At 67.1% G+C, this 98,656-nt stretch carries 101 protein-coding genes (1 of these 101 only partly in view); 53 read left to right on the plus strand and 48 right to left on the minus strand.

Annotation, left to right across the window (positions count from 1 at the left end; translation table 11 throughout):
• Nucleotides 1-473, minus strand: the beginning of a protein-coding gene (locus tag G7B69_RS07830) for a serine hydrolase domain-containing protein (protein ID WP_166177871.1). It extends 655 nt beyond the left edge of the window; the window shows 473 of its 1,128 coding nt (coding positions 1-473); its start codon is at nucleotides 471-473; the stop codon falls past the left edge of the window.
• Nucleotides 474-504: 31 nt separating this feature from the next.
• Between G7B69_RS07830 and G7B69_RS07835 the strand changes: the two genes are divergently transcribed.
• Nucleotides 505-852 carry a hypothetical protein gene (locus tag G7B69_RS07835; RefSeq protein WP_166177873.1) on the plus strand — a complete coding sequence of 116 codons (348 nt, stop codon included), beginning with the start codon at nucleotides 505-507 and terminating at the stop codon, nucleotides 850-852.
• Here G7B69_RS07835 and mnmA read toward each other — a convergent pair.
• Nucleotides 807-2,006, minus strand: coding sequence for a tRNA 2-thiouridine(34) synthase MnmA (gene mnmA, locus G7B69_RS07840; protein WP_166177875.1), 1,200 nt, complete (start codon nucleotides 2,004-2,006; stop codon nucleotides 807-809). The two genes, G7B69_RS07835 and mnmA, sit on opposite strands and share 46 nt — an antisense overlap.
• Nucleotides 2,007-2,132: 126 nt before the next feature.
• Between mnmA and G7B69_RS07845 the strand changes: the two genes are divergently transcribed.
• From G7B69_RS07845 to G7B69_RS07875, 7 genes are all read left to right on the plus strand, one after another.
• Complete coding sequence (locus tag G7B69_RS07845; RefSeq protein ID WP_166177877.1) at nucleotides 2,133-2,450, plus strand: hypothetical protein; 318 nt, start codon at nucleotides 2,133-2,135, stop codon at nucleotides 2,448-2,450.
• A complete protein-coding gene (gene sciP / locus G7B69_RS07850; protein WP_166177879.1) occupies nucleotides 2,450-2,749 on the plus strand; it encodes a CtrA inhibitor SciP in 300 nt (99 codons plus the stop codon). Before G7B69_RS07845 ends, sciP begins: the two co-directional genes overlap by 1 nt.
• A 138-nt stretch (nucleotides 2,750-2,887) precedes the next feature.
• On the plus strand, nucleotides 2,888-3,154 hold the full coding sequence (locus G7B69_RS07855; protein ID WP_166178108.1) for a GlsB/YeaQ/YmgE family stress response membrane protein: 267 nt from the start codon (nucleotides 2,888-2,890) through the stop codon (nucleotides 3,152-3,154).
• A 230-nt stretch (nucleotides 3,155-3,384) separates the two neighbouring features.
• The gene (locus G7B69_RS07860) at nucleotides 3,385-4,581 is read left to right on the plus strand and encodes an efflux RND transporter periplasmic adaptor subunit (protein ID WP_166177881.1); all 1,197 of its coding nucleotides are present in this window, start codon (nucleotides 3,385-3,387) and stop codon (nucleotides 4,579-4,581) included.
• A 15-nt stretch (nucleotides 4,582-4,596) separates the two neighbouring features.
• Nucleotides 4,597-7,995 carry an efflux RND transporter permease subunit gene (locus tag G7B69_RS07865; RefSeq protein ID WP_166177883.1) on the plus strand — a complete coding sequence of 1,133 codons (3,399 nt, stop codon included), beginning with the start codon at nucleotides 4,597-4,599 and terminating at the stop codon, nucleotides 7,993-7,995.
• A gap of 86 nt (nucleotides 7,996-8,081) precedes the next feature.
• On the plus strand, nucleotides 8,082-9,290 hold the full coding sequence (locus G7B69_RS07870) for a DUF445 domain-containing protein (RefSeq protein ID WP_166177885.1): 1,209 nt from the start codon (nucleotides 8,082-8,084) through the stop codon (nucleotides 9,288-9,290).
• Nucleotides 9,287-9,814, plus strand: coding sequence for a GNAT family N-acetyltransferase (locus G7B69_RS07875; RefSeq protein WP_243415076.1), 528 nt, complete (start codon nucleotides 9,287-9,289; stop codon nucleotides 9,812-9,814). The genes G7B69_RS07870 and G7B69_RS07875 overlap by 4 nt, the downstream gene beginning before the upstream one ends.
• Here G7B69_RS07875 and G7B69_RS07880 read toward each other — a convergent pair.
• From G7B69_RS07880 to rpe, 8 genes are all read right to left on the minus strand, one after another.
• On the minus strand, nucleotides 9,811-10,728 hold the full coding sequence (locus G7B69_RS07880) for an energy transducer TonB (protein WP_166177887.1): 918 nt from the start codon (nucleotides 10,726-10,728) through the stop codon (nucleotides 9,811-9,813). The genes G7B69_RS07875 and G7B69_RS07880 overlap by 4 nt on opposite strands.
• Nucleotides 10,729-10,820: 92 nt before the next feature.
• A complete protein-coding gene (locus tag G7B69_RS07885; protein WP_166177889.1) occupies nucleotides 10,821-11,153 on the minus strand; it encodes a hypothetical protein in 333 nt (110 codons plus the stop codon).
• A 90-nt stretch (nucleotides 11,154-11,243) separates the two neighbouring features.
• Nucleotides 11,244-13,166, minus strand: a complete 1,923-nt coding sequence (gene dxs, locus G7B69_RS07890; RefSeq protein WP_166177891.1) for a 1-deoxy-D-xylulose-5-phosphate synthase — start codon at nucleotides 13,164-13,166, stop codon at nucleotides 11,244-11,246.
• A 72-nt stretch (nucleotides 13,167-13,238) separates the two neighbouring features.
• Nucleotides 13,239-13,700, minus strand: a complete 462-nt coding sequence (locus G7B69_RS07895; protein ID WP_166177893.1) for a Fur family transcriptional regulator — start codon at nucleotides 13,698-13,700, stop codon at nucleotides 13,239-13,241.
• 35 nt (nucleotides 13,701-13,735) lie between these two features.
• A complete protein-coding gene (msrA, locus tag G7B69_RS07900) occupies nucleotides 13,736-14,410 on the minus strand; it encodes a peptide-methionine (S)-S-oxide reductase MsrA (protein WP_166177895.1) in 675 nt (224 codons plus the stop codon).
• Between the two features lie 252 nt (nucleotides 14,411-14,662).
• Nucleotides 14,663-16,252, minus strand: coding sequence for a bifunctional phosphoribosylaminoimidazolecarboxamide formyltransferase/IMP cyclohydrolase (gene purH / locus G7B69_RS07905; protein ID WP_166177897.1), 1,590 nt, complete (start codon nucleotides 16,250-16,252; stop codon nucleotides 14,663-14,665).
• A gap of 9 nt (nucleotides 16,253-16,261) precedes the next feature.
• Nucleotides 16,262-18,112, minus strand: a complete 1,851-nt coding sequence (locus G7B69_RS07910; RefSeq protein WP_166177899.1) for a heparinase II/III family protein — start codon at nucleotides 18,110-18,112, stop codon at nucleotides 16,262-16,264.
• Nucleotides 18,109-18,774, minus strand: a complete 666-nt coding sequence (gene rpe / locus G7B69_RS07915; RefSeq protein ID WP_166177927.1) for a ribulose-phosphate 3-epimerase — start codon at nucleotides 18,772-18,774, stop codon at nucleotides 18,109-18,111. The genes G7B69_RS07910 and rpe overlap by 4 nt, the downstream gene beginning before the upstream one ends.
• Before the next feature lie 152 nt (nucleotides 18,775-18,926).
• Between rpe and G7B69_RS07920 the strand changes: the two genes are divergently transcribed.
• Nucleotides 18,927-19,655, plus strand: coding sequence for an ABC transporter transmembrane domain-containing protein (locus G7B69_RS07920; RefSeq protein ID WP_166177929.1), 729 nt, complete (start codon nucleotides 18,927-18,929; stop codon nucleotides 19,653-19,655).
• 221 nt (nucleotides 19,656-19,876) lie between these two features.
• The gene (locus tag G7B69_RS07925) at nucleotides 19,877-20,365 is read left to right on the plus strand and encodes a DUF2141 domain-containing protein (protein WP_166177931.1); all 489 of its coding nucleotides are present in this window, start codon (nucleotides 19,877-19,879) and stop codon (nucleotides 20,363-20,365) included.
• Here the strand turns inward: G7B69_RS07925 and G7B69_RS07930 are convergent.
• Genes G7B69_RS07930 through G7B69_RS07940 form a run of 3 tightly spaced genes read right to left on the minus strand, consistent with a single transcriptional unit; the run spans nucleotide 20,356 to nucleotide 23,014 of the window.
• Complete coding sequence (locus G7B69_RS07930) at nucleotides 20,356-21,114, minus strand: nucleotidyltransferase family protein (protein WP_166177933.1); 759 nt, start codon at nucleotides 21,112-21,114, stop codon at nucleotides 20,356-20,358. The two genes, G7B69_RS07925 and G7B69_RS07930, sit on opposite strands and share 10 nt — an antisense overlap.
• Nucleotides 21,111-22,007 carry a hypothetical protein gene (locus G7B69_RS07935; protein ID WP_166177935.1) on the minus strand — a complete coding sequence of 299 codons (897 nt, stop codon included), beginning with the start codon at nucleotides 22,005-22,007 and terminating at the stop codon, nucleotides 21,111-21,113. The genes G7B69_RS07930 and G7B69_RS07935 overlap by 4 nt, the downstream gene beginning before the upstream one ends.
• Nucleotides 22,004-23,014: a diacylglycerol/lipid kinase family protein gene (locus G7B69_RS07940; RefSeq protein ID WP_166177937.1), complete on the minus strand. Its 1,011-nt coding sequence runs from the start codon at nucleotides 23,012-23,014 to the stop codon at nucleotides 22,004-22,006. Before G7B69_RS07940 ends, G7B69_RS07935 begins: the two co-directional genes overlap by 4 nt.
• Before the next feature lie 118 nt (nucleotides 23,015-23,132).
• Between G7B69_RS07940 and G7B69_RS07945 the strand changes: the two genes are divergently transcribed.
• Complete coding sequence (locus G7B69_RS07945; protein ID WP_166177939.1) at nucleotides 23,133-24,257, plus strand: CDP-alcohol phosphatidyltransferase family protein; 1,125 nt, start codon at nucleotides 23,133-23,135, stop codon at nucleotides 24,255-24,257.
• Here G7B69_RS07945 and G7B69_RS07950 read toward each other — a convergent pair.
• A complete protein-coding gene (locus tag G7B69_RS07950) occupies nucleotides 24,254-24,985 on the minus strand; it encodes a phosphocholine cytidylyltransferase family protein (protein WP_166177941.1) in 732 nt (243 codons plus the stop codon). The two genes, G7B69_RS07945 and G7B69_RS07950, sit on opposite strands and share 4 nt — an antisense overlap.
• A 98-nt stretch (nucleotides 24,986-25,083) precedes the next feature.
• On the opposite strand from G7B69_RS07950, the gene G7B69_RS07955 reads away from it, so the two are divergent.
• The 3 genes from G7B69_RS07955 (at nucleotide 25,084) to G7B69_RS07965 (ending at nucleotide 28,432) form a co-directional block, all read left to right on the plus strand.
• Nucleotides 25,084-26,430 (plus strand): lipopolysaccharide biosynthesis protein, encoded by a 1,347-nt coding sequence (locus G7B69_RS07955; RefSeq protein ID WP_166177943.1) that lies wholly within the window; start codon nucleotides 25,084-25,086, stop codon nucleotides 26,428-26,430.
• 18 nt (nucleotides 26,431-26,448) lie between these two features.
• Complete coding sequence (locus tag G7B69_RS07960; protein WP_166177945.1) at nucleotides 26,449-27,642, plus strand: M20 metallopeptidase family protein; 1,194 nt, start codon at nucleotides 26,449-26,451, stop codon at nucleotides 27,640-27,642.
• Between the two features lie 145 nt (nucleotides 27,643-27,787).
• On the plus strand, nucleotides 27,788-28,432 hold the full coding sequence (locus G7B69_RS07965) for a PilZ domain-containing protein (protein ID WP_166177947.1): 645 nt from the start codon (nucleotides 27,788-27,790) through the stop codon (nucleotides 28,430-28,432).
• Between the two features lie 2 nt (nucleotides 28,433-28,434).
• On the opposite strand, the gene msrB is transcribed toward G7B69_RS07965, so the two are convergent.
• From msrB to G7B69_RS07980, 3 genes are read right to left on the minus strand one after another with little or no spacing between them, the layout of a single operon-like run.
• Nucleotides 28,435-28,926 carry a peptide-methionine (R)-S-oxide reductase MsrB gene (gene msrB / locus G7B69_RS07970; RefSeq protein WP_166177949.1) on the minus strand — a complete coding sequence of 164 codons (492 nt, stop codon included), beginning with the start codon at nucleotides 28,924-28,926 and terminating at the stop codon, nucleotides 28,435-28,437.
• A gap of 46 nt (nucleotides 28,927-28,972) precedes the next feature.
• Entirely contained in the window at nucleotides 28,973-30,262 is a 1,290-nt protein-coding gene (locus G7B69_RS07975) for an ABC transporter permease (protein ID WP_166177951.1), read from the minus strand.
• Nucleotides 30,259-31,242 carry an ABC transporter ATP-binding protein gene (locus G7B69_RS07980; RefSeq protein ID WP_166177953.1) on the minus strand — a complete coding sequence of 328 codons (984 nt, stop codon included), beginning with the start codon at nucleotides 31,240-31,242 and terminating at the stop codon, nucleotides 30,259-30,261. Before G7B69_RS07980 ends, G7B69_RS07975 begins: the two co-directional genes overlap by 4 nt.
• Nucleotides 31,243-31,287: 45 nt before the next feature.
• Here G7B69_RS07980 and queG point away from each other — a divergent pair, with 45 nt between their 5' ends.
• Nucleotides 31,288-32,349 (plus strand): tRNA epoxyqueuosine(34) reductase QueG, encoded by a 1,062-nt coding sequence (gene queG, locus G7B69_RS07985; RefSeq protein ID WP_423717882.1) that lies wholly within the window; start codon nucleotides 31,288-31,290, stop codon nucleotides 32,347-32,349.
• Here queG and G7B69_RS07990 read toward each other — a convergent pair.
• From G7B69_RS07990 to G7B69_RS08035, 11 genes are all read right to left on the minus strand, one after another.
• Nucleotides 32,333-33,559, minus strand: a complete 1,227-nt coding sequence (locus tag G7B69_RS07990) for an NAD(P)/FAD-dependent oxidoreductase (protein WP_166177955.1) — start codon at nucleotides 33,557-33,559, stop codon at nucleotides 32,333-32,335. The two genes, queG and G7B69_RS07990, sit on opposite strands and share 17 nt — an antisense overlap.
• A gap of 42 nt (nucleotides 33,560-33,601) precedes the next feature.
• Nucleotides 33,602-38,278 carry an NAD-glutamate dehydrogenase domain-containing protein gene (locus G7B69_RS07995; protein WP_166177957.1) on the minus strand — a complete coding sequence of 1,559 codons (4,677 nt, stop codon included), beginning with the start codon at nucleotides 38,276-38,278 and terminating at the stop codon, nucleotides 33,602-33,604.
• Nucleotides 38,279-38,339: 61 nt separating this feature from the next.
• Nucleotides 38,340-39,323: an LLM class flavin-dependent oxidoreductase gene (locus G7B69_RS08000; RefSeq protein ID WP_166177959.1), complete on the minus strand. Its 984-nt coding sequence runs from the start codon at nucleotides 39,321-39,323 to the stop codon at nucleotides 38,340-38,342.
• Nucleotides 39,320-40,096: a tetratricopeptide repeat protein gene (locus G7B69_RS08005; RefSeq protein WP_166177961.1), complete on the minus strand. Its 777-nt coding sequence runs from the start codon at nucleotides 40,094-40,096 to the stop codon at nucleotides 39,320-39,322. The genes G7B69_RS08000 and G7B69_RS08005 overlap by 4 nt, the downstream gene beginning before the upstream one ends.
• 12 nt (nucleotides 40,097-40,108) lie before the next feature.
• Nucleotides 40,109-40,852 carry an alpha/beta hydrolase gene (locus G7B69_RS08010; RefSeq protein WP_166177963.1) on the minus strand — a complete coding sequence of 248 codons (744 nt, stop codon included), beginning with the start codon at nucleotides 40,850-40,852 and terminating at the stop codon, nucleotides 40,109-40,111.
• Nucleotides 40,853-40,886: 34 nt separating this feature from the next.
• Nucleotides 40,887-41,807: a sugar transferase gene (locus tag G7B69_RS08015; RefSeq protein ID WP_243415078.1), complete on the minus strand. Its 921-nt coding sequence runs from the start codon at nucleotides 41,805-41,807 to the stop codon at nucleotides 40,887-40,889.
• Nucleotides 41,785-42,198: a hypothetical protein gene (locus G7B69_RS16790; protein ID WP_243415079.1), complete on the minus strand. Its 414-nt coding sequence runs from the start codon at nucleotides 42,196-42,198 to the stop codon at nucleotides 41,785-41,787. Before G7B69_RS16790 ends, G7B69_RS08015 begins: the two co-directional genes overlap by 23 nt.
• Nucleotides 42,199-42,405: 207 nt before the next feature.
• Complete coding sequence (holA, locus tag G7B69_RS08020; RefSeq protein WP_166177965.1) at nucleotides 42,406-43,461, minus strand: DNA polymerase III subunit delta; 1,056 nt, start codon at nucleotides 43,459-43,461, stop codon at nucleotides 42,406-42,408.
• The gene (gene lptE, locus G7B69_RS08025) at nucleotides 43,458-43,955 is read right to left on the minus strand and encodes an LPS assembly lipoprotein LptE (RefSeq protein WP_166177967.1); all 498 of its coding nucleotides are present in this window, start codon (nucleotides 43,953-43,955) and stop codon (nucleotides 43,458-43,460) included. Before lptE ends, holA begins: the two co-directional genes overlap by 4 nt.
• Nucleotides 43,952-46,465, minus strand: coding sequence for a leucine--tRNA ligase (leuS, locus tag G7B69_RS08030; protein WP_166177969.1), 2,514 nt, complete (start codon nucleotides 46,463-46,465; stop codon nucleotides 43,952-43,954). The genes lptE and leuS overlap by 4 nt, the downstream gene beginning before the upstream one ends.
• Nucleotides 46,466-46,484: 19 nt before the next feature.
• Complete coding sequence (locus tag G7B69_RS08035) at nucleotides 46,485-46,961, minus strand: DUF3576 domain-containing protein (protein ID WP_207785976.1); 477 nt, start codon at nucleotides 46,959-46,961, stop codon at nucleotides 46,485-46,487.
• Between the two features lie 335 nt (nucleotides 46,962-47,296).
• On the opposite strand from G7B69_RS08035, the gene G7B69_RS08040 reads away from it, so the two are divergent.
• The 4 genes from G7B69_RS08040 (at nucleotide 47,297) to G7B69_RS08055 (ending at nucleotide 50,571) form a co-directional block, all read left to right on the plus strand.
• The gene (locus tag G7B69_RS08040; protein ID WP_166177973.1) at nucleotides 47,297-48,049 is read left to right on the plus strand and encodes a YjbH domain-containing protein; all 753 of its coding nucleotides are present in this window, start codon (nucleotides 47,297-47,299) and stop codon (nucleotides 48,047-48,049) included.
• Nucleotides 48,050-48,165: 116 nt separating this feature from the next.
• Nucleotides 48,166-48,888: an acetoacetyl-CoA reductase gene (gene phbB / locus G7B69_RS08045; RefSeq protein WP_166177975.1), complete on the plus strand. Its 723-nt coding sequence runs from the start codon at nucleotides 48,166-48,168 to the stop codon at nucleotides 48,886-48,888.
• A gap of 55 nt (nucleotides 48,889-48,943) precedes the next feature.
• Nucleotides 48,944-50,338, plus strand: a complete 1,395-nt coding sequence (gene fumC / locus G7B69_RS08050; protein WP_166177977.1) for a class II fumarate hydratase — start codon at nucleotides 48,944-48,946, stop codon at nucleotides 50,336-50,338.
• Nucleotides 50,335-50,571: a ribbon-helix-helix domain-containing protein gene (locus G7B69_RS08055; protein WP_166177979.1), complete on the plus strand. Its 237-nt coding sequence runs from the start codon at nucleotides 50,335-50,337 to the stop codon at nucleotides 50,569-50,571. The genes fumC and G7B69_RS08055 overlap by 4 nt, the downstream gene beginning before the upstream one ends.
• Here G7B69_RS08055 and G7B69_RS08060 read toward each other — a convergent pair.
• Nucleotides 50,565-50,807 carry a hypothetical protein gene (locus G7B69_RS08060; protein WP_166177981.1) on the minus strand — a complete coding sequence of 81 codons (243 nt, stop codon included), beginning with the start codon at nucleotides 50,805-50,807 and terminating at the stop codon, nucleotides 50,565-50,567. The two genes, G7B69_RS08055 and G7B69_RS08060, sit on opposite strands and share 7 nt — an antisense overlap.
• A 138-nt stretch (nucleotides 50,808-50,945) precedes the next feature.
• Between G7B69_RS08060 and galU the strand changes: the two genes are divergently transcribed.
• The gene (gene galU / locus G7B69_RS08065; protein ID WP_166177983.1) at nucleotides 50,946-51,824 is read left to right on the plus strand and encodes a UTP--glucose-1-phosphate uridylyltransferase GalU; all 879 of its coding nucleotides are present in this window, start codon (nucleotides 50,946-50,948) and stop codon (nucleotides 51,822-51,824) included.
• A 60-nt stretch (nucleotides 51,825-51,884) separates the two neighbouring features.
• Here galU and G7B69_RS08070 read toward each other — a convergent pair whose 3' ends face one another.
• The 4 genes from G7B69_RS08070 to glnE form a co-directional block, all read right to left on the minus strand.
• On the minus strand, nucleotides 51,885-52,583 hold the full coding sequence (locus G7B69_RS08070) for a M23 family metallopeptidase (protein WP_166177985.1): 699 nt from the start codon (nucleotides 52,581-52,583) through the stop codon (nucleotides 51,885-51,887).
• A gap of 386 nt (nucleotides 52,584-52,969) precedes the next feature.
• On the minus strand, nucleotides 52,970-54,088 hold the full coding sequence (locus G7B69_RS08075) for a glycosyltransferase family 2 protein (protein ID WP_279323155.1): 1,119 nt from the start codon (nucleotides 54,086-54,088) through the stop codon (nucleotides 52,970-52,972).
• A gap of 168 nt (nucleotides 54,089-54,256) precedes the next feature.
• Nucleotides 54,257-54,745, minus strand: coding sequence for a peroxiredoxin (locus G7B69_RS08080; protein ID WP_166177989.1), 489 nt, complete (start codon nucleotides 54,743-54,745; stop codon nucleotides 54,257-54,259).
• On the minus strand, nucleotides 54,742-57,411 hold the full coding sequence (gene glnE / locus G7B69_RS08085) for a bifunctional [glutamate--ammonia ligase]-adenylyl-L-tyrosine phosphorylase/[glutamate--ammonia-ligase] adenylyltransferase (protein ID WP_166177991.1): 2,670 nt from the start codon (nucleotides 57,409-57,411) through the stop codon (nucleotides 54,742-54,744). The genes G7B69_RS08080 and glnE overlap by 4 nt, the downstream gene beginning before the upstream one ends.
• Before the next feature lie 118 nt (nucleotides 57,412-57,529).
• Here glnE and G7B69_RS08090 point away from each other — a divergent pair, with 118 nt between their 5' ends.
• Both G7B69_RS08090 and G7B69_RS16935 read left to right on the plus strand, forming a co-directional pair.
• A complete protein-coding gene (locus G7B69_RS08090) occupies nucleotides 57,530-58,525 on the plus strand; it encodes an agmatine deiminase family protein (RefSeq protein ID WP_166177993.1) in 996 nt (331 codons plus the stop codon).
• A gap of 35 nt (nucleotides 58,526-58,560) precedes the next feature.
• Nucleotides 58,561-58,683 (plus strand): hypothetical protein, encoded by a 123-nt coding sequence (locus tag G7B69_RS16935; protein WP_279323153.1) that lies wholly within the window; start codon nucleotides 58,561-58,563, stop codon nucleotides 58,681-58,683.
• Nucleotides 58,684-58,762: 79 nt separating this feature from the next.
• Here G7B69_RS16935 and G7B69_RS08095 read toward each other — a convergent pair whose 3' ends face one another.
• Both G7B69_RS08095 and G7B69_RS08100 read right to left on the minus strand, forming a co-directional pair.
• Nucleotides 58,763-59,362: a TetR/AcrR family transcriptional regulator gene (locus tag G7B69_RS08095; RefSeq protein ID WP_166177995.1), complete on the minus strand. Its 600-nt coding sequence runs from the start codon at nucleotides 59,360-59,362 to the stop codon at nucleotides 58,763-58,765.
• Nucleotides 59,359-59,772, minus strand: a complete 414-nt coding sequence (locus G7B69_RS08100; protein ID WP_166177997.1) for an ester cyclase — start codon at nucleotides 59,770-59,772, stop codon at nucleotides 59,359-59,361. Before G7B69_RS08100 ends, G7B69_RS08095 begins: the two co-directional genes overlap by 4 nt.
• A 101-nt stretch (nucleotides 59,773-59,873) precedes the next feature.
• Here G7B69_RS08100 and G7B69_RS08105 point away from each other — a divergent pair, with 101 nt between their 5' ends.
• The 6 genes from G7B69_RS08105 to G7B69_RS08130 all read left to right on the plus strand — a co-directional run bounded on the left by G7B69_RS08105 (nucleotide 59,874) and on the right by G7B69_RS08130 (nucleotide 66,141).
• Nucleotides 59,874-61,394, plus strand: coding sequence for a peptide chain release factor 3 (locus G7B69_RS08105; RefSeq protein ID WP_166177999.1), 1,521 nt, complete (start codon nucleotides 59,874-59,876; stop codon nucleotides 61,392-61,394).
• 37 nt (nucleotides 61,395-61,431) lie between these two features.
• On the plus strand, nucleotides 61,432-62,010 hold the full coding sequence (locus G7B69_RS08110) for a pyridoxamine 5'-phosphate oxidase family protein (RefSeq protein WP_166178001.1): 579 nt from the start codon (nucleotides 61,432-61,434) through the stop codon (nucleotides 62,008-62,010).
• Nucleotides 62,011-62,026: 16 nt separating this feature from the next.
• Nucleotides 62,027-62,719: an endonuclease/exonuclease/phosphatase family protein gene (locus tag G7B69_RS08115; protein ID WP_166178003.1), complete on the plus strand. Its 693-nt coding sequence runs from the start codon at nucleotides 62,027-62,029 to the stop codon at nucleotides 62,717-62,719.
• A 146-nt stretch (nucleotides 62,720-62,865) separates the two neighbouring features.
• Nucleotides 62,866-63,204, plus strand: coding sequence for a P-II family nitrogen regulator (locus G7B69_RS08120; RefSeq protein ID WP_166178005.1), 339 nt, complete (start codon nucleotides 62,866-62,868; stop codon nucleotides 63,202-63,204).
• 20 nt (nucleotides 63,205-63,224) lie between these two features.
• Nucleotides 63,225-64,574 carry an ammonium transporter gene (locus tag G7B69_RS08125; protein WP_166178007.1) on the plus strand — a complete coding sequence of 450 codons (1,350 nt, stop codon included), beginning with the start codon at nucleotides 63,225-63,227 and terminating at the stop codon, nucleotides 64,572-64,574.
• Between the two features lie 475 nt (nucleotides 64,575-65,049).
• The gene (locus G7B69_RS08130; protein WP_166178009.1) at nucleotides 65,050-66,141 is read left to right on the plus strand and encodes an OmpA family protein; all 1,092 of its coding nucleotides are present in this window, start codon (nucleotides 65,050-65,052) and stop codon (nucleotides 66,139-66,141) included.
• 81 nt (nucleotides 66,142-66,222) lie between these two features.
• Here the strand turns inward: G7B69_RS08130 and G7B69_RS08135 are convergent, their stop codons facing one another.
• Both G7B69_RS08135 and G7B69_RS08140 read right to left on the minus strand, forming a co-directional pair.
• A complete protein-coding gene (locus G7B69_RS08135) occupies nucleotides 66,223-66,663 on the minus strand; it encodes a protein tyrosine phosphatase family protein (RefSeq protein ID WP_166178011.1) in 441 nt (146 codons plus the stop codon).
• A complete protein-coding gene (locus tag G7B69_RS08140) occupies nucleotides 66,660-67,460 on the minus strand; it encodes a TerC family protein (RefSeq protein ID WP_166178013.1) in 801 nt (266 codons plus the stop codon). Before G7B69_RS08140 ends, G7B69_RS08135 begins: the two co-directional genes overlap by 4 nt.
• A gap of 219 nt (nucleotides 67,461-67,679) precedes the next feature.
• On the opposite strand from G7B69_RS08140, the gene G7B69_RS16940 reads away from it, so the two are divergent.
• From G7B69_RS16940 to G7B69_RS08170, 6 genes are all read left to right on the plus strand, one after another.
• On the plus strand, nucleotides 67,680-68,411 hold the full coding sequence (locus tag G7B69_RS16940) for a cold-shock protein (protein WP_166178015.1): 732 nt from the start codon (nucleotides 67,680-67,682) through the stop codon (nucleotides 68,409-68,411).
• A 129-nt stretch (nucleotides 68,412-68,540) separates the two neighbouring features.
• Nucleotides 68,541-69,728, plus strand: coding sequence for an aspartate aminotransferase family protein (locus G7B69_RS08150; protein WP_166178017.1), 1,188 nt, complete (start codon nucleotides 68,541-68,543; stop codon nucleotides 69,726-69,728).
• A 1-nt stretch (nucleotide 69,729) separates the two neighbouring features.
• The gene (gene argF, locus G7B69_RS08155; RefSeq protein ID WP_166178019.1) at nucleotides 69,730-70,659 is read left to right on the plus strand and encodes an ornithine carbamoyltransferase; all 930 of its coding nucleotides are present in this window, start codon (nucleotides 69,730-69,732) and stop codon (nucleotides 70,657-70,659) included.
• A gap of 45 nt (nucleotides 70,660-70,704) precedes the next feature.
• The gene (hslO, locus tag G7B69_RS08160; protein WP_166178021.1) at nucleotides 70,705-71,610 is read left to right on the plus strand and encodes an Hsp33 family molecular chaperone HslO; all 906 of its coding nucleotides are present in this window, start codon (nucleotides 70,705-70,707) and stop codon (nucleotides 71,608-71,610) included.
• A gap of 41 nt (nucleotides 71,611-71,651) precedes the next feature.
• A complete protein-coding gene (gene queC / locus G7B69_RS08165) occupies nucleotides 71,652-72,359 on the plus strand; it encodes a 7-cyano-7-deazaguanine synthase QueC (RefSeq protein WP_166178023.1) in 708 nt (235 codons plus the stop codon).
• A 147-nt stretch (nucleotides 72,360-72,506) separates the two neighbouring features.
• The gene (locus G7B69_RS08170; protein ID WP_166178025.1) at nucleotides 72,507-73,145 is read left to right on the plus strand and encodes a YqaA family protein; all 639 of its coding nucleotides are present in this window, start codon (nucleotides 72,507-72,509) and stop codon (nucleotides 73,143-73,145) included.
• Between the two features lie 4 nt (nucleotides 73,146-73,149).
• Here the strand turns inward: G7B69_RS08170 and G7B69_RS08175 are convergent, their stop codons facing one another.
• From G7B69_RS08175 to G7B69_RS08190, 4 genes are read right to left on the minus strand one after another with little or no spacing between them, the layout of a single operon-like run.
• Nucleotides 73,150-74,775 (minus strand): hypothetical protein, encoded by a 1,626-nt coding sequence (locus G7B69_RS08175; RefSeq protein ID WP_166178027.1) that lies wholly within the window; start codon nucleotides 74,773-74,775, stop codon nucleotides 73,150-73,152.
• 23 nt (nucleotides 74,776-74,798) lie between these two features.
• Nucleotides 74,799-76,055: a serine palmitoyltransferase gene (gene spt, locus G7B69_RS08180; RefSeq protein ID WP_166178029.1), complete on the minus strand. Its 1,257-nt coding sequence runs from the start codon at nucleotides 76,053-76,055 to the stop codon at nucleotides 74,799-74,801.
• 7 nt (nucleotides 76,056-76,062) lie between these two features.
• Nucleotides 76,063-76,305, minus strand: a complete 243-nt coding sequence (locus G7B69_RS08185) for an acyl carrier protein (protein ID WP_166178031.1) — start codon at nucleotides 76,303-76,305, stop codon at nucleotides 76,063-76,065.
• A gap of 54 nt (nucleotides 76,306-76,359) precedes the next feature.
• The gene (locus G7B69_RS08190) at nucleotides 76,360-76,761 is read right to left on the minus strand and encodes a response regulator (RefSeq protein ID WP_166178033.1); all 402 of its coding nucleotides are present in this window, start codon (nucleotides 76,759-76,761) and stop codon (nucleotides 76,360-76,362) included.
• 95 nt (nucleotides 76,762-76,856) lie between these two features.
• Here G7B69_RS08190 and G7B69_RS08195 point away from each other — a divergent pair, with 95 nt between their 5' ends.
• The 5 genes from G7B69_RS08195 to G7B69_RS08215 are packed head-to-tail and all read left to right on the plus strand — an operon-like array spanning nucleotide 76,857 to nucleotide 80,108.
• The gene (locus G7B69_RS08195) at nucleotides 76,857-77,111 is read left to right on the plus strand and encodes a DUF3572 domain-containing protein (protein WP_279323156.1); all 255 of its coding nucleotides are present in this window, start codon (nucleotides 76,857-76,859) and stop codon (nucleotides 77,109-77,111) included.
• Nucleotides 77,108-77,737, plus strand: a complete 630-nt coding sequence (locus G7B69_RS08200; RefSeq protein WP_166178035.1) for an HAD family hydrolase — start codon at nucleotides 77,108-77,110, stop codon at nucleotides 77,735-77,737. The genes G7B69_RS08195 and G7B69_RS08200 overlap by 4 nt, the downstream gene beginning before the upstream one ends.
• Entirely contained in the window at nucleotides 77,734-78,195 is a 462-nt protein-coding gene (locus tag G7B69_RS08205) for a RidA family protein (RefSeq protein ID WP_166178037.1), read from the plus strand. Before G7B69_RS08200 ends, G7B69_RS08205 begins: the two co-directional genes overlap by 4 nt.
• Entirely contained in the window at nucleotides 78,176-78,958 is a 783-nt protein-coding gene (locus tag G7B69_RS08210) for a glycerophosphodiester phosphodiesterase family protein (RefSeq protein ID WP_166178039.1), read from the plus strand. Before G7B69_RS08205 ends, G7B69_RS08210 begins: the two co-directional genes overlap by 20 nt.
• 10 nt (nucleotides 78,959-78,968) lie before the next feature.
• Nucleotides 78,969-80,108: a GNAT family N-acetyltransferase gene (locus G7B69_RS08215; protein WP_166178041.1), complete on the plus strand. Its 1,140-nt coding sequence runs from the start codon at nucleotides 78,969-78,971 to the stop codon at nucleotides 80,106-80,108.
• Nucleotides 80,109-80,183: 75 nt separating this feature from the next.
• Here G7B69_RS08215 and G7B69_RS08220 read toward each other — a convergent pair whose 3' ends face one another.
• Nucleotides 80,184-80,516, minus strand: coding sequence for an SEL1-like repeat protein (locus tag G7B69_RS08220; protein WP_166178043.1), 333 nt, complete (start codon nucleotides 80,514-80,516; stop codon nucleotides 80,184-80,186).
• Nucleotides 80,517-80,805: 289 nt separating this feature from the next.
• On the opposite strand from G7B69_RS08220, the gene dksA reads away from it, so the two are divergent.
• The 6 genes from dksA to kynU all read left to right on the plus strand — a co-directional run bounded on the left by dksA (nucleotide 80,806) and on the right by kynU (nucleotide 85,782).
• The gene (dksA, locus tag G7B69_RS08225) at nucleotides 80,806-81,264 is read left to right on the plus strand and encodes an RNA polymerase-binding protein DksA (RefSeq protein WP_166178045.1); all 459 of its coding nucleotides are present in this window, start codon (nucleotides 80,806-80,808) and stop codon (nucleotides 81,262-81,264) included.
• A gap of 138 nt (nucleotides 81,265-81,402) precedes the next feature.
• Entirely contained in the window at nucleotides 81,403-81,771 is a 369-nt protein-coding gene (locus G7B69_RS08230; RefSeq protein WP_166178047.1) for a PilZ domain-containing protein, read from the plus strand.
• Between the two features lie 37 nt (nucleotides 81,772-81,808).
• Entirely contained in the window at nucleotides 81,809-83,296 is a 1,488-nt protein-coding gene (locus G7B69_RS08235) for an ABC transporter substrate-binding protein (RefSeq protein WP_166178049.1), read from the plus strand.
• A gap of 5 nt (nucleotides 83,297-83,301) precedes the next feature.
• Nucleotides 83,302-83,730: a DUF4112 domain-containing protein gene (locus G7B69_RS08240; protein WP_166178051.1), complete on the plus strand. Its 429-nt coding sequence runs from the start codon at nucleotides 83,302-83,304 to the stop codon at nucleotides 83,728-83,730.
• A 37-nt stretch (nucleotides 83,731-83,767) separates the two neighbouring features.
• A complete protein-coding gene (locus tag G7B69_RS08245) occupies nucleotides 83,768-84,559 on the plus strand; it encodes a tryptophan 2,3-dioxygenase (protein ID WP_166178053.1) in 792 nt (263 codons plus the stop codon).
• A complete protein-coding gene (gene kynU / locus G7B69_RS08250) occupies nucleotides 84,556-85,782 on the plus strand; it encodes a kynureninase (protein WP_243415081.1) in 1,227 nt (408 codons plus the stop codon). The genes G7B69_RS08245 and kynU overlap by 4 nt, the downstream gene beginning before the upstream one ends.
• Before the next feature lie 10 nt (nucleotides 85,783-85,792).
• On the opposite strand, the gene G7B69_RS08255 is transcribed toward kynU, so the two are convergent.
• The gene (locus tag G7B69_RS08255; protein WP_166178055.1) at nucleotides 85,793-86,401 is read right to left on the minus strand and encodes an HNH endonuclease; all 609 of its coding nucleotides are present in this window, start codon (nucleotides 86,399-86,401) and stop codon (nucleotides 85,793-85,795) included.
• Nucleotides 86,402-86,532: 131 nt separating this feature from the next.
• Between G7B69_RS08255 and gluQRS the strand changes: the two genes are divergently transcribed.
• The 4 genes from gluQRS (at nucleotide 86,533) to G7B69_RS08275 (ending at nucleotide 88,605) form a co-directional block, all read left to right on the plus strand.
• A complete protein-coding gene (gene gluQRS / locus G7B69_RS08260) occupies nucleotides 86,533-87,381 on the plus strand; it encodes a tRNA glutamyl-Q(34) synthetase GluQRS (RefSeq protein ID WP_166178058.1) in 849 nt (282 codons plus the stop codon).
• Nucleotides 87,378-87,605, plus strand: a complete 228-nt coding sequence (locus tag G7B69_RS08265; RefSeq protein WP_166178060.1) for a twin transmembrane helix small protein — start codon at nucleotides 87,378-87,380, stop codon at nucleotides 87,603-87,605. The genes gluQRS and G7B69_RS08265 overlap by 4 nt, the downstream gene beginning before the upstream one ends.
• A 17-nt stretch (nucleotides 87,606-87,622) precedes the next feature.
• Nucleotides 87,623-88,189 (plus strand): cob(I)yrinic acid a,c-diamide adenosyltransferase, encoded by a 567-nt coding sequence (locus G7B69_RS08270; protein ID WP_166178062.1) that lies wholly within the window; start codon nucleotides 87,623-87,625, stop codon nucleotides 88,187-88,189.
• A 98-nt stretch (nucleotides 88,190-88,287) separates the two neighbouring features.
• Nucleotides 88,288-88,605, plus strand: coding sequence for a hypothetical protein (locus tag G7B69_RS08275; RefSeq protein WP_166178064.1), 318 nt, complete (start codon nucleotides 88,288-88,290; stop codon nucleotides 88,603-88,605).
• On the opposite strand, the gene mutS is transcribed toward G7B69_RS08275, so the two are convergent.
• The gene (gene mutS / locus G7B69_RS08280) at nucleotides 88,602-91,202 is read right to left on the minus strand and encodes a DNA mismatch repair protein MutS (protein ID WP_207785977.1); all 2,601 of its coding nucleotides are present in this window, start codon (nucleotides 91,200-91,202) and stop codon (nucleotides 88,602-88,604) included. The two genes, G7B69_RS08275 and mutS, sit on opposite strands and share 4 nt — an antisense overlap.
• A 108-nt stretch (nucleotides 91,203-91,310) precedes the next feature.
• On the opposite strand from mutS, the gene G7B69_RS08285 reads away from it, so the two are divergent.
• The 3 genes from G7B69_RS08285 to G7B69_RS08295 are packed head-to-tail and all read left to right on the plus strand — an operon-like array spanning nucleotide 91,311 to nucleotide 95,340.
• Entirely contained in the window at nucleotides 91,311-93,572 is a 2,262-nt protein-coding gene (locus G7B69_RS08285) for an NADP-dependent malic enzyme (RefSeq protein ID WP_166178066.1), read from the plus strand.
• 44 nt (nucleotides 93,573-93,616) lie between these two features.
• Nucleotides 93,617-94,861 carry an MFS transporter gene (locus G7B69_RS08290; RefSeq protein WP_279323157.1) on the plus strand — a complete coding sequence of 415 codons (1,245 nt, stop codon included), beginning with the start codon at nucleotides 93,617-93,619 and terminating at the stop codon, nucleotides 94,859-94,861.
• Nucleotides 94,858-95,340 carry a nuclear transport factor 2 family protein gene (locus G7B69_RS08295; protein ID WP_166178068.1) on the plus strand — a complete coding sequence of 161 codons (483 nt, stop codon included), beginning with the start codon at nucleotides 94,858-94,860 and terminating at the stop codon, nucleotides 95,338-95,340. Before G7B69_RS08290 ends, G7B69_RS08295 begins: the two co-directional genes overlap by 4 nt.
• A gap of 4 nt (nucleotides 95,341-95,344) precedes the next feature.
• On the opposite strand, the gene G7B69_RS08300 is transcribed toward G7B69_RS08295, so the two are convergent.
• The 3 genes from G7B69_RS08300 to trmB form a co-directional block, all read right to left on the minus strand.
• On the minus strand, nucleotides 95,345-96,064 hold the full coding sequence (locus G7B69_RS08300; RefSeq protein WP_243415082.1) for an SDR family NAD(P)-dependent oxidoreductase: 720 nt from the start codon (nucleotides 96,062-96,064) through the stop codon (nucleotides 95,345-95,347).
• A complete protein-coding gene (locus tag G7B69_RS08305) occupies nucleotides 96,036-97,304 on the minus strand; it encodes a L,D-transpeptidase family protein (protein WP_166178072.1) in 1,269 nt (422 codons plus the stop codon). Before G7B69_RS08305 ends, G7B69_RS08300 begins: the two co-directional genes overlap by 29 nt.
• Before the next feature lie 112 nt (nucleotides 97,305-97,416).
• On the minus strand, nucleotides 97,417-98,130 hold the full coding sequence (gene trmB / locus G7B69_RS08310) for a tRNA (guanine(46)-N(7))-methyltransferase TrmB (RefSeq protein ID WP_166178075.1): 714 nt from the start codon (nucleotides 98,128-98,130) through the stop codon (nucleotides 97,417-97,419).
• Nucleotides 98,131-98,207: 77 nt separating this feature from the next.
• On the opposite strand from trmB, the gene G7B69_RS08315 reads away from it, so the two are divergent.
• On the plus strand, nucleotides 98,208-98,450 hold the full coding sequence (locus G7B69_RS08315; RefSeq protein ID WP_166178077.1) for a hypothetical protein: 243 nt from the start codon (nucleotides 98,208-98,210) through the stop codon (nucleotides 98,448-98,450).
• Nucleotides 98,451-98,525: 75 nt separating this feature from the next.
• Here G7B69_RS08315 and G7B69_RS08320 read toward each other — a convergent pair.
• The coding region (locus tag G7B69_RS08320; RefSeq protein WP_166178080.1) for a winged helix-turn-helix domain-containing protein at nucleotides 98,526-98,656 on the minus strand (131 nt) is incomplete at its 5' end.

Genomic DNA, 98,656 nt, shown 5'->3' on the forward strand with positions numbered 1-98,656 from the left:
ATCGGTTCGCTGTTCTCCTTGTGCCTGAGGCCCGAGCGCATTTGCAGCAGGTGGCGCAGGGTGATCTCGCCGCGCGGATCGCCGGGGCGCTGCCAGGCGGGGATCGGCGGCGGGTCGTCGAGCCGCAGCCGCCCTTCGGCGACCAGCGCGCCGATAATCACCCCGGTGACGGTCTTCGACATCGACCAGCCGAGGAACTTCGTGCGCGGACTGTAACCTTCGCCGTAACGCTCGGCCGCGACCACGCCGTCGTGGAGCACCAGCACCGCGCGGGTTTCGCCGATGCCGTCGCGGGTGAACAGCTCGTCAACCGCTCGGGCCAGCTTCTCGCGTGGGACGCCGGGGTTCTTTGCGACGGCCTCTAGCGCGGCCGGCGACAAGGCCGGCTGCGAAGGCGCGGGCTCGCCGCAACCCGCCAGCAAGAGGGCTGGCAGCAGGAGGGCGGCAAGGCTAGGAAAGGCGCGGCGCGGCATCGGCGCGCATCCATCCCCCAGGCAGGAACGCATGGCAACCGCAAAGACTGGAGGATCGCGCAGGCGGCCGACCTGGCTCAAGGTCGTGCTGGTCCTCGTGCTCGCGCTCGCCGCGCTCGGCTGGCTCTACCGCGCGCCGCTTTACGGCTTCGCCGAAACCGGCGCCGCCGTCGGCGCGCGCAACGCCTGCGCCTGCCGTTACGTCGCCGGACGCAGCCTGAAGGATTGCAAGAAGGATTTCGAGCCGCGAATGGAGGCGGTGTTCGTCAGCGACGATGAGGACGAGCGCAGCGTCACCGGCTACGTCCCGCTGATCGCCAGCGAGACCGCGCACTACCGCAAGGGCTTCGGCTGCGTGCTCGACCCGTGGGACGAATAGGGCTCGGTCGCTTCGATCCAGCCGCCGCCGATGACCCGGTCGCCTGAATAAAGCACGGCGGCCTGGCCCGGCGCGACGCCGAATTCGGGCTGGGTAAAGCGTATCGTCGCCGCCGCGCCGTCGCCAACGGGCCCTTCGAGCGCGACCGGCACCGGCTTGGCGAGCGAGCGCACCTTTGCCGTCAGCGGTCCGTCGGGCAGCGGGCCGATGCGGTTGGTCTCGATGAGGCGGGCGGCGCCGACGGCGAGCAGGCGCTTGGGCCCGACATGGACCTCGGCCGCCTCGGCATCGAGCGCGATCACGTAGAGCGGTTCGGGCTGCCCGCCGATCTCAAGCCCGCGGCGCTGGCCGACGGTGAAATGGATCACGCCCGCGTGCTCGCCGAGCGTTTCGCCGGTTTCGGCATGGACGATCCGCCCCGGACGCGCGCCTGCGGGACGCAGCGACTTGACGATGCGGGCATAGTCCCCGTCGGGCACGAAGCAGATGTCCTGGCTGTCGGGCTTGGCGGCCACCGCAAGGCCGAACTCGCCGGCGATCCGGCGGACCTCGTCCTTCGGCAAGTCGCCGAGCGGGAAGCGCAGGTAATCGAGTTGCACTTCGGTCGTCGCGTAGAGGAAGTACGACTGGTCGCGGGCCGGATCTCGCGCGCGCCACAACTCGGGCCCGGCGATGCCCATGACCCGGCGAACGTAGTGCCCGGTGGCGAGGCAGTCGGCGCCGAGCTCCTTGGCCATCCGCAGCAAGTCGGTGAACTTGGGACCCATGTTGCAGCGGATGCATGGAATCGGCGTGCGCCCGGCGAGGTAATCGTCGGCGAAGCGCTCGACCACCTCCTCGCGGAAGGCGCTCTCGTGGTCGAACACGTAATGCGCGAAACCGAGCCGGTCCGCGACCGTCCGGGCGTCGCGGATGTCGTCGCCGGCGCAGCACGCGCCCTTGCGCCCGGTGGCGGCGCCGTAATCGTAGAGCTGCAGCGTGATGCCGATCACCTCGGCCCCGCTCCTGGCCGCGAGCGCGGCGACCACGGAGCTGTCGACGCCGCCGGACATGGCGACGACGATCCGGCACTGGGCCGCCGCGCGCGGCAGGTCGAACAGCGCCGCGGGGTCCTCGATCAGGCCGAGGGGGCCGAAAAAAGCAGGGGCGGTCATCGCGCCGCGCCCATACACCGCCCGGTCGCTCACCGCAAAGACGGCGTCGCCGCGTTAACCCGGCCTAACGCAGAGTAAATCGCGGCTTTACCTGTTCTTGACGCTTGGCGGTCTAGACCCCGTCGCATGTTCGAAGGCAAGCTTCCTGGCGCCGCTGCCTCGCGGCCGCTCGACAAGGCTTCCGTGGGGCCGGGCCGTCTGCGCCCGGTGTCGTGGCAGGACCTCGTCGCGCGGTTCGACGCCGTGCGCGAGCTGAGGACCGAGCTCGGTATAGGGGAGACGGCCGGGGGGGCCAGCTTCGATCCGGATTCGGCCCGCCACATCGCCGAACTCGGCGACGGCAAACCGGACATTAACTTAGATGATTTAGCCAATGGCAAAGCTGCCGGCGGCATGGGTCGCCCCAACACGAACGGCGCCGCGAGCGACGACCCGAGGACCTAATGATCGAAAACCAGAAAATCCGTCCCGCGCAAGTGATCGGCCCCCTCGGGGAGCCGCTGACGATCGACGACTTACCTGCGCCCGAGACCAAGCGGTGGGTCGTGCGGCGCAAGGCGGAGGTCGTCGCGGCGGTCAACGGCGGCCTGCTGACGATCGACGAGGTGCTCGAGCGCTATAATCTGACGCTCGAGGAATTCGCCTCGTGGCAGCGCGCTGTCGACCGCTCGGGCATGCAGGGCCTGCGGGTCACCCGCATCCAGCATTACCGCGATCTCTACGAGCGCCAGCTCAAGTACTGAGGCTCCGGCTTAGGCAGATTCGTCCGCTCCCGTCCGGCCCAAGCTCAGCTCGGCCGGCGGAGGCGGGGAACGCATTGCACGCCCTGTGGTTTATCCGGGACAACGCGCGTGATGCGCGAAGAACAGGAGGACCGGAGTATGGGCTGGATTGTCGCAATTATCGTCGGCGGCGTCGCCGGCTGGCTGGCGAGCATGGTAATGGCTCGCGATGGCTCGATGGGTATCTTTTGGAACATCGTCGTCGGCATCATCGGCGCGATCATCGGCAACGCCGTCATCGCCCCGCTGATCGGCATCGGTGGAAGCATCCAGACGTTCAATCTCGGCGGTTTCATCATCGCCATCATCGGCGCCATCGTCCTGCTCGCGATCGTTAACCTCGTCCAGCGTGGACGCGTGCGCTAAAGCGAACATTCGAAACAACGACGGGCGGGCTCGCGGTATCGCGGGCCCGCTCTTTCATTTTACGACAATTTATTACTCGTCGGCTCCCAAGCGCTTTTGATAGAAGCGCGGATTGCATGGCCCGGGCGTGCGCTCTATGCGCCTTTCGGAAGCGCTGCCTTTGATATGCGGTGCGCGCTCAACTATGATATGGCCCCGCATCGCTGGGCCAGCGGGACTTACGACTTGCGATGAACTACGAGACGACAATGGCAGATCTGAGCGGCGCGCCTGGCACGCTGGTCGAAGAGATCGAGGTCGACGGCAGGCGCGCGCGGCGCCGGCGGATCATCGTGGTCGTCGTCGTCGCAGCGGTGCTGCTGGCGCTTGCCGCGTGGATGATGTCGCGCGGCGCGGACGGCGACACCGCCCTCGAGCCCTCGACGCAGAACGCCGCTCCCACGGTGACCGTGGTGGAGCCCGGGCGGACGACTGTGACCGGTCTGATCAACGCCACCGGCTCGCTCGCCGCGACCCATGAAGTCGCGGTCGGCGTGGTCGGCGAAGGCGGTCGGGTGATTTCGGTGCCGGTGCAGGTCGGCGACTGGGTTCGCCGCGGCCAGGTCCTCGCAGTGATCGACCGTTCGGTGCAGAACGAGCAGGCCGCGGGCTCGGCCGCGCAGATCGAGGTCGCCAAGGCCGACGCGTCGCTGGCACAGTCCAATCTCGACCGCGCGCTCAAGCTGGTCGACCGCGGGTTCATCTCGAAGGCCGACGTCGATCGCCTGACCTCGACCCGCGACGCTGCCGTCGCCCGGGTCAAGGTGGCCCAGGCTTCCTATCGCGAGTTGCTCGCCCGCAACGCGCGGCTCAACATCGTCGCCCCGGTGGGCGGCCTGATCCTGGACCGTAACGTCGAGGTCGGCCAGGTGCTCGGCGCCGGCGGCCAGAACCCGCCGTTCACGATGGCCCAGGACGGCCAGATGGAACTGCTCGCCAAAGTCGGCGAGGACGATCTGGGGTCGATTGCCGTCGGTTCGACGGCCCAGGTCACGCCCGTGGGATCCGACAGGGCTTTCACCGGGCAGATCTGGAAGAAGGAACCGACGATCGACCCGACCGATCGACAGGGTGTGGTCCGGGTCGCCTTGCCGTACGATCCGGCGATCCATCCTGGCGGGTTCGCCTCGGCGGTGATCGACGGCGGGACCGTGGTCGCCCCGCGGCTGCCTGAAAGCGCGATCATGTCGGACACCAAAGGCAGCTACGTCTACGTCGTCGGCAAGGACAACAAGATCGAACGCCGCGCCGTGAAGACCGGCACGGTCACCGACGAAGGCACGGCGATCGTCGCCGGCCTGTCGGGGACCGAGCACGTCGTCCTGCGCGCCGGCGGGTTCCTCAATCCGGGCGACAAGGTGCGGCCAGTCCTGCCGACCAAGCGGTAGGACGCCGGTCCAAGCATGAACTTTCGCAACATATCCGCGTGGTCGATCCGCAACCCGATCGTCCCCATCGTCTTCTTCATTGGCCTGACGCTCGCCGGACTGGTGTCGTTCAGCCGCATGGACGTCAACAACTCGCCGGACATCGATTTTCCCGCGGTCAACGTCTCCATCAGTCAGCCCGGCGCCGCGCCGACCGAAATCGAGACGCAGATTACCCAGAAGGTCGAAGCGGCGGTCCGTTCGGTCAACGGGGTCGACGAAATCCAGTCGACCGCCAGCGAAGGCAACAGCAACACCACCGTCACTTTCGTCATCGGCACCGATTCCAATAACGCGGTCAACGAAGTCAAAAACGCGCTCGACCAGGTGCGCGGCGACTTGCCTGACGGGATCCTCGAGCCGCGGGTGACCAAGATCGAAGCCGGCGGCAACGGCCCGATCGGCTATTTCGCGGTTAGCGCCGACGACATGACGATGGAACAGCTGAGCTGGTTCATCGACGACACAATCTCGCGCCGGCTGCTGTCGATCGAAGGCATGGCCACCGTCAGCCGCGCGGGCGGCGTTGACCGCGAGATCCGCGTGGTGCTCGACCCGGCGAAGATGCAATCCCTCGGTGTGACGGCCAGCGCGGTCAACCAAGCCCTGCGCCAGGTGAACACCGACGCGGCCGGCGGTGCAGCGCAGATCGCCGGCTCGCGTCAGTCGGTGCGCGTGCTTGGCAATGCCGGCAACGCGCTGGAACTGTCCAACACGCGGATCAATCTGGGTGGCGGCCGCACGATCCGGCTCGACCAGGTCGGCAAGGTCTACGACGGCTTCTCCGAGCAGAAATCGATCGCCAAGATGAAGGGCCGCCAGGTCGTCACTTTCGGTATCGAACGGGCCAAGGGCGCCTCCGACGTCACCGTGTACGACGCCGCGATCAAGGAGCTGAAGTCGATAGAGGCGGAGAATCCCGGCATCGACATCACCCAGCTCTATACCAGCGTCGACTACACCAAGCAGCAATACGAAACCTCGATGGAGGCGATGATCGAAGGCGCGATCCTCGCGGTCATCGTGGTTTTCCTGTTCCTGCGCGACTGGCGCGCGACGATGATTTCGGCGCTGGCGATCCCCCTCTCGGCGATCCCGACCTTCTGGTTCATGGACCTGCTCGGGTTCACGCTCAACGAGCTCTCGCTGCTCGCCTTGAGCCTGGTCGCCGGTGTGCTGGTCGACGACGCGATCGTCGAGATCGAGAACATCGTGCGCCACATGCGCATGGGCAAGAGCGCCTACCAGGCGTCGATCGACGCCGCCGACGAGATCGGGCTGGCGGTGGTCGCGACCAGCCTGTCGATCGTCGCGGTGTTCCTCCCGGTCGGCCTGATGCCGGGCATTTCCGGACAGTTCTTCAAGAACTTCGGCCTGACGATCGTCGCCGCGGTGCTTACCAGCCTGGCCGTCGCGCGAATGATCACACCCATGGTCGCGGCCTATTTCCTCAAGGCCAAGGGGCACCAGTCGCACGGCGAGGGTCCGATGATGGATCGCTACATGTCGATCCTCAAGTGGACGCTCAACACCGAGAAGGTGGAGGCCTATCGCGCTCGCACCCAGCCGGTCGCTTCGGAGGGTTGGTACGGCCCGGTCGAGTTCGGATTCTTCGTCCTCTATGTCCTTTGCGGCTACCTGTTCGTTCGCATTGGCGGGCAGTTCCTTCCCGGCGGAGTTCTCATCAAGTTCGGCTTGTTACTCACCGGGCTCGTCGTCGTCCGCCTGCTGACCGGTCCGATCTCCAGTCTCTTCGGCCCGCGCTTTGCCGAATGGCACCAGTATTACCGGACGATCATCCGTTCGCGCTATCGCGACCATCGGGCGTGGATGTTCGTCGCCGGGGTGGTCGCGCTGACGATCACCGCCCTGCTGCTCACGAAGATGCCGCAGCAATTCCAGCCCATTACCGACAGCGACACCAGCCGCGTCAACATCGAGATGGTCCCCGGGACCACCATCGAGGCGACCGAGGCGGTGGCCGACCGCGCGACGGCGATCCTCGAAGCGCAGACCGACGAGGTCGACCGCGTCCTTGAGCGGATCAACGAGGGACAGGCGCGGCTGTTCGTCGTGCTCAAGGAAGACCGGCCGATGAAGAGCCCCGACTGGGAGCGCAAGGTCATGCCGCAACTGCAGAAGATCGCCGATGCGCGGGTCACCTTCGCCTCGCAGAACGGCGGCGGCACCGGACGCGACATCTCGGTGATGTTGACCGGCTCCGACCCGGTCGTGCTCAACCGCACCGCGCAGACCCTTGTCGAACAGATGGCCAGCGTGCCCGGTGCGGTCGCGCCGCGCATCGCCGCCGACATGCAGCGCCCTGAGCTGGTGATCGAACCGCGGCTGGACCTGGCGGCCCAGCTCGGCGTGACCACCAGCGCGCTCAGCCAGGCGATCCGCATCGCGACGCTGGGCGAGATCGACCAGAACGCCGCCAAGTTCTCGCTGTCCGACCGGCAGATCCCGATCCGCGTCGTGCTTGCCAAGTCCTCGCGCGAGAGTATCGCCACGATCGAGAACATGCCGGTCCCGACCGCGGCGGGCGGCTCGGTACCGCTGAAGCGAGTGGCGGCAATCCGCTTCGGCGCGGGCCCGACGCAGATCCAGCGCTTCAACCAGGCCCGGCGCATCTTCGTCGGTGCCGACCTTGCGCCGGGGGCCGTCAGCGGCCCGGTGATGAACGCGATCAAAGCGCTGCCGGTCATGAAGAACTTGCCCGCCGGGGTGTCCAACAAGCCGGTCGGCAACGAGAAGTGGCAGGGCGAGCTGATCCAGAACTTCATCATCGCGGTGATCGCCGGCATCCTGATGGTCTTCGCGGTGCTGGTGCTGCTCTACCGCCGGTTCGTCTCCCCGCTGGTCAACATGACCTCGTTGCTGCTGGCGCCGCTCGGCGGGCTGCTGGCGCTGGCGATCACCGGCTACGTCACGCAAGGCTCGCCCAACCCGATCTCGATCTCGGTGTACATCGGCTTGCTGATGCTGCTCGGCATCGTCGCCAAGAATTCGATCCTGCTGATCGACTTCGCGATCGAGGAAATGGCCGCCGGCGTGCCCAAGCGCCAGGCGATCATCGACGCCGGGCACAAGCGCGCGCAGCCGATCTTGATGACCACCGTGGCGATGACTGCGGGAATGGTGCCGACGGCGATCTCGCTTTCGGGCGACGCCGCGTGGCGCGCGCCGATGGGCACCACCGTGATTGGCGGCCTGCTGCTCTCGACGATGCTCACGCTGCTGATCGTCCCGGCGGGGTTCAGCCTCGCCGACGGCCTCGAAAAGCGCCTCGGCCCGTGGCTGCGCCACCGGGTGCTGACCTACCGGCCCGAGCACAAGCAGGAAGGCTCGGCGGAGGGCTACCCGGCCGAGTGACAAGGGGCTAGGTCTTCAGCGTGACCGGCCCGTCAACCGCTCCGGTGCCTTTCCGCACCCCCCTCCCGCCCGACCGCGCGCGGCGCATGCGGCGCGCGGCCACCGGCTTGCTGGTCGCGATGGCGGCCCTCTTCGCGCTCGCCCGCAGCCAGCAAGGCACGCATCCGCTCTGGGACTGGGTGCTCGCTTTCTCTGAAGCGGCGATGGTCGGCGGGCTCGCCGACTGGTTCGCGGTCACGGCGCTGTTCCGCCACCCGCTCGGCGTCCCGATCCCGCACACCGCGATTATCCCCGAGAACAAGGACCGGATCGCCGATTCGATGGCGCGGTTTCTGCAATCGAACTTCCTCATTCCGGTGGTCGTCGCCCGGCGCATGCGGGCGATGAACCTCGCCCAGGCGGCGGGCGATTTTCTCGCCAGTCCCGGGCGCGAGGGTGTTTCACGGATCCGCGGCGGGGCCGGCGAGCTGGTTGCCGAGATGCTCGATTCGCTCGATCCGGAGCGGCTCGGCGGGCAAGTGAAGGCGGGCCTGCTCCACCAGCTCGAACGGCTCGAGATCTCGCCGCTGCTCGGGCAGATGCTGACGGCGGCGATCGCCGACAAGCGTCATCTGCCGTTGCTCGAATCGCTCATTCGCTGGGCCGGCCTGACGCTCGAGGACAACGAGGAGATGGTCCGCCAGATCATCCATCAGCAAGCCAACTCGGTGGTTCGCTGGACCGGCCTTGACGAGCGCCTGGCCAATTCGGTGCTCGACGGGCTCTATCGCCTGCTGGCGGCTGTGCTGGTCGATCCCGAGCATCCGCTCCGCCGCAAGGTCGAGGAAGGGTTGGAGCAACTGGCCCACGACTTGCAGCACGACGCCGATTTGCGCGCCAAGGTCGAGGGCATGAAGCAGGATCTCCTCGCCAACCCCGCGCTGGGCACCTGGTGGACCGGCGTGTGGGAGCGCCTGCGGCTGTCGCTGATCTCATCGGCGCGCGATCCCAAGGGCGGGCTTTCCGGGCCCTTCTCGAGCATGCTCGGCGAGCTCGGCCAGGCGCTGCGCGAGGACCCTGCGCTGCAGCGGCAGGTCAACCGCTTCGCCCGCCGCACCGCGGTCGGGGTCGCAACTCGCTACGGCGGGCAGATCGTCCAGCTGGTCTCGGAAACGGTCAAGCGCTGGGATGTGCGCACGGTGACCGACCGGATCGAGAACGCGGTCGGGCGCGACCTCCAGTTCATCCGCGTCAACGGGACCCTGGTCGGGGGCCTTGTCGGAGTGGCCATCCATCTGCTTAACACAGTGCTGTGACGGGCCAGCCTTTCCTGACCACCGAGCGCCTCGAGCTGTGGCAGCCGAGAGCGAGCGATCTCAAGGCGATGCACGCCATTGTCCTCCAGCCCTCGACCCGCCGCTTTCTCGGGACCTCGGCACCTCTTCACGAGCACGCGACCCGCTTCACGCGCGGCGCCGGCAGCTGGTTTCTCTACGGCTATGGCCCGCTGATGCTGCGGTTGCGGGGCAGCGAGACGCTGATCGGCAATTGCGGCGTGTTCCACACCTTCCGCGGGCTGGGCGACGATTTCGACGATCATCCCGAAGCGGGCTGGATCGTCGCCGCCGACCATGTCGGGCAGGGGCTCGCCAGCGAGGCGATGCGCACCGTGCTCGACTGGTTCGACCGCGAGCATGGCGCGCGGCGGATCGTGTGCATGATTTCGGTGGGCAACGAGCCGTCGCTGAAACTTGCCGCGAAGCTCGGTTTCACGCCGCTGCGGCAAACCGAGCTACCTGACGGCGATGTGGTGCAGTTGCTCGAGCGCCTGCCCGCCTAGCGCCTGCGGCTCGGGAACGGCGGCCCCATGAACAACGGATTGCCGATCCAGTAACCCGGCATCGGCTGCCCGCTGGCGTCCTTGGCCGGCGTGAACTTCGCGTTGGCCAGCGCCGCCTTGCAGATCTTGTCGTTGGTCGTGGCATCGAGCGTCGGCCAATGGACCGTGCACGAGGTGACCTTGCCAGTCGCGTCGACCATCAGGCGCACCTGGTTCGACCCGCCGGCGAGCTTGCCGAAATCGCCGAAGCCGACCGTGCCTTGCGGCAGCCAGCCGACGCCGCCGCCTTCGGGGATGGCACCCGCGGTTTGGGACTGCAGCTTGGCCGGGTCGAGGCCCCAGCTCTTGGCGAGGTCGTCGGCGCAGGCCTGCAGCGCCCCGATCGGGGCCGACAGGTCGCCGGTTTCGACTTCCACCGGCGTGTTGAGGCCGTTGTCGAGAACGAAGCCGGTCATCGCCTTGGCGGCGCCCTGTTCCTTGGCCCGATCGAACGGAGGCGGCGGGCCGGGCGGCCTGCCCGGCGCGGGCGGAGCGAACGGCGCCAGCATGAACGGGCCGAGGTTGTAATACTGCTTGCCGTCGGCCGTGGTCGAATGGGTATAGCGCGCCTTGCGCTCGGGATCGGCCGGGGTGAAATGCCAGCCGATCTCCTCGGCGCTGCGGAACGGCTTGATCGCGTCCGAAACGAGGATCAATCGCGCCATTGGGCCCGGTTCGATCCGCTCGACCGCGAGGGCCAGATCGTTCTTGCCGTCGCTGAATGTGCGCGCCAGCCGGCAGTAGTCGTCACCATAATCGAGCGCCCATTGCCCCGTCGGCTTGAACACCGCGGCCCCAGCCTGCGCCGCGGCGGGCTGCGGCGCGGCCAACAGGCCGGCCATCGCGACACAAGTGACGAACGTTGCAGTTTTCATGAGCCTCTCCCTTGTCGAGACGAGACTATGCAGCTTTCGGAGGCGGTCAAGCAGGCACGCGTGGGTGCGACGAAGTGCGACAAATTCTCAAATCAGCTTTGCTGCCAAAGGCCCAGTTCAAGCCATCGGGCGAAATTGCGGACGGTCCCCTCCCACTCCCGCGGCCACTGCGGCCAGTCCTTCCAATCAACTCCGTAAAGCGCGGCATACCTCGGCAGCCAATCCATCGCCGGATCGTCGCCGTGGATCGGCAGGTCTTTGGACAAGTGGTCGTCAGGGTGCGGCGTGAGCTGCCAACGCGGAAGATATTCGATGATCGCGAACCACACGAACTGGGCCGTTTCCGGGTTCACGTCGCGGCACAGCATCGCGACGAATTCGCTCTCCGTGGGATTGCGCCGCCGCTGGCGGGTGCGGTCGACCATTAGCCGCGTGTTTCGATGCGCCTTTGCGAACAGGACGGCGATGAAACCTGCGGCAAGAAGTGACGGGACCAGCCAGTCAGGCAACGGTCGTCAGGCTCGCGCTTCCTCGACGCCGGCGCTGTTGTGGCGCAGCGCACTGAGCACCGTCGCGACGATGTGCGGGGCGTTGAGGTGGGCCTCGTTGTATTGCTTCTCGGGTGCGTCCTGGTCGAGGAAAAGGTCGGGCAGGCGCATCGTGCGGATTTTCAGACCGGCATCGGTCAGGCCTGCGTCGCTGGCGAGCGTGAGGACATGCGCGCCGAGCCCGCCGATGCTGCCTTCCTCGACCGTGACCACGACTTCGTGCGTGGTCATCAGCTTGCGGATCAGCTCGGAATCGAGCGGTTTGGCGAAGCGCAAGTCGGCTACGGTGGTCGACAGGCCCTTGGCCTCGAGCTGGTCGGCGGCCTTGAGCGATTCGGCCAGCCGCGTGCCCAGGCTGAGCAGCGCGATCTTGTTGCCCTGGCGCACGATCCGGCCCTTGCCGATGGAGAGCCGCTCAGGCGTCTCCGGCAAGGGCACGCCGACGCCGGAACCGCGCGGGTAGCGGAAGGCAATGGGACCTTCGTCGTGGCAAGCGGCGGTGTAGGTCATGTGGACCAGCTCGGCTTCATCGGCGGGGGCCATGACGACGAAGTTCGGCAGCGTTGCGAGATAAGTCACGTCGAAGCTGCCGGCATGCGTCGCGCCGTCGGCGCCAACCAGCCCGGCGCGGTCGATGGCGAAGCGGACCGGCAGGTTCTGGATCGCCACGTCGTGGACGACCTGGTCGTAGGCGCGCTGGAGAAAGGTCGAGTAGATCGCGCAGAACGGACGCATGCCTTGCGCCGCGAGGCCGGCGGCGAAAGTCACGGCGTGCTGCTCGGCGATGCCGACGTCGAATGCGCGCTCGGGATGCGTAGCGGCGAACTTGTCGATCCCCGTGCCGCTCGGCATCGCGGCGGTGATCGCGCAAATGCGCTCGTCGGTTTCGGCGAGCTTGGCGAGCGTTTCGCCGAACACGTTCTGGTAAGCCGGCGGCCCGCCGCTGGCCTTCTTCTGCTCGCCGGTGATGACGTCGAACTTTTGCACCCCGTGGTATTTGTCGGCGCTGTTCTCGGCCGGGGCATAGCCCTTGCCCTTCTTGGTCACGACGTGGACCAGGATCGGACCTTCTTCCGCGTCGCGGACGTTCTCGAGCACCGGGATCAGGTGGTCGAGATTGTGACCGTCGATCGGGCCGACGTAGTAGAACCCGAGCTCTTCGAACAGCGTGCCGCCAGTGACCATGCCGCGGGTGAATTCCTCGGCCTTCTGCGCGGTGTCGTGCACGCGCTGCGAGATGCGCCGGATCGCCTTCTTGGCGAAATGCCGCAAGTGGAGGTAGCTTGGCGAGGAGACCAGCCGGGCAAGATAGGCCGACAGGCCGCCGACCGGCGGGGCGATCGACATGTCGTTGTCGTTGAGAATGACGATTAGGCGATTGCCGGCCGCTTCGGCGTTGTTCATCGCCTCGTAGGCCATGCCGGCGCTCATCGCTCCGTCGCCGATCACCGCAATCCCCTTGCCGGGTTGGCCGTTCAGCTTGTTGGCGATGGCGAAGCCGAGCGCGGCGCTGATCGAGGTCGATGAATGGGCCGCGCCGAACGGGTCGTATTCGCTCTCGCTGCGCCTGGTGAAGCCCGACAGCCCGCCGGCCTGGCGCAAGGTGCGGATGCGGTCGCGCCGGCCGGTGACGATCTTGTGCGGATAGGCCTGGTGGCCGACGTCCCACACCAGCCGGTCCCGCGGCGTGTCGAACACGTAATGCAGCGCGACCGTCAGCTCGACCACGCCGAGCCCTGAGCCGAGGTGCCCGCCGGTGCTGCCGACGGCGTCGATCATCTCGCTGCGCAGCTCGTCGGCGAGCTGGCGCAGCTGCCATTGTTCGAGTCTGCGAATGTCTGCCGGAACTTGCACGGTATCGAGCAGCGGCGTTGCTGGACCTGACGTCATGTGCGGCGCTTACACGGGCAAATCACAAGTGTCGATGAACGGGGAGTGATGTTTGCCTGAGGAATTGCTGAGCTAGCTGGCGCAATCGTTGCACAGCCCGCGCAGCTCGACCACCGGGCGCACGTCGGCGAAGCCGTGCCGGCGCCCGGCCTCGCGCAAGGCATCGGTCAGCTTGTCGTCGTCGAGATGCAGCGCCTGCCCGCAATCGTCGCAGATCAGGTAGATGCAGTCGTGCCGGCACCCGGGATGGGTGTTGACCAGGTAGGCGTTGGCGCTCTCGATGCGGTTGGCGAGGTTGGTGCGCACGAACAGGTCGAGGATGCGGTAGACGCTGTTCGCCGCCACCCGGCGCCCGCGTCGCTTGCCGAGCTCTTCGGCGACGTCGTAGGCCGAGGCCGGCCGCTCATGATCGGCGAGCGCCTCGAACACGTCGGCGCGCATCTGCGTCCACTGCTCGCCGGCGGCGGTGAGCACCTGTTCGGCTTCGGTGACGAGCTTGTCGCCCGAATGTTCGCGATGGGTGTGCCCGGCCATGCGCCCGATATAGGGCGCCGGGGCGCGCGCGGCAATCAGCCGGTCTGGAACGTCGGGCTATAGAGCGAGGGGTAGAGCTTCTTGAGCGCCTCTACCTTGGGCAAGTCCCAGTACTTGATATAGGCGTGGTTCGGATTCCTGAGCGCGAAATCCTGGTGGTAGCCCTCGGCCGGGTAGAACGGCTTGGCGGGGGCGATCGCGGTGACGATCGGCGACTTCCATTTCCCGCTCGCCTTCATCTGCGCGAGGTAGGCCGCCGCCACGGCGCTCTGTTCCTTGCTCAGCGGCACCAGCGCGGCGTTGTACTGCGTGCCTTCGTCGGGGCCCTGGCGATTGCGCAGCGTGGGATCGGCGACGACCGAGAAAAACACCTGCAGCAGTTGGTCGTAACGGACGACCTTGGGGTCGTAGACGACCTTGACCGACTCGCGATGGCCGGTGGAACCGCTCGACACGGTCTCGTAATCGGCGTCGGCCTTGCTGCCTCCGTCGTAGCCCGAGACCGCGCTGTGCACGCCCTTGATGTGGCTGAACACGGCCTCGACACCCCAGAAGCACCCGCCCGAAAAGATCGCCGTCTTGAGCCCGGGCGTCTCGTGCGCAACGCGCGTCGCCGCGGGCGCGGCGACGACGTTTTCGGCAGCGATTGCAGGGCCTTGGCAGGCGGTGGCGGCGAGTGCCGCAGCGGCGAGCAGGAGTTTGATTCGCATTCCGGCCTTATACCAGCTGCGGAACGAATTGGGCAGCCATAAGCAGGGCCGTGATCCCGAAGCCGAGGAAGAAGGCGCGGTAAAGGTCGGGTTTGAACAGGCCCATCGGGTGGTCTTTCGAGGTTTGCGTCTGAATTTGCCCTCCCGTCCTGCCGAAGGGAGGCTTGCCAAAGATTGAAGTCGTTGTTCATGTCACCGTCAGGCGCGACCAAGCGGTCGCGCAATGCGACGAACTGCCGAAAACCGGCGAGATCAGTGCCGGAAGTGGCGCATTCCGGTGAAGACCATCGCCAGGCCGGCGGCGTCGGCGGCGGCGATCACCTCGTCGTCGCGCATCGATCCGCCCGGCTGGATCACCGCCGTCGCCCCCGCTTCGGCGGCGGCGAGGAGGCCGTCGGCAAAGGGGAAGAAGGCGTCGGAGGCGACCGCGCTGCCGACCGTCCTCGGTTCATGCCAACCATAGGTCTCGGCCGCCTCGCGTGCCTTGATGGCGGCGATCCGCGCGCTGTCGCGGCGGTTCATCTGCCCGGCGCCGATGCCGGCGGTCGCGCCGTCCTTGGCGTAAACGATGGCGTTGGACTTCACATGGCGGGCGACGGTCCAGGCAAACAGGCAGTCTTTAAGTTCCTGTTCGGTCGGTTCGCGCGCGGTTACGACCTTGAGGTCGGCGGCCGAGATCGCGCCGTTGTCGCGGCTCTGAACGAGAAGACCGCCGGCGATCGGCTTGACCAGCAGGCCGCCGCGCCGGGCATTGGGGAGCTCGTCGATCAGCAGCAAGCGCAGGTTCTTCTTTCGCGCGAAGGCCGCCTTTGCTGCGTCGTCGGCTCCAGGGGCTACGACGACTTCGGTGAAGATCTCGCAGATCGCCTCGGCCGTGCTGCCGTCGAGCGGTCGATTGACCGCGACGATCCCGCCGAACGCCGAGACGCTGTCGCACTGCAGGGCAGCGGTCCACGCCTGCAACAAAGTCGCTCCTTGTGCGACGCCGCACGGGTTGGCGTGCTTGACGATCACCACTGCCGGGTCGCCGTCTTTGAATTCGGCGATCAGCTCGAGCGCGGCGTCGGCGTCATTGTAGTTGTTGTAGCTGAGCTCCTTGCCCTGGACCTGCTCCGCCTGGGGCAAGCCGGAGACATGCGGGCCGACCGGCGCGTAGACCGCCGCCGTTTGGTGAGGGTTCTCGCCGTAACGCAGCTCGGCGAGCTTGCGGCCGTTGAGGGCGATCATGTCCGGGAAGGTCTGCCGCTGGTCGGCGAACGCGAACCACTGGCTGATCATCGCATCGTAGGCCGCAGTGGCGGCAAAGGCCTTGGCTGCCATCGCCTTGCGAAACTCAAGTGTCGTCGCGCCGTCGTGCGCGGCAAGCTCATTGTAGAGCGCGTCGTAGTCGGCCGCGTCGGTAACGATGGTGACGTAGCGGTGGTTCTTTGCCGCCGAGCGGACCATGCTCGGCCCGCCGATGTCGATGTTCTCGATCACCGTGTCGCGGTCGGCGCCGCGCATCACGGTTTCCTCGAAGGGATAGAGATTGACCACCACGAGGTCGATCGCGCCGATGTCGTGCGCCTCCATCGCCGCGGCATGCTCGGGATCGTCGCGCACCGCCAGCAGCCCGCCGTGGATCGCCGGGTGGAGGGTCTTCACGCGCCCGTCCATCATCTCGGGAAAGCCGGTGACGTCGGACACGTCGCGCACGTCGAGCCCGGCCTCGCGGAGCGCCCTCGCGGTGCCGCCTGTCGAGATCAGCTCGACCCCGGCCTTGGCGAGCTTGCTGCCCAGGTCGGCGAGGCCGCTCTTGTCGGACACGGACAGCAGCGCCCGCTTGATTGTCACGTCGGTCATTGCACTAATTCAGCCCAGTCTCTTGAGCAGCCAGGAGAAGCTTCCCCCACCGCGCGATTCCATGCCCTCTATCACCAGTTGCGCCACTGCGTGAGGGCGTCCGTCGCCATCGACCCACAGGCTTTCGTCGACCATGACTTCGCCCGAGATCGACAGGAACTGCCAATAACTGCCGTCGGGAAGCGCGAGGTGCACGCCGCGCTTGCTGTCCGTCAGCGTTGCCTCGATGCCAGGGCCGAGATGGAAGCGGATCGCGTAAGGAATCTTGCCGCGCTTGGCCCGGCGCCCGGCGGGCACCAGCAAGTCCTCGCCGCGCAGCTCGGTGCCGTCGTCGCGCAGGATCAGGATGCGGCGATGGATGAGGCCGAAACGTTGGGCATAGCCATCGTGGCTTGCCTCCAGCCGGGTTGCCGTCGCCTGGCCGCTTTCGACCAGCCGGCGGTCGACCTCGACTTCGCCGACGCCGCTGCCGAGCTTGCCATTGATCAGCACCGAAGTCGAATTGGCCTCGCCGAGCACCAGCGTCGAGTGCGCGGCGGTCCCGCGCAGGCCCTGCTCGATCCGCACCGGGACCATCCCGCCGGCAAACGCCGCGCCTCCGCAATTGACGATCAGCCGCTGCGTGCCGTGCGACAGCTCGAAGGCCAGGGTCGAGGCGCAACCAAACCGGGTGTGTCGTGCGAGCGGTGGCGGCGCGGCGTCGAACTGCAGCACGCTGCGCCCGGCGGCAATTCTTTGATAGCCCCACTGGCGCGCGTCGCGCAGGGGTCGGCTGCGCACGCCGCTCGCCTTGACGAGCGCGGCGATGCGCTCGGCGGGAGCCGCGCCGGCGCCTTGCCAGTTGCCCAGCCCGCCATCGGCATGGAGCAGCGTGAGCAGCGGCGGAACGAGCATCCGCTCCATCGTCTCGATCGCTTGCGGCGGGTCGCGGCGGGTCGCGCGGTAGCAGGCGCCGAGCTGGACCAGCAGGGCGATCGCTTCCATCTGGTCGAGCGGGCTGCGCGACAGCACGCCGCCGTCGGTACCGACGACTTCACCGAGCGCGCGGACCAGCCCGGCCTCGCCGAACAGCCGCCGCGGCTTGCCGTCGGGCAGCAGCAGCCCGGCGGCCACGATCGCGCACCACCCGGCGAGCTCGGCGAGGCGGTCCTCGGCCTTGCCGACATTGCGGTCGAGCCAGCGCGCGGTGTCCGCCAGCGCGGCGAGGGTGCGCCGCCGCAAGCGCTTGTCGCTCCCTGAAAGCAGCAGTGGGGCGTGGACCAGCCAGCCGAGCACGCGATGCCCCGTGTGGCCGACCTTCCAGGCCGTGCCCTTGGCCGGATGGGGATTGGCATCGAGCCAGGAGGTCAGGATACGCTCGGCGGTGGCGGTGCACTGCTGGCGCGGCGCGCAGGCATCGAGATCGGCAAGCCAAGAGAACCCGTGGATCGTGCGCTCGAACGGCGGCGTCAGCCGGGCCACCGAGGAGAAGTCCATTTGCCCGATCGGCACCTTGATTCCGTGGATCAGGAAGTGCCCGGCGCGAAGCGCCATTCCGCCGACCCGGTCGCCGGAGAGAGGGTTCTCGACCGTCGCCAGCAGGCGCGGTGCGGCGCGCTTGCGAAACGGCGCGACCAGGGTGGGACCGGGAACGCCGAGCCGGTAAGCGAAGCGGATCAGCCGCTCGCCGGGAGAGGTCTCGGGTGGGGCGAAGTCACCCAGCGCCAGCGCGCGCCCGGGTTCGATCGCATCCGGCACCGGCGGCGAGGCTTCCACCAGTGGCTCGGGCGGATCGGGATCGAGCGGGATCGCCATCGATAATCCTTCCGCGGGGTCCTCGCGTTCCAGCGCCAGCCGCGGCTGGAGCAGGCTCTCGCTCATGGCGCGGCGCTCTTGAGGGCGGCGATGTTGCCGGCATAGGCAGCCGGTCCGCCCTTGAACACGGCCGACCCGGCGACGAGCACGTCGGCCCCGGCTTCGATGCACTGCCGCGCGGTCTCGGGCGTTACCCCACCGTCGACCTCGAGCCGGACGTCGCGGCCGGCGCTGTCGATCATCTTGCGCACGGCGGCAATCTTCTTGAGCTGGCTGGCAATGAAGCTTTGCCCGCCGAAGCCCGGATTGACGCTCATCACCAGCACCAGGTCGACCTCCTCGATCAGGTAATCGAGCATCTTCGCCGGCGTTCCGGGATTGAGCGAAACCCCGGCCTTCTTGCCCAGAGCGCGGATGGCCTGGAGGGTGCGATGGATGTGCGGGCCCGCTTCGGGGTGGACCGTGATCACGTCTGCCCCCGCTTCGGCGAAGGCTTCAAGCCACTGGTCGACCGGGCTGACCATCAGGTGGACGTCGAACGGCTTGGCGCTGTGCGGCCGGAGGGCCTTCACTACCGCCGGGCCGATGGTCAGGTTGGGCACGTAATGCCCATCCATCACGTCGATGTGGATCCAGTCGGCCCCGGCTTCGTCGATCGCTCGCACTTCCTCCCCGAGCCGGGCGAAATCGGCCGACAGGATCGATGGGGAGATCAAGGTTGCGGGCATGGCTCCCTTTGAGGCCTTAACACTGCCCACAGACGCAACAAGCGCGGCAAGGTCCTTTTCCACACGCTTCAAGGTGCGCCAAGCTATCGGCTTGTGAGTCTCCACGCGAAACGCGTAAGTGCTCGGCATGGCCGGGCAGGACAGAGACACGCATGGTTTGCGCAAGCCTTTACGCGCCGGGGGGCGGTCTCCGCTTTTTCGAGCTTTTCCGTCGCAACGGCAGTCTGTTCCCGTGGGTTGTCCTGCTGGGATTCGCATCCTCGCTCTGCGAAGGGCTTGGCGCGGGCCTACTGATCCCGCTTCTGTCGCTCCTGCTGAGCCAGAACCTTCCGTCGGCCACTCCGGCGGCGATCCGCGACATTGCCGATGTTACCGCGGGCTGGACAATCGCCTCGCGCGCGACGGTGCTTGGCGGCGCAGTCGTCGCCCTGTTCGTCGCAAAAGCGCTGGTTCAGGTCCTGAATACCGCCCTCCAGACCAAGCTCGTGGAGCAATTGGCCCACGCGATACGCTGCGCCGTGGCGGGAAAGCTGCTCAAGGTCGATTATCCCTTCCTGCTGCGGCAGGACGGCGCGCGCTTGCTGAACGTGTTCTATTCCGACGCCTGGCACCTTACCGTGTGGATTCGCTCGCTGCTTTCGCTGGTATCGTCGGGAATTGCGGTGGGGGTCATCGCGCTGATCCTGTTTTGGCTCGACGTGCGGTTGAGCCTGATAGTCACGGGATGCTTCGTCCTTGCGCTGGTGGCGTTTCCTTTCGTCGAGCGCCGGCTGCGAGCGCTAACCGCTGCCCCGATCTCACGATCGCGCGAAAGGTACTTCCCGGATGGACCTGCCATGTTCCCTACGAGGAGGGGGTCCGTCTCACGTTCGAATGGATGAGGGAAGAGCTCGCGGCTTCAGGCCAGGCGGCGGTGCTCGAGCCAAACGCCCGAGCAACCGCAGGCTGAACGTCCCCTTCGCGACGGATTAAGACGTTGTTCAGTGCGAGGTGGCCAAAAAAGCCCCTATCCCAGGCATCAAGCGTCTTGTGGTCCAGGTGGAATTGACCTGGGATTCTCCCATGATGCGTGGCGCAAGAAACGGATTTTCGGAGTAGTATCGTGAAACGATTCCTCGGCAAAGCAACGGCCGCTCTTGTTCTTGCGGTGGTCGCGATCGCCGCCCCTGCGGCCGCCCAGTTCCGCAACAAGATCGCCGATGAACCGGCGAACTGCCGCGCGGGCGGGCCGGCGGTGAACGTCCGCATAAGCGGGATAACCCCGGCGAAGGGCATTCTGCGGGTGCAGCTCTATCGCGGCACCGAAGCGGACTGGCTGAAGACCGGCCGCTGGCTCAACCGCATCGAAGTCCCGGTCCACGGCACTTCGGAAACGGTTTGCATGCCGGTGCCGGGCAAGGGCACTTATGCCATCGCCGTACGCCACGACGTCAACGGCAACGGCAAGACCGATCTTCGTGCAGACGGCGGCGGGATGTCGAACAATCCGTCGATCAGCATCCTCAATCTCGGCAAGCCGAGCTACAAGCAGACGGCTTTCGCGGTCGCCGACGGCGTAAAGTCAATTTCGATCCAGATGCGTTATTTCTGACGGAATTCGGCTATCCGTCGGACTAGCGCGAGGTCCTCGGGCTTGTCGACGTCGATCGCCGCGCGGCCGTCGCTGGCGGCCACCAGTGCTGCGCTGACGCCAAGCCTGTTGCCGAGGCGCGCGACGGCTTCGACGAGAGTCAGCTTGCCGCGCCAGTAGCTCCAAAGCGTGCCGATCCCCAGTCGTCCGGCGATGCGCCAGGGCCGCTTGCGATCGGCCTCCACCTGCTTCCAGGCGGCAATCGCACGTTCGGCCGTGGGGCTGGCCAGCAGGAACAGGTTGCAACCCGACCACTGCCCGTCGGCAAAGGTCAGCCAGGTGCGATGCGTATCGGGTGCGGCGGCTTCGACCCGGCCGCGCTCGGCGAGCATCAGCGAAACGTCGGCGACGCCCGGCGTTCCTGCGACCAATTCCTTGATCCAGGCTGCCTCGAGCAACGGATGATCGCCGGTGGTGACCAGCAGCGGCGCGCCGAAGCGCTCGAACGCCAGGCCGACGCTCTCGCTCGGGCCTCGCGCGGTCGAAAGCACCGTGGTGCCGAGCCTGCGAGCTTCCGCTTCGACGGCGTGGTGACTGGCGGAGACGGCGATGTCCTCGATCCCCGCGTCGCGAAGTGCCCGCACAACGCGCTCAAGCAGGGTGTGCCCGGCAACCTTTGCGAGCACCTTGTGGGCGACCCCCTCTGCTGCGGCGACCGGATCTTCTGCTCCGGGGCGCGAGCCGGCGAGGATGACGGCCTTCAGGCTCATCGCGCGGCGTTTCGATGGCGCCAGACACGCCACAGCACTCCGGGGGCGGCCAGCAGCGGGTGCCGCTCGCGCCACGGGGTGACCTCGACGGGGACGCCGGTGTGGCGTTCCACCTTCCACGCCGCATAGCGCGCCGCGCCATCGAACGTGCCCGCAGCGCGCGCGAGCCGGGCGGCGTTGAGCAACTTGCCCAGGCGTCGACGCGCGCGCCACCAGGCAAGGATTTCTCGCCGGTCGGCTTCACTCATGCGCGGCACGATCGTCGAACCGTTCTCGATATAGGCAACTCCGGCCGAGCCCAGCGCGGCGCCCAGCAGGCCGGCAAAATGTTCGCGATGGGCGGCGAGAATCGAATCCTCTCGCCCCGGAGGCTCGACCCTTAGCTCGGCGCGGTAGGTCGCGCGGAACAGCGCTCGCCAGTAATCGTCGGCCTGCCCTTGGTTCGGGCCGAGCGCGATGGCAAGCCGCGCCGCGGTCCGCGCCGCGGCGGAAACCGCCCTCACCACACTCGCTGCCGCTTCACCGTTGCGCTGCCAGACTAGCGCGCTGGGCTGGACGAAACGCGCCCAGATGGTCGTGTCGAGCGTTTCGCCGGCGGCCGCTTGGTTGAACTTCGCCATCGTCATGGTGGCGATCTTGGCGCGCAACCGGGTGTCACCGACATCCCATTCGCGGTACGAAACGCGCGGCCATAAGCCCTTTTCGGGCGCGCCGGGCGTCAGCACATAGAAATCGAGTACGCCATCGAGTGAACCGGTGCGGAGGTTCGAACCGTAGAACAGCACCACCAGAGCCCCGACACCTTGGCCGAGGGCGCGCGCCTGGGCTGTCACCGCCGGGTCGACCTCTCGGGCAAGCATCGCGGCGATGCGCTGCGCGAGCGCCTCGCTCACGGCACCACGAAGCGCAGCTCGGGCCCCAGGGAAACCCGGTAGGCTCCGGGCGGAAAGGCTTCGCCGTCGAGGATGAAGCGGTCGTCCAGGGTCATCAGGTAACTGTCCGGCGCCAGCCAGTGGTAGCCGAATCGCGCGGGATCCTTGGGCTGTCGACCGAAGGCGATCTGCGGAACGCGCAGCAGGCTCTTGCGCCAGGGGCGGTCGAGGATAGCGAGCTTCAGACCCTTGCGCATCGCGCCGAACGGCTTGAGTCCCATCGGAAAGTTTTCGAGCGTCGACGACAGCAGGATGTAACGCTGCGGGTCGTCGCCAGCGATCGGATCGCCGCGCTCGTCGGTTACGCGAATACCGGTCGGTCGGCGCCAGGCGTTTCCGCTACCGGCGAGGAATGCCTGGGCGAGAGTCCAGAACGTGGTGACGAACACCGCCAGCGAATTGAACGCCCCCCAGCGATGCGCCGACTGGCCGAGGCTGATCGAACGGGTGAACACGCCGGCGCCGAGCATGAAGCCCTGGACACGCGCCTGCGGGTCCTCCGCTTCGGCAACCACCAGCGTGCGGCGTCGCGCAAAGCTGTCCTTCCTGGCCAATTCCAGGGCGTGACCGAGTTCCCACTGCGGCGTTAGGCCGAGATCCGCGGCGAGTGCGTTGGTCTTGCCCTTGGGCAGCACGATCAGCGGCGGCCAATCGTCACCGAAGGCCGAAGCGCCCCACGTCAGTACGTCGCGCACGGTGCCGTCCCCGCCATCGATCGCCAGATAATCGATGCCGGCGCTGGCGAAGCGGGCGAGGACCTCAAGCAAATCGGTGCGCTTGAGCGCGGTTTCGGTAATCACCTCCGCTCGCGCGGCCTGTTCCGGGGCCAGGCCCTTGTTGCGGAAGCTGCGGGGATTGCGGATCACTCCCACGAGCGGGACCGCCCGAGGTTCGGCGCGGCCGATGCTGCGCAGCGGCACGGGCAAGGCCTGAGGCAGGCTATCGAAGGTCTTGATCGGGTGGTTCATCTGACTGAGGTTTAGCGCTCGGCGGCCGGCAGTGGCGACGCAATATCCCTTCCTTGCCCTCGTGGTAATCTAGTGCGCCGTTGCGCAAGTGGAAAGGGGGCCTTAATCGCCGCCCCGAATGGCTGCGCCTGCTTCCCCGCCCGCCCTCGAAACCGTCGGCGCCAACCCGACGCGGCTCTGGGGCCTGACGATGACCGAGAGAAATGCACGGATCGGCCGCAAAGCCGGGCTGGGCGGCGCAGGCGCGCCCGTGGTGCTGGCCAATGCCGAGATCGCTGCCGACCCTGCCTGGCTGAACCATGTCGCCGTTCACCCGGGTCTGGTGCTGACACTCGCGGGCGTCCCCGCCATCGCCCATGCGCGCGATGAGCACGAGGCAGCCGTGTTGCGGGAAGCGATGCGCGGCAGCGCGGCGGTCCACGAGCCAGCGCGGTTCGAGTTGATGGCCTATGAAGACGGCGGGACAATCGAGAACCGTGCGTTGCGCAAGCGTGAACGGCCGTTCCTGATGGAGCTCACGCCCGGCACCGTGCGGGCGAGCGAACGGGCGAGCTACTTCGGCGCCTACAAGGGCGTCACCGATCTGCTCACCAAGTACCTGTGGCCCGAATGGGCGCTGTGGCTCACGCGGCTCGCCGCGTGGCTCGGCCTGAGCCCGAACATGGTGACCACGATCGGTGGCTTGCTGTGCGTCGCCGCCACCGTCGCCTTCGCGTATGGGCATTACTGGCTGGGGTTGGCGCTGGGCCTCGCCTTCATGGTGCTCGACACCGTCGACGGCAAGCTTGCGCGGTGCACGATCACGTCGAGCTGGTGGGGTAACGTGTTCGACCATGGGCTCGACCTGGTCCATCCACCGTTCTGGTGGTGGTTCTGGGCGACCGGGCTGGCGCATGTCGGCCTCGCATTGTCGGACGCGCTGTTCTGGTGGGTCGAGGCGACCATCTTCATCGGTTACTGGGTGCAGCGCGCAATCGAAGGCGCCTTCATCGCCTGGTTCGGCGGAATCCATATCCATGTCTGGGAACGGTTCGACAGCCGCTTCCGGTTGATCACTGCGCGGCGCAACCCCAACATGGTGATCCTGTTCGTTTCGATGGCGTTCGGCCGGCCCGATCTCGGCATCGTCGCGGTTGCGGTGTGGACCGTCGTCAGCTGCCTGGTCCATGCGGTGCGACTATTCCAGGCCCTGGCGCGCAAGCGCAGCGGCCAGCCGGTCAGGTCCTGGCTGGCCGACGCCTAGCCGGTAAATCCGGGCTCGTGTTCGGCGCGCCAGACAACGATGTCCTCGGGCCGATCGACTTCCTGCCAGAACCCCGCGGCGCGCTCGATCGCGGCGACGACACGACGCTTCGCCAGACGGTCGACGATGTCGTGATGATAGGCGCCCGCCCCGCTGCGCTCGGCCATCAGCTCTTCGAGAGCCTGCGCATAATCGGCATAGTCCTTTGCGGCCAGGACCAGGCCGAGCGAGCGATGGGTCGCCTCTCCCTCGGGCAGGTCCTTGGACACGGCACGCACGGCGCCGTTCTCTGTCCGCACCAGCATGTCGTCGTACGAGGCCGCGGCAACAGGTTCGACCACCAGCCCCAGGGTGGCGCCCGGCGCGGAGAGCGCCGCCGCGAGGATTTCCGGGTCGAACAGCGTGTCGCCGTTGAGGAGGCAAAAAGGTTCCCCTAGCCGGTCGCGTGCCATCCACACGCTGCCGATGCTGCTCGCCACGGCCCAGAACGGGTTGAAACGCGTCTCGACCTCGAGCGGCTGGGGCCGGCGCAGGGCCTGGTCGACCTGCTCGTGGCGGTAACCCGTCACCACCAACACGCGCCTGAGGCCCGCAGCGGCCAGGGCGGCCAGTTGCCGTTCGAGCAGGGTTTGGCCGCCCACCTCGATGAGGCACTTCGGAATCGTCGCGGTGACGGGCAGCAATCGCGAGCCTTGCCCGGCGCTGAGGACGATGGCCTGTTCGATCATGCGGCCTCGCGCTCTACGGTCCGCCAGCGTCAGTGGCAATGCCTTGCCATGCCGCCGCCGCTTGCAACGCGCCGCGCGCTCGGCCACAGCAGCGAGAGATGGTTAGCGCGCACAATGGCCTCCGCGAGCAATCCCCCTTGGCGCGGATCATCGCGAACACGGCCTGGCTGCTGGGCGGCCGGAGCGTGGGCGGCCTCCTCAGCCTCGTTTACATTGCCATCCTTACGCGCTCGCTGGGGCTCAAGGCGTTCGGCCACTTTTCGCTGATTTTCGGCACCTCGCAGGCATTGATCGCGTTGGCCGGGTTCGAAACCTGGCGCATCGTGGTCCGCTACGGCGCCGAGCATGTCCACAAGGAGGACTGGGCCGCCTTCTGGCGCCTGAGCCTGTTTGCCGGCCTCCTTGACGTTGCGGGGGCGGTCGCCGGGACGATCTTCGCCTACATCGTGTTCTTCCAGTTCAGCCATCTGCTGCATCTCAACCACAGGCTGGTCCAGACCGCCTTCTGGTTCAACGTGGCCGCGGTCTGGGCCCTGGTTTCGGCTCCCACCGGAATCGTTCGTGCGCTCGACCGCTTCGATGTTTCGACCTACGTCGAAGCGGTGGTGCCGACCGGGCGCCTCGTGGCCGCTGTCACCATTTGGCTGACCGGGCCCAGCCTGGTGCGCTTCCTCATTGCGTGGGCGGCGATCGATTTGCTCGAAGCGGCTCTCTACTGGATCATGGCGCGGCGGCTGTGCCCGCAGGCGATCCGCCTCACCTATCGGAGCGGCTGGCGTCAGGTCTTTCGCGAGAATCCGCGTATCAATCGGTTCTTCTGGGTCACCTACGCCGGCGCGACGCTCGATGCCTTGCTCAAGCAGGGTCCGCTGCTGGCGGTCGGTTATTTCGTCGGCACCAGCTCAGCCGGCCTGTTTCGACTTGCGCGGCAACTGGCGCAAAGCCTCGGCAAGCTGGCGGGAATGCTGACCCGCGCGGTCTACGCCGAGATTGCCCGTGCCCGAGTCGCTTCCGACACCCACGAGTTCCGCCGTCTGGCGAACCGCACGGCGCTGTTCGCGGGCATCGGCGGCGTGATCGTCGTAATCCTCGCACTGCTGCTGGGCGGCACGCTCATGGACTTGCTCGGCGGCGACGCATTCAGAGGAGGAGGAACGCTCCTCGTGCCGCTGGCGATTGCCGCCAGCTTCGACCTTGCCGCGGTCGCGTTCGAGCCGGTGCTGCACGCAACCGGCCACCCGCATTATTCCCTCACGGCGCGTTTCGTCGCCGTCGTGGCGGCCGCGATCGCGCTGGTGGCATGGGTGAACGCCTATGGAGTTCACGGAATTGCCTGGGCGGTCGCGGTCGGTGGGGCGGTCGGTTACCTCGCGCTCGGCGCGCTGACGCGCTACACGCTCAGGCGGCTCGATAACTCGCCGCCGGCCGTCGACACTGCCATTTGACAAGCCCAAGGATCGCCCATGCCGATCGAAGCCCTGCTTGATGACGCCCGCGGCATCGCCGGCCGCATCACCGCGCTGCGCCGCGCGATCCATGCTGAGCCCGAGCTGGGCCTCGAAACGCCCAAGACTCTCGCCAAGGTGCGCGCCGAGCTGGCCGATTTGCCGCTCGAGTGGCGCGAAGGTCGTTCCTGCACCGGTGCGGTCGCAGTGCTTGGTGCGGGCAAGCCCGGTCGCAGCGTGCTGCTGCGCGGCGACATGGATGCGCTCCCGATGGATGAAGACACCGGGCTGGAGTTCGCCTCTACCCTCGTCGGCCGGATGCACGCCTGTGGGCACGACACGCACACCGCAATGCTCGCCGGGGCCGCGCGCCTGCTTGCCGCCCGCGCCGATGAGCTCGCCGGCGAGGTGCGCTTCATGTTTCAGCCGGGTGAGGAAGGCTATCACGGGGCTCGTTTCATGCTCGACGACGGGCTGCTCGACCCGTTGCCCGAAGCCGCCTTCGCGCTGCACATCATGCCCAACGCTCCGCACGGGATGATCGGCAGCCGCGCGGGTACGCTGCTCGCCTCGGCGGACATGCTCGAGATCTCGGTCGTCGGGCGCGGCGGCCATGCTTCGATGCCGCACGACACGCGGGATCCGGTGCCCGTCGCCTGCGAGATCGTGCTGGCGCTGCAGGCGATGGTCACGCGGCGGTTCGACGCCGCCGATGCGGTCGTCGTCACCGTCACGCAGATGGACGCCGGCAGCGCGCACAACATCATTCCGGACCGGGCGCGGCTGAAGGGAACCATCCGCACGCTGTCGCCGGCCAATCGTGCAGCGGTGGCGCAAGCGACGAGACAGCTCGCGGAAAACATCGCCTCGGCGCACGACTGCACCGCCGAGGTGACGATCACCGAGGGCTTCCCGCCGACGGTCAACGACGCGCGCGCAGTGGCACTGGCCGAAGCGGTGGCGACGGCGCTGCCCGAGGGCGCGTTCATGCACCTGCCCGCGCCGATCATGGGTGCGGAGGACTTCTCCTATGTCCTCGCCAAGGTGCCGGGGATGATGGCGTTTCTCGGCGTCGCCGAGGCCGGCGCCGACTGGCGCCACTGCTGCGGAATCCATTCGAACCGCATGCTGGTCGATGAAACGGTTCTGCCGCGCGGCGCGGCCTTTCTTGCCGCGTGCGCCGCGCGCTTTCTCGAACGAGGGTGGGATTAGCCGGATGTGACCGATCTAACCCATTGATTCCAATCATAAGGTAAACTGCGCAAGTAACATTAGCATTTCCGCAAGGTAAACGCTGGCAGACTCTAGGATGGGACTAGCCGGCGAAAGGGCGCCGGAGACTGGGAAGAGCTTGCGAATGTCGCTTTCTGCGCACGAAGACCCGAGCGCGGCGGGGCAGGCCGCCGCGGCGCTTGCCGACGCCGAGCACCGCGAGGCGAAGCGCTACACGCCGCTCATCCGCACCGCCAAGATTACCGGCGTCGCGGGCGAGTTCCTGTGCGTGGTGAGCGATGTTTCGGCAACCGGCGTCAGCGTTCGGCTGTTCCATCCCCTGCCACGCGACAAGTCGCTGAAACTTGAGATGCCGAACGGCGAGCAACTGCCGATCGAACCGGTGTGGGAACAGGAGGGGCGGGCCGGCTTCCGCTTCGCTTCCCCGGTCGAGTTGTCCCGGGTCCTGTCGGGCCACAGCAAATGGCCGAAGCGGCCGATCCGTCTCAATCTCGACATGCCGGCGACGCTGGCCGGCCTGACCGGTCGTTTCGATGCGACGATCAAGAATATCTCGCTGCAAGGCGCACAAGTGGAATGTGCCGCGCGGCTGGCGATCGATCAGCGCTTGCGTCTGTCGAGCAACATCCTGCCTGAGATCGTCGCCAAAGTGCGCTGGCGCAACGGCAGGTATTACGGACTGATCTTCGACAACACTTTCCAGTTTGCCGATCTCGCGCGCATCGCGGCCTTCGCCCAGGGTATTGCGCTCGAGCGCTTGTCGGCCTGACCTTAGGTCGGGCGGAACTTCATTCCGTCGCCATCCATGCAATAACGCAAGCCGGTCGGCTTGGGACCGTCCTTGAACACGTGTCCCAAGTGCCCGCCGCAATCGGCGCAATGCACCTCGGTGCGCGGGTAGCCGAGCTTGAAATCGGTCGTGGTGCCGACCGCTCCGGGCAAAGGTTGCCAGAAGCTCGGCCAACCGGTTCCGCTTTCGAACTTGGTCGCCGAGGAGAACAGCTCGTTGTCGCATCCGGCGCACAGAAAAGTGCCCTTGCGGTGCTCGTTGAGCAGCGATGAGCTGAACGGCTGCTCGGTGCCTTCCTCGCGCAAGATGTAATACTGCGCCTTGGTCAGCCGCTTCCTCCATTCGGCGTCGCTGTAGTTGATCTTGAAGCCCTTCGCCTGAGCGGGAGAGCCGCAGGCCGTGAGGAAAGAGGCGGCCGCCCCGGCGCCAAGCCAGGTCAACGCGGTGCGGCGGGTTTGCTGTTGGTCGATCATGATCGGGGACTCTATCTGCGTTTCAGAAACCGGCGCTGAACGGCAACTATATCGGAATACGAGATGATTCTTCAAGCTCGGCTCGGCCGGCGCGCCTGAAAAGCCCGCGCCGTTTGACCGGCTGCGGACCCGATTTCATCACTCGCCGCCGGAACAGCCGCGCGCCGATGCGAACGGCCATCGCCACCCACAAGGCCTGCCAGGCGAGCGCCACGACGTGCGGCCACAGCGCCGGCTCCTGCGCGGCGCGGGCGAGCATCGCGAACGGCGAGCTCAACGGGAAAGCCATGGCGAGCACTTCGACCGGTTCCCCTGGATGAGCCATTGAATAGCTGGCGAAGAAGAACAGCAGCACTTGCGCCATCGTCACCGGCATCGACAGCGTCTGCACCTCGCGCACGGTCGTCGCCAGCGAGCCGATGGACAGGAAGATCGAGCCGAGCAGCAGGTAGCCCATCGAGAAGTAGGCTACGCCGAGGAGGAAGAACATTGGCCAGCCGACCCCCGGAACGGGCAAGTGCGACGGATCGATCCAGCCGGCCATCGCCCCGCCCATATCCGCCAGGCCGAGCAGCGAGCCGATCACCGTGGCCCACACCGAGATGCCGACCAGCGACACGCCGAGCATGGCGAACAGCTTGCCCATGAACACCGCGTCCATCGGGATCGCCGCGGCGAGGATTTCAATGATCTTGTTGGCCTTTTCTTCGACCAGATTCGAAAGCACCATGCCCGCGAGCAGCATGATCAGCAGGAACAGCAGTGTCTGGCCGGCTTGAGCGGTGGCAATGCGGGCGCGCTTCTGGCTAGCGCCGCTAGTTGCGACCTTGACCGTGGCGACCGTGGGATAGACGCTCGGCGCCTGCTTGAGCGCACTCGCAGCCATCAGGGCCACGTCGCCGGTGAACATATCGAGCCGCCCTTCGGGCGCGGTCAGTACGGGATGCGCCGGCGTACCGGTAATCACGGCCGCGACGTTGTCCTGCTTGCGCTCGAGGTAGGCCCGGGCGTCGAAGCTCTCGTCCGGCGCGAGGCGCTCCAGCACACGTAGCTGCGGAAGCGAATAAGCGAGCACCGGTGCGAGATCGCCGTGGGCCCTGAGCATCGCGTCGATGTCCGGAGAGGCCATGGCGATGCCGATCTCGGGCATGCCCGAACTCTTGTCGAGCGCATTGCCGATCCCGCCGGCGAGCCCGCCGACCAGCAGCGGGAATAGAGGCCCGAGCAGGAAGAAGAAGAATGTCCGGCTGAACAGGACGGCGACGAAGTCGCGCCGGGCGATGACCCACGCCGCGCGCCACAGCGGCAGGCGGGATTTCGGAGTCGTGTCGCTCATCGCCGCGCCTCCACCGGGCTTTCTACTTCGAGTGCGCGTGCGGCGGCCTCGCCGGCGATGGCGACGAAGGCATCGTGCAGCCCGGCGCGTTCGATCGAGAGCGAGAGAATCCCCGCGTTGCCCTCGATCAGCGCGCGCAGCAGCGGCTCGATGCCGCTTTCCGGCAGCGGGAAATTCCAGAAATTGCCCTCAACTCGCGCAGCCGGCGGCAGGGCGACGCGCCACGGCCCGTCCTTGCTCGCGGTTTCGAGGCGAACCTGCGCCGGAATGCGGTCGCGCGCGGCGTCGACCGAGCCGGCGTAGGGAACCTTGCCGCCGGCAATGATGGCGACGTTCTCGCACAGCCGTTCGGCATGGGCGATCACGTGGGTCGAGAAGATCACTGTGGTGCCCTTTTCGGCGAGCGAGTGGATCAGCCGTTCGAGCTTGCCCTGGTTGATCGCGTCGAGCCCGGAGAACGGCTCGTCGAGCACCACCAGCCGCGGCTCGTGGACCAGGGTGCCGAGCAACTGGACGGTCTGCGCCATCCCTTTGGAGAGGTGGCGAATCTGCCGATCGGCCGCATAGCCGAGACCGTGATTTTCGAGCAGCTCGCGCCCGCGCTCGCGGCCGATCTTGAGCGGCAGCCCGCGGAGAGCGCCCATGAAGGCGATCGCCTCGTAAGCCTTCATCGAGGGATAGAGCCCGCGCTCCTCGGGCAGGTAGCCGATCAACCGGGCGATATCCTGCGGCCTTTCGTGCCCGAGCACCCGGCGCGTGCCCTCGTCGGGGTCAATGATGCCGAGCAGGATGCGCAGCATGGTCGTCTTGCCGGCGCCGTTGGGGCCGAGCACCCCGTAGATCGCCCCTTCGGGGACCTCGAGGTCTATCCCGGCGACCGCGAGCGTGCCGTCGAAACGCTTGACCAGGCCATGCGCTTCGATGGCGAGCGAACCGGCGGCGTTGCGACAGGTGGGGGCTTGGCCTAGCGCTGCGTCCATCGCGCCGGCGGTACACGGCGCGGGTAAACGCGAGCAAGGGCGATTGTGGTTAACGCGGTGGACACCGATGACCTCAAGCAGCGGCTGAAGGCCAGAGCGCACGAACTCGGCTTCGTCGCGGTCGGTTTCGCGCCGGCCAAGGACGATCCGCTCCGCGGCCGGCGCTTGCGGGAATGGCTCGCGGCCGGACTCCACGGCGAAATGGCGTGGATGGAGAACCGCGCCGATGTACGCCAAGGCCCGCAGTCGATGTGGCCCGAGGCGCAAAGCGTGATCGCGCTCGGCATGAGCTACGCGCCGGGGGTCGAACCCATGGCGCTGGCGGCACACCCGGAGAAGGCGCGGATCTCGGTTTACGCGCAGGGCCGCGATTACCACGACACGGTCAAGAAGGCGCTCAAGGCGCTGGCCCGCTGGATCGTCGAGCAAGTGCCGGACACTTCCCTCAAGGTCTTCGTCGACACGGCGCCGGTGATGGAAAAGCCGCTCGGCGAGGCGGCGGGGATCGGCTGGCAGGGCAAGCACACCAATCTCGTCAGCCGCGAGCACGGAAGCTGGCTGTTTCTCGGGGCTATCTACACCACGCTACCGTTTGTGCCCGATGACCCGCACGAAGAACGCTGCGGCAGCTGCAACGCCTGCCAGGCCGCGTGCCCGACCGACGCCTTCCCGGGCCCTTACCGGCTCGATGCACGGCGCTGCATCTCCTACCTGACGATCGAGCACAAAGGGCCGATCCCCGAGGAGTTCCGCGAAGCGCTCGGCAACCGCATTTACGGCTGCGACGATTGCCTTGCTGTGTGCCCGTGGAACAAGTTCGCCGATACGGCGCAGCGGCATCACGATTTCGTGCCCCGCGAGGAGCTCGTCGCGCCCGACCTCGCGCAGTTGCTGACGCTAGACGACGCCGCTTTTCGGCAGAAGTTCTCCGGTTCGCCGATCAAGCGCATCGGCCGCAATCGCTTCGTGCGCAATTGCTTGATCGCGGCAGGCAACAGCGGTGAAGGTGGGTTGATCGAGCCGGTGCGGCGATTGGCCGTCGATTCCGATCCCGTGATTGCCGAGGCGGCGCGCTGGGCGCTCGGCCGACTTAAAGCATCGCCTTGAGCTCGGTCTCGGTGTCGAGCAGCACCTCCGGGGCGATCACCGCGCGATCCTCGACCAGCTGGCGGCCTTGCGCGTAGTCCTTGGTGCGGTTGACGCAATCGAGGGCGATCACCCGCCCTTCTTTCAGGTAGATCACCGAGAAACTGCGCGACGCCGGATCGCCGCGCAGCACGGTGGCGTCGTGTCCGAGACTGAGGCCGGCAGTCTGCAGGCGCAGGTCGTACTGGTTCGACCAGAACCACGGCAGTGCTGCATAGGGCTGGGGATCGCCGCAGATTGCCTTCGCCGCGCAACTGGCCATGTCGGTCGCGTTCTGCACGCTTTCGAGGCGGACCACCGCGCCGCCCGCGTAGGGACTGGCATGCGCGGCGCAATCGCCGATGGCGTAAATGTCCGGCAGGCTGGTGCGGCAATAAGGGTCCACCTCGACCCCGTTGGCGCCCGCCGCGCCGGCGGCGATCAGCGGACCGACCGCCGGGACGATGCCGATGCCGACGACGAGCATGTCGCATTCCAGCGTTGCTCCAGAGGTAAGCTTGACCGCAGTCACGCGATCGCCGTCGCCCTCGATCACGTCCACTTCCGCGCCGAGCCGCACATCGACGCCGTGGCCTCGATGTTCGTTCTCGTAGAAGCGCGACAAATCCTCCCCTGCGACCCGGCTCAGCACGCGCTCCTGCGCTTCGAGTAAGGTGACCTCGCAGCCAAGCTTCGTGAGAACGGCGGCCGCCTCGAGCCCGATGTAGCCGCCGCCGATGACCACGACTTGCCGCGCTCCGGCCTCCAGTTCGGCCTTCATTCGGTCGACGTCGGCCTTGTCGCGCACCGCGTGAATTCCCCCGAGATCGGCCCCGGGGCACGACAAGCGCCGCGGGTCGCCGCCGGCGGCCCACACCAGCGAGCCGTAAGCGATCGTCTCGCCGCCGACGACGGTGAGCTCTTTCGCCGCAGGGTCGACCTTGGTCACCGCGCAGGCGAGCCTGAGAGCGATGTCCTTGCCGGCCCAGAACGGCTCTGGGCGGATCAGCATCCGCTCGAACGGCTTGTCGCCGGCGAGATATTCCTTCGACAGTGGCGGCCGCTCGTAAGGTGGCTCGGGATCGCGGCTGAGCATCAGGATCGAGCCGGAAAAGCCGTTCTGACGCAAGGCGATCGCTGCCTGGGCACCGCCGTGGCCGGTGCCGACGATTACGAGATCGGCGCTGCTCATCCGCCTGCGCTCGGCGAAAGCGGGCCGCGCGTCAAGCATGGATCAGCGCTTGAGGACGCTCCGTGCCTGGCTGGCGATCTGTGCCAGCATCGCTGGGGCGACCGGCGCGGCGGACTGCGCCCGGCCGACCATCGCACGGAATTGCCGGATCGGTGTCGCGTGGCTTGCTGCCCAGGTCTCGATCAGCCCGGGCAGGTCCTCCTTGCCGGACTTGCGGCGGGCGAGCGTGCGCAGGAAATCGAGCCGCATCTGCTGGAAATCGCGCGCCAGACCGGCAACGAGCAAGCGCTCCCACGGGTCCGACGGGCTCATCACCGCGGCGGTCGACTGGGCCCAGTCGAGCCCGAGCCGCGCGCCGAGATCGACGAACGCGCGGGCCAGCAGCTTGGGAGCGATGTCGCTGTCGCGAGCGAGGCCGGCGAGACCGATCGCGCCGTCCATCTCGAACAGTCGGGCGACCCTGCGCGCGCAGCGCTCGGGCGCGCCCATGCCGGCAAGTTCGAGGGCGATGCGCCGGGCGTGATCGCGCGTCTCATTTTCGAGCAGTTCTTCGACGTGCGCGTCCAGTTCGGCAACGCCAGGCCGGAGCTCGGCGATCGCCTGGCTTGGCGCAATCATCGCCCCGCCGGCCCGAAGTAAGTCGGCCATATGGCTGCGCAAAGCGAGCGCGGCTTGCTCGAACAACGCGATGCGGGCGGTCTCGGGCATCCTGGCGGTGTCCAGCCCCTGCCAGACTTCATCGAGTCCGAGCAGTACGCAGGCCGAAGCGAACGCCGAGCAAACCTGATCGAGACTGGCGCCTTCTTCCTCGGCCAGCTCGAACGGATGGACCAGCCCCATGCGGTTGATGACCTTGTTGGCGACCACCGTAGCGACCAATTCATTGCGCAGCCGGTGCTGCAGGATGCGGGCCTTGAAAGGCCCTTGCATCTCGGGCGGGAAGTCGCCGAGCAGCAGCGGCTCGAAGGCGGGGTCCTGCGCGAGATCGCTCGCTTCCATCGCATCTTGCAGAACGAGCTTGGTGGTCGACAGCAACACGGCAAGCTCGGGCCGGGTGAGGCCGCGCCCGTCGAGCGCGCGCCGCGCAAGCACGTCGCTTGTCGCGAGCCCTTCGGTCTTGCGGTCGAGCGCACCCCCGTCCTCGAGCGTCTCCATAAGCCGGGTTTGCGAGGCGACCGCCTTGGCGCCTCCGGTCTGGGCGATCGACAGCGCGAGGGCCTGCAGCCGGTTGTCCTCGAGGACCAGCTCGGAGACGCTCTCCGTCATTTCGGCGAGCAGCGTGTTGCGCCGCGTTTCCGAGAGGCGCCCGGCGCGCTGCGCGGCGATCAGCGCGATCTTGATATTGACCTCGTTGTCCGAGCAATCGACGCCGGCCGAATTGTCGATGAAGTCGGTGTTGATGCGCCCGCCGTGGAGGGCGAACTCAATCCGCCCGGCTTGCGTCACGCCGAGATTGGCGCCTTCGCCGATGACCTTCGCGCGCACCTCCTCGCCGGTGACGCGCAGCGCGTCGTTCGCCGGGTCGCCGACTTGCGCATCGGTCTCGCTGCTTGCCCGCAAATATGTGCCGATGCCCCCGAACCACAGGAGATCGACCGGCGCCTTGAGGATCGCGTTGATCAGTGCATCGGGTTCGAACTCCCGCCGCTCGGTGCCGAGCGCGGCGGCCGCTTCCCTGGAGATGGCGATGCGCTTCATCGTTCGCGGGAAGATCCCGCCGCCCTTGCTGAGCAGCTTTTCGTTGTAATCCGCCCAGCTCGAGCGCGGCAGGCGGAACAGCCGCCGCCGCTCTTTCCAGCTCGCTGTCGGATCCGGGTCGGGGTCGAGGAACACGTGCCGATGGTCGAAAGCCGCGATGAGCTTGAGCGATTTCGAAAGCAGCATGCCGTTGCCGAACACGTCGCCGGACATGTCGCCGCAGCCGGCGACCCGCACCGGTTCGCTCTGCACGTCGACGCCCATCTCAAGGAAATGGCGCTGGACCGAAATCCACGCCCCGCGCGCGGTGATGCCCATCTCCTTGTGGTCGTAGCCGTGCGAGCCGCCGCTGGCGAAGGCATCGCCGAGCCAGAAGTCGCGCTCCTCGGCCAGCGCGTTGGCCACGTCGGAGTAAGTCGCCGTGCCCTTGTCGGCGGCGACGACGAAGTAGGGATCGTCGCCATCGTGGACGACGACGCAGTCGGGATGGACGACCTTGTCGTTCACGATGTTGTCGGTCAGCGACAGCAGGCTGCGGATGAACACCTCGTAGCTCGCCCGCCCCTCGGCGAACCACGCGTCGCGGTGTTCCGCCGGATCGGGCAACTGCTTGGGATAGAACCCGCCCTTGGCGCCGGTCGGGACGATGACCGCATTCTTGACCCGCTGCGCCTTCATCAGCCCGAGGATCTCGGTGCGGAAGTCGTCGCGGCGGTCGGACCAGCGAATGCCGCCGCGAGCGACCGGCCCGACGCGCAAGTGGATGCCCTCGACACGGCGCGAATAGACCCACACCTCGCGCCATGGCACGGGCTTGGGCAGGCCCGGCACACGGCTGGAATCGAACTTGAAGGCGATCGCTTCGCGCGAGGCGGGTGCAAAGGCGTTGGTTCGGACGACCGCGCCGATGGTCGCCCAGTAGAGCCGCAGCAGGCGGTCGTCGTTGATCGCGACGACGTGGGCGAGGCCCTGGCGGACCGCCTCGTGGGCCTCTGCGCCGGCGGCCTGGCGGTCGCTCCCGAAATTGGGGTCGTGGCACACGTGCAGCAGCCGGACGAGCCCGCGAGTGACGTCGGGCGCGGCGCGCAAGGCATCGACCACGGTGTAGATGGTGAATGGCAGCCCGCCCTGGCGCAGGTAGCGATAGAACGCGCGCAGCCAATTGGCCTCGCGCGATTCGAGCGCGGTGTCGACCACCAGCCGGTTGAACACGTCGTCTTCGGCGAGGCCGTTGAGCACGGCCGAGATGGCCAGCTCGATTGCATCGGCGCGTGCCAGGACGTCGGCCGGATCGTCGCCGCGGAGCACCAGCTTGAAATCGTGCACGGTGGCCTGCTCGCCGCCGACGAGCTGGGTCGGCAGCTCGGAAAGCACCCGGAAGCCGAAGTTCTCAAGCGCCGGAACCGCGTCGGACAGCGGCATCGAGCCGCCCTGCTGGTAGATCTTCAGGTGCAGTTCGCCTGCCGCATCGCTGGCGAGCCGGTAGAGCCGGGCATCGCGGCCGAGCGGGCGGTCGGGATCGAGCGGGGCGAGATGGCGCAGGCGTTCGATGTCGTGCGCCGCCTCGGCGGGGCCGAACACGCTGCGATAGCCCTGCGGGAAGGCGTCGGCATAGCGCGCGGCAAGCGCGGCGGCTCGGCCCGGTTCGGTGCTCGTCGCCAGCGCCCCTTCGACCGCCTCGCGCCAACCGAGCAGCATCGTCTGCAAACGGCGGCCGATCGCGGCCTGGTCGGGCGTGTCGTCATGGCGGCGGAAGTCCAGGACATAACGCAGCATCGCCAGGTTGCCGCCTTCGACGATCAGGCTCCAGTCTAGCGTATCAGCCCTGGTTTCTTCTTCGAGGAGCGTCTGGACCTGTTCGCGCACCTCGGTCGAGAGGGTGTCGCGCGGGAGCCACACGAAGGCGAACAAGTGCCGCGCGAGCGGCGCCGCGACGAGTTCGACGCGCGGGCGCGGGCGGTCGGCGAGCGCCATCATCGCAGTGGCGACGCGGGTCAGATCGGCGTGCGCGAAGCCGATCACCAGGTCGTGCGGCAGCGATGTCAGCGCGTGGACCAGCGCCTTGCCGTCGTGGCTCATCGGCGCAAAATCGAACTCGGCCATCGTCGCGGCGAGCTGGCGACGCAGCACCGGGACCTCGTTCGGTGGGGTGCCGAGCGCGGCGCTGGTCCACACGCCGGCGTGAACCGACAGCGCTGCGACCCGGCCTTTCTCGCGCACCGGAACGATGAACAGGTCGAGCGGTACGCGGCGGTGGACTTTCGACAGGCGGTTGGCCTTGACGATCAGCGGGCCGGGGCCGCCGTTGGCGTCGAACCAGGCGAAGGCGCGCGCGTAGCTGTCGGCAGCGAGCAGTTCGCGGGCGCTCTTGCGGCAGATGCCGAGCGCCTCGCTGGTGCCTCCGCCGGGTTTGCGCGTGACGTGGCCCAGCAGCGTGAGCATGCCGCCGCCTAGCCAGCGGAGCAGCTCGGCGCCTTCGGGGTCGCCGAGCGAGTCGGCGTCGGCTTCGATCCGTTCGACCATCGACGGCCAATCGGCGACCGCGGCGCGGACGTCGCCGAGCGTCGTCGCGAGCGCCTTTTCGAGCGCGCGGCGCTCTTTGGCGTCGACCCGCGCGGTTTCGAGATAGATCATAGATTCCTGCGCCGGCGCGTCGTGGGGAAGCGCGATCAGCTTGCCGGCCTTGCGTTCGACAGGGACGATCGGATGAACCAGCAAATCGATGGCCAGGCCCTCGGCTGCAATGGCGGCGGCAACCGAATCGACCAGGAACGGCATGTCGTCGTTGACCACCGCGATGCGCATGAAGCGTCCGCCGGGCGCGCTGCGGAGAAGGAACGACGGCTCGCCGTCGGTCCGCACGAGCGCCGCTTCGAGGAGGAAGTCGGCGGCGTCGGCGAGTCGCTCGGCAGGCAACGCCGCTTCGCCGGGTAGCAGCGAAGCAGTCAATCGCTCGCGCAGCTGAAGAGCGAGAGCTTTCTGCGCTTTCGAGAGCCGCTTCTCCGCCTCGCCGTCCGCCATCGCCGCCCTGCCCTTCGTTACATTTGAAACGAGTTTGCGCGCCGCTTTAGTCGCACCTTTGTCATCGAGCAACGGCCTGCATCGTCAATTCAAGCGAGCGGCGCCGCGCCGCGGGATCGTGAGTCGCACCCGACACGATGATCTCGTCGGCGCGGGTTCGTTCGACGAAGCGGCCGATTTTCGCCGCCACCGTCTCCGGCGAGCCCACCGCGCGCGCGACCGACAGCCGTTCGAGCATGGCCTGGGCGGACTCGGGCAGCGTGGCGCGATAGCCGGAGATCGGCGGCGGCAGCTTGCCGGGATCGCCGCTGCGCAGGCGGACGAAGGCCTGGTCTTGCGACGAGGCAAGCAGCTCGGCTTCCGCGTCGGTATCGGCGCAAATCACCGTCATCGCCGCCATCGCGTGCGGCTGGGCGAATGCTGCGGAGGGACGGAACTGGGCGCGGTACGCTTCGAGCGCGGAATCGAGATGGTCGGGCGCGAAGTGACTGGCGAAGGCGTAAGGCAGACCGAGCCGCGCGGCGAGCTGCGCACCGAACAGGCTCGAGCCGAGAATCCACAGCTCCACATTCGCCCCGAAGCCGGGCGTCGCCTGGATCGGCAGGTCGATGTCGCCGGTGAAGAGTGCGCGCAGCTCGACGACGTCCTGCGGGAAATATTCGGCGGCGCGCCCAAGATCCTTGCGCAGCGCCTGGGCCAGGATCGGCGCCGCGCCCGGCGCGCGGCCGAGCCCGAGGTCGACCCGGCCCGGGAACAGCGCGTCGAGGGCGCCGAACTGCTCGGCGATGACGAACGGATTGTGATTGGGCAGCATGATCCCACCCGCGCCGATGCGGATCGTGCGGGTGCAATGCCCGATATGCGCCAATACGACCGACACTGCCCCCCCGGCGATCCCCGGCGAGGCATGATGCTCGGCGACCCAGAAGCGTTTGTAGCCTGCCGCCTCGGCCGCCGCCGCCAGCCTGCCCGCCTCGGCTAGCGCCTCCCCAACGCCGCCGCCTTCGCGTACGGGCACGAGGTCGAGGACCGACAGCGGGATCATTGTCCGGCGCCTCCGATCTCGGCGAGATTGGCCCTGGCGCTCTTGGCCTCGGGACCGTCGGGCGCGAGCGCCACCACCGCGTCCCAGCTCTTGCGCGCGGCCTCGTCATTGCCGGCGAGCGCAGCGATCACTCCCGCCTCGAGGCCGACGGCGGGATCCTTCGGAGCCAGCCCGGCGGCGGCTTCGATCTGTGCCTGGGCGTCGTTGAGGTCGCCCCTGCGCCGCGACAGCGTCGCCGAGAGGAGCCAGACATCGGCGTTTTGCGGGGCATCGGCGCGCGCCTGCTGGAGAGTCGCGGCAGCCTCGTCGGCACGCTCGAGCCCGACCAGCGCGCGCGCCTTGTCGGCGGCGATCGAGCCGGCAAGCGGTTTGTCTTCGGCCAGCGCAGCGTCAGCGACCGCCTTGTCGAGGTCGGCCAGGGCCGTCGCAAGGTCGTTTCCGGCCAGCGCCGCGTTGCCAGCCATCGCGCCGAGACGCGCACGGACCGCGTAGTCGCTGCTCAGCGCCGCATCGCGCGCGGCGAGGAAGGCGTCGTGTGCGGCATCCCAGCGCAGTACGCTGACATAGGCCTGGCCTAGGCACTGATGCGGCAGCGCCTTGCCGGCACCGTTGGCTTCGATCAGCCAGAGGCCCGCGGTGGTGATGGCCGTCGCCGGGTCGGTCCGCGCCTGCGCGAGGCATTCGGCCAGCCGCGCCTGCTCTGTCGTATGCGCAGGCGCCGTGGCGACCGTGGCGGCCTGGGCAACGATCAGGGCGAGGGCGGAAAGAATCATCGAGGGCAACCTTCAGATTAGCCCGGCGACTGTGTGCAGCAGCAGGGCGATGTCCTGCTCGCGCGAGAGCCGGTGGTCGCCGCCTTTGACCAGCGTGACCTGCACATCTTGTGAACGCAGGGCGGCTGCGAGACGGAGCGATATCTCGGGGGGCACGTCGCCATCTTCCTGCCCGTGAAGCAGCCTGACGGGGCCGTCGAAGGGGATTTCGCCGTCCAGCTGGTGCAGCGCCTCGCCGTCGGCCCAGAAGGCCGCATGTACCGGTGTCGGCTCGGGGCCATACGGATTGTCCAGCAGCAGCGTCTCGCCTGCAGCCAGGCGCGCCTTTTGCGCTGCGTCGTAGCCCCAGCCGGTGAAGTCGGGCGCCGCGGCAACGCCCACAAGCGCCGTCACGCGTGAGCCGAGCCGGCGCGCGGCAAGCAGCATCAGCCACCCGCCCATCGAAGAGCCGACCAGGACGACTTGTCCGTCGAGCCGCGATTCGATGATCGCGACCGCTTCTTCAGCCCACCGAGACAAAGTGCCGTCGGCGAAATCGCCCGGACTCTCGCCGCGGCCCGAGTAATCGAACAGCAGACAACCGCGGCCGCTGCGCTCGCACCACTCGAACAGCGCGGTCGCTTTGCTGCCGGCCATGTCCGACATGTAGCCCGGTAGGAATACCATCGCAGGGGCACCTCCCGCTGCCTCGCGGAAGGCGATCCGGCGGCCGTCGGACAAGCTGTGAAAACCGGCTTGGGGCACGCCCGGCCTCATGGCGGCTGCGCCGCCTCGCCGCAAGGCTCGCGGCCTAGAAGGCGCGGTCGTGAAGCAGGACCATCGCGGTGGCGAGGAGAATGCGCACGTCGCGCAGGATGGTCCAGCCGTTGATGTATTCGAGGTCGGGCTGGAGCCGAGAGGTCAGATCGTCCTCGTGATCGGTCGCGCCGCGGAAGCCGCGGATCTGGGCCAGACCCGTCAGCCCTGGACGCAGCGAATGCCGCTGGCAGTAGCGCTGATCGACTTCCCAGAAGAGCTTTTCCCCGGCCAGCGATCCGGTCGCATGCGGGCGTGGGCCGACGAGGCTCATGTCGCCTCTGAGCACGTTGAACAGCTGCGGCAGCTCGTCGATGCTGGTGCGGCGCAGCCAGCGGCCGACCCGCGTCACCCGGTCGTCGTCCTTGCTTGCCGAGCGGCGCCCGTCGCCATCGGCGCGATCGACTTTCATGGTCCTCAGCTTGTAGATCGAGAACAACTGATTGCGGCGGCCGACACGGTTCTGGCGAAACAGGATCGGGCCGCCATCTTCCACTTTGATGGCGGCGGCGGCGATGGCCAGGATCGGCAACGCGACGATCAACGCGGCGACCGATACGGAGACGTCGAGCAGCCGCTTCGCAGCGCGGGCGCGCAGGCCCAGCGGACCGGCCGAGACGAGCAGCGTGGTCGTATTGATCTCGGCTCGCTGGATCACCCCGAGCGCGCCGATCTCGCGCATGAACTCAAACAGCACCTCGCCGTGAACCCCGGCGCCTTTCAAGACGTTCGCCCACTCGAGGCGCCGCTCAGGCGGGCAGCTGACGATGACCTGGTCCATGTTGCGGACGTGGCGCGCCAGAAGGTCGAGCGCGTGGGGATCGTCGAGGGCCGGGCGCAAGCCTCGTTCCCGGGCGTTGACGAAGAAGCTGTCGGGCAAGCTGAAAGCTGGCTCACCGTCGCCGATAACGAGCACATTGAGCGGATTCCCACCCAGCCGGTGCCGGATTATCCCGCCCGCCGCCCGCCGCGATCCGATGAACATCAGCCCGGTGATGAGTACGGCGATGATGTAAGGTGATGCGTGAAAAGGTGGTATGCAACCAGACGAAGTAAATGATGAAATTGGACAGCGCCGTGGAAATGGCCAAGGCTGCCGGCGCACGGATCGCTCCGAGCCTCCAGTCCTTGAGCGAGTCCAAGGTGTAGCTCCCGTTGTACAGCACGATGGTAAGGAAGTTCGGTAACGGCAACTGCGCCGGGAGGGTCACTTCTGCCAGCGTGTTCTGGCGGAAGAAGGCCATGCCTTGGTAAGGGTAATCGGCAATCAGGTAAGCCGCGAACAATACCGCAGTGTCGGCCACCATCTGTCCGAGATAGAAGCGAAGTCACCGGCGCTCGAGCGAAGTCGATAAGCCGGTGGCGGGCCTTCCTCGGATTCCACTATTTGCTCGATCAATGGCAAGTTCATCGCTTCGGCCCCGCAACTCCGGCTGAAGCGACTACCTAGGTAACCATCGGCCACTGACAAGCCAAAGAAGCCGCCGGCGGAAGCCTGTCTCAATTCCAACAGGTCAGCGGTTTTTCGGTTGATTTACTGGTTTGCGCGCGATTTCAGATAGTTCCTGCGCCAACAAGGTTTCGGCGGCTGCGCTATTGCCCAGCAGCGTGCGGTGGGTGGCGGCAAGTCGCCTCACCAATCGGTCGAGCCGCTTGCCGCGCCAGAAGGCCAGCTGGGCCTTGAGATCGCCGGCATCGCGCCAGAATATGCGCCCCGAACGGCGCTCGCCGTCGACGAATTCGCCGATGTTCGAACGCGTCCCGAGCCGCCCGGCCAGTTGGGCCAGCTGGGCCGCCCGCCGTTCGAACGCCAGCAACACGCCGACGGCACCCAGCGACAGCTCGCGCATGCGCCTGAGCTCGGCGGGAACGCGCGCGGCGTCGCCTGACAGCACCGCGTTGACGAGCGGCATGAAGCCTTCTTCCTCTGTCCCCGCGCCGATGGCGTCGAGATCTTCGCCGCGAACCTCTTTCGGCGCTTGCGGCGAGGCGTCGCAATAGAGCGCCAGCTTGTCGATCTCCGACTGCGCGAGGCGCAAGTCGAGCCCGCAGGCGCGCGCGATCCGTTCGTGGAGGCCGCCGGTCATCTTGAGCCCGGCGGCCCCGGCCATTCGGCTCACCTCGGCGGCTATCGTGGACAGATCCGGAGGGTAGAACATGGCAACCAGCGCATCGCCACGCTTTTCGAGTAGCTTGGCGGTGCGTGACTTGTCGGTCGCCGCGCTGGCCACGATCAGAACCGGGCAGGCTCCGTCGCCGTCGCCGGCGTCGATCGTCTCGAGCAGCAGGCGCACCGCGTCCTGCACGTCGTCGCCGTTGGCGCGGACATAGATGTGCCGCGCGTCGCCGAACAACGAGCCGGAGCGGGACTCGTCGCCGAGCCGGGCGGGGTCGGGCCGCAGCTCGCCCCCCGAGAGCTCGAGCCGCTCACCGGCATCGGGCAGCAACGCGGCGATGGCCGTTGCGGCTGCCGCGGCACCGGCCTCGTCGGGACCGCAGAAGAAGAAGATCCGGCACTCGCGGGCGGCGCGCGGCGCGACCTGGCGGAAGTCCTTCTGGGTGGCCTTCACGACTGAGGCGAGCGCAGCGCCAGCGCGAGCCGGGCGACTATTCGGTCGGCGACGTCTCTCGACAGGTTTTCGAGCGCGGTGTTCTCCGCGGCGATGGTAGCGTACTCGCTCGAGACCACGTCGATGCCGGCATCCGAGCCGGCCGAAGCGTCGAGCACGATCTCGCCGCTCGCCAGGTCGACCAGCTGGTAGCGCGCGCGTAGCGTGCGCCGTTCTCGGCCGATGGTGTCGTCGCTGATCAGGCCGAGGCCCTGGAGCTTGTCGTCGAGCAACACGTCGAGCCGGTAGCGCGGCGCCCCGCGGGTGCCCGACTGCTCGAGCCGGTCGTTGAGCGCATTGCGCACCAGCCAGCCGGCCTTGCCCTGGATCGGCGAAACCTCGATCGCAGCGAGGCCCTGCGACACCGCGCCCCCGCTGCCGCCGGCATACATCGGCCGCAAGCCGCAACCGGTCAGCGCCAGCAGCGCGGCGAGGGGGAGCGCGAGACGTCTCATGTGACGATGTTAACCAGCCGGTCGGGCACGACGATCACCTTGCGCACTTCCGCCCCGCCCAGCGAACGCTGGACTTTCTCGCTTCCCAGCGCAAGCGCTTCGAGCGCTTCCGTGGACGCGCCCTTGGGAGCGGTCAGGGTGTCGCGAAGCTTGCCCTTGTGCTGGATGGCGATGGTCACCTCGTCCTCGACCAGGAGCGCAGGATCGGTCTCGGGCCACGACGCGTCGGCAACCAGGCCCTGTTGTCCAAGCGCGGCCCAGCCCTCCTCGGCGAGGTGCGGCATCATCGGGGCGGCGAGCAACAGCGCGGTGCGAATTGCGGCGTTGCGCTCGGCCGACGGGGGTGCCTTCTCGATCGCGCTGGTCAGCTCGTAAATCCGGGCGACAGCCTTGTTGAACGCGAGCGCCTCGATGTCCTCGGCGACCGCGGCGATCGCCTGGTGGGTCTTGCGCGCGAGCGCCTTGTCCTCGCCGCTTGCGCCGGCGTCGTGCTGGCCGAACAGGCGCCACAGCCGCTGGACGAAGCGCCAGCAGCCCTCGATCCCGGCTTCGGACCACGGCAGGTCGCGCTCGGGTGGGCTGTCGGAGAGCATGAACCAGCGCACCGCGTCGGCGCCGTAGCGGGCGACGATCTCGTCCGGGTCGACGGTGTTCTTCTTCGACTTGGACATCTTGATCACGCGCCCGATAGTCAGCGGGCTGCCGTCCTTCAGTGTCGCGCCGGTGGCGGTGCGGAGCACGTCGCCGGGGCTATAGAACACCTCGCGCCCATGTTCCTCGCGCGAATAGGTCTCGTGTGTCACCATTCCTTGAGTGAACAGGCTGGCGAACGGTTCGGTGACCTCGAGCTTGCCGATGCGGGCGAGCGCGCGGGTCCAGAAGCGGGCGTAGAGCAGGTGCAGGATCGCATGCTCAATGCCGCCGATGTACTGGTCGACCGGCAACCACTTGGCGACGACCTCGGGGTCGAAGGGCTTGTCGGCCGGCTGGCTGGCGAAGCGCAGGAAGTACCACGAGCTGTCGACGAACGTGTCGAGCGTGTCGGTCTCGCGCACGGCCGCGCCGCCGCAGCTCGGGCAATGGACGTGCTTCCAGGTCGGATGGCGCACCAGCGGGTTGCCGGGCTGCGAAATGTCGACGTCCTCGGGCAGCACGACCGGCAGCTGGTCCTTCGGCACCGCCACCACGCCGCATTTCTCGCAGTGGATGAACGGAATCGGCGTACCCCAGTAGCGCTGGCGGCTGACGCCCCAGTCGCGCAGGCGCCAGACGGTCCGGCCTTCGCCCCAGCGATGCTGCTCGGCGCGGCCGATCACTTCGCGCTTGGCGACGTCAGTCGGCATGGTGTCGAGGAAGTCGGAATTCACGCACACGCCGTCGCCGGTGTAGGCTTCGCTCAGCGGCGCACCGGCCTCGGCCGCGCTTGGGGCGATGACGCGCCGGATCGGCAAGCCGTATTTGCTGGCGAAGTCGAAATCGCGCTGGTCGTGCCCGGGCACTGCCATGATCGCCCCGGTGCCGTATTCCATCAGCACGAAATTGGCGATGTAGACCGGTAGCCGGTCGTTGGTGAACGGGTGGATCGCCTTGAGGCCGGTGTCGTAGCCGAGCTTCTCGGCCGTCTCCAGCTCGGCCGCGGTGGTACCGCCCTGCTTGCACAGCTCGATAAACGCCGCCGCCTGCGGGTCGTTCTCGGCGACCGCCTGGGCGACCGGATGGTCGGGCGCGACGGCGACGAAGCTGGCGCCGAAGATCGTGTCAGGCCGGGTGGTATAAACCTCCAGCTTGCTGCCGTCGGACAAGGTGAAACCGAACTGCAGGCCCTGGCTCTTGCCGATCCAGTTCTCCTGCATCACCCGGACCTTCTCGGGCCAGCCGTCCAGCTTATCGAGCCCGTCGAGCAGCTCCTGCGCGAAGGCGGTTATCTTGAGGAACCACTGGCTGAGCTTGCGCTTTTCGACCGGCGCACCCGAGCGCCAGCCCTTGCCGTCGATCACCTGTTCGTTTGCAAGCACCGTCTGGTCGACCGGGTCCCAGTTAACCGCGCTTTCCTTGCGATAGACCAGGCCGGCTTCGTAGAGGTCGATGAACAGTGCCTGTTCGTGTCCGTAGTAGGCGGGATCGCAGGTCGCCAATTCGCGGCTCCAGTCGAGCGCGAAGCCGAGGCGTTTCAGCTGCGCCTTCATGTTGGCGATGTTCTGGTAAGTCCAGCTGCGGGGGTGAACCTTCTGCTCGATGGCGGCGTTCTCTGCCGGCATGCCGAACGCGTCCCAGCCCATCGGGTGGAGCACCTCGTGTCCGCGCATCCGCTTGTAGCGCGCGATCACATCGCCCATCGTGTAGTTGCGCACGTGGCCGATGTGGATCCGCCCCGACGGGTAGGGGAACATCTCGAGGACGTAGCAACGCGGGCGTTCGCTGGCGTCGTCGGCGCGGAAGGTCTGCGCCTCGTCCCACGCACGCTGCCAGCGACCGTCGGCTTGTGACGGATCGAATCGGGTCTCGCTCATGGGCTGCCCCTAAGCGAGTTTAGCCGATATCGGAACGCCTGAGGTCGCGGGCCTTGGTGAGGATGATGTCTTCGAGCTTCTGCACGGTCGCGGCCTGCACCGGGGCGGCGACCCAGGTGCCGTTCTGCAGCACTTCGCGGCTGGCGGCGACGCGCAGGGCGTCGGCGCGCAAGTCCCGGTCGAGGATCGAAACCGACAGCTTGACCCGCTCGCTGGGGTTGCTGGGGTTGGAATACCAGTCGGTGACGATCACCCCGCCGGCGCTGTCGGCCTGGGTCAGCGGCATGAAGGAAAGTGTCTCGAGGCTGGCGCGCCACAAATAGGAATTGACGCCGATCGAGGTGATCGAGGCCGAGGCGACGTCGCCGGCGCGGCTCTTGGGCTTGTGGGCGCAGCCGCCGAGGGGGAGGCCGAGCGCGGCGACGAAGGCAATCCCGACAGCGGGGCGCAGGGCCAAATGACGAAGAGCTGCGGTGGAGATCGTCGGAAATGCCATTCTCGGTCCTGTCATACTGGCGGGCACGCCCGCCCGTGAGCGCCTCTATAGCTTGCCCGCCGCGCGCGGCAAGGTGGCGCGGGAACGGCCCGTGAATGGCCGCTTGGCCAGTGAACGGCCGCTTAACCGCAAGCGAATTCTGTGGGCCGCATGCAACACCCTTGCAAAACAACGGAGTCGAATCGGATTCAGCGCTTTGCGCGGGCCCCGTCTTGTGCCTATCGTCCGCCAACACCACTGGACGTGCGTCGAGTCTGTGAGCGGTCAGGAACCGTTCAGGCCGACAAGCGTCAAGGGAGGTGAGGCACTCGCTCGGTAAGAAAGGCGTGCGCGTCATGGGGCATAAGCGTTACAGCAGCAAACGGGGCGGCCTGACCGCGTCCGTCGCGGCTGTCGCGCTCGTTCTCGCCGTCGCGCCGACCGCGGGCTTTGCCCTCGACGCCCTCGACAAGGGCGGCCTGAACCTCGCGAGTAGCGATTTTTCCTTCACCCCGGCGTCGGTCGATCCCAAGCTTGCCCGCTTCGTGGCCGAACGGGCGACCGGGATAGCACGGATGACGCGCTTCACGCCGGCCCGAGTTGCCGAGCGGGGCAAGCGCTCGTTGACCGTCGCGGTGCGGGTCGGCGAGGAATCGGCACAAGCGATCCAGGTGCGCTCGGCGATTGCCTCCGCGCAGGACCAGATGGGCGGCGCCGCCGGTGTGCGGATCGTTTCGGCGCGCTATAACCTCGGCCTCGCACGCGGGTACCAGAGCTTCGCCCAGCCGACGGTGCTCTCGAAGAAGCTTTCCGACGCGGCGATCCCGGACTTGTCGAGCTTCAAGCCGGCGCCGTTGCAGCCGGAGCAGAGCCGGCTGGTTTCGCGCGTCGCGCTCGCCCACGAGGAAAAGCCCGGCGTCACTCCGCGCACTCGCGAAGCCTTGGGCGAACAGTCGCTCGACGTCGCCACCAGCTATCGCCTGACCCGCAACCTCGATGTCTCAGCCGGCTTGCGCTATTCGCAGGATCGCGACCGCATCGCCCCGGCCGCCGAGCCGACGCCGCAGGACAGCCAGGCGTTCTACGTGGGAACGCAGTTCCGCTTCTGACGCGTCGCGCCGGCTCGCCGATGCACCCCGCTTCGGCGGGGTTTTTCTTTGCGGAAGGCAGGGCTCCGGCTAGGCAGGGCTTCGGAGCGGAGTCATCGAGACCTGAAGGAGATTCTATGTCGCGCGTAGCCATCGTCACCGGAGGTACCCGGGGTATCGGCAGGGCCATCAGCGAAGCGCTCAAGGCAGAGGGGCTTACGGTGGTTGCGAACTACGCCGGCAACGACGAAAAGGCCCGCGTCTTCACGGGCGAGACCGGCATCCCCGCTTACAAGTGGGACGTCGGCGATCACCAGGCGTGCGTCGACGGCTGCGCCCGAGTGGCGAGCGAAGTCGGCCCGATCGACGTGCTGGTCAACAACGCCGGAATCACCCGCGACGCCACGCTGCTCAAGATGAGTTTCGAGGACTGGTACGATGTGATGCGGATCAACCTCGGCGGCTGCTTCAACATGGCCAAAGGCTGCTTTGCCGGGATGAAGGAGCGCGGCTGGGGCCGGATCGTCAACATCGGCTCGATCAACGGCCAGGCCGGTCAGTATGGCCAGGTCAACTATGCGGCGGCGAAGAGCGGCATCCATGGCTTCACCAAGGCGCTGGCGCAGGAAGGGGCGCGCTTCGGGATCACCGTCAACGCGATCGCCCCGGGCTACATCGACACCGACATGGTCGCCGCGGTACCGGAGAACGTGCTCGAGAAGATCGTCGCGCGGATTCCGGTCGGCCGCCTCGGCCATGCCGAGGAGATCGCCCGCGGGGTGACCTTCCTGTGCTCGGAGCACGCCGGGTTCGTCACGGGCTCGACGCTCAGCATCAACGGCGGGCAGCACATGTATTGACGGCGGCGTTCGCATTGCCCGGGACTTTCGGCGCTCGCGCCACTAGGTTGCAGGGATGAGCAAGACGCGCATCGAAACCGACAGCTTCGGCGAGATCGCCGTTCCGGCCGAGCGGCTATGGGGAGCGCAGACCCAGCGCAGCCTGGAGAACTTCCGCATCGGCGGCGAACGGATGCCGCTGCCGGTGGTGCACGCCCTCGGGGTGATCAAGGGCGCGGCGGCGCGCGCGAACCGCAAGCTGGGCCTGCTCGACAACAGACTGGCCGGCGCGATTGAAGCCGCCGCCGCCGAAGTCGCCGCTGGCAGGCTCGACGGCGAGTTCCCGCTGGTCGTGTGGCAGACCGGCTCGGGCACGCAGAGCAACATGAACGCCAACGAGGTCATCGCCAACAAGGCCAACCTCGCGCTCGGCGGCGAGCTCGGGGCGAAGAGCCCGGTGCACCCGAACGACCACGTCAACATGAGCCAGTCGTCCAACGATACCTTCCCGAGCGCGATGCATATCGCCGCCGCGCGGGAAGTGACCGGCGAGTTGGTGCCGGCGCTCAAAGCGATGCACGCGCAACTGGCCTCTAAGAGTCAAGCCTGGGACGCCATCGTCAAGATCGGGCGCACGCACACGCAGGACGCGACGCCGCTGACGCTGGGGCAGGAGTTCTCCGGTTATGCGCGCCAGGTCGAGGCCGGGATCGAGCGCGTCGAACTGACGTTGCCCGGGCTCTATCAACTGGCCCAAGGCGGGACGGCGGTCGGTACCGGGCTCAATGCCCCGAAGGGCTTTGCCGACCTCGTCGCCGCCGAGATCGCCGAGGCGACCGGGTTGCCGTTCGTCAGTGCGCCGAACAAGTTTGAGGCGCTCGCTTCGCAGGACGCGCTGTTGTTTGCCCACGGCGCGCTCGCCACCCTGGCGGCGGCGCTCCACAAGATCGCCAATGACATCCGGCTGCTCGGCTCGGGCCCGCGCTCGGGCCTCGGCGAGCTGGCGCTCCCGGAAAACGAACCAGGTTCGTCGATCATGCCCGGCAAGGTCAACCCGACGCAATGCGAAGCGCTGACGCAAGTCTGCGCGCAAGTGTTCGGCAACCAGGCGGCGATCCAGTTCGCCGACAGCCAGGGCCAGTTCGAACTCAACACCTACCGCCCGGCGATGGCCAGCGCCTTCCTTCAATCGGTGCGGCTGCTGGCCGACGCGTCGGCGAGCTTCACCGAACATTTGCTCGAAGGTCTCGAACCGCGGCGCGAGAACATCAACGCCGGGGTTGAGCGCTCGTTAATGCTGGTCACCGCGCTGGCGCCGACGATCGGCTACGACAAGGCGGCCAAGATCGCCAAGGCGGCGCATGAGCAAGCGATCACCTTGCGCGAGGCGGCGCTCGCCAGCGGCGCGGTCAGCCCGGAGGACTACGACCGCATCGTGCGGCCGGAGACGATGCTCGGCCCGGACCGTTGAGCGACGTGCCCTACCACCCGCCGGTCAAGCGTTCGGTCGAGATCGCCGGGCACAAGACCTCGATCAGCCTCGAACCGCTGTTCTGGAACATGCTTCGCGCCGCGGCGATGCGCGAAGGCGTGCCGCTCAACGCGCTGGTCGCGCGGATCGACGAGGAACGAATTCGCGCCGACACCCCGCCCGGGCTCGCCGGCGCGATCCGCCTCTGGCTGGTGGCGAACGGTGCTCAGTAGTTCGAGGGCGGGTCCGACGCGGGGAAGCTCTGGTCGACTTCCTCGTCGGTCTTCTCCCATGTGCGTTTGGGCTTGTCGGCCATCGCCTCGGGCCCCGCGTCGCGCACCTTGGCGAAGTTCTCGTCGCCGGGCTGACCGGTGGCGAACGCAGCCGGCGAACGCGACTGCTGGCTTTCGTAATACTTGTAGGCAACGTAGCCGAGCGCCCCGAGCGCGGCGAGCTTGAGCAGAGCCATGACGATCTCCTTCTTTCCTTCGCCACCTGCAACGCTCGGCGCCCGCCTTGGGTCCACTCGGGACGTCGTGAATCGGGACCCGCTCGGGCCGCGCTGCGCCATTGACGGCAGGCCCGCCGCACCCGTATCGCCGCGCGCATGACCAGCCCCCGCAAGCCGATCCGCAAAGCGGTGTTCCCGGTTGCCGGACTGGGAACCCGCTTCCTCCCCGCGACCAAGGCGATCCCCAAGGAACTGCTGCCGATCGTCGACCGGCCGCTGATCCAGTACGCGGTCGACGAGGCACGCGAGGCCGGCATCGAGCAGATGATCTTCGTCACCGGCCGCGGCAAGACCGCCATCGTCGAGCACTTCGATGTAGCCTACGAGCTCGAGGCGACGATGAGCGAGCGCGGCAAGGACATGGCGATCCTCGAGCCGACCCGGTTCACACCCGGCGACATCATCACAGTCCGCCAGCAGGTTCCACTCGGGCTGGGTCACGCGATCTGGTGCGCGCGGGCGATCGTCGGCGACGAACCGTTCGCGATCATCCTTCCCGACGAGTTGATGGTCGGCACGCCGGGCTGCATGGCGCAGATGGTCGAGGCCTATAACGAGGTCGGCGGCAACCTGATCAGCGTGCTCGAACTGCCGCGCGAGGAAGTCTCGAGCTACGGCGTGATCGATCCCGGCGAAACCCGCGGCGCGCTGACCGAGGTCCGCGGCCTGGTCGAGAAGCCGCCTGTTGAACTGGCGCCGTCGAATAAGATCGTCTCGGGCCGCTACATCCTCCAGCCGGAAGTCATGCGCACGCTCGAGAACCAGGAAAAAGGCGCCGGCGGCGAGATCCAGCTGACCGACGCGATGGCCCGGATGATCGGGCAGCAGCCGTTCCACGCGGTCACGTTCAACGGGCGCCGGTTCGATTGCGGAAGCAAGACCGGCTTCGTCGAGGCGACGCTGGCGCTCGCGCTCGAACGCCCCGACATGGGCGCAGAGGTGCGCGCGATGGCCGAGCGCCTGCTGGCGCGTTAGGGCAAACGAAAACGGCGGCGAGATCGCTCGCCGCCCTTTCGCCAGCCGTCCAGGAAAGCGTTATTCGTCGTCGCCGCCGCCGAGCGCCGTGGCGTTCGCAGCAACCGCCAGCGTGCCCAGCTGCATGTAGGGGGTGGGATCGACCGCCTCGCCGTCGATGCGCACTTCGTAATGCAGGTGCGGACCGGTCGAGCGACCGGTGCTGCCGACGTACCCGATCACGTCACCCTTGTGGACCTGCTGGCCTTCGACGACGTTGTATGCCGACAGGTGGCCGTAGCGGGTTTCCATGTCCCCGCCGTGGGCGATCTCGATGAAATTGCCGTAGCTGCTGAACCACGAAGCCTTTTCGACAACCCCGTCGGCAGGAGCGAGAACCGGGGTGCCCGAGGCGACCGCCAGGTCGAGACCTTTGTGCATGCGGGTGCCGCCGAGGATCGGGTGCTCGCGCTCGCCGAAAGAGCTGCTCAGGCGGAATCCCTGGACCGGCGCGATCGAGGGCACGGCCACCATCGGCTGCGGCGCCCCGATCCGGCTGCCCGGGCTGTCGAGCTTCTTCCAGCTGGCGAACAGTTGGGTGAATTCCTTGTCGCCCCGGCCAAGCGGACCGGCCGCTTCGCCCTTGATGGCGCCGGAGATCTGCGTCGTGGCCGCGGTGCCGGTTGCCGAGGCGTCGTTGGCCATCGCCGGATGAGCCGCGATCGCGCCCGCCGCGATGGCGAGGCCTGCGACAGCGCGAATGGCCCGGTTGATAAGCATGCGACCTAGTTCCCGTCCTTGGCCGGCCGCATATGTGGCCGGTGAATCCCATCAGAGGCGCCCGAACCGTTCACAGATCTGGGCCTCGCGAATTTTTTGGAGATGGTCGGAACCCCCCGCCCGTCTCGCTGGTTGGGAGGTAACGGGGAAAAAGTTAACTACGCAACACCAGCGCCCCAACTGCGCGACCAACCGGCTGCTCGGCGCGGCGAGTCGTTGAATGGCGGCTATGGATCGCTATCAGATAGCCAATCATCCGAATTCGGGCACAATCGTGCGCACGGCTTACCGTGCGCGAGGAACGGCTCAAGGAACGCTTGGCGCATATCGCTCAATGGCGAATCATGCCGTCAATGATTCGTCGCAAAAGCGACCGACCGGCCGGTCTAATTGATCGGGTTTTGACTCGCGGGCCCCTGGACCGCCTGAGGTTGGCGACTTGATCGGGCTTCCGCCTGCCTTGTGAGAGACGAGCGATACCCCAGCTTGTGGCGCGTGCGAACATCGAGGCGTTCGCAAGGTCCGAAGGCGGCGAAAGACCGCAGCGGTTCGCCTTTCGTCGCAGGTGGCTGCAGCAGTCGCTTCAATTGGACGCCCCAGTAACCGAATTCGCGGCGGAAGAACCTGCCGAATTTCCTCGTCGTCTCGATTCGGTCGACGGCAAAGCTGGCAGCCACCGACTTTGCCGCTGCGCGCCAGTCACGGACCAGAAAATAGCCCTTCGCCAGCGTGAGGTAAGCCTGGACGAGCGCTCGCTCGCGCACCTCTTCGGCCAGGCCTTCGTCGCCGACGATATTCTTGATCACGGCGAGCTTGCTCAGCCGCATCATGACGATGTCGCTGGACATCTGGGCGGTATGAAGGCGATACCCGACGAGGAATTCGCGGACGAGTTCCATCTTCGAGCGGCGAAGCAATTTCAGCTGAAATTCTAGGTCCTCGCACCCGCCGATGCCGGCCTTGGCATACTCGGAATTGAATCCTCCGACGGCCAGCGCGAGGTCGCGCCGCACAAGCAGGTTGCTGCCGTTGCCGACCGGGTTCCACACGAGGTGCTCTTCGAAGAAATCGCCCCGCTCGTGCGACGAAGGGGCATCGTCGAGGACGATGTCGAAGCTATCGATCATCCGGTGCAGCGTATAGCATGAGCCCCATGCGGGGCTGTGGCCGTGAGCGGCCAGAGCTTCCACCTGCTTCTCGATCTTCAGCGGGTGCCAAAGGTCGTCGGCATCGAGATAGGCGACATAGAGCGAATCCGCCATTTGCGTGCCGAGGTTGCGCGCCGCGGCCACGCCGGCATTCTCCGTCGTGACGACGCGGACATGGGGATGCTCGTCGGCGATGCGCCGAGCGATCCGCGCGGTGTCGTCGTCGGAACCGTCGTCGATGACGAGAATGTCCAGATTCGAATAGGTCTGGCCGAGCGCGCTGCCGAGCGCCCGCTCGATGTAAGATGCCATGTTGTGAGCAGGGATGACTGCCGTAACCTTGGGATGGGCGACCACGTTCGGCAATCCGCTTTCAGTTTCTGCTTCGACCTTGACGGGAGAAGCCGGGCCCTTCCGATGTGGCAAAGCTCTTGAACCACCCTCACGCAGCAAGCGAACAGGGACCCCGGCGCCTTATGCCAAGCTTCCTGAGGAGCAACAAGCCGTTCCCTTGAAGGGGCGACGTCAGTCTTGTATTGGGAAGGTCGCGTTGGCGGCCGCCAGCACCGCTTCGGCATGCCCCTTGACCTTCACCTTGCGCCACACTTGGACAATCCTGCCCTCCGGATCCACGAGATAAGTGGTGCGCTCCATCCCCATGTAGGTGCGGCCGTATAGCCGCTTTTCCGCCCAGATGCCGAGCGCATCGGCGAGGCCATTCTCTACCGGGTCGGACGCCAGCGGAGCAACAAGGCCGTATTTGGTGGTGAACTTCTCGTGCTTCTTCGGCGGATCCTTGCTCACCCCGAGCAAAGCGACGCCCGCCCTTTCGAACTCTGCGGCGAGCGCAGAGAAGTCCTTGTTCTCGGTGGTGCAGCCAGGCGTGTCGTCCTTCGGGTAGAAGAACATCACCAGCGGTCGGCCACGAAAATCCGATGGCCGCACGCTGCCGCCGCCGGGCGTTTCGAGCGCGATGTCGGGGATCGTGTCGCCGACGTCCGGACGAGTGGTCATGTCCTGTCCTCCAGGTCTTGGCCGAAAGTCTCGGCCCAGGCTTCCGCGACTCCATGCCGCGCTTCTTCCACCGCGCGCAAGAGTGCGGCGAAATCGCGCGCTCCGCAGGCGGCGGCGAGCACGCGCCCCGCGCCTTCAGGTGGGACTTGCCCGTCGGGCGCCAGCAGGCGGGCAGCGACCAGCAGACGCGTGAGCAAGTCGTGCTGCGCGCCGAACTGAGCCGGTAGCAGCCCAGCGAGGGAGAGCTCGGCGATTGCCCGGCCGAGATCCGGAGTGAAGCCGATGCGCTCGCGCAGCTGCAGGTAATGGATGATGAATTCGCAATCGATCAGACCGCCGCGCTGCAGCTTGGCGTCGAGCGGGCCGGTGGGCTTCTTGTTGGCGGCGATCTCGCCGCGCATCTTGAGGACGTCGGCGCGCAACTTCTCGGGCTCGCGCTCCTGTCGCAGTACCGCGTCGATGATCCGCTGCAGCTCGGCTTTCGCGGCGTCCGGACCGAACAGCGGCCGCGCGCGAGCAAGCGCCATGTGCTCCCAGGTCCAGGCGTCCTTGCGCTGGTAGCGCGCGAAGCTGTCCAGGCTGACGGCCAGCGGCCCTTGCGTCCCTTGCGGACGCAGTCGGGTGTCGATTTCGTAGAGAGCGCCGGCAGCGGTCGGCACGCTTAGCGCGGCGGTCACACGCTGCGCCAGGCGGTTGAAATAGAGCGACGCCGTCAGCGGGCGTTGGCCGTCCGATTCGGCTCCGATCTCTCCGGTAAAGAGGTAGATCACGTCGAGATCGGAAGCGTGTGTGAGCGCGCCGCCGCCGAGGCGGCCGAGCCCGAGAACGAGCAGGTCGCCGCCAGCGATGCGACCGTGCACCGCCTCGAACTCCTCGATTGCCGCGGATGCCCCGCTGTCCAGCGCTGCTTCGGCCACGCGGGCGAGGCCGGCGGCGATTTCCAGCGGATCGTGCTGCGCCTCAACCAGTTGCACCCCCAGCGCAAAGCGCGCCTCGCCGACGACCGCACGAATCCGGTCGAGCCGCCGCTCGTAGTCCTCCGGCGCCTCGCGCATCTGGACGGCCAGCTCGTCCACCGAACTCGGCAGGTCGAGCGCGCGGGTATCGATCAGCGCATCGAGCCATTCGGGATGGCGACCGAGGCCTTCGGCGAGCGGCTCGGCGAGGGTGACGAGGCGCAGGACCTGGTCGAGGAGGCCCGGCCGGGCTTCGAACAGGCGGAACAGGTTGATCGCGGTGGAGACACGCTCGAGCACGGTTTCGAGACGAGTCATCGCCCGCTCGGGCTCGGGCGCGGCAGCGAGCGCCTCGACCAGCGCCGGCCGCAGCGCCGCGAGCGCCGCCCGCGCCTCGGAGCCGCGCAGCGTGCGCAAGGTGTCACGCCATTTGTCGATGCGGACCTCGATCCGCGCGACGGTCGCCTCGTCGCGCGCGGAAGGACGCGCCGGGCGGTCCTCGTCGCCGCCCAGAAGCGTGTCGTAGCGTGACGCCACGCGCGCCGTGATCGCTCGCAGCTCGTCGATCAGCGCGGTTCCATCCGGGAGGCCATCGAGACGCGCGACATTGTCGATCGCGGCGGTCTCGATGGGCAGCGAATGGGTCTGTCGGTCATCGACCATCTGGAGGCGGTGCTCGACGACGCGGAGGCGGTCGTAGCTCTCGCCGAGCATGGCGGCGTCGCCAGGCGAGACGATCCCCGCTTCGGCGAGCGCGTCAAGCGCGGCCCGGGTGCCGCGCACTTGCAGCGCCGGGTGGCGGCCGCCGTGGATTAGCTGCTGGGTCTGGGCGAAGAATTCGATCTCCCGGATGCCGCCGCGCCCGCGCTTAAGATCGTAGCCGGGCCCCGGCTCGGCTGGCCCCTTGTGGTGGTCGCGAATCCGCGCGGTCAGCCGGCGGATTTCCTCGAGTGCGGTGAAATCGAGGCTGCGGCGCCAGACGAACGGGGAAATCGCGGCGAGGAAGGCTTCGCCGGCGGCGACATCGCCGGCAGCCGCTCGCGCGCGAATGAAGGCGGCGCGCTCCCAGGCGAGTGCCGAGCTCTCGTAATGCGTCAGCGCGGCGTCGAACGAAATCGCCAGCGGACTCACTTCCGACGCCGGGCGCAGGCGGAGGTCGACGCGGAAGACGTAGCCATCGGCGGTCTGCTCGCTCAGCAGTGCGAGCAGAGCGCGGGCGTAGCGTTGGGCGGCCTCGGCCGGTTCGTCACGTTCCCGTCGTGGCAGGCAGCCGGGATCGTAGAGGAGGATGGGGTCAATGTCGGAACTGTAGTTAAGCTCCCGCGCACCCTGCTTACCGAGCGCGAGCGCCGTAAAGCCCACAGCTTCGGCAGTGGGCACGCGCCGCCGAATCGCCTCGGTCATCGCGGCATCGAGCGCGCGGTCGGCGAAGTTGCTCAATTCACGCATCACGCGCGGCAGGGCAAAGGCGCCGGCAAGGTCGCCGACGGCAAGCGCCACGGCCAGCGCCGAGCGTTCGCGGCGCAAGCCGCCGCCCACATCGTCGTCTTCGCCCACTGCGCGGGCATGGGCGAGCGCCTGGTCGCCGTGGCCCTGGGCCAACAGCGCCTCGAGCTCGGGCTGCCGGTCGAGCCCGAGCGCGAGGAACGGAGCATGCCCTCGCGCCCGCGCAAGCGCGCCCGCCCAGTCCGCTTGCGAGAGATGGGTCATCGCTCCTCACCTGCATGGGCTGGGCGGTAAGGGCAAGGGGCGCTTGTGGCGCGGCGGCGGCTTTGCCAAGGGAACGTCCGACGCCGTTGCCACGCCGAGCCCTTGGGATGCCCCTTCGATGACCACACCGCTACCGATGCCGGCCGAATTCTCCGAGCAGGAATGGATCTGGATCGGCTTTCCGCACGACGCATCGTTGTGGGAAGAGTCACTGGTTCCGGCGCAACAGCAGATCGCCGCTTATGCCAACGCCGTCGCCGAGACCGGGCAGCAGGTCCGACTTGTGGTGCACGACGCGGCCAACGAAGCACACGCGCGGGGGCTGGTGAGCGGGTCGGTCGTGCTTGAGCGGCACCCATATGGCGACATCTGGTTGCGCGATACTGGGCCCCTGGTTCTGTTCGACACGACCGGCAGACGGTTCGCCCGCAAGTTCGGCTTCAACGGCTGGGGCGGCAAGTACGACGACATGGACGGCGATCAGGAAGTCGGCGCATCGCTCGCCAAGGCGGCCGGCCTGCCGCTCGAACTATCAGACTGGATTCTCGAGGGAGGGGCGATCGAGACCGACGGCATGGGGCTGGCGGTCACCACCGAGCAATGCCTGCTCAATCCGAATCGCAACCCTAGTCTGTCGCGGGCGGACATCGAGGAACGCCTCCGGCTTGAGTTGGGCCTGCGCGACGTTCTGTGGCTCGGCGAGGGGCTCGTCTGCGACCACACCGACGGGCATGTCGACAACCTTGCCCGCTTCGTCGCCCCCGGCGAGCTGGCGATCCCTCTGGCGACAGGCCCCGACGATCCCAACGCGGCGATCTATGAAGATGCCCGCGCGCGCGCGCGCGGCTTCGGGCTGATCGTCCGCGACGTCCCTTCACCGGGGAGGATCGAAGCGGGTAGCCAGGTCGAGCCGGCCAGCTACATGAACTTTGCCGTCTGCAACGACATCGTTGTCGTGCCGACTTACGCAACGGTCCACGACGCCGACGGGGTCGCCGCCATCGGCGAGCTGTTTCCCGACCGCGCGACGATCGGCATCCCGGCCGATGCCGTGCTCACCGGCGGCGGCAGCTTCCATTGCGCCAGCCAGCAGGTGCCCAGGCGGCCGCGTTAGCGCTTCGTTAGCGATTGTGGCGGACAATTCCCGCCATGACCCGCGCCGTCGCCTACGCTCGCCAAGTTACGTTCGACACCGTCGAAGCGGCGCGTTCGGTCATCGTGGCCGCTTGTGCCCTGGCGTTGATTGCCGCCGGCCAGGCGCTCCCCTTTTAGAGAAAGTCATGCCGCGGGCGCGCATGTTCGCCCGCTGACGAGCGCGGGCCTAACGCCAAGTAAATAGCGGAATCGGCAGCTAGCCCGGCGAATAGGCCTCGCTGAGAGCTGCTGCGACAAGCGCGTCTATCGCCCACCGACGCACTTCGCGCGCCTCGTTCTCGCCGAGGCCGACGACGTCGTTGAGCGCGAGGAAGCCCTCAGTGCCAACGACCATCGCCAGCGCTTGCGCCAGCCGCGTGGTGCGCGTCCAGCCGAGGCGCGGCTCGAACGGCGCGAGCGCCTGCTCGAGCAGCGGCACCCGGCGATTCTGGCGCAGCGGCGGCTCGTCCGCCGCGCGGCCTATCGAGCGCTCGAGCATGCGCGCGAGCATCAGCCGCAGCGGCACTTCTTGCGCGCGGCAGGCCTTGTCGAAGGTGTCGTCGACCAGCGCGATGCGATCGAACGGATCGCTTGGGGCCTGGGCGTCGAACAGGTCGGTCGCCTCGGGAACCATCAGGTCGACCGCCGCCTCGCTCAGCAGCGCGTCGAGACCGGGGAAGTAGCGGTAGGCCGTAGCGCGCGAGACCATGGCCTCCTCGGCGATCTCGTCGAGGCTCGGCTTGCTCCCGCGCTTGAGCAAGGCGCCCGCGGCGCGGACGATCGCCTGCCGGGTGCGCGCCTTTTGGTTGGCTCTCACGCCAGTTGCTGCGCGATAGCGGCGCTGTCGAGCCAGACCTGCTCGCCGGCGATCCTGCCGTCTTCGGCGAAGCGCAGGACGTGGAGCAGGCGGAATTCGAGCGGGCGGCCGCGACCCTCGAAGCCGAACGGGCGGCCCACGGCCTTGCCGCGCCAGATCGATTCGTCGACCATGAAGCCATCGCCATAAAGCCGGCGCACGCTGCGGACCTGGCCCTCAGCGAGATCGGCGAACAGGCTTTCGTAGAACGCGCGCGCCTGGGCCGGGCTGCGGCTCGGGCCGAGCGGCCAGCCGACGATGTCGTGCTCGACGTCGTCGGTGAGGGTCGACAGGACGCCCTCGACATCGTCGCGCGCTTCGAAGCCGAAGTGCTCGTCGAGCTTGGCGTCCATCTGGGCCGGAGTCAGCATGCGAATCACCCCTGAAGTTGGATATATATCGCATAACGAGATTATAGTCTCATGTAAAGACGGTGGACGCGCCGCGGGGGCACCGCTAACCGCGCGCCTCCATGTCCAACCGTCGTACCTTCGCGATCATCTCGCACCCCGACGCGGGGAAGACCACGCTTACCGAGAAGCTGTTGCTTCAGGGCGGCGCGATCCATCTCGCCGGTGAGGTCAAGGCGCGCGGGGCTGCGCGGCGTGCACGGTCGGACTGGATGAAGATCGAACAGCAGCGCGGCATCTCGGTGACCAGCTCGGTGATGACCTTCGAGCGCGACGGCATCGTCTTCAACTTGCTCGATACGCCCGGCCACGAAGACTTTTCCGAAGACACCTACCGCACGCTGACCGCGGTGGATTCGGCGATCATGGTGCTCGACGCTGCCAAGGGCATCGAGCCGCAGACGCGCAAGCTGTTCGAAGTCTGCCGGCTGCGCTCGGTGCCGATCATTACCTTCGTCAACAAGGTCGACCGCGAGGGCCGCTCGCCGTTCGAGCTGCTCGACGAAGTGGCCGACTTGCTCGCGCTCGACGTCTCGCCGCAAAGCTGGCCGGTCGGCATGGGCGGGATGTTCGAAGGCGTGCTCGATTTCGCGACCGGCGCGATCAGCCGCCCGGAAGGGCCGAGCAAGGAATTCCTCGGCAAACGCGACACCGGCGCCGAGCTGCCCCCCGGGATCGCTGACGAGATCGAGCTAGCCCGCGGCGGCTATCCCGAGTTCGACGTCGAAGCTTACCGCCACGGCGACCTGACGCCGGTCTATTTCGGCTCGGCGCTGAAGAACTTCGGCGTGGCCGAGCTGATCGATGCGATCGCCAAGTACGCGCCGCCGCCGCGCCCGCAGCCGAGCGCGAATGGGCCGATCAGTCCGGAGCGCGACGAGGTCACCGGCTTCGTGTTCAAGGTCCAGGCCAACATGGACCCACAGCACCGCGACCGCATCGCCTTCATGCGCATGGTGTCGGGCACCTTCAAACGCGGCATGAAGCTGACCCCTTCGGGCTCCGGCAAACCGATCGCTGTGCACGCGCCTATCCTGTTCTTCGCCCAGGACCGCGAGATCGCCGATACCGCCGAGGCGGGCGACATTATCGGCATTCCCAATCACGGCACGCTGCGGGTCGGTGACACGCTGAGCGAGAAAAACGACGTGCGCTTCACTGGGCTGCCCAATTTCGCGCCGGAAATCCTCCGCCGGGTCCAGCTCAAGGACCCGACCAAGACCAAGCAGTTGCGCAAGGCGCTCGACGACCTTTCGGAAGAGGGCGTGATCCAAGTGTTCTACCCGGAGTTCGGCGCACAGTGGGTGGTCGGTGTGGTCGGGCAGCTGCAGCTCGAGGTGCTCGTCAGCCGGCTCGAGGCCGAATACAAGGTCGAAGCCGCGCTCGAGGCCTCGCCGTTTGCTACCGCGCGCTGGCTCAAGGGGCCGCAGGCGGCGCTCGACACGTTCGCCGAATTCAACCGCGCCAACCTCGCCAAGGATCGCGACGGCGACCCGGTGTTCATGGCGAAGAGCCCATGGGACGTCGGCTATCAACAGGAAAAGAATCCTGAACTGGTCTTCTCGGCGACCAAGGAACGCTAACCTTGCGGTCGCCCCGCCGGGACGATAGCCGTGCCACATGGCCGATTTCTTCGACGCGCTGACCGAACGGCACAGCGCGATGATCGCACAGCAGCCGGTGTTTTTCGTCGCCACGGCGGCGGAGGGCGCGCGGATCAATCTGAGCCCCAAAGGCTACGACTGCTTCCGCATCCTTTCGCCGACGCGTGTCGGGTACCTCGACCTCGGCGGCTCGGGCAACGAGACCAACGCCCACCTCATGGCGGACGGGCGGATCACGCTGATGTTCTGCAATTTCCAGCAGCCGGCGCGGGTCCTGCGCATCTACGGGAAGGGTCAGCCGGTCGTCCCGTGGGACGGCGAGTGGGAGAAGCTCGCGCCGCATTTCACCCTGCTTCCGGGCACGCGACAGATCTTCGATATCGCGGTCGAAGGGGTGATGACGAGCTGCGGCTACGGCGTGCCGCTGATGAGCCTGGAACGCGAGCGACCGACGCTGCTGAAGAGCCACGCCAAGGCCGATCCGAACATTTGGGCGGGCAAGGCGCGTAATCACCGGCAGAGCATCGACGGCTTGCCGATCAAGACGACCGACCGCTACATCCCCGGCGCGCCGGGAACCGCGCCGGCCGACTGAGCACTCTTACCCGACCGTGCAGCTCACTTTCGCCAGTTACAATATCCACAAGGCGGTCGGCCTCGACGGCCGGCGCGATCCCGAACGCATTCTCGCGGTGCTGCGCGAGATCGACGCCGACATCGTCGCGTTGCAGGAAGTCGATCGGCGGTTCGGCCTGCGGGCGTCCGTCCTGCCGCGCCAGGCGCTCGAGGAGCATGGCTGGTGCCCGGCGCCGTTGCGCATGAAAGCGGCGAGCATCGGCTGGCACGGCAACGCCATCCTCGTGCGCCGCGGGATCGAGATCGCGGCCGCCGAGCCGATCGACCTGCCCCGGCTCGAGCCGCGCGGCGCGGTCTGCGCGCATCTGCGGGTCGATGGAAATCCGCTTCACGTGGTCGGCATGCACCTCGACTTGTCGGGCATTCGCCGGATGCACCAGATTCAGGCCATCCAGCTGCACATGAGCCAACGCGAAGGGCCGGCGGTGCTGATGGGCGACTTCAACGAATGGTCGCAGCGTCCCAGGTGCTTCACCGCTTTCGGCGAAGGCTGGACGGTTCTCTCTCCAGGACGCAGCTATCCCAGCCGCCGCCCGCTCGCGCAGCTCGACCGAATCGTCCATTCGCAAGGATGGAGCTGCGAAAGCGTCGGCGTGCACCACAGCGCGCTGGCCGCCGTGGCCTCGGACCACCTGCCGGTGATGGCGCGGCTGACAATTGCTGCCTAATTCGTAGGCAGGTTGCCTAATCGCGAGGCGAGGGCGCGGGGTGCGCAGACCGAAAGCGCGCGATATTGCACCGCAACATGAATTGGCACGCAAATTGCGTAGCTGGCCCCGGCCGGAAGCGATCCGGCAAGCAAGAGGGGTCAGTGATGAAATTCATCATCGCCATCATCAAGCCGTTCAAGCTCGACGAGGTCCGCGAGGCGCTCGGTGCCATCGGCGTCGCCGGGATGACGGTGACAGAGGTCAAGGGCTTTGGGCGGCAGAAGGGGCAGACGGAGATCTACCGCGGCGCGGAATACTCCACCAACATGCTGCCCAAGGTGAAACTCGAAATTGCCGCGAGCGACGCGCTCGCGCCGCAAGTGGTCGAGACCATCCAGCAAGCCGCCAGTACCGACAGCATCGGCGACGGGAAGATCTTCGTCCTCGACCTGGCCACCGCCACCCGCATTCGCACCGGCGAGACCGGCGACACCGCGCTCTGAGAGACATGAGGGGAAATATCATGATCCGCAAATTTCTCTGCGGCGCCGGGGCCATTGGGGCCTCGATGTTCGTCGCAACCGCCGCCTGGGCGCAGGACGCCGCCGCTGCGGCGGCGCCGACCGTCGACAAGGGCGACACCGCCTGGATGATGACATCCTCGCTGCTCGTCCTGATGATGATCGTCCCCGGCCTCGCGCTGTTCTACGGCGGCCTGGTCCGGACCAAGAACATGCTTTCGGTGATGACCCAGGTGGGCGCCGTCGGCGCCCTCGCCATGCTGATCTGGGTCGGGTGGGGTTACTCGATGTCGTTCGGCAACGACTTCTCCGGGGACTTCATCAAGCAGTTCATCTCGAACTTCGACAAGGCCTTCCTGATGGGTATCGGCCCGGACAGCACGGCGGCGACCTTTACCGCCGGCGTGGCTATCCCCGAGTACGTCTTCGTCTGCTTCCAGATGACCTTTGCGGCCATCACGGTCGCGCTGGTGCTAGGATCAGTCGTCGAACGCCTCAAGTTTTCGGCGGTCATGGTCTTCGCCGCGATCTGGCTGACGATCGTCTACTTCCCGATCGCCCATATGGTCTGGGCGGGCAGCGGCCTCTTCTTCGGCATGGGCGCGCTCGACTTCGCGGGCGGCACCGTGGTGCACATCAACTCGGGCGTTTCGGCACTTGTCGCCTGCCTGATGCTCGGCAAACGCATGGGCTATCCCGGTGAGCCGATGCCGCCGCACTCGCTGACGATGACGGCGATCGGCACCGGCCTGCTGTGGGTCGGCTGGTTCGGCTTCAACGCCGGCTCCGCGCTCGAAGCCAACGGCTCGGCCGGGCTGGCGATGATGAACACCTTCGTCGGAACGGCCGCGGGCGGCCTGGCGTGGATGGTCGCCGAGAAGATCGCAGGTCACAAGGCCTCGGCACTCGGCTTCTGCTCGGGCATCGTCGTGGGCCTGGTCGCCGTCACACCGGCGGCCGGCAACTCCGGACCGCTCGGCGCGATCGTCCTGTGCACCGTCGCCGCGTTTGTCTGCTATTTCGCGGTCACCAAGCTCAAGCCGAAGCTCGGCTACGACGACGCACTCGACACCTTTGGGGTGCACGGCGTGGGCGGAATGGTCGGCGCTTTGGGCACTGGCATCGTCTACTCCGCCGCGCTCGGCGGCCCGAGCGGCGATAGCTGGATGGGCATGGCTGCACAGCTCAAGGTCCAATTCTTGACCGTGGCGACGACGATCGCCTGGGCCGCCGTCGGTACCGCCATCGCAATCACCGTCGCCAAGGCGCTCACCGGCCTCAGGGTCGCGCCGGAAGTCGAGCTCGAGGGCCTCGACATCGGCGAGCACGGGGAGCGCGCTTACAACTACTGATCAACCACTTTGGCGGGGCCGAGACCTCTCTCCTCTCCCCTCGGCCTCGCCTCCCGACGTTCCTCCTGCGAACGTAGACTTGAATGGGCCGGAGCCACGCGCTCCGGCCCCCTTTTTATGAATGCGGCCGGCGACCGGGACGCGCCCTCAGCATTATTAATGGACGGATGGGCTGGTTCCGGAGTATGGCTCTGCGGGCACCATGAGCGCTGGCTCGCATGCCGCGCCGCATAGACAGGGGCAATTGCAAAGGGGGCGTGATAATTTCGCAACAGTTCATGTTCTCAGCGATTTTTTCGCGCGAAAGCGGCGGTATTGCTGGAACAATTCGCGCATCTTGCACTAACGGGATGGCGGAAAAAGTCTTCTTGTGGACGTGAGGGTCGATGTAGCGTCGCAGCAGTTCGCAATTTTAATATTGAAAAATTGGCAAGATCGTTGCGAAAGATGCGCAGCGGATTTTGAAGGAGGTCCCATGAGGAAGATTGCCCTAGGTATGGCTGTGGCAGCGACGGCGCTGGCCGCACCCGCGATGGCCCGTGATGGCCAAGGCTATTTCGGTGCCGACATCGGTTATACCGATCCGGAAGCTCACCGGATCAACAGTGAAGTTACCCCGGTCCTTCGAGAGAAGGAAAAGGACGGCTACGAGCTGGGCGCGTTCGTCGGCTTCGATTGGGGCAAGATCCGTACTGAAGCCGAAGTGGCTTATCAGGAATTCGATCCCAAGAGCATCACCGAGATTTGCTGCGGTTTAACGCAGAACCTTGGCGGCGAGTCCCACCTGACGACCGCAATGGTCAACGCGCTGCTCGACTTGGGCGGTGAGGATGGCGGTGTCGCTCTGGCCGTCGGGGTTGGCGCTGGACGCGCCTTCCTTTCCACGAATCTGTTCGATGCGACGGGCTCGGGCCTGATGAAGGACAGCGACAGCGCGTGGGCCTATCAGGGGATCGCGCAAGTTCGCATGCCGATCACGAGCTGGGGCGAAATCGGGTTGAAGTACAAGTACCTCAACACGGGAAGCTTCCACCTTCGCGACCTGTCGGGTGAGCGTCATTACACCGAAATGGCAACGAGCACCTTCCTGGTGAGCTTGATCGCGAATTTCGGCGGTGCGGCACCGCCTCCGCCGCCTCCGCCTCCGCCTCCGCCGCCGCCTCCGCCGCCGCCTCCGCCGCCTCCGCCGCCCCCGCCCCCGCCTCCGGCAGCGGTATGCAACAAGGGGCCGTACATCGTGTTCTTCGACTGGGATAAGTCGGACATCACGCCTGAAGCGGCGACCATCCTCGACAGCGCGGTGACGGCATACGCCAACTGCGGGACCGTGCCGATCATGCTCGCCGGTCACACCGACCGGTCGGGTTCGGCGCAGTACAACATGGGTCTGTCGCAACGCCGGAACGCCAGCGTCACGGAGTATCTCACCAGCCACGGCATCGCGGGCAGTGCGATCACCAGCCAGGCGTTTGGTGAGACAATGCCGCGTGTGCCAACTGCGGACGGTGTGCGCGAGCTGCAGAACCGCCGCGTCGAGATCACTTATGGGCCCGGTTCGGGCTTCTAAGCACTCTCGGCATCAGCCAAAGCAAGGGGCCGGAGGAGCAATCCTCCGGCCCCTTTCTTTTTAGAGGCAGTGGAGTTCGGCCTAGCCTTGCGCGCGCCGGGACAGCTCAACCATCGCCGGGAGGACCGGCGAGATGTCGTAGCCGGCCGCGGATGCGGCGGAGGCAATCGCCTTGAGCGGCTTGCGGTTCGCCGCCTGCGCGAGTGCCCACAGGAGCGTCGAGCGCGTGCCGGTACGACAGTATGCGAGGACGCTTCCTCTCGCCTGGCTCAGCGCGTGGGCCATCGCCCGCACTTGAGCGTCGTCGAATGCCCCGGGGGTGATCGGGATCGCCAGATAATCCATTCCAGCGGCGCGCGCGGCGGCTTCGATGGCCGGGCCGGAGGTCTGGTCCTCCGCTTCGCGTTCGGGACGGTTATTGACGATCAACGTGACACCCATGGCACTCGCCTCCGCCACGTCCGCCAGCGTCAATTGCGGGCTGGCGAGAACGCTGTCGGACAGCTTGCGGAAATCGCTCATGGTTCTGCCTTCGATTTACTCGCGCGCTTGCGGCGATTGCGGCTGGCCATGTTGAGCAACTCAACCCCGACGGAGAAAACCATGGCCACGTAGATGTATCCCTTGGGTACGTGGAAACCGAAGCCGTCGGCGATCAGCACCAGTCCGATCATAACCAGGAAAGCCAGAGCCAACATCACCAGCGTCGGATTCTTGTCGATGAATCTTGCCAGCGGGTCGGCGGCGAACAGCATTATCCCGACAGTGATCACGACCGCCAGAACCATGATTGGAATCTGGTCGGTCATCCCCACGGCCGTGAGGATTGAATCGACGGAGAACACCAGGTCAAGGGCGATGATCTGAGCAATCGCGGCCGTAAGGCCGATTTGCGCCACGCCCATGTCCTTGTCGAGCAATTCGCCCGAACTCTCCTCCGGGTCCATATTATGGTGAATTTCCTTCGTCGCCTTCCACAAGAGGAACAGCCCGCCGGCGAGAAGGATGAGATCGCGTCCCGAGAATGCCGTCTCGAAGCTCAATTCTCCGTGCGCGTCCGGCGCCCCTTGCAAGCCCAGATCGAAAACCGGTCTTGTGAGGGTGACAAGCCAGCCGATCAGCATCAACAGGGCAATGCGCATGACCAAGGCAAGCGCCAGCCCGATGCGGCGAGCGCGAGACTGCTGCGATTTCGGCAGCTTGTTCGAGAGAATGGCGATGAAGACCAGATTGTCGATCCCGAGAACCACTTCGAGAACGACCAGGGTCAGCAGCGCGAACCAGGCCGAAGGATCTGCGGCCAGTGAAATCAGGTCCATGGCCGGCTTGTGCCGAAGCATCGCCCCTGTGGCAAGCGAGCGAAAACGGCACGGCCGACACCGGTGCTCTCAGCCGCTGTTAAATTGTTCGCACAATGCTCATTTTACGCTATAGGCAAACGGCGATAATGCGGGGGGATCGCCTCCGTTAGCGGTTCGGCGTTTTTCGTCCATAGCGCCGGGCGTTGGATGAGGGCGAAGCGAAGGTACGTGCGTTAGATGGGTTACGATAGAGGTCGTCGCGGCCGGGGACGCGACAAGCGGGATGGATTCGGCGAAGAAACGTTTGATCCGTTCCAGGATGGGGGTGCGCCGCAGTTCGGCGGTGGTGACCGGTTCGGCGGCGGCAGTCGGTTCTCCGATGACCGCGGCAGCGGCGGTGGTTTCCGAGGCGGTGGCGGCGGTGCTGGCGGCGGCGGTTTCCGCGGCGGTGGCGATGGCGGTGCTCCGCGCGGCGGCGGCATGCCCGCCCAGGTGGTCGGTACCGGCCAGGGCAAGGTCAAATTTTTCAACACCCAGAAGGGCTTCGGCTTCATTCAGCGCGACGAAGGCGGCGAGGACGTGTTCGTCCACATCAGCCAGGTCGAGCGTGCCGGCCTCGAAGGTCTGGCCGAAGGTCAGGAACTGCAATTCAACCTGGTCGACCGCGGCGGCAAGATTTCCGCAGCCGACTTGCAGGTTGTCGGCGATGTCATTGCGGTGGCGCCGAAGGCGCCGCAGCGCGAACTCACGGGCGAAAAGGCCACCGGCACGGTCAAGTTCTTCAACGCGATGAAGGGCTTTGGCTTCATCACTCGTGATGACGGCAAGGAGGATGCGTTCGTCCACATCAGCGCGGTCGAACGCTCGGGCCTGCCGGGAATAAACGAAGGCGACCGGTTCGAATTCGATCTCGAGGTCGACCGACGAGGCAAATACTCGGCGGTCAACCTTGTGCCCGTTCAGGGCTGACACGCCCGCTCAGCGCCCGGTTGTTTGACCGGGTCGGGGCAAGTCCATAAACGGACGCAAATGGCGGCCCGGCAGGGCCGCCATTTGTCATTCCACCCGTGTCATTCGAATTCGAGGAAAGCTGTTGCCATGTCGATCACCCCGCTGATGCCCGTCTACCCCCGGTGTGGCGTTCGGCCCGTCCGCGGCGAGCACTGCCATTTGATCGACGAGGACGGTACGCGCTATCTCGACTTCGCCGCAGGTATCGCGGTCAACCTGCTCGGGCATTCCCATCCGGGGCTGATCGGCGCGATCCAGCAGCAGGCGGCGACGTTGATGCACGTCTCGAACCTGTATGGGAGCCCGCAAGGCGAAGCGCTGGCCCGGCGATTGGCCGACCTAACTTTCGCCGACACGGTCTTCTTCACGAACTCGGGCGCCGAAGCGGTCGAGTGCGCGATCAAGACGGCGCGTGCCTACCACCAGTCGGCCGGCAACGACCAAAAGTTTGAGCTGATCACCTTCAACAACGCGTTCCATGGGCGGACGATGGCGACGATCAGCGCGTCGAACCAGGAGAAGATGCACAAAGGCTTCTCGCCGCTTCTGCCCGGCTTCAAGTACGTCGAGTTCAACGACCTCGAGGGCGTGAAGGCGGCGATGGGGCCGCACACCGCGGGATTCCTTGTCGAGCCGATTCAAGGCGAGGGCGGAATCCGCACCGGCACCGAGGAGTTCCTCCGCGGCTTGCGCGAGTTGGCCGACGAGAACGACCTGATGCTGGTGCTCGACGAAGTGCAATGCGGGGTGGCGCGCACGGGCACGATGTTCTTTTACGAGCAGGTCGGCATCGAGCCGGACGTGATGGCGATCGCCAAAGGCATCGGCGGGGGATTTCCGCTCGGCGCGTGTCTGGCGACGGAAAAGGCGGCGCGCGGGATGACTTTCGGCACGCACGGATCGACCTACGGCGGCAATCCGCTGGCGATGGCCGCGGGGATGGCCGTGCTCGATGCCGTGGCGAACGACAAGTTTCTCGCCGAGGTGCGCGAGAAGGGCGAGCGCATCCGCACCCGGCTTGAGCAGTTCATCGGCAATTACCCGGACCTGTTCGAATCCGTGCGGGGCAAAGGTCTGATGCTCGGCCTCAAGATGAAGGTCGAACCGCGGCCGTTCATGCAGCACCTGCGCGACACCCATCAGTTGCTGACCGTTGCCGCGGGTGACCAGACGTTGCGGATCCTGCCCCCGCTGGTCATCGGTGACGCCGAGATCGACGAATTCTTCGAGAAGCTCTCGGCGGGCGCTGCCGATTACCAGCCGGCGGAGGTTTGAGATGACGGTCCGGCACTTCCTCAATTTGTCGGACGCAGGCGGTGATGCGATCGCGGCGATGCTGGCCGATGCGATCGACCGCAAAGCCGCTCGCGCCGCCTGGCCGAAGGGCAGGCCCGATGCCGACCAGCCGCTCGCCGGCCACGTGTTGGGGATGATCTTCGAGAAGAACTCGACTCGTACGCGGGTAAGCTTCGACATCGCCATTCGCCAGCTCGGCGGAAGCTCGCTGGTGCTCGACGCGGCGAATACTCAGCTCGGGCGGGGTGAGACGATCGCCGACACCGCCCGCGTGCTCAGCCGGATGGTCGATGCGATCATGGTCCGCACCGACGATCACGCGAAGATCGAGGAAATGGCCCGTTACGCCTCGGTTCCGGTGATCAATGGATTGACGGACCTGTCGCATCCCTGTCAGGTGGTTGCCGACTTGCTGACCGTTATCGAGCAGGGCAAGGCGCTGCCGGGGCTCGAGGCCGCCTGGCTCGGCGACGGCAACAACGTGCTCCACTCCATCCTCGAGGCCGCCGGCCTGATGAAGTTCAACGTGCGGGTCGGGACCCCGCAAGGATACGAACCGGCTGAAGAGATCGTCGCGTGGGCACGCGCGAACGGAGCTCAGGTGACACTGACTAATGACGCAACCGAAGCGGTGGCGGGCGCCGATATCGTCCTCACTGACACCTGGGTGTCGATGGGCCAGGAACACACCCACAACAAGCTCGCCGCGATGGCACCCTTCCAGGTCAACGACTCGCTGATGAGCGGGGCGAAAGGCGATGCGAAATTCCTGCATTGCCTACCGGCTCACGTCGGCGAAGAGGTCAGCGAAAGCGTGTTCGAAGGGCCGCGATCGGTAGTCTTCGACGAAGCCGAAAATCGTATCCACGCCCAGAAGTCGGTCTTGCTGTGGTGCTTCGGCAAGCTCTGAGCGCCTGCCTTCAAACCCGCTGACCGATCACCATATGGTCGCGCGATGACCAGTGAAATCGACAACGGAGCCGAGACGGGCTTCGATCGCCTGCTGCAATTCACGTTGCCCGACCGGAACGCCCGCGGCCGCATCGTCAGGCTCGGGCCGGCGCTCGAGGATATTCTCGCAGCGCATCCTTATCCTCCCGCGCTGAAGCACTTGCTGAGCGAAGCGTTGGTGCTGACCGCGTTGATGGGTGCCTTGTTAAAGGACGAAGGCAGCCAGCTAACGCTGCAGGCTCAGGCGCACGATGGCATCGTCAATCTGCTGGTCTGCGATTACCGGGGCGGCGAATTGCGCGGCTATGCGCGGCATGATGAGGAGCGCTTCGCCGAGCTCGGCACGAATCCGTCGCTGAGCGAAATGTTCGAAGGCGGCTATCTGGCGATCACTTTCGATCTCGAGGCGTCGGGCCAGCGCTATCAAGGCATCGTCCCGTTGCACGGCCACTCGCTGGCCCACTCGGTCGAGCAATACTTTGCTCAGAGTGAGCAGGTTCCCACGCTGATCCGGATCGGCGTTCGCGGAGGCATTGGCGGGATCATCGGTGCAGGCTTGCTAGTCCAGCATCTCGCCGAGGGCGAGGGAGGGGGGGAGCGTCTCCACCACAGGGCGAGTCATCTGGAGTGGGATCACGTCGTGGCCTTGGCGGGCAGTCTCACCGAAGAGGAACTCGTTGATCCCGAACTGAGCCTCGAAACGCTTGTCTGGCGATTGTTCCATGAGGAGCGCGAGGTGCTTGTCTTGAAGGGTGAAGCCATCACGCGCGGTTGCCGCTGTTCGGTGGTTCACTTCGAGGAGGTGCTCGCGAGGTTCTCGAAGGAAGACCGCAAGGATATGCGCGACGAGAAGGGGATCATCCGTGTCGATTGCGCCTTTTGCTCGCGCGAATTCCTGATCGAGGACTGATGTCGCTTGCGGCCCGCGCACGCGCGACTTAGCGCTGCAGCATGGCCGTCACTTCGCCACATCGGGGGACCGAGCGCCGCGCCGTGGTGCTGTTGTCGGGCGGTCTCGACTCGATGGTCACCGCCGGACTGGCGCACGAGCAGGGCTACGAACTCCACGCGCTGACAATCGACTACAGCCAGCGGCATCGCCGCGAACTCGAGTCGGCCGAACGGGTCGCGGCCGCGCTCGGCGTGAAGCGCCACGTGATCCTGCGGCTCGACCTGCGCGCCTTTGGAGGCTCCGCGCTGACGGATGTGATCGACGTGCCAAAGGGAGGCCTCAGCGGCGGAATTCCGGTGACCTATGTCCCGGCGCGCAATCTCGTCTTTCTCTCGCTGACGCTGGCCTGGGCCGAGGCCCTCGGCGCGCGGGACATCTTCATCGGCGTCAATGCGCTCGATTATTCAGGCTACCCGGATTGTCGGCCCGAATTTATCGCCAGCTTCGCCGAAACCGCCCGGTTGGCCACCAAGGCTGGTGTCGAAAGCGGATCGTTTGCGATTCACGCCCCCCTGCAGCACCTTGGCAAGGCGGAGATCGCCGCCGAGGCCGCGCGTCTCGATCTCGATCCGGGGATGAGCTGGTCGTGTTACGATCCCACTCCAGACGGCTTGGCTTGCGGTATGTGCGACAGTTGCCGGCTGCGGCTCAAGGGCTTTGCCGAGGCCGGCCTCCGGGATCCGCTGACTTACGCGAACGAAAGCTGAGTTGCGTCAGCTCGATGGAAAGATCCCCGCGTCGGCAAGTGCCGTGATCAGCTCGGCGAGGGCCGTTCGCGCTTCCGCGTCGACAACGCGGCCACCACTCGACAAGCCCCGCTTGCGCCCGAATCGCCGCTCGCCTAGGGCGCGCCGATGCTGCGCCGCCTCTACGACTGGGTTCTCGACAAGGCGGCGCATCCGCATGCCGGCTGGTGGCTGGCGTTCTTCGCCTTTGCCGACGGCGGGCTGTTTCCTTTTCCGCCGCATCCGCTGCTCGCGGTCCTGTGCCTGTCGCAGCCCGGCCGCGCGGTGCGCTATGCGGCGATCACCACGGTGGCTTCGATCGCCGGCGGGGTGTTCGGCTATTTCGTCGGCCACTTTCTCTACGACAGCATCGGTCAGGAACTGCTCGGCGCGCTCGGCCTGACCCGCAAGTTCCCGGTCGCGGCGTGCTACCTCAAGGCTTACGGGGTGGAGATCATCGTGCTCAAGGGCGCGACGCCGATCCCGTTCCTGCTGCTGACGGTGACCGCCGGGTTCATCAATTTCCCGCTCGGCAAGTTCGTCCTCGCCAGCCTGCTTTCGCGCGGGGCGATCTTCTTCGGCATCGGGGTGCTGTTCAAGGTCTTCGGCCCGCCGATCAAGACCTTCATCGACAAGTACTTCGCCTACGTCGTGGTTGCCGTGCTGCTGGTGATTGCCGGGCTGTTCTACGCCGTCGACGTCGCCGGCAGCGGGACCTCGGCGAGCGACCAGTGCGCCGCCGCCAAGCTCGACCCGACTTACGCCTGAGGTCTTAGCGCGCCGCCAGGGCGGCGGCGTCGGCCCTGGTCCGCAGCGCTTCGGCGACCGGGTCCTTCGTCCGCAACTTGAGCGAGGCTTCGGCGGCTTCCTTCGCGCCCGCCGCGTCGCCCGCGGCAAGCAGCGCGGCGGCGACGTCGCGGCGCACCGGGTACCAGAACGCCGGCGGGTCGGTGAAGTCGTTGAACTCGGGCGTTTCCTCGATCTCGGCCGCCTGGCGGAAGTGCTCCGCCGCCGCCCTCGGGTCGCCGCCGAGCATCGCCATGCGCCCGGCAAGGACCGCGCGCATGACCCCGAGCATCTGCTCGGGCGCCTTCGAATCGTGTTTCTTCGGCTTGGCGATGGTCGCCGGAAGCGCGTCCATCTCCGCCTTGACCGCCGCGGCGTCGCCCGCGCTCGCCGCCGCCTCGCCGCGGGCGTAATGCCACGCGGCCTTGAGGTAGGGCAGCTTCGGTTCGGCCAGTTTGGCGACCGACTGGGGATCGAAGCGCGCCACCGCCTCGTAGCCGAGCGCCGCCATCAGCTGCATCGTCGGGCTGCCCTCGTCGCGCGCGGCGGCGACTTCGACCAGCGGCCGGGCGAGGTCGAGCCCGATCCTGGCGTCACCGGCCATCAGCGCCCCGCCGAGCCCGTAGAGCACGTTGTGCGAATGGTACGGCAGGCCCCAGACACCGTCGGGCCCGGGCAGGTCGAGCCGCTTGGCGTTCTCGATTCCCAGCTCGACCGCCCGCGCGTTGGCCTGCGCGGTGTCCTCGTAGCGCCCGAGCCAGTACCAGGTGTGACCCGACATATGCACGAGATGGCTGGCCCGCGGAGCCAGCGCGCCGAGCTTGTCGGCGTAGGGCTCGGCCTTCTGCGGCTGGGCCAGCGCTTCCTCGGCGTGGATGTAGAAGTGGATCGCCGGGGTGTGGTTCGGATCGCGCGCGAGAACGCCCTCGAGCAGCGCCGCCGCGCGTTCGATCTTGGCGTGGTCGAAGTCGCCCTTCCCCTGGGAGAAGGCGTTGAACGAATCGACCATCAGCGCGTCGGCGGTGAGGACGGCGATCTCGTTGTCGTCGGGGAACTGAACCTGCACCGCGAGCATCGCCTGGGCGTAAGCGGCGTCGCGCTTGTAGGGGTTGCCCGAGCGATAACGCTCGACCAGCGCGGCGGTCAGCTCGCGCTCCTTCGAGGTGCCGCCTTGCACGGCCAGGACTTCGGCCTCGCGGGCCAGCGCGAGGAGCGGCTTACGCTCGTCCTTGTCCTTGCCGTAGTTGATCGTCGGGCCTTCGACGAGCGCCTGGCCCCATTTGCACATCGCGCAATTGGGATCGAGCGCCACGGCCTGCTCCATCGCCGCGCCTGCCGCGCTGTGGGCGAAGGCGGCGCCGAGCTCCATGCCGTTGGAAAAGAACGCCTGTGCCTGCGGCACGCTCGTGGTCACCGTGAAGCCGCCGGTGCCATAGCCGGTCAGCAGCGTCGGCACCTTGGGCTTGAGGTTGTCGGAATGCGAATGCGCATCGTGGGCCGCCGGCATCTGCGCCGCGTGGTCGGCGGGCTCGGGCTTTGTCGGCGCGTCCTGCGCCGCGCCCGCCGCGGCCAGCGCCGCCGAAGCCACCGCCGCCGTCCAGTACCGCTTCATACCGACCCCCCAGCCGCGCCGCGCTAGATAATCCCGACCGCTTTCCCGGCGCGCGCGAACATGCCGAGGATCGTCTCGACTTCCTCGGCCGAGTGCTCGGCGCAGAGCGAGCAGCGCAGCAGGGTCATCCCGGCAGGCGTCGCCGGCGGCCGGGCGAGATTGACGTAAAGTCCCTCGTGCAGCAGCGCCTCCCACATCGCCGCGCCGTGCTCGAGGTCGGGCATGATCACCGCGACGATCGCGCTTTGCGGCTCCTTGGTGCCGAGCGTGAAGCCGAGTTCGGTAAGCCCGCCGTGGAGACGCTTGGAATTCTCCCACAAGTGCGCCCGCTTGTTGGAGCCGTGCATCAGCTTGCGGATCGAAGTCGCCGCGGTGGCGACCACGCTCGGCGGCAGGCTGGCGGTGAACACGTACGGGCGGCAGACCAGCCGCAGGATTTCGAACTTCGGATGGTTGGAAACGCAGAAGCCGCCCACCGTGCCGACCGATTTCGAGAAGGTGCCGATGATGAAATCGACCTCGTCGATCACCCCCTGCTCTTCGGCCACGCCGCGCCCGTTGGGGCCGATGAAGCCCATCGAATGCGCTTCGTCGACCAGCACCATCGCGCCGTGCTTCTTGGCGATGGCGACCATCTCCCTGAGCGGGGCAACATCGCCGAGCATGGAGTAGACGCCTTCCAGCACGACCAGCTTGCCCGCCCCTTCGGGAATCCGCCGCAGCCGGTTGTCGAGCGCTTCGAGGTCGTTGTGCTTGAACGGCACGATCTCGGCGTTGCCCATCGCGCAGCCGTCCCAAATGCTGGCGTGCGAGTCGATGTCGAGCACGACGTAGTCGCCTTTGCCGGCGATCGTCGCGATGATCCCGAGGTTGGCTTGATAGCCGGTCGAGAAGACCATCGCGTGATCCATCGCGTAGAAGTCCTTGAGCGCCTGCTCGCACTCCTTGTGGCCCCGGTAAGTGCCATTGAGGACGCGGCTGCCGGTGGTGCCCGAGCCGAATTCCTCGAGCGCTTTCTTGCCCGCCTCGATCACGTCCCGATCGAAGGTCATGCCCATGTAATTGTAAGTGCCGAGCAGGATCGTGTCGCGCCCGTTGCAGATCGCCCGGGTGGGGCTGAGCACTTTCTCCATCACCAGGCTGAACGGATCCTCGACCCCGTTGGCGAGCAGGTCCTCGCGCTGCTTGATCAGCGCGTCGAACTTGCTGAACAGGTCGCCCACCGGTGTCGGCTGGTCGGCCTGGAGGGGGGCGTCGGGCTGGCTGATACCTTCGCTCATTGTGCGCTCAGGTGTTCTGCAGACGGAACACGGCGTCGACCAGCTGGCCCCAGGTTTCGATCTCGGCCTGCTGGTTCATGCTGATGATGATGTCGAACTCGTCCTCGATCGCCGCGACGAAATCCATCACCGTCAGGCTGTCGAACTCGAGGTCGCCGGCGAACGTCGTCCCGTCCGCGATCGTCACGCCCTTCTTGTTGAAGGGCTCGATCAGCTTGCGGATACGCTCGTCGACTTCGGCACGATCCATGCGCGCACTCCTATGAATGGAATGCGGCGCAAAAGCGGCTTGGCTAAACGAATGTCAAGCGTGCAGCGGCAGCGGGGCGGGCGCGGCCGAGCGGTCAAGCAGGCCCTTCACGGCGTTCATGAACGGCACGATCGACACCGGCTTGGCGAGGTATCCCTCGGCGCCGACCTGCCGAATCCGTTCCTCGTCGCCCTTGCCGGCATAGGCGGTCACCGCCAGCACAGGGATGTCGCACAGCGCCACATCGTTCTTCATCCCGGCGATCAGGTCGAGGCCGGAGATGTCCTGCAGCTGGATGTCCATGATCACCAGATTGGGGACGAAGGATCGCGCCCTCTCGATCGCCATGCCGCCATCCGCTACCGGTTCGACGTCGAAACCGCTGGCCTGCAAGACGTCGCAGAACAGCTTTCGGTTCAAGTCGTTGTCCTCGACAACGAGGATTCTCTGCGTCATTGCGCCCCCGATCCCCTTCCGCCCCCCGGCGAAAGTTTGTGGATAGCAAATACCCTACTTGTGGATAACTTACAATTCTCAAAGCTAATCAATCGATCCCGCCCGACCCCTCAGGATTAGCCCTTAGCGCGCTCGCCTGGGTGCTTACGAATGAGAAGCGCGCCCGGCGATTTCTCGACCTGACCGGCCTGACGCCCAAGCAATTGCGCGGCGGAATCGAAACGCCGGCGCTGCAATTGTCGGTGCTCGAGTTCCTTTGTGCGCACGAGCCCGACCTGCTCGCAGCCGCCGAAGCGCTCGGTGTCGACCCCGCGGCGATCCCGGCGGCGCGCGAAAGGCTCCGGCGATGAGCCGGCCTCTGGTGGTCACCGATTGCGACGAAGTGCTCCTGCACATGGTGCGCCACTTCCGTGAGTGGATGGCAGAGCAGCATGGGGTCGAGTTCGACCTGAGCGGCAATCCCTTTGCCGAAACGTTCGTCCTGCCCGGCCGGACCGAGCCGCTGAGCTTCGACGAGAAGTGGCAGTTCCTCGATGCTTTCTTCGACGACGAGATGGCCCGCCAGACGGCGATCCCCGGGGCCGTCGAGGCGATCGCCGAACTGCAGCGCGAGGCCGACGTGGTTGTGCTGACCAACCTTCAGGACCGCTACAACGCAGCCCGGGCGGCGCAGTTGCGCGAGCACGGCATCGCCACCAGGGTCGTCACCAACCAGGGGCCCAAGGGTGAGGCCTTGCGGCGTATCGTCGACGAGTTCGCTCCCTCGCGCGCGGTGTTCATCGACGACCTCGCGCACCACCACGCTTCGGCGGCGGAAGTCCTGCCCAAGATCTCGCGCCTGCACTTCTGCGGCGAGCCGGCGATCGCGCCGCACATCCCTTGTGCTCTCGACGCCGGTCACGCCCACGCCAGGATCGACACCTGGGCGGAAGCCTTGCCCTGGCTGCTCGAAACGTTGCATGGAACGAAAGTATGAGCATCGCCCAACGCCTCGCCGAACTCGGCATCGTGCTGCCGCAACCCGCCGCGCCAGTAGCGAGCTACGTCCCGGTGGTGGTCGTCGGCGGCCTCGCGCACGTCTCCGGGCAATTGCCGTTCATCGACGGCGCGCTGGTCACCGGCCGGCTCGGTGAGGACGTCGATCTCGACCTCGGCGCCCGCGCCGCGCGCGCCTGCGGACTGATGATCCTCGCGCAACTCAACGCCGCGCTCGGCTCGCTCGACCGGGTCGAGCGGGTGGTCAAGCTCGGCGCTTTCGTCAATTCCGCCACCGTTTTCACCGATCAGCCGAAGGTCGCCAACGGCGCCTCGGACCTGATGGTCGAGGTGTTCGGCGACGCCGGCAAGCACGCCCGCAGCGCCGTCGGCGTACCGGCCCTTCCGCTCGGCGCGGCGGTCGAGGTGGACGCGATCGTTGCCTTGGGCAGCGCTTGACGGCTGGCTCTCGCCCGCGCCCGATCCGGCGCGCATCGGCTGGCTGAAAGGCCGCGACTACGCCCACCGCGGCCTTCACGGCGGCGAGGCCCCGGAAAATTCGCTTTCGGCGTTCTCGGCGGCGATCTCGCACGGGATGGGCATTGAGTGCGATGTCCAGCAGACGAGCGACGGCCGCGCGATGGTATTCCACGACCGGGATCTCGACCGGCTCACCGGCGAATCCGGCCCGGTCGCGGGACGCAGCGCCGCGGCGCTGGCCCAGATCGCGCTCGGCGGCGGCAATGACCGCATCCCGCGCCTGAGCGACTTTCTCGGCATGATCCGCGGCCAGGTTCCCCTGCTGATCGAGATCAAGACCCGCCGCGAACGCCGGGTCGCCGCGCTGTGCCTCGCCGTGCGGCGCGATGTCGAAGGTTACCGCGGCCCGGTCGCCGTGATGAGCTTCGACCCTCGCGTCGGCGGCTGGTTCCGCCGCCACGCCCCGCACATCGTGCGCGGCCTGGTAGTAACCGAGGAAGGCGCGCGCACCTTCTCGGGGTCCGTGCGCCGCCGCCTCGCGCTGTGGCAGGCCGGGCCCGACTTCCTCGCCTACGACGTGCGCGACCTGCCGAGCTCCTTCGCCGCCGCGCAGCGCCGGCGCGGCTTGCCGGTGCTCACCTGGACGGTGCGCAGCGCCGCCCTGCGCGAACGCGCCATGCAATGTGCCGACGCACCGATCGTCGAGGGCGAAGGTGTCGCGGAGAACGGCAAGAACCTGTAATATCGGCGCGATGGCCGATTCCGACCTCATTGCCCGCGTTGCTCCAGCCGTCGGCGCGATTGATGCCGAGGAGTGGGATCGGCTCGCGGGATCGGGCAATCCCTTCATGAGCCACGCGTTCCTCACCGCGCTCGAAGATTCGGGCAGCGTCGGGCTAGGCACCGGGTGGGACCCGGTGCCGGTCGTGATCGAGGACGGGCGCGGCACGCTCCACGCGGCGCTGCCGGCTTACGTCAAGAGCCACAGTCAGGGCGAATACGTGTTCGACCACGCCTGGGCCGATGCCTGGCATCGCGCGGGCGGGCGCTACTACCCCAAGCTGCAGATCGCCGCGCCGTTCACGCCGGCGACCGGGCCGCGGCTCCTGCTCGAAGACGAGGCCTATGCCACGCCGCTGCTGCGAGCGGCCGAGCAATTGTGTGCGCAGCAAGGCCTCTCCTCCGCCCACGCGACCTTCATCGAGCCCGAGCAGCGGCACCTGTTCGAACGCGCCGGCTGGCTGCTGAGGAACGACATCCAGTTCCACTGGGAGAACCGCGGCTACGCCAGCTTCGAGGACTTCCTCGCCCAACTGTCCTCGCGCAAGCGCAAGGAGCTGCGCAAGGAACGCGCGCGGGCGCAGGAGGGGGTCGAGATCCGCCACTTGACTGGCGGCGACTTGCGCCCAGAGCACTGGGACGCATTCTGGCAATTCTACCAGGACACCGGCGCGCGGAAGTGGGGCCATCCGTACCTGACACGTTCGGCGTTCGACTTGTTTGGCGAGCGGATGGGCGAGCGGGTCCTGCTGGTGCTGGCTTACGAGAATGGCGACGCGATCGCCGGGGCGCTCAACTTCATCGGCGCGGACGCGCTCTACGGCCGCTACTGGGGCTGCACCCGCGACAAGCCGTTCCTCCATTTCGAGCTGTGCTATTACCAGGCGATCGACGCGGCGATCGCGCGCGGCTTGCAACGGGTTGAGGCGGGGGCGCAAGGCGGGCACAAGCTGGCGCGGGGCTACGAGCCGGTGCGCACGTGGTCGGCGCACTGGATCGCCGATCCGGGCTTTCGCGAGGCGATCGCCGACTTCCTCGAGCGCGAGCGCGAAGGCGTGGCGCAGGAGAGCCTTTATCTCGGCACCCGCACGCCGTTCCGGAAGGGCGGGTGACGAATCGCACTATCGCGAGCTTCTGTGCTTGTAACCGATTAGCGTGACGATGTCAAGAAATAATTACCAAATAGGTTAGGCGGCACGCCGCTCCCCGGCTCCCAGCCACTGCCGCGCGCGGCGCTGCGCCTCGGCGATCTCGCGTGCGCTCATTTCGTCGGAAATGTCGGCGCGGCACCAAGCGGCTTCTTCGTGCCCCTGCGCGGCGGCGAGGTTGAACCACTTGTGCGCCTCGATCAGGTCGCAGGCGACACCGTGGCTGCCGATCGAAAAGGCGACACCGAGGTCGAAGTAGGCGCTGTTGCTGCCCTTGGCGGCGGCCGCCAGGCACTTGGCGACCAGCAGGTCGGCGGCAACGGCTTCGGCGCTGCGGATTGATTTCACGTTATCGATCTTGGCCAGTTCCATGATCGCTCTCCCCAAGAATTTGCCGAGCGCCCCCGCTGCCGGCTTGCTGCACCAGTGTTCCACCCGGCGCCCTCAACAAATGGTTAACGGCCTCGGGGAATTGTTAACCACATCCCTTGCGACCGTTCGGCAGCGCTTAATCATTTTCCGATTAAGGCACTTGCGTTGCCGCTTGTGCGCCATCGGTGCTGTCCGTATAGGCCGCGCCATCCGGGTCGGCGGCGCGTGCGAACGCGGCTGAATCACAGCATCGGCCGGGGTGGGACTGACCAGTTGCGGAGGTGCCCGAATGGCATCTGTATTGGGTGATGAGATCGACGTCCTGGCCAAGGCCAAACGTGCGCTCGACGCCGACTACACGCCGACCGAAGACGAAGCGTACATGTCGGAGCAGCAGCTGAATTATTTTCGTGTGCTGCTGCTCGAATGGAAGAAATCGATTCTCTCGGCCTCGGAGTTCACCCTGCAATCGCTGCAGGACGGGCCAATCCGCGAGCCCGACCTCAACGACCGCGCCTCGAGCGAGACAGACTGGGGTATCGAGCTGCGCACTCGCGACCGCCAGCGCAAGCTCATCGCCAAGATCGATGCGGCGCTGCGTCGAATCGACGAAGGCGAATACGGCTGGTGCGAAGTCACTGGCGAACCGATCGGAATCAACCGCCTGATCGCCCGGCCGATCGCAACGATGACGGTCGAAGCCCAGCAGGCGCACGAGCGGCGCGAAAAGGTTTCGCGCGACGACTGACCCGGTTCGGGACGTTTTTGCAAATACTTGCGCGGCGTTAAACAATCGAAAACCACAGTCGGCGAATACGCTCGAAACACGAATTGCGCGCGGGCCAGCGTTCGCGCCGTGTCCAGCTAACCAGGAGAGCCCCGCGAGATGGCCAATGTCGAAACTCGCCAGGTCGAACGCGACAGCTTGCTGTTGATCGCCCAGGTGCGCATCGACGGCGGCAGCGGCGGCGAGCACCGCGTCAAGGTCCGCAATCTTTCCGCCGGCGGCATGATGGCCGAAGGCGATGCTCCGGTGGTGCGCGGTGTGCTGGTTTCCGTCGGCCTGCGCAACATTGGCTGGGTCGAGGGGACGGTCGCCTGGAAGCAGGACGACCGGTTCGGCATCGCCTTCGTCGAGGAAATCGATCCCAAGGTGGCGCGCGCCCCGATCGCCGCCGGCGCGCCCGACCTTTCAAGTCCACGCTTCACCCGCCCGCCGCTCGACCTGTACACAGCGAACTTGCGCAAGATCTGACCTTTCGCCACGACCGCCGAAGGCTTAGCCTGCCTTCATGCAAGGGCGACTTCTCAAAGCGGTTGTAACGGGCGCGCTGCTGTCGCTGGCCGCGTGCGGCCATTCGGACGGCCCGCTCGACATTGCGATCATCGGCGACAAGGACGAGGTTTTTGCCGGTGGCCTGAGGTTGTCCGAAGGCGCGCAGGTGGTTCGCGGCGCAACCGGCGCCGGCCTCGTCGCGCTCGACGCGCAAGGCGAGATCGAACCGGCCCTGGCCGACCGGTGGATCGTCGCCGACGATGGCAAGAGCTATATTTTCCGCCTGCGCGAAGGGACCTGGCCCGACGGCGCCGAACTTACCGGCGAAAGCGCGCGCGAGGCCATTCGGCAGGTAATCCGCGGCCTGCGCGGAACTTCGCTCGGACTCGACCTGGGGCCGGTCGACGAGGTCAAGGCGATGGCCGGCCGGGTCGTCGAGATCGACCTGAAAGCGCCGATGCCCGATTTCCTGCGCTTGCTGGCGCAACCCGAGCTGGCGCTCTCTCACCGGGGTTTCCAGGCCGGTCCGATGGTGATCGAACGAGCGCGCCCGGACACCGCGATGGGGCGTCAGCCGACCGAGTTGACGTTCAGGCCCCCGGAAATGCGCGGCCAGCCGCAGGAGGAGGGCTGGCAGCGGCACGTCCGCGCGGTTGGCGTCGAAGCCCTCCCTGCGAAGGCCGCGCTGGCCGCGTTTGACCAAGGCGAGGTCGACGTCGTGCTCGGCGGCACGATCGCTTCCTGGCCGCTGGCGGATCCCGGCCCCCTGTCGCGCGGCAACTTGCGACTCGACAACGTGATCGGCCTGTTCGGCATGCAGGTCATGCGCGAGCGCGGCTTCCTCGCGCTGCCGCAGAACCGCGAGGCGCTGGCTTTGGCGATCGACCGGCCGGCGCTGATGTCGCGCTTCAACATCGGCGGCTGGGTGCCGAGCACGCGAATCGTTCCGGCGGCAGTCGCCGGCGCGAAGGTATCTGAGCGCTGGGCCGGAGCCAGCATCGACCAGCGCCGCGGCGCCGCAGCCAGCCGCGTGGCGGCCTGGCGCGCCGGCGCGGGCAAGGGCAAACCGCCGCAGCTGACCATCGCGCTCGCCGACGAGCCCGGATTTGTTATGCTATTCAACGAGTTGTCCGCCCAGCTCGGCCAGATCGGCGTCACGCTGGTGCGCGTCGCCGAGGGCGAGCCGGCCGACCTGACGCTGGTCGACCGGATCGCCCGCTATGCCGAGCCGCGCTGGTTTCTCAACCAGTTCAATTGCTCGCTCCATCGCGGCCTCTGCAATTCGGAGGCGGACGCGGCCGTCGAATCAGCGCTCGCGGCGCCGGATGCCCAGACGCGAGCCGACGATCTCGCCCGCGCCGAAGGCCTGCTGAGCGCGGCCAACGTGTACATCCCGATCGGCGCGCCGCTGCGCTGGTCGATGGTGCGCGGCACCGTCGACGGGTTCGCCTCGAACGCGTGGGCCTGGCATCCCTTGCCCGACATGGCGACGATCCCCAAATAACCTCGATGGATCGCGCCGAACTATCACCGCAGCGCCCCCGCCCGATGGCGGCCTCGCTGCCGACCGGAACCGACCCGGCCTCGGTCCGCCGGCGGATTGAGGCGGTCGAGAAACTGCTCGAGCACGGTTTCAAGGTCCCCGGCCTGGGTTACGAGTTCGGCCTCGACGCGATCGTCGGGCTTATTCCGGTGATCGGCGATTTCGTCGGCGCCGCGTTCGGCGCCTACCTGGTGTGGGAAGCGAAGAACCTCGGCATGCCCAAGTGGAAGCTGTGGCGGATGGCCGGCAATGTCGGGTTCGACACCGCCATCGGGCTGGTTCCGTTCGCCGGTGACGCGCTCGACTTCCTGTTCCGCTCCAACACCCGCAACCTTCGCGTCGTCAAGCGGCACCTCGACAAGCATCATCCGCATACCCGCGTGATCGAAGGGTAGTTTCACTTTCAACCGTCTCCGGCTTATAGCTTCCTGCATGGGCCGGGACGTCACTTACGCGAGTTACCTCGATCTGGACCGTGTTCTCTCGGCGCAGCATCCGGTGTCGGGTGCGCACGACGAGATGCTGTTCATCGTCGTCCACCAGGCGAGCGAGCTGTGGCTCAAGCTTTGCCTGCACGAACTCGCCGGCGCGCGCGAGCTGATCGCTGCCGACGAGTTGCGCCCGGCCTTTAAAATGCTCAGTCGCGTCGCCCGCGCGCAACAGCAACTGATCGGCAACTGGGACGTGCTGAGCACGATGACGCCGCACGATTACTCACAAGTCCGCCCGTTTCTCGGGCGGTCGAGCGGGTTTCAGTCGGCGCAGTATCGGCTGATGGAATTCATGCTCGGCGGGCGCGATCCGGACATGGTGACGATGCACGAAGCGACACCCGAAGTGGCCGGAGAATTGCGGGCCGAATTGGGACGGCCCAGCCTCTACGACGAAGCCCTGCGCCTGCTCACCCGGCGCGGGTTCGCCATCCCGGCCGAAGTGCTCGAACGCGGGCTGGAGCGGCCGCATGAGGCCAATCAGGCGATCACCGAGGCCTGGGCGCAAATCTATCGCGACCCCGACCAATACTGGGACCTCTACGAGCTGGCCGAGAAGCTGGTCGACCTCGAATACCACTTCCAGCGCTGGCGCTTCGGACACCTCAAGACCGTTGAGCGGATCATCGGCTTCAAGCCGGGCACCGGCGGCACGGCGGGCGTGCCCTATCTAGAGTCGGTGCTCAAGAAGGGCTTCTTCCCCGAGCTGCTCGCGGTGAGGACCGAGATTTGATTCCGAGTCTCGCCGACGCCCGCGCGCTCGACGCGGCCGATCCGATCGCCGGCTACCGCAAGCAGTTCGCGATTCCGCCGGGGGTGGTCTACCTCGACGGCAATTCGCTCGGTGCGCTGCCGTTGGGCACAGCGGCTCGGCTCGGCGAGGTAATCCGCCGCGAATGGGGCGAGGGGCTGGTCCGCAGCTGGAACAGCGCCGACTGGATCGGCATGCCGCGTCGCATCGGGGCGATGATCGCGCCGCTGATCGGGGCGCAGGCGGACGAGGTGATCGCCTGCGATTCGACCTCGGTGAACCTGTTCAAACTGATCGCCGCGGCGCTGGCGATGCGGCCCGGGCGCAAGGTTGTGCTGAGCGAGCCGGGTAACTTCCCGACAGACCTCTACCTGATCGCCGGGCTCGAGGCGCAGGGGTTGGCCGCGAAGCGGCTCGTAGAGCGGGAAGCGCTCGAAGCGGCGCTCGACGACAGCGTCGCGCTACTGCTGCTGACCCACGTTCACTACAAGACCGGCGCGATGCACAACATGGCCAAGCTGACTCGCGCGGCGCATGACGTGGGCGCGCTGGTGCTGTGGGACCTGTCGCACAGCGCCGGGGCGGTGCCGGTCGACCTGAATGGCGGCAACGCCGATCTCGCCGTCGGCTGCGGCTACAAGTATTTCAACGGCGGCCCCGGCGCGCCCGCCTTCGCTTTCGTCGCCAAGCGCCACCAGGCGGCGCTGCAGCAACCGCTGACCGGCTGGATGAGCCACGCCGCGCCGTTCGCCTTCGTCGACGACTACACCCCGGCGCCCGGCATCGAACGCCTGCTCACCGGCACCCCGCCGATCCTCGGCCTCGCCGCGCTCGAGGAAGGCGTGCGGCTGATCGCCGAGATCGGCATCGAGCGGCTGCATGCGAAATCGCGCGCGCTGTCCGACTTCCTCCGCGCCGCCATCGCCCAGGGTGCGCCCGACCTGCCGTGCATCAGCCCCGAGGGCCCGGGCCCTCGCGGCAGCCAGCTCTCGTACCGTCACCCCGAGGCCTACGCGATCGCCCAGGCGCTGATCGGGCGCGGAGTGATCCCCGACTTCCGCGAGCCGGACGTTCTCCGTCTCGGACTGTCGCCCGCTTACATTCGCTTCGAAGACTGCTGGCACGCCGCCCAAGCGCTCAGCGAAGTGCTGGCGAGCGGCGAGTGGGAGCGGGAAGAGTTCACGACGCGGAGAGCGGTGACCTGACGGGCAGGCGTTAAGCCTCCAGCTCGATGTCCCAGTAAAGCCAGTCGCGCCATGTCTCGTGCAGATAGTTCGGTGGGAACTTCTTGCCGTGCTGTTGCAGTTGCCAGTGGGTCGGGCGGATCGGATGGACCAGCGGGTGCATGTTCGCCTGCGCAGGCGTGCGGCCGCCCTTCTTCATGTTGCACGGGGCGCATGCCGTGAGGATGTTCTCCCACGTGGTCCGCCCGCCGAGCCGGCGCGGCATGACGTGGTCGAAGGTCAGGTGCTGCTCGCTGCCGCAGTACTGGCAGCTGAAGCGGTCGCGCAGGAAGACGTTGAAGCGGGTGAATGCCGGGAATTCGCTCGGCCGGACGTATTGCCTGAGCGCGATCACGCTTGGGATCTGCATGTCGAGGCTCGGCGAGTGGACCAGCCGCTCGTAGCTGGCGACGATGTCGACCCGCTCGAGGAAGATCGCCTTGATTGCCGTCTGCCACGGCCAAAGGCTCAATGGATAGTATGAGAGCGGCGTGTAATCGGCGTTCAGCACCAGCGCCGGACAGCTTTCCAGCCGCCTGGTGGGGTCTTCCATCGCGCTGCGGAAATGGGCCGCGCGCTCGATCAGGTCGGCCTTGAACACGCCGAGTGTCCTCCTTGGGAAGCAAGGGAGCATTTGCGCCGAAATGCGTCAACCCCGTTACAAGGCGCGAATCCACAGCCGTTTGGCGGATTTGCGGGTGTAGCGGGCCCGCGCGCGGGCTAGGAAGCACCGTGATCGTCACTCGCTTTGCCCCCAGCCCGAACGGGCCCTTGCATCTCGGCCACGCCTACTCGGCGATCGTCGCGCACGATCTGGCAAAGGCCCGCGGCGGGCGCTTCCTCCTGAGGATCGAGGACATCGACGGCGCCCGCTCGCGGCCGGAGTTGGCCGAAGCGTTTCGCGCGGACCTCGCCTGGCTCGGGCTCGAATGGGAGGAAGTGCCGGCGCAATCGACGCGGGTGACGGCCTATGCGCAAGCAGCGGAGTGGCTGCGGCGCGAGGGCCTGCTCTATCCCTGCCGGTGCACGCGTGCCGAGATCGCGGCGGCGGCGACCGAAGGAGGTCCCGATGGACCGGTCTATCCCGGAACCTGCCGAGGCACCCCGGTCGATCACGCCGCAGCCGCCTGGCGGCTCGATGTCGCCGAAGCACTCCGGCGAACCGGGCCGCTGACCTGGCTCGACGAACGCGCGGGCGAGCAGGCGGCGCGGCCCGAGCTGCTCGGCGACGTAGTGCTGGTGCGCAGGGAGGCCGAGACTCCGGCGAGCTATCACCTCGCCGTGACGATCGACGACTCGGCCGACGGCGTCACACTGGTCACGCGCGGCATAGACTTGTTTCCTGCGACGCATGTCCATCGGTTGCTTCAGGCGTTGCTCGATCTGCCGGTTCCGGCCTGGCACCACCACCCGCTGCTGCTCGACGAAACCGGCACCAAGCTCGCCAAGCGGCGCGGCTCTCCTTCGCTGGTCGACCGCCGCCGCGCCGGCGAGGACGGGCGGGCGCTGGCGGATTTGCTGCGCGCCGGGCGCCTCCCGGCTGGCATTACGCTCGGCGAAGGCCTAGATCGGGTGCCATGAACACCATCCTTGTCATCCTCCTCGTCGCGGCGATGATCTTCGTCGTCGTCTCGCTCGTCCGCGGGATTGTCGCCTTCCTGCAATCGCACCGCGCCGACATCGACGCCGGCGGCGAGCGGCAGAAGGACATGCAGCTGTTGCAGAACCGGATGATGATGAACCGGATCAAGTTCCAGGCTCTCGCGATCGTCATCGTGGCGATCCTGCTCATGCTCAACCACTGATCCGGCGGGCCGGAACGATGGTCCGTCTCAACAAGATCTACACCCGCACCGGCGACGACGGCACGACCGGGCTGGTCGACGGCAGCCGCGTGCCCAAGCACGACGCGCGGATGGAAGCGATTGGCGCGGTCGACGAGGCAAATTCGGCGCTGGGATTGGCGGCTGTGGTGCTTCAGGGCGAGGCTGCCAGCGACGTGCAGCGCTTGCAGAACGACCTGTTCGACCTGGGCGCCGATTTGGCGACGCCGGGCGAGGACTTCGCGCCCTCGGAGATGGTGCTGCGGATCGTCGCGGCGCAGGGCGAATGGCTCGAATCGCGGATCGACGCGCTCAACGAGAGCCTCGAACCCCTGCGCAGCTTCATCCTCCCGGGCGGCAGTGAGGCCGCGGCGCGGGTCCATGTCGCACGGGCGGCGGTGCGCCGGGCCGAGCGGGCGATGACTGCGCTCGCCTCCGGGGCGCCGGTCAACCCGGCCGCGCTGGCGTTCGTCAACCGTTTGTCGGATTACCTGTTCGTGCTTGCGCGCGCCATCAATGCGGGCGGCGAGGGCGACGTCTTGTGGCAGCCCGGCGCCAACCGCTGAGCGCGGGAATCTACCGATAGCGAGCCGATCATTGCGGACGCAGTTTCGCGGGAACGCGCGCCCTGTGCCGCGGGTTTGGCTGCAAAGGAGATTCATCCATGATCGCTCGCGAACCGACGTCCGACGACGCGCCCGAAATGCACAACGACGAACAGGACGACGAGCCGAGCCAGGCGCAGTCGATCGCCGAAGAGGCGCGTAACCGCGCCGGCCAGGCCAGCCCCCTCGACAGCACCAAGGTCCACGGCGGGATCGAAGACGATTCGACGCAGGACCTGATCGATCACATGCGCGACATGGAGCAGTCGGGCCGGATCGACATGGACGCCTACGCCGGAGAGGAGAACCTCGACGACAACGAGGACAAGTACGGCGAGGAAAATCGGGTCGACGACTTGCCGAGCGACGGCAGCTAGCCTTCGCTGGCTTCGCGCTTCAGATCGTACAGCAACTCGAGCGCGGCCTTCGGCGTGAGCGCGTCGACATCGAGCGCCTGCAATCGCTCGCGCAGCTCGTCGCACTGCTCTTCCTCGAGTTCGGCAGCGGCGGCGAACAGCGGCAGGTCGCCAAGGCCCGCCGCCAGTCCGCCGGTCTGCGCACGGCCCTTCTCTAGCCGGTCGAGCACTGACTTGGCGCGGGCCACGACGGTTTTCGGCACGCCCGCCAGCTTGGCGACCGCCAGCCCGTAGCTGCGATCAGCCGGCCCTTCAGCCAGCTCGTGGAGCAGCACCAGGTCGCCCTTCCATTCGCGTGCCCGGACGTGGTGGAGCGACAGCGCATCACAGGTTTCCGCGAGCCGTGAGAGCTCGTGGTAATGGGTGGCGAACAGGCACCGGCAGCGATTGGTTTCATGCACAGCCTCGACCACCGCCCAGGCGAGCGCCAACCCATCGTAAGTCGAGGTGCCGCGACCCACTTCGTCGAGGATCACGAAGCTGCGCTCCGTCGCCTGCGCGAGAATCGCCGCGGTCTCGACCATTTCGACCATGAAGGTCGAGCGTCCGCGCGCGAGGTTGTCGCTCGCGCCGACGCGGCTGAACAGGCGGTCGACGAGGCCGACCTTCGCCCGTGCCGCCGGCACATAGCCTCCGGCCTGGGCCAGCAGCACGATCAGGGCGTTCTGCCTCAGGAAGGTCGACTTGCCGCCCATGTTGGGCCCGCCGATCAGCCACAGCCGGTCAGCGGTCGACAGCGCGCAGTCATTGGCCACGAACCGCTCGCCGGCCTGAGCCAGGGCCGCTTCGACCACCGGATGCCGCCCGCCTTCGATTTCGAGGCACGGCTCGGCGACGATCTCGGGCCGGCACCAGCCGCCTTCGGCCGCGCGCTCGGCCTGACCGGCCGACACATCGATCCGCGCCAGCGCGGCGGCGGTCGCGGCGATCGGCTGGCGCGCGGCGACGACTTCGCCGACCAGTTCCTCGAAATGCGCCTCCTCGGCCGCCAGCGCATGACCACCTGCCTCGGCGATGCGGCTCGCCTCTTCGTGCAGCGACAGCGAGTTGAACCGCACGGCTCCGGCCATCGTCTGGCGGTGGGTGAAGCCGCTGTCCGGCGCCATCAATGCGTCGGCATGCCGCGCCGGAACCTCGATGAAATAGCCCAATACGCCGTTGTGACGGATCTTGAGCGCCGAAATGCCGGTTTCGTCGCGGTACTTCGATTCCAATGCGGCGATCGCTCGGCGCGAATTGGAGGATACGAGGCGTAGCTCGTCGAGCGCCGCATCATGCCCTTCGGCGATGAAGCCGCCCTGGCCGCGCTCGGTCGGCGGCGAGGGCACCAGCGCGCGCGACAGCAGATCGGTCAGCGCGCCGTGCCCGCCGAGGCTCGGCAGCAAGCGGTCGAGCAACGCCGGGCGTTCGGGCTTGGCGGCGAGGTGGTCGCGGATGCGGCGCGCCTCGCCGAGGCCGTCGCGCAGCTGGCCGAGATCGCGCGGGCTGCCGCGACCGGCGACCACCCGGCCGAGCGCGCGGCCGATGTCGGGCAAGTGCCGCAGCACGTCGCGCACGTCGGCGCGCAGCAGCGGGTCGGCGTGGAACCACTGCACAAGCGCCAGCCGCTCGACGATCGCCGCCTTGTCGGTCAGCGGGGCGGAGAGGTCCTCGGCCAGTTGCCGCGCGCCCGCGCCGGTCACGCAGCGGTCGACCGCCGCCAGCAGACTCCCGGCGCGCCCGCCGCCTTGCGCTTCGAGCACCTCCAGGCTGGCGCGCGTCGCCGCGTCCATCGCCAGCCGCGTGGCGCCGTCCTGCGCCACCGGAGGCAGCAGCAGCGGCAAGTGCCCGCGCCCCGCATGGTCGAGATAAGCGATCAGCCCGCCCGCCGCCGCCAGCATCGCGCGGCCGAATTGCCCGAACCCGTCGAGCGTGGCGACGCCGTGGACGGCTTTCAGCCGCGCCTCCCCTTCGTCGCTGGCGAAATCGCGCGACGGGCGCGGGATCGCCTCCGCCGGCATGCCGTCCCACCCCTCGGGCGCGATCAGCTCGCTCGCCGAGATCCGGGCGAGCGTCGCAGGCAAGGCCTCGGGCGCGCATTCCTCCAGCTCCATCCGTCCGGTCGAGATGTCGCACGCGGCCAGGCCGCACACGCCGCGAACCTCGCACACCGCTGCGAGCACGTTCGCCCGGCGCGGTTCGAGCAGCGCTTCCTCGGTCAGCGTGCCGGCGGTGACGAAGCGGACGATATCGCGCGCCACGAGTGTCTTCGAGCCGCCGCGCTTGCGCGCTTCCTCGGGGCTCTCAGTCTGCTCGGCGATCGCCACCCGGCAGCCGGCCTTGATCAGCCGGGCGAGATAACCCTCCGCTGCATGCACCGGCACGCCGCACATCGGGATCGGCTTGCCGTCGTGCTCGCCGCGGCTGGTCAGCGCGATGTCGAGCACTTGCGAGGCCGTGTTGGCGTCGTCGAAGAACAGCTCGAAGAAGTCGCCCATGCGGTAGAACAGCAGGCAATCGCCGGCCTCGCGCTTGAGCGCGAGGTATTGCGCCATCATCGGGGTGGCGGTGCCTGCCATGCGTTTGGCCTAGCCGCGCCCGTTCCGATTCGGGAACACCCGGGCGAAAGCTTTCCCCTATGCCAAGGCCGTGCGGCGCGTTAGGGCTTCCGCCCGAGGAGACGACGCTTGGCCGACGAGACGAATTCCAGCTTCACCACGCGTGAGGCGCTGTTCTACCACGAGACCGGGCGCCCCGGTAAGATCGAGATCATCCCGTCGAAGCCCGTCGCCACCCAGCGCGACCTCAGCCTGGCCTATTCGCCGGGCGTCGCCGCGCCGGTCGAGGCGATCGCCAAGGACCCTCTGGCGGCGTACGAATATACCGCCAAGGGCAACCTCGTCGCGGTCATCACCAACGGCACCGCCATCCTCGGCATGGGCAACCTCGGTGCGCTCGCCAGCAAGCCGGTGATGGAAGGCAAGGCGGTGCTGTTCAAGCGCTTCGCCGATGTCGATTCGATCGACATCGAGCTCGCCACCGAGGACCCCGAGGCGTTCATCAACGCCGTCGCGCTGATGGAGCCGAGCTTCGGGGGCATCAATCTCGAAGATATCGCCGCGCCCGAGTGCTTCGTCATCGAGCAGGCCCTGCGCGAGCGGATGAAGATCCCGGTCATGCATGACGACCAGCACGGCACCGCGATCATCGCCGCCGCCGGGCTGATCAACGCCTGCCACTTGACCGGCCGCGATTTCAAGGACGTCAGGATGGTGGTCAACGGCGCCGGCGCCTCGGCGATCGCCTGCACCGCGCTGATCAAGGCGCTCGGCGTGCCCAACGACAATGTCATCATGTGCGACCGCAAGGGCGTGATCTATCGCGGGCGCGACAACGTCGACCAGTGGAAGAGCGCGCATGCGGTCGACACCGACCGCCGCACCCTGGAAGAGGCGCTCAACGGTGCCGACGTCTTCCTCGGCCTGTCGGCGGCCGGCGCGCTCAAGCCCGCGTGGGTCGAGAAGATGGCCAAGCAGCCGATCATCTTCGCGATGGCCAATCCCGATCCCGAGATCACGCCCGACGATGCCAAAGCCGTGCGGCCCGACGCGATCATCGCCACCGGCCGCTCGGACTATCCGAACCAGGTCAACAATGTGCTCGGCTTCCCGTTCATCTTCCGCGGCGCGCTCGACGTGCGGGCGACGGCGATCAACGAGGAGATGAAGATCGCCGCCGCGCATGCGATCGCCGCGCTGGCTCGCGAGCGGGTGCCGGACGAGGTCGCCGCGGCCTATGGCGTCGATCGCCAGTTCGGGCGCGATTACATCATTCCCGCCCCGTTCGATCCGCGGTTGATGGAGACGGTGTCCTCCGCTGTCGCCAAGGCGGCGATGGATTCCGGCGTGGCGCAAAAACCGATCGAGGACTTCGACGCCTACCGCGTGTCCTTGCGCGCGCGGCTCAACCCGACCACCTCTGTGCTGACTCACGTCTACGAGGAAGCCAAGCGCGCGCCCAAGCGCGTCGTCTTCGCCGAGGCTGAGGAAGACATCGCCCTGCGCGCGGCGATCCAGCTGCGCGACTTCGGCTACGGCACCCCGGTGCTGGTCGGCCGCACGCAGGCAGTGAAGGACAAGCTGCGCGAGTTGGGCGTCACCGATCCCGACAGCTTCGAGATCCAGAACTCGGCCGACAGCACCTATGTCCCGGCCATGGTCGCATATCTCTACGGGCGACTGCAGCGCCGCGGCTATACCGAGCGCGACGTGCGCCGGATGGTCAACCAGGATCGCAACGTGTTCGCCTCGCTGCTGGTCGCGCTCGACCATGGCGACGCGATGATCTCGGGCCTTACGCGCCCATTCGCGCAGACGATGCGCGAGGTCAGCCTGGTGCTCGATCCCAAGCCCAATTCGCTGCCGTTCGGCATTCACCTGATGATCGGCAAGAACTATACCGTGTTCCTCGCCGACACGACGATCAACGAGCGCCCGAGCGCCGAGGGACTGGCGCACATCGCGCGCGAGACGGCCAAGGTCGCCCGCCGCCTTGGGCACGAGCCGCGGGTGGCTTTCCTCAGCTACTCAACTTTCGGCAACCCGCCCGGAAAATGGCTCGAGAACATTCGCGACGCGGTCCATATCCTCGACCAGGACGACCCCGGCTTCGAGTACGAAGGCGAGATGGCGCCCGACGCCGCGCTCAACCCGCAAGTCATGAAGCTCTATCCCTTCAGCCGTCTGTCGGCGCCGGCCAACGTGCTGGTCATGCCCGGGCTGCAATCGGCCAACCTCTCGGCCAAGCTGCTGCGCGAGCTGGCCGGCAACGCGGTGATCGGGCCGATGTTGATCGGCATGGATAAGCCGGTCCAGATCGCCCCGATGACCGCCTCCGCGCCCGACCTGCTGACGCTGGCCGTGCTGGCGAGCGCCGGCGTGGTGAGCTGAGGCCACCGCTGCTCAGAGACGGCCCAGCGAGACGCTGGCGGACGATCGCCGCGTGCAACCTCGGGGTCGCGCTCGAAGGCTTCGACTTCATCGCCTACAGCGCCTTCGCGGCGATCTTCGCTCGACTCTACTTTCCCGCCGACAGCGCGCTCGCCGCCACCCTGCTCACCTTCGGCGGGTTTGCCACCGCCTACCTCGCGCGACCGTTGGGCGGTCTCTTCTGGGGCCTTTATGCCGACCGCAACGGACGTCGGGCCGCCCTGGCCTGGACGGCGATCCTGATGGCACTCGGAACCGGGCTGATCGCCGTAACCCCGCCTTATACGGCTATCGGCATGGCCGCGCCGGCTCTGATCCTGGTTGCGCGGCTGCTACAGGGGTTCGCCGTCAGCGGCGAATTCGCCAGCGCAACCGCGATGCTGGTCGAAGTGGCGCCGCCCGGCCGGCGCGCGCTCTACGCCAGCACCCAGATGGCGACGCAAGTACTCACCGCCGGCCTTGCCGCGGGAATCGTGCTCGCGCTCACTTTGCTGCTGCCGCAGTCCGCGGTCGAGAACTGGGGCTGGCGCCTGGTCTTCGCGCTCGGCACGATGATCGGCCCGGTCGGCTTCTGGATGCGCTCGCGGATGGCCGAATCGCCGGTCTACCAAGCGCTGACTGCGGCTCACCGGACCGCGCGCGCGCCCTTGCGGGAGATCTTCGGCCGCTTTCCAAGCGAACTCCTCGGAATGGCCGGACTGATCGTCATCAGCTCGGCGGCGCTCTACCTGATCCTGATCTTCCTGCCGCTTTACGCCGTGCGCGAGCTCGGCATCGCGCCGGTCGATACCCAGATTTCGACGATCGTCGCCACTTCGGCCGAAGCGCTCGTCATCCTTGGCTGCGGACGCCTGGCCGACCGGGTTGGAGCGCTGCCCGTCCTCGCCTGCGGCGCCGCCGCCTATACGCTCGCCATCTGGCCACTGTTCGCGGCGCTGGTCGCCGCGCCCTCCTTTGCCGCCTTGCTGGCGGTCCAGCTCGCCGCCGCCGTGCTGCTGGGCGTGATCTCCGCGCCGCTGCCTTTTGCGATGTCGCGGTTGCTGCCGCCCGAAGTGCGCACGACGGGGATCGGCCTGATCTACAACACGGTCGGCGCGGTGTTCGGCGGACTCGGACCGTTGATCGTGACCGCGCTCGTCGCGGCGACCGGCGACAAGGCGGCGCCCGGCTGGTGGGCGGCGGCGACTGGCGCGACCGGCGCGATTGCGGCATTCTGGCTCTGGCGACAACACAAGGAGGAAGCGCGATGAAGCCGAAGGTACCGCTCGAGGACCGCGTCGAGATCGAAGAGCTGATGGCGCGCTACGCCTGGGCGCTCGATACCGGGGACCTCGATGGCTACGCCGACTGTTTCCATCCCGACGGCTGGCTCGAGCACTGGCCGCAGGGGCGCTGCGTTGGCCGCGAAGGGCTCAAGCGGGCGACCGATTCACTGTGGTACGACAAGCCCGATCATTATCTCGGCCGCCAGCACCGCATGAGCCAGGTGCTGATGACCCCTGAAGGCGACCGCGGCGTGCGCATCAAGTGCTTCTGGTCGATCCTCCAGCACGACGTGAAGACGTTCGAGAACCGCGTGTTCGGCATGGGAACTTGGGACACGCTGGCCGAAAAGCGCGACGGGGAATGGCGCTTCGCCAGCGTCTACGTCGACTTGTGGATCAACGGCCAGGTGCCATGGGTCGGCGAGAAACGGGCCTGGAGCGAGCCGCCGGCGCAAGTCGCCTGAGGCGCTACCAGGGAATTTCACTGCCGTCGTAGGCCAGGAAGCGGTGAGCGGGCGCGTGCTTGGCTTCGAGCACGTCGGCCAAGCCCGCGACGCTTTCGTCGACCGTCAGGTGCGCCCCCGACCCGCCCATGTCGGTCTGCACCCAGCCAGGGTGGAGCGAGAGTACGGCAATTCCGCGCCGCTTGGCATCCTGCTCGAAAATCCCCTTGGCGAGGATGTTCTGCGCCGCCTTGCTCATCCGATAGAGGTCGTAACCGCCCGACGACTCCGCGATCGAACCCATCCGCGAGGTGGTGAAGGCGAGCGTGCCGCCGTCCTTCAGAAGTGGCAGCAACACCATGGCGGCGTGCGCCGGACCGACCGCGTTGGTCATCATGATCTCGGTGACTTCGTCGGCGGTAGCGTTGGTGACCGACTGGCTTTCTGGGCCGATGATGCCGGCGTTGACCAGCACCACGTCCAGCGAGCCCGGCTCGATCCGGCCGGCAAGCGCCTCGAGCGTCGCGGGATCGGTCACGTCGGCGGTGACCACCTCGATTTCGGCGTCCTCTGCCGCGCGGCCAAGATGCTCGCTGACGCTGCGCTGGCTGGCGAAAACATGCCAGCCGCGCTCGGCGAGCTCCTCGGCAAGGCCGAGGCCGATTCCGCGCGAGGCTCCGATGATCAGGGCGCGCCGCTTGGCGATCTTGTTCCTCCTACGATGCCGAAGCGATCTGGCTCGCACCGCCGAACATCTGCGGCATCGCCAGCGCATCGAAGCCATACACGTCGGGGCGGAATACCACACCGTTGGCGGTCGGTTCGACCGTCAGGTAGGTCATGTAGACCGGCACCGGCTTGGGCAGCGTGAATTCCTGCTCGCGCGGCGAAGTGGCCTGCGGCATCCGGCCGAACACCCAGTCGGCGAAACGGCGATAGTCGGACAGGCGCACGCAGCCGTTGCTGAGGTGGCGCTCATCCTCCGCAAACAGCTCTTTATGCGGGGTGTCGTGCAGGTAGATGCCGTAATCGTTGGGCATCTCGAACTTCATGTCGCCCATCGAATTCCACGGGCCCGGCAGCTGCCGCACGCGAATGTTGCCCGCGGCCTTGTCGGCGGCGATCTTTCGCCAGTTCACGGTCTTGGGATCGATCACCGGCGCGTCGGGGGACCAGTTGGCGAGGACCTCGTAATGGAAGCTGTCGAGGTAAGAGAGGCCCTGCTCGCGGATTCGCGCGGCGGTGAGCGAGCGAATCAGTTCGGGCGGGACGTTCCAGTAAGGATGCACTTTGGCGGTGCGCATCAGCACGGCCATCATCGGCGTCTTGGTCTTGGGCGAGCCGACGACCACCCGCATGCTGTCGGCGATCCGGTCGCGGTCGAACAGATAGGCCATGGCCGAGCCCGAATCGATCACCACGTAGCGATCGAAGGCGCGAGTCGCCGGCAAGCGCCAGGCGCGCTCCATGTTGATCGCGATCCGCCGCTCGTAATAATCGGCGCCCTGGTTGAGCGACGCGAGCGTGCCCTTTCCGGCGATCCCGTCGACCGGCTCGAGCCCGTGGACGCGCTGATAATCCGAGACCCGCTGGAACAGGTCCTGACCATAGCCGTCGCCGGGCGGCAGACCTAGGCGGGTGCGCAGCAGCGCCACGCGCTTGCCGGTCGACCCGAGCTTGAGCACCGGTCCGGCGGGAATCTTGACCTGCGGTAGCCGGCCCCACGACGCTTCGTACTGTTCGAGGCCATCGGAAAGCCGCTGGAACACTACATTGGGCGTATTGCGGTTGTCGCCCTTGAACAGGCGGGCGAGCCAGTTGCGCGGCTTCTGGTGCCGCGAGGCGACCGAACTCATGTCGGGGTCGACATAGACGAAGTCGATGCCCTGCTTGATGTTGCGCGGGACCGCGACCGGCTCGTCCCCTTTCGGTTCTGCCGAGAGCAGGGGCGCCGCTGCCGTCAGGGCCACGGCGGCGAAAATCATCCTGAATAGGTTGCGCATAAAGTTCGCGCCGCGTGTGCGGCGCTCTCCGATCGTTCCGTTTGCAAGCTAAACGCGTTGCCACCGCTTCGGTTTCATGACGCTGAACGGGCGCTCACCGCCGCCGGTAGCGGAAATAGCACACCTCGTGTCCGAGCTTGCGCGCCTTGGCCTCGTAGCGTGTCTCGGGCCAGCCGCCGGGGCGCTGCTGCCAGCTTTGCGGCCCCTCGACCAGCCACTCGAATTGCTCCGAATGGCGGCGCATGACGATCAGCGCGTGGCGCAAGTAGACCGGGTGGTCGGTGCCGAAGCGGAACTCGCCGCCCGGCTTGAGCTTGGCGGCGATGAGATCGAGCGGACCGTCGTTCATCATCCGCCGCTTGGCATGGCGCGCCTTGGGCCAGGGGTCGGGGTGGAGCAGGTAGAGGAGCGAAAGCGCCCCGTCGGGCACCCGGCTCAGCACTTGCAGCGCGTCGCCGTGGTGCAGGCGCACGTTGGCCAGCGGCGGGTGCGCGCCGTTGTCGCCGCCGACGTGCACCAGCGCCTGGGCGACCCCGTTGAGGAACGGCTCGGCCCCGATGAAGCCATGGTCGGGCAGCATGTCGGCCCGCTGTGCCATATGCTCGCCGCCGCCGAAGCCGATCTCGAAGTGCAGCGGACGCGCATCGCCGAACAATCGCTCGGCGGTCACCGGGCCGTCGCTCGGCACCGCGATCTGCGGCAGCAGAGTTTCGAGCAAGCCCTGTTGCGCCTTGCGCAGCGGACGCCCCTGGCTGCGGCCGTAGAGCCGGTTGAGGGTGGTGGGATCGCCGGGTTTGTGCGCGGTCATGGCGTCGCGCGCCTAGCACGAAACGCCGGCGCCGGAAGGCTTTTGCCACGCCGCCGGCAGCCCGCTAGGTAAACGGAATGGATTTCATCGCCGCGATCACTGCCGTAGTCGTGGGCTGGCAGTCGGGCCGGATCGACCGGCGCCATCTCAAGGGGATCGCCATCGTCGTGCTCGGCTGGACTGCCGTGACCACAGTCGCCGGGCTGACTTATCTCGGTCTGACCGGGCTGCTTTTCGTAATCGTCTATCGCGCCTTGTTGGTCGGCCTGCCTTATGCCGCCGGGGTTGCCGTCCGGCGCTTGCAGCGCCGCCGCGGCTGAGGGGATAATGAAACGGCCCGCCTCCATTCGGAAGCGGGCCTTTCACGTCCCATCCAAGGAAGACTCAGGAGATAGTCAGGCGGCTTCCGCCTCTTCGCCCGGATCGCGCAGCACGTAGCCGCGGCCCCAGACGGTTTCGATGTAATTCTCGCCGCCGCAGGCGCTCGAAAGCTTCTTGCGCAGCTTGCAGATGAACACGTCGATGA

The organism is Croceibacterium segetis (genome assembly GCF_011320115.1).
Classification (GTDB): Bacteria; Pseudomonadota; Alphaproteobacteria; order Sphingomonadales; family Sphingomonadaceae; genus Croceibacterium_B; species Croceibacterium_B segetis.

Excerpts from the sequence above, each read along its gene's own strand:
- G7B69_RS08120 (WP_166178005.1), top strand. The coding sequence starts at position 62,866 with ATGAAATTCATCATCGCCATCATCAAGCCGTTCAAGCTCGACGAGGTC.
- G7B69_RS08070 (WP_166177985.1), bottom strand. The coding sequence starts at position 52,583 with ATGCTTATCAACCGGGCCATTCGCGCTGTCGCAGGCCTCGCCATCGCG.
- G7B69_RS07960 (WP_166177945.1), top strand. The coding sequence starts at position 26,449 with ATGCCGATCGAAGCCCTGCTTGATGACGCCCGCGGCATCGCCGGCCGC.
- queC (WP_166178023.1), top strand. The coding sequence starts at position 71,652 with ATGGCCGTCACTTCGCCACATCGGGGGACCGAGCGCCGCGCCGTGGTG.
- hslO (WP_166178021.1), top strand. The coding sequence starts at position 70,705 with ATGACCAGTGAAATCGACAACGGAGCCGAGACGGGCTTCGATCGCCTG.
- G7B69_RS16940 (WP_166178015.1), top strand. The coding sequence starts at position 67,680 with ATGGGTTACGATAGAGGTCGTCGCGGCCGGGGACGCGACAAGCGGGAT.
- G7B69_RS08175 (WP_166178027.1), bottom strand. The coding sequence starts at position 74,775 with ATGAAGCGGTACTGGACGGCGGCGGTGGCTTCGGCGGCGCTGGCCGCG.
- G7B69_RS08215 (WP_166178041.1), top strand. The coding sequence starts at position 78,969 with ATGGCCGATTCCGACCTCATTGCCCGCGTTGCTCCAGCCGTCGGCGCG.
- G7B69_RS08245 (WP_166178053.1), top strand. The coding sequence starts at position 83,768 with ATGGGCCGGGACGTCACTTACGCGAGTTACCTCGATCTGGACCGTGTT.
- sciP (WP_166177879.1), top strand. The coding sequence starts at position 2,450 with ATGATCGAAAACCAGAAAATCCGTCCCGCGCAAGTGATCGGCCCCCTC.
- G7B69_RS08150 (WP_166178017.1), top strand. The coding sequence starts at position 68,541 with ATGTCGATCACCCCGCTGATGCCCGTCTACCCCCGGTGTGGCGTTCGG.
- G7B69_RS07980 (WP_166177953.1), bottom strand. The coding sequence starts at position 31,242 with ATGGACGCAGCGCTAGGCCAAGCCCCCACCTGTCGCAACGCCGCCGGT.
- G7B69_RS08060 (WP_166177981.1), bottom strand. The coding sequence starts at position 50,807 with ATGGCTCTGCTCAAGCTCGCCGCGCTCGGGGCGCTCGGCTACGTTGCC.
- G7B69_RS08190 (WP_166178033.1), bottom strand. The coding sequence starts at position 76,761 with ATGACGCAGAGAATCCTCGTTGTCGAGGACAACGACTTGAACCGAAAG.
- G7B69_RS08185 (WP_166178031.1), bottom strand. The coding sequence starts at position 76,305 with ATGGATCGTGCCGAAGTCGACGAGCGTATCCGCAAGCTGATCGAGCCC.
- galU (WP_166177983.1), top strand. The coding sequence starts at position 50,946 with ATGACCAGCCCCCGCAAGCCGATCCGCAAAGCGGTGTTCCCGGTTGCC.
- G7B69_RS07965 (WP_166177947.1), top strand. The coding sequence starts at position 27,788 with ATGTCGCTTTCTGCGCACGAAGACCCGAGCGCGGCGGGGCAGGCCGCC.
- G7B69_RS07880 (WP_166177887.1), bottom strand. The coding sequence starts at position 10,728 with ATGAAAACTGCAACGTTCGTCACTTGTGTCGCGATGGCCGGCCTGTTG.
- G7B69_RS16790 (WP_243415079.1), bottom strand. The coding sequence starts at position 42,198 with ATGGTGGCCGACACTGCGGTATTGTTCGCGGCTTACCTGATTGCCGAT.
- G7B69_RS08035 (WP_207785976.1), bottom strand. The coding sequence starts at position 46,961 with ATGGCATTTCCGACGATCTCCACCGCAGCTCTTCGTCATTTGGCCCTG.
- leuS (WP_166177969.1), bottom strand. The coding sequence starts at position 46,465 with ATGAGCGAGACCCGATTCGATCCGTCACAAGCCGACGGTCGCTGGCAG.
- G7B69_RS07855 (WP_166178108.1), top strand. The coding sequence starts at position 2,888 with ATGGGCTGGATTGTCGCAATTATCGTCGGCGGCGTCGCCGGCTGGCTG.
- G7B69_RS07940 (WP_166177937.1), bottom strand. The coding sequence starts at position 23,014 with ATGAACCACCCGATCAAGACCTTCGATAGCCTGCCTCAGGCCTTGCCC.
- argF (WP_166178019.1), top strand. The coding sequence starts at position 69,730 with ATGACGGTCCGGCACTTCCTCAATTTGTCGGACGCAGGCGGTGATGCG.
- trmB (WP_166178075.1), bottom strand. The coding sequence starts at position 98,130 with ATGACCGCGCACAAACCCGGCGATCCCACCACCCTCAACCGGCTCTAC.
- G7B69_RS16935 (WP_279323153.1), top strand. The coding sequence starts at position 58,561 with ATGACCCGCGCCGTCGCCTACGCTCGCCAAGTTACGTTCGACACCGTC.
- G7B69_RS07895 (WP_166177893.1), bottom strand. The coding sequence starts at position 13,700 with ATGGCCGGGCACACCCATCGCGAACATTCGGGCGACAAGCTCGTCACC.
- G7B69_RS07955 (WP_166177943.1), top strand. The coding sequence starts at position 25,084 with ATGGTTAGCGCGCACAATGGCCTCCGCGAGCAATCCCCCTTGGCGCGG.
- G7B69_RS07930 (WP_166177933.1), bottom strand. The coding sequence starts at position 21,114 with ATGAGCCTGAAGGCCGTCATCCTCGCCGGCTCGCGCCCCGGAGCAGAA.
- G7B69_RS08305 (WP_166178072.1), bottom strand. The coding sequence starts at position 97,304 with ATGATTTTCGCCGCCGTGGCCCTGACGGCAGCGGCGCCCCTGCTCTCG.
- G7B69_RS07885 (WP_166177889.1), bottom strand. The coding sequence starts at position 11,153 with ATGGTCGACCGCACCCGCCAGCGGCGGCGCAATCCCACGGAGAGCGAA.
- G7B69_RS08130 (WP_166178009.1), top strand. The coding sequence starts at position 65,050 with ATGAGGAAGATTGCCCTAGGTATGGCTGTGGCAGCGACGGCGCTGGCC.
- G7B69_RS07860 (WP_166177881.1), top strand. The coding sequence starts at position 3,385 with ATGAACTACGAGACGACAATGGCAGATCTGAGCGGCGCGCCTGGCACG.
- G7B69_RS08235 (WP_166178049.1), top strand. The coding sequence starts at position 81,809 with ATGCAAGGGCGACTTCTCAAAGCGGTTGTAACGGGCGCGCTGCTGTCG.
- G7B69_RS07835 (WP_166177873.1), top strand. The coding sequence starts at position 505 with ATGGCAACCGCAAAGACTGGAGGATCGCGCAGGCGGCCGACCTGGCTC.
- mnmA (WP_166177875.1), bottom strand. The coding sequence starts at position 2,006 with ATGACCGCCCCTGCTTTTTTCGGCCCCCTCGGCCTGATCGAGGACCCC.
- G7B69_RS07920 (WP_166177929.1), top strand. The coding sequence starts at position 18,927 with ATGGTTTGCGCAAGCCTTTACGCGCCGGGGGGCGGTCTCCGCTTTTTC.
- G7B69_RS07975 (WP_166177951.1), bottom strand. The coding sequence starts at position 30,262 with ATGAGCGACACGACTCCGAAATCCCGCCTGCCGCTGTGGCGCGCGGCG.
- dxs (WP_166177891.1), bottom strand. The coding sequence starts at position 13,166 with ATGACGTCAGGTCCAGCAACGCCGCTGCTCGATACCGTGCAAGTTCCG.
- dksA (WP_166178045.1), top strand. The coding sequence starts at position 80,806 with ATGGCATCTGTATTGGGTGATGAGATCGACGTCCTGGCCAAGGCCAAA.
- glnE (WP_166177991.1), bottom strand. The coding sequence starts at position 57,411 with ATGACCCATCTCTCGCAAGCGGACTGGGCGGGCGCGCTTGCGCGGGCG.
- G7B69_RS08135 (WP_166178011.1), bottom strand. The coding sequence starts at position 66,663 with ATGAGCGATTTCCGCAAGCTGTCCGACAGCGTTCTCGCCAGCCCGCAA.
- G7B69_RS07990 (WP_166177955.1), bottom strand. The coding sequence starts at position 33,559 with ATGAGCAGCGCCGATCTCGTAATCGTCGGCACCGGCCACGGCGGTGCC.
- G7B69_RS08105 (WP_166177999.1), top strand. The coding sequence starts at position 59,874 with ATGTCCAACCGTCGTACCTTCGCGATCATCTCGCACCCCGACGCGGGG.
- rpe (WP_166177927.1), bottom strand. The coding sequence starts at position 18,774 with ATGCCCGCAACCTTGATCTCCCCATCGATCCTGTCGGCCGATTTCGCC.
- G7B69_RS08080 (WP_166177989.1), bottom strand. The coding sequence starts at position 54,745 with ATGACCACTCGTCCGGACGTCGGCGACACGATCCCCGACATCGCGCTC.
- msrB (WP_166177949.1), bottom strand. The coding sequence starts at position 28,926 with ATGATCGACCAACAGCAAACCCGCCGCACCGCGTTGACCTGGCTTGGC.
- G7B69_RS08275 (WP_166178064.1), top strand. The coding sequence starts at position 88,288 with ATGATCGCTCGCGAACCGACGTCCGACGACGCGCCCGAAATGCACAAC.
- G7B69_RS07870 (WP_166177885.1), top strand. The coding sequence starts at position 8,082 with ATGCGGCGCGCGGCCACCGGCTTGCTGGTCGCGATGGCGGCCCTCTTC.
- G7B69_RS07995 (WP_166177957.1), bottom strand. The coding sequence starts at position 38,278 with ATGGCGGACGGCGAGGCGGAGAAGCGGCTCTCGAAAGCGCAGAAAGCT.
- msrA (WP_166177895.1), bottom strand. The coding sequence starts at position 14,410 with ATGCGAATCAAACTCCTGCTCGCCGCTGCGGCACTCGCCGCCACCGCC.
- G7B69_RS08295 (WP_166178068.1), top strand. The coding sequence starts at position 94,858 with ATGAAGCCGAAGGTACCGCTCGAGGACCGCGTCGAGATCGAAGAGCTG.
- G7B69_RS07950 (WP_166177941.1), bottom strand. The coding sequence starts at position 24,985 with ATGATCGAACAGGCCATCGTCCTCAGCGCCGGGCAAGGCTCGCGATTG.
- G7B69_RS08205 (WP_166178037.1), top strand. The coding sequence starts at position 77,734 with ATGAGCATCGCCCAACGCCTCGCCGAACTCGGCATCGTGCTGCCGCAA.
- G7B69_RS08230 (WP_166178047.1), top strand. The coding sequence starts at position 81,403 with ATGGCCAATGTCGAAACTCGCCAGGTCGAACGCGACAGCTTGCTGTTG.
- G7B69_RS08000 (WP_166177959.1), bottom strand. The coding sequence starts at position 39,323 with ATGATCCCGCTGTCGGTCCTCGACCTCGTGCCCGTACGCGAAGGCGGC.
- G7B69_RS08005 (WP_166177961.1), bottom strand. The coding sequence starts at position 40,096 with ATGATTCTTTCCGCCCTCGCCCTGATCGTTGCCCAGGCCGCCACGGTC.
- lptE (WP_166177967.1), bottom strand. The coding sequence starts at position 43,955 with ATGAGACGTCTCGCGCTCCCCCTCGCCGCGCTGCTGGCGCTGACCGGT.
- G7B69_RS07945 (WP_166177939.1), top strand. The coding sequence starts at position 23,133 with ATGGCTGCGCCTGCTTCCCCGCCCGCCCTCGAAACCGTCGGCGCCAAC.
- G7B69_RS08010 (WP_166177963.1), bottom strand. The coding sequence starts at position 40,852 with ATGAGGCCGGGCGTGCCCCAAGCCGGTTTTCACAGCTTGTCCGACGGC.
- G7B69_RS08315 (WP_166178077.1), top strand. The coding sequence starts at position 98,208 with ATGGATTTCATCGCCGCGATCACTGCCGTAGTCGTGGGCTGGCAGTCG.
- spt (WP_166178029.1), bottom strand. The coding sequence starts at position 76,055 with ATGAGCGAAGGTATCAGCCAGCCCGACGCCCCCCTCCAGGCCGACCAG.
- G7B69_RS08270 (WP_166178062.1), top strand. The coding sequence starts at position 87,623 with ATGGTCCGTCTCAACAAGATCTACACCCGCACCGGCGACGACGGCACG.
- G7B69_RS07865 (WP_166177883.1), top strand. The coding sequence starts at position 4,597 with ATGAACTTTCGCAACATATCCGCGTGGTCGATCCGCAACCCGATCGTC.
- G7B69_RS08220 (WP_166178043.1), bottom strand. The coding sequence starts at position 80,516 with ATGGAACTGGCCAAGATCGATAACGTGAAATCAATCCGCAGCGCCGAA.
- purH (WP_166177897.1), bottom strand. The coding sequence starts at position 16,252 with ATGACCGACGTGACAATCAAGCGGGCGCTGCTGTCCGTGTCCGACAAG.
- phbB (WP_166177975.1), top strand. The coding sequence starts at position 48,166 with ATGTCGCGCGTAGCCATCGTCACCGGAGGTACCCGGGGTATCGGCAGG.
- fumC (WP_166177977.1), top strand. The coding sequence starts at position 48,944 with ATGAGCAAGACGCGCATCGAAACCGACAGCTTCGGCGAGATCGCCGTT.
- mutS (WP_207785977.1), bottom strand. The coding sequence starts at position 91,202 with ATGGCAGGCACCGCCACCCCGATGATGGCGCAATACCTCGCGCTCAAG.
- G7B69_RS08100 (WP_166177997.1), bottom strand. The coding sequence starts at position 59,772 with ATGCTGACTCCGGCCCAGATGGACGCCAAGCTCGACGAGCACTTCGGC.
- G7B69_RS07910 (WP_166177899.1), bottom strand. The coding sequence starts at position 18,112 with ATGAGCGAGAGCCTGCTCCAGCCGCGGCTGGCGCTGGAACGCGAGGAC.
- G7B69_RS08110 (WP_166178001.1), top strand. The coding sequence starts at position 61,432 with ATGGCCGATTTCTTCGACGCGCTGACCGAACGGCACAGCGCGATGATC.
- G7B69_RS08200 (WP_166178035.1), top strand. The coding sequence starts at position 77,108 with ATGAGCCGGCCTCTGGTGGTCACCGATTGCGACGAAGTGCTCCTGCAC.
- G7B69_RS07845 (WP_166177877.1), top strand. The coding sequence starts at position 2,133 with ATGTTCGAAGGCAAGCTTCCTGGCGCCGCTGCCTCGCGGCCGCTCGAC.
- G7B69_RS08090 (WP_166177993.1), top strand. The coding sequence starts at position 57,530 with ATGACCACACCGCTACCGATGCCGGCCGAATTCTCCGAGCAGGAATGG.
- G7B69_RS08170 (WP_166178025.1), top strand. The coding sequence starts at position 72,507 with ATGCTGCGCCGCCTCTACGACTGGGTTCTCGACAAGGCGGCGCATCCG.
- G7B69_RS08140 (WP_166178013.1), bottom strand. The coding sequence starts at position 67,460 with ATGGACCTGATTTCACTGGCCGCAGATCCTTCGGCCTGGTTCGCGCTG.
- G7B69_RS08265 (WP_166178060.1), top strand. The coding sequence starts at position 87,378 with ATGAACACCATCCTTGTCATCCTCCTCGTCGCGGCGATGATCTTCGTC.
- G7B69_RS08240 (WP_166178051.1), top strand. The coding sequence starts at position 83,302 with ATGGATCGCGCCGAACTATCACCGCAGCGCCCCCGCCCGATGGCGGCC.
- G7B69_RS08125 (WP_166178007.1), top strand. The coding sequence starts at position 63,225 with ATGATCCGCAAATTTCTCTGCGGCGCCGGGGCCATTGGGGCCTCGATG.
- G7B69_RS08040 (WP_166177973.1), top strand. The coding sequence starts at position 47,297 with ATGGGGCATAAGCGTTACAGCAGCAAACGGGGCGGCCTGACCGCGTCC.